Source organism: Streptomyces sp. NPDC057445, assembly GCF_042802855.1.
GTDB lineage: Bacteria > Actinomycetota > Actinomycetes > Streptomycetales > Streptomycetaceae > Streptomyces.
In genome coordinates, this window is the sequence record NZ_JBHVDH010000005.1 from 1 (window position 1) to 113,156 (window position 113,156).

95 protein-coding genes and 8 pseudogenes are annotated in these 113,156 nt (G+C 70.0%); 40 read left to right on the plus strand and 63 right to left on the minus strand.

The genetic code is table 11. The features are described 5' to 3' along the window. Both ACFU5O_RS13430 and ACFU5O_RS13435 read right to left on the minus strand, forming a co-directional pair. Positions 1-614 (minus strand): annotated as a pseudogene (locus ACFU5O_RS13430) (non-ribosomal peptide synthetase); the annotation flags it as partial. A gap of 74 nt (positions 615-688) precedes the next feature. Next, a complete protein-coding gene (locus tag ACFU5O_RS13435) occupies positions 689-3,205 on the minus strand; it encodes a Pls/PosA family non-ribosomal peptide synthetase (RefSeq protein WP_384240417.1) in 2,517 nt (838 codons plus the stop codon). A 707-nt stretch (positions 3,206-3,912) separates the two neighbouring features. Between ACFU5O_RS13435 and sbnA the strand changes: the two genes are divergently transcribed. After that, the gene (gene sbnA / locus ACFU5O_RS13440; RefSeq protein ID WP_384239707.1) at positions 3,913-4,899 is read left to right on the plus strand and encodes a 2,3-diaminopropionate biosynthesis protein SbnA; all 987 of its coding nucleotides are present in this window, start codon (positions 3,913-3,915) and stop codon (positions 4,897-4,899) included. A 129-nt stretch (positions 4,900-5,028) separates the two neighbouring features. Here the strand turns inward: sbnA and ACFU5O_RS13445 are convergent, their stop codons facing one another. Beyond that, positions 5,029-5,739 (minus strand): DUF4386 domain-containing protein, encoded by a 711-nt coding sequence (locus ACFU5O_RS13445; RefSeq protein WP_384239709.1) that lies wholly within the window; start codon positions 5,737-5,739, stop codon positions 5,029-5,031. Between the two features lie 127 nt (positions 5,740-5,866). Here ACFU5O_RS13445 and ACFU5O_RS13450 point away from each other — a divergent pair, with 127 nt between their 5' ends. Then, positions 5,867-6,604, plus strand: a complete 738-nt coding sequence (locus ACFU5O_RS13450; protein ID WP_384239711.1) for a TetR/AcrR family transcriptional regulator C-terminal domain-containing protein — start codon at positions 5,867-5,869, stop codon at positions 6,602-6,604. 102 nt (positions 6,605-6,706) lie between these two features. On the opposite strand, the gene ACFU5O_RS13455 is transcribed toward ACFU5O_RS13450, so the two are convergent. From ACFU5O_RS13455 to ACFU5O_RS13465, 3 genes are all read right to left on the minus strand, one after another. Further along, entirely contained in the window at positions 6,707-7,054 is a 348-nt protein-coding gene (locus ACFU5O_RS13455) for a DUF1153 domain-containing protein (protein WP_384239713.1), read from the minus strand. A gap of 295 nt (positions 7,055-7,349) precedes the next feature. Continuing rightward, positions 7,350-8,363, minus strand: coding sequence for a serine/threonine-protein kinase (locus ACFU5O_RS13460; protein ID WP_384239715.1), 1,014 nt, complete (start codon positions 8,361-8,363; stop codon positions 7,350-7,352). A gap of 474 nt (positions 8,364-8,837) precedes the next feature. Further along, positions 8,838-9,296, minus strand: coding sequence for a hypothetical protein (locus tag ACFU5O_RS13465; protein ID WP_384239717.1), 459 nt, complete (start codon positions 9,294-9,296; stop codon positions 8,838-8,840). 128 nt (positions 9,297-9,424) lie between these two features. Between ACFU5O_RS13465 and ACFU5O_RS13470 the strand changes: the two are divergent. Next, positions 9,425-9,949: pseudogene (locus ACFU5O_RS13470) on the plus strand (PP2C family protein-serine/threonine phosphatase); the annotation flags it as partial. A gap of 93 nt (positions 9,950-10,042) precedes the next feature. Here the strand turns inward: ACFU5O_RS13470 and ACFU5O_RS13475 are convergent. Then, a complete protein-coding gene (locus ACFU5O_RS13475; RefSeq protein ID WP_384239719.1) occupies positions 10,043-10,507 on the minus strand; it encodes a MarR family winged helix-turn-helix transcriptional regulator in 465 nt (154 codons plus the stop codon). A 122-nt stretch (positions 10,508-10,629) separates the two neighbouring features. Between ACFU5O_RS13475 and ACFU5O_RS13480 the strand changes: the two genes are divergently transcribed. Beyond that, complete coding sequence (locus ACFU5O_RS13480) at positions 10,630-11,655, plus strand: SMP-30/gluconolactonase/LRE family protein (RefSeq protein WP_384239721.1); 1,026 nt, start codon at positions 10,630-10,632, stop codon at positions 11,653-11,655. A 106-nt stretch (positions 11,656-11,761) separates the two neighbouring features. On the opposite strand, the gene ACFU5O_RS13485 is transcribed toward ACFU5O_RS13480, so the two are convergent. The 3 genes from ACFU5O_RS13485 to ACFU5O_RS13495 form a co-directional block, all read right to left on the minus strand. Beyond that, on the minus strand, positions 11,762-12,634 hold the full coding sequence (locus ACFU5O_RS13485) for a hypothetical protein (protein WP_384239723.1): 873 nt from the start codon (positions 12,632-12,634) through the stop codon (positions 11,762-11,764). 75 nt (positions 12,635-12,709) lie between these two features. Then, complete coding sequence (locus tag ACFU5O_RS13490) at positions 12,710-13,312, minus strand: TetR/AcrR family transcriptional regulator (protein ID WP_384239725.1); 603 nt, start codon at positions 13,310-13,312, stop codon at positions 12,710-12,712. A gap of 514 nt (positions 13,313-13,826) precedes the next feature. After that, on the minus strand, positions 13,827-14,684 hold the full coding sequence (locus ACFU5O_RS13495) for an SAM-dependent methyltransferase (RefSeq protein ID WP_384239726.1): 858 nt from the start codon (positions 14,682-14,684) through the stop codon (positions 13,827-13,829). Positions 14,685-14,992: 308 nt separating this feature from the next. On the opposite strand from ACFU5O_RS13495, the gene ACFU5O_RS13500 reads away from it, so the two are divergent. Next, positions 14,993-15,886: a helix-turn-helix transcriptional regulator gene (locus tag ACFU5O_RS13500; protein ID WP_384239728.1), complete on the plus strand. Its 894-nt coding sequence runs from the start codon at positions 14,993-14,995 to the stop codon at positions 15,884-15,886. 571 nt (positions 15,887-16,457) lie between these two features. Then, on the plus strand, positions 16,458-17,408 hold the full coding sequence (locus tag ACFU5O_RS13505) for a LuxR C-terminal-related transcriptional regulator (RefSeq protein ID WP_384239730.1): 951 nt from the start codon (positions 16,458-16,460) through the stop codon (positions 17,406-17,408). Between the two features lie 88 nt (positions 17,409-17,496). Here ACFU5O_RS13505 and ACFU5O_RS13510 read toward each other — a convergent pair whose 3' ends face one another. From ACFU5O_RS13510 to ACFU5O_RS13530, 5 genes are all read right to left on the minus strand, one after another. Further along, complete coding sequence (locus tag ACFU5O_RS13510; protein WP_384239732.1) at positions 17,497-18,672, minus strand: MAB_1171c family putative transporter; 1,176 nt, start codon at positions 18,670-18,672, stop codon at positions 17,497-17,499. After that, positions 18,659-19,258 carry a toxin-antitoxin system, toxin component gene (locus ACFU5O_RS13515; RefSeq protein WP_384239734.1) on the minus strand — a complete coding sequence of 200 codons (600 nt, stop codon included), beginning with the start codon at positions 19,256-19,258 and terminating at the stop codon, positions 18,659-18,661. Before ACFU5O_RS13515 ends, ACFU5O_RS13510 begins: the two co-directional genes overlap by 14 nt. A gap of 431 nt (positions 19,259-19,689) precedes the next feature. After that, positions 19,690-20,334 (minus strand): class I SAM-dependent methyltransferase, encoded by a 645-nt coding sequence (locus ACFU5O_RS13520; protein WP_384239736.1) that lies wholly within the window; start codon positions 20,332-20,334, stop codon positions 19,690-19,692. Beyond that, complete coding sequence (locus ACFU5O_RS13525; protein WP_384239737.1) at positions 20,331-20,687, minus strand: DUF427 domain-containing protein; 357 nt, start codon at positions 20,685-20,687, stop codon at positions 20,331-20,333. The genes ACFU5O_RS13520 and ACFU5O_RS13525 overlap by 4 nt, the downstream gene beginning before the upstream one ends. Before the next feature lie 203 nt (positions 20,688-20,890). Next, positions 20,891-21,754 carry a PP2C family protein-serine/threonine phosphatase gene (locus ACFU5O_RS13530; protein WP_384239739.1) on the minus strand — a complete coding sequence of 288 codons (864 nt, stop codon included), beginning with the start codon at positions 21,752-21,754 and terminating at the stop codon, positions 20,891-20,893. 132 nt (positions 21,755-21,886) lie between these two features. Here ACFU5O_RS13530 and ACFU5O_RS13535 point away from each other — a divergent pair, with 132 nt between their 5' ends. Continuing rightward, the gene (locus ACFU5O_RS13535; RefSeq protein WP_384239740.1) at positions 21,887-22,438 is read left to right on the plus strand and encodes a hypothetical protein; all 552 of its coding nucleotides are present in this window, start codon (positions 21,887-21,889) and stop codon (positions 22,436-22,438) included. 75 nt (positions 22,439-22,513) lie between these two features. Here the strand turns inward: ACFU5O_RS13535 and ACFU5O_RS13540 are convergent, their stop codons facing one another. From ACFU5O_RS13540 to ACFU5O_RS13550, 3 genes are all read right to left on the minus strand, one after another. Beyond that, entirely contained in the window at positions 22,514-24,532 is a 2,019-nt protein-coding gene (locus ACFU5O_RS13540) for a transglycosylase domain-containing protein (protein WP_384239742.1), read from the minus strand. A 577-nt stretch (positions 24,533-25,109) separates the two neighbouring features. Further along, a complete protein-coding gene (locus ACFU5O_RS13545; RefSeq protein ID WP_384239744.1) occupies positions 25,110-26,681 on the minus strand; it encodes a glycerol-3-phosphate dehydrogenase/oxidase in 1,572 nt (523 codons plus the stop codon). Next, positions 26,678-27,277: a TetR/AcrR family transcriptional regulator gene (locus tag ACFU5O_RS13550; RefSeq protein WP_384239746.1), complete on the minus strand. Its 600-nt coding sequence runs from the start codon at positions 27,275-27,277 to the stop codon at positions 26,678-26,680. Before ACFU5O_RS13550 ends, ACFU5O_RS13545 begins: the two co-directional genes overlap by 4 nt. A 72-nt stretch (positions 27,278-27,349) precedes the next feature. Here ACFU5O_RS13550 and ACFU5O_RS13555 point away from each other — a divergent pair, with 72 nt between their 5' ends. From ACFU5O_RS13555 to ACFU5O_RS13565, 3 genes are all read left to right on the plus strand, one after another. Then, a complete protein-coding gene (locus ACFU5O_RS13555) occupies positions 27,350-28,945 on the plus strand; it encodes an FAD-binding oxidoreductase (protein ID WP_384239748.1) in 1,596 nt (531 codons plus the stop codon). Positions 28,946-28,984: 39 nt separating this feature from the next. After that, positions 28,985-29,866, plus strand: a complete 882-nt coding sequence (locus ACFU5O_RS13560; protein ID WP_384239750.1) for a diacylglycerol/lipid kinase family protein — start codon at positions 28,985-28,987, stop codon at positions 29,864-29,866. A gap of 201 nt (positions 29,867-30,067) precedes the next feature. Continuing rightward, the gene (locus tag ACFU5O_RS13565; protein WP_384239752.1) at positions 30,068-30,592 is read left to right on the plus strand and encodes a GNAT family N-acetyltransferase; all 525 of its coding nucleotides are present in this window, start codon (positions 30,068-30,070) and stop codon (positions 30,590-30,592) included. A gap of 171 nt (positions 30,593-30,763) precedes the next feature. Here ACFU5O_RS13565 and ACFU5O_RS13570 read toward each other — a convergent pair whose 3' ends face one another. Beyond that, entirely contained in the window at positions 30,764-31,741 is a 978-nt protein-coding gene (locus ACFU5O_RS13570) for an alpha/beta hydrolase (protein WP_384239754.1), read from the minus strand. Between the two features lie 480 nt (positions 31,742-32,221). Next, positions 32,222-32,485 (minus strand): annotated as a pseudogene (locus tag ACFU5O_RS13575) (transposase); the annotation flags it as partial. 78 nt (positions 32,486-32,563) lie between these two features. Here ACFU5O_RS13575 and ACFU5O_RS13580 point away from each other — a divergent pair. The 3 genes and pseudogenes from ACFU5O_RS13580 to ACFU5O_RS13590 all read left to right on the plus strand — a co-directional run bounded on the left by ACFU5O_RS13580 (position 32,564) and on the right by ACFU5O_RS13590 (position 34,857). Further along, complete coding sequence (locus ACFU5O_RS13580; RefSeq protein ID WP_384240458.1) at positions 32,564-32,713, plus strand: hypothetical protein; 150 nt, start codon at positions 32,564-32,566, stop codon at positions 32,711-32,713. A gap of 412 nt (positions 32,714-33,125) precedes the next feature. After that, positions 33,126-33,841: pseudogene (locus tag ACFU5O_RS13585) on the plus strand (class I SAM-dependent methyltransferase). 89 nt (positions 33,842-33,930) lie between these two features. Further along, positions 33,931-34,857 (plus strand): magnesium and cobalt transport protein CorA, encoded by a 927-nt coding sequence (locus ACFU5O_RS13590; RefSeq protein WP_384239756.1) that lies wholly within the window; start codon positions 33,931-33,933, stop codon positions 34,855-34,857. A gap of 18 nt (positions 34,858-34,875) precedes the next feature. Here ACFU5O_RS13590 and ACFU5O_RS13595 read toward each other — a convergent pair whose 3' ends face one another. Further along, entirely contained in the window at positions 34,876-35,340 is a 465-nt protein-coding gene (locus tag ACFU5O_RS13595; protein ID WP_384239757.1) for a hypothetical protein, read from the minus strand. A 379-nt stretch (positions 35,341-35,719) separates the two neighbouring features. Between ACFU5O_RS13595 and ACFU5O_RS13600 the strand changes: the two genes are divergently transcribed. Beyond that, positions 35,720-36,274, plus strand: coding sequence for a hypothetical protein (locus tag ACFU5O_RS13600; RefSeq protein ID WP_384239759.1), 555 nt, complete (start codon positions 35,720-35,722; stop codon positions 36,272-36,274). A gap of 604 nt (positions 36,275-36,878) precedes the next feature. Here the strand turns inward: ACFU5O_RS13600 and ACFU5O_RS13605 are convergent. Then, entirely contained in the window at positions 36,879-37,439 is a 561-nt protein-coding gene (locus tag ACFU5O_RS13605) for a hemerythrin domain-containing protein (RefSeq protein ID WP_384239761.1), read from the minus strand. Positions 37,440-38,156: 717 nt separating this feature from the next. On the opposite strand from ACFU5O_RS13605, the gene ACFU5O_RS13610 reads away from it, so the two are divergent. After that, complete coding sequence (locus ACFU5O_RS13610; protein ID WP_384239762.1) at positions 38,157-38,615, plus strand: transglycosylase SLT domain-containing protein; 459 nt, start codon at positions 38,157-38,159, stop codon at positions 38,613-38,615. A gap of 293 nt (positions 38,616-38,908) precedes the next feature. Continuing rightward, positions 38,909-40,387 carry a glutamate--cysteine ligase gene (locus ACFU5O_RS13615; RefSeq protein ID WP_384239764.1) on the plus strand — a complete coding sequence of 493 codons (1,479 nt, stop codon included), beginning with the start codon at positions 38,909-38,911 and terminating at the stop codon, positions 40,385-40,387. 63 nt (positions 40,388-40,450) lie between these two features. On the opposite strand, the gene ACFU5O_RS13620 is transcribed toward ACFU5O_RS13615, so the two are convergent. Continuing rightward, complete coding sequence (locus tag ACFU5O_RS13620) at positions 40,451-40,762, minus strand: hypothetical protein (RefSeq protein WP_384239766.1); 312 nt, start codon at positions 40,760-40,762, stop codon at positions 40,451-40,453. A gap of 89 nt (positions 40,763-40,851) precedes the next feature. Continuing rightward, positions 40,852-41,019, minus strand: a complete 168-nt coding sequence (locus ACFU5O_RS13625) for a hypothetical protein (protein WP_384239768.1) — start codon at positions 41,017-41,019, stop codon at positions 40,852-40,854. Positions 41,020-41,168: 149 nt separating this feature from the next. Between ACFU5O_RS13625 and ACFU5O_RS13630 the strand changes: the two genes are divergently transcribed. The 3 genes from ACFU5O_RS13630 to ACFU5O_RS13640 are packed head-to-tail and all read left to right on the plus strand — an operon-like array spanning position 41,169 to position 43,658. Then, positions 41,169-42,011, plus strand: a complete 843-nt coding sequence (locus ACFU5O_RS13630; protein ID WP_384239769.1) for an ABC transporter substrate-binding protein — start codon at positions 41,169-41,171, stop codon at positions 42,009-42,011. Continuing rightward, positions 42,008-42,808: an amino acid ABC transporter permease gene (locus ACFU5O_RS13635; RefSeq protein WP_384239771.1), complete on the plus strand. Its 801-nt coding sequence runs from the start codon at positions 42,008-42,010 to the stop codon at positions 42,806-42,808. Before ACFU5O_RS13630 ends, ACFU5O_RS13635 begins: the two co-directional genes overlap by 4 nt. Positions 42,809-42,815: 7 nt before the next feature. Next, on the plus strand, positions 42,816-43,658 hold the full coding sequence (locus tag ACFU5O_RS13640) for an amino acid ABC transporter ATP-binding protein (RefSeq protein WP_384239773.1): 843 nt from the start codon (positions 42,816-42,818) through the stop codon (positions 43,656-43,658). Between the two features lie 7 nt (positions 43,659-43,665). On the opposite strand, the pseudogene ACFU5O_RS13645 reads toward ACFU5O_RS13640, so the two are convergent. Continuing rightward, positions 43,666-44,324: pseudogene (locus ACFU5O_RS13645) on the minus strand (DUF6629 family protein). Between the two features lie 124 nt (positions 44,325-44,448). Here ACFU5O_RS13645 and ACFU5O_RS13650 point away from each other — a divergent pair. Then, on the plus strand, positions 44,449-44,979 hold the full coding sequence (locus ACFU5O_RS13650) for a hypothetical protein (protein WP_384239775.1): 531 nt from the start codon (positions 44,449-44,451) through the stop codon (positions 44,977-44,979). Between the two features lie 125 nt (positions 44,980-45,104). Here the strand turns inward: ACFU5O_RS13650 and ACFU5O_RS13655 are convergent, their stop codons facing one another. Further along, entirely contained in the window at positions 45,105-45,866 is a 762-nt protein-coding gene (locus ACFU5O_RS13655; protein WP_384239777.1) for an SRPBCC domain-containing protein, read from the minus strand. 9 nt (positions 45,867-45,875) lie between these two features. After that, positions 45,876-46,577, minus strand: a complete 702-nt coding sequence (locus ACFU5O_RS13660; protein ID WP_384239779.1) for an ArsR/SmtB family transcription factor — start codon at positions 46,575-46,577, stop codon at positions 45,876-45,878. A gap of 216 nt (positions 46,578-46,793) precedes the next feature. Here ACFU5O_RS13660 and ACFU5O_RS13665 point away from each other — a divergent pair, with 216 nt between their 5' ends. From ACFU5O_RS13665 to ACFU5O_RS13685, 5 genes are all read left to right on the plus strand, one after another. Further along, complete coding sequence (locus ACFU5O_RS13665) at positions 46,794-47,219, plus strand: STAS domain-containing protein (protein WP_384239781.1); 426 nt, start codon at positions 46,794-46,796, stop codon at positions 47,217-47,219. Continuing rightward, positions 47,216-48,145 carry an anti-sigma factor RsbA family regulatory protein gene (locus tag ACFU5O_RS13670; RefSeq protein WP_384240419.1) on the plus strand — a complete coding sequence of 310 codons (930 nt, stop codon included), beginning with the start codon at positions 47,216-47,218 and terminating at the stop codon, positions 48,143-48,145. Before ACFU5O_RS13665 ends, ACFU5O_RS13670 begins: the two co-directional genes overlap by 4 nt. Before the next feature lie 335 nt (positions 48,146-48,480). Next, entirely contained in the window at positions 48,481-49,881 is a 1,401-nt protein-coding gene (locus ACFU5O_RS13675) for a cytochrome P450 (RefSeq protein WP_384239783.1), read from the plus strand. Then, entirely contained in the window at positions 49,878-50,348 is a 471-nt protein-coding gene (locus ACFU5O_RS13680; protein ID WP_384239785.1) for a nitroreductase family deazaflavin-dependent oxidoreductase, read from the plus strand. The genes ACFU5O_RS13675 and ACFU5O_RS13680 overlap by 4 nt, the downstream gene beginning before the upstream one ends. Positions 50,349-50,559: 211 nt before the next feature. Beyond that, positions 50,560-52,026, plus strand: coding sequence for a PP2C family protein-serine/threonine phosphatase (locus ACFU5O_RS13685; RefSeq protein ID WP_384239786.1), 1,467 nt, complete (start codon positions 50,560-50,562; stop codon positions 52,024-52,026). Between the two features lie 182 nt (positions 52,027-52,208). Here ACFU5O_RS13685 and ACFU5O_RS13690 read toward each other — a convergent pair whose 3' ends face one another. Further along, the gene (locus tag ACFU5O_RS13690) at positions 52,209-53,711 is read right to left on the minus strand and encodes a hypothetical protein (RefSeq protein WP_384239788.1); all 1,503 of its coding nucleotides are present in this window, start codon (positions 53,709-53,711) and stop codon (positions 52,209-52,211) included. 232 nt (positions 53,712-53,943) lie between these two features. On the opposite strand from ACFU5O_RS13690, the gene ACFU5O_RS13695 reads away from it, so the two are divergent. Then, positions 53,944-55,065, plus strand: coding sequence for a phosphotransferase (locus ACFU5O_RS13695; RefSeq protein WP_384239789.1), 1,122 nt, complete (start codon positions 53,944-53,946; stop codon positions 55,063-55,065). Positions 55,066-55,604: 539 nt separating this feature from the next. Here the strand turns inward: ACFU5O_RS13695 and ACFU5O_RS13700 are convergent. After that, positions 55,605-56,120, minus strand: a complete 516-nt coding sequence (locus ACFU5O_RS13700) for a GNAT family N-acetyltransferase (RefSeq protein WP_384239791.1) — start codon at positions 56,118-56,120, stop codon at positions 55,605-55,607. A gap of 425 nt (positions 56,121-56,545) precedes the next feature. On the opposite strand from ACFU5O_RS13700, the gene ACFU5O_RS13705 reads away from it, so the two are divergent. Both ACFU5O_RS13705 and ACFU5O_RS13710 read left to right on the plus strand, forming a co-directional pair. Further along, positions 56,546-58,459, plus strand: coding sequence for an N-acetylmuramoyl-L-alanine amidase (locus ACFU5O_RS13705; RefSeq protein WP_384239793.1), 1,914 nt, complete (start codon positions 56,546-56,548; stop codon positions 58,457-58,459). A 140-nt stretch (positions 58,460-58,599) separates the two neighbouring features. After that, the gene (locus ACFU5O_RS13710) at positions 58,600-60,834 is read left to right on the plus strand and encodes a germacradienol/geosmin synthase (protein ID WP_384239794.1); all 2,235 of its coding nucleotides are present in this window, start codon (positions 58,600-58,602) and stop codon (positions 60,832-60,834) included. A 75-nt stretch (positions 60,835-60,909) separates the two neighbouring features. Here the strand turns inward: ACFU5O_RS13710 and ACFU5O_RS13715 are convergent, their stop codons facing one another. From ACFU5O_RS13715 to ACFU5O_RS13745, 7 genes are all read right to left on the minus strand, one after another. Continuing rightward, positions 60,910-61,410 carry a hypothetical protein gene (locus ACFU5O_RS13715; protein WP_384239796.1) on the minus strand — a complete coding sequence of 167 codons (501 nt, stop codon included), beginning with the start codon at positions 61,408-61,410 and terminating at the stop codon, positions 60,910-60,912. Positions 61,411-61,490: 80 nt separating this feature from the next. Further along, on the minus strand, positions 61,491-61,895 hold the full coding sequence (locus ACFU5O_RS13720) for a RidA family protein (protein WP_384239798.1): 405 nt from the start codon (positions 61,893-61,895) through the stop codon (positions 61,491-61,493). Between the two features lie 319 nt (positions 61,896-62,214). Beyond that, entirely contained in the window at positions 62,215-62,457 is a 243-nt protein-coding gene (locus ACFU5O_RS13725) for a DUF397 domain-containing protein (protein ID WP_384239800.1), read from the minus strand. Between the two features lie 132 nt (positions 62,458-62,589). Continuing rightward, positions 62,590-63,759 carry a thiolase domain-containing protein gene (locus ACFU5O_RS13730; protein ID WP_384239802.1) on the minus strand — a complete coding sequence of 390 codons (1,170 nt, stop codon included), beginning with the start codon at positions 63,757-63,759 and terminating at the stop codon, positions 62,590-62,592. Then, positions 63,749-64,834, minus strand: coding sequence for a thiolase domain-containing protein (locus ACFU5O_RS13735; RefSeq protein ID WP_384239803.1), 1,086 nt, complete (start codon positions 64,832-64,834; stop codon positions 63,749-63,751). The genes ACFU5O_RS13730 and ACFU5O_RS13735 overlap by 11 nt, the downstream gene beginning before the upstream one ends. Positions 64,835-64,836: 2 nt before the next feature. Then, the gene (locus tag ACFU5O_RS13740) at positions 64,837-65,808 is read right to left on the minus strand and encodes a Zn-ribbon domain-containing OB-fold protein (RefSeq protein ID WP_384239805.1); all 972 of its coding nucleotides are present in this window, start codon (positions 65,806-65,808) and stop codon (positions 64,837-64,839) included. A 67-nt stretch (positions 65,809-65,875) separates the two neighbouring features. Further along, positions 65,876-66,676, minus strand: a complete 801-nt coding sequence (locus ACFU5O_RS13745) for a crotonase/enoyl-CoA hydratase family protein (RefSeq protein WP_384239806.1) — start codon at positions 66,674-66,676, stop codon at positions 65,876-65,878. A 175-nt stretch (positions 66,677-66,851) separates the two neighbouring features. Here ACFU5O_RS13745 and ACFU5O_RS13750 point away from each other — a divergent pair, with 175 nt between their 5' ends. Beyond that, positions 66,852-68,474, plus strand: coding sequence for an acyl-CoA synthetase (locus ACFU5O_RS13750; protein WP_384239808.1), 1,623 nt, complete (start codon positions 66,852-66,854; stop codon positions 68,472-68,474). Positions 68,475-68,545: 71 nt separating this feature from the next. On the opposite strand, the gene ACFU5O_RS13755 is transcribed toward ACFU5O_RS13750, so the two are convergent. Next, a complete protein-coding gene (locus tag ACFU5O_RS13755) occupies positions 68,546-69,910 on the minus strand; it encodes a DUF1996 domain-containing protein (protein ID WP_384239810.1) in 1,365 nt (454 codons plus the stop codon). Positions 69,911-70,121: 211 nt separating this feature from the next. On the opposite strand from ACFU5O_RS13755, the pseudogene ACFU5O_RS13760 reads away from it, so the two are divergent. Both ACFU5O_RS13760 and ACFU5O_RS13765 read left to right on the plus strand, forming a co-directional pair. Further along, a pseudogene (locus ACFU5O_RS13760) lies at positions 70,122-71,411 on the plus strand (pyridoxal phosphate-dependent aminotransferase); the annotation flags it as partial. 91 nt (positions 71,412-71,502) lie between these two features. Beyond that, complete coding sequence (locus ACFU5O_RS13765) at positions 71,503-72,291, plus strand: GNAT family N-acetyltransferase (RefSeq protein WP_384239812.1); 789 nt, start codon at positions 71,503-71,505, stop codon at positions 72,289-72,291. Between the two features lie 33 nt (positions 72,292-72,324). Here ACFU5O_RS13765 and ACFU5O_RS13770 read toward each other — a convergent pair whose 3' ends face one another. The 5 genes from ACFU5O_RS13770 to ACFU5O_RS13790 all read right to left on the minus strand — a co-directional run bounded on the left by ACFU5O_RS13770 (position 72,325) and on the right by ACFU5O_RS13790 (position 78,111). Then, positions 72,325-73,164, minus strand: a complete 840-nt coding sequence (locus tag ACFU5O_RS13770) for an oxidoreductase (protein WP_384239814.1) — start codon at positions 73,162-73,164, stop codon at positions 72,325-72,327. Positions 73,165-73,221: 57 nt separating this feature from the next. Further along, the gene (locus tag ACFU5O_RS13775; protein ID WP_384239816.1) at positions 73,222-74,136 is read right to left on the minus strand and encodes a LysR family transcriptional regulator; all 915 of its coding nucleotides are present in this window, start codon (positions 74,134-74,136) and stop codon (positions 73,222-73,224) included. After that, complete coding sequence (locus tag ACFU5O_RS13780) at positions 74,133-75,326, minus strand: glycine C-acetyltransferase (RefSeq protein ID WP_384239818.1); 1,194 nt, start codon at positions 75,324-75,326, stop codon at positions 74,133-74,135. Before ACFU5O_RS13780 ends, ACFU5O_RS13775 begins: the two co-directional genes overlap by 4 nt. Before the next feature lie 64 nt (positions 75,327-75,390). Further along, a complete protein-coding gene (gene tdh / locus ACFU5O_RS13785) occupies positions 75,391-76,419 on the minus strand; it encodes an L-threonine 3-dehydrogenase (RefSeq protein WP_384239820.1) in 1,029 nt (342 codons plus the stop codon). A 168-nt stretch (positions 76,420-76,587) separates the two neighbouring features. Next, on the minus strand, positions 76,588-78,111 hold the full coding sequence (locus tag ACFU5O_RS13790) for an alpha/beta fold hydrolase (protein ID WP_384239822.1): 1,524 nt from the start codon (positions 78,109-78,111) through the stop codon (positions 76,588-76,590). A 195-nt stretch (positions 78,112-78,306) separates the two neighbouring features. On the opposite strand from ACFU5O_RS13790, the gene paaK reads away from it, so the two are divergent. Beyond that, positions 78,307-79,629 carry a phenylacetate--CoA ligase PaaK gene (gene paaK, locus ACFU5O_RS13795; protein ID WP_384239824.1) on the plus strand — a complete coding sequence of 441 codons (1,323 nt, stop codon included), beginning with the start codon at positions 78,307-78,309 and terminating at the stop codon, positions 79,627-79,629. Positions 79,630-79,639: 10 nt separating this feature from the next. Here the strand turns inward: paaK and ACFU5O_RS13800 are convergent, their stop codons facing one another. Further along, positions 79,640-80,284 (minus strand): alpha/beta hydrolase, encoded by a 645-nt coding sequence (locus ACFU5O_RS13800; RefSeq protein WP_384239826.1) that lies wholly within the window; start codon positions 80,282-80,284, stop codon positions 79,640-79,642. A gap of 154 nt (positions 80,285-80,438) precedes the next feature. Next, on the minus strand, positions 80,439-81,935 hold the full coding sequence (locus ACFU5O_RS13805; protein WP_384240421.1) for a fatty acyl-CoA synthetase: 1,497 nt from the start codon (positions 81,933-81,935) through the stop codon (positions 80,439-80,441). A gap of 95 nt (positions 81,936-82,030) precedes the next feature. Between ACFU5O_RS13805 and ACFU5O_RS13810 the strand changes: the two genes are divergently transcribed. Beyond that, positions 82,031-82,225, plus strand: a complete 195-nt coding sequence (locus ACFU5O_RS13810) for a hypothetical protein (RefSeq protein WP_384239828.1) — start codon at positions 82,031-82,033, stop codon at positions 82,223-82,225. 134 nt (positions 82,226-82,359) lie between these two features. On the opposite strand, the gene ACFU5O_RS13815 is transcribed toward ACFU5O_RS13810, so the two are convergent. The 3 genes from ACFU5O_RS13815 to ACFU5O_RS13825 all read right to left on the minus strand — a co-directional run bounded on the left by ACFU5O_RS13815 (position 82,360) and on the right by ACFU5O_RS13825 (position 86,266). Further along, on the minus strand, positions 82,360-83,460 hold the full coding sequence (locus ACFU5O_RS13815) for a calcium:proton antiporter (RefSeq protein ID WP_384239830.1): 1,101 nt from the start codon (positions 83,458-83,460) through the stop codon (positions 82,360-82,362). Between the two features lie 107 nt (positions 83,461-83,567). Then, positions 83,568-85,145, minus strand: a complete 1,578-nt coding sequence (locus tag ACFU5O_RS13820) for an acyl-CoA synthetase (RefSeq protein ID WP_384239832.1) — start codon at positions 85,143-85,145, stop codon at positions 83,568-83,570. After that, positions 85,142-86,266 carry an NAD(P)H-dependent flavin oxidoreductase gene (locus tag ACFU5O_RS13825; RefSeq protein ID WP_384239834.1) on the minus strand — a complete coding sequence of 375 codons (1,125 nt, stop codon included), beginning with the start codon at positions 86,264-86,266 and terminating at the stop codon, positions 85,142-85,144. The genes ACFU5O_RS13820 and ACFU5O_RS13825 overlap by 4 nt, the downstream gene beginning before the upstream one ends. A gap of 150 nt (positions 86,267-86,416) precedes the next feature. Between ACFU5O_RS13825 and ACFU5O_RS13830 the strand changes: the two genes are divergently transcribed. Beyond that, positions 86,417-88,249 (plus strand): serine hydrolase, encoded by a 1,833-nt coding sequence (locus tag ACFU5O_RS13830; protein ID WP_384239836.1) that lies wholly within the window; start codon positions 86,417-86,419, stop codon positions 88,247-88,249. A 68-nt stretch (positions 88,250-88,317) separates the two neighbouring features. Here ACFU5O_RS13830 and ACFU5O_RS13835 read toward each other — a convergent pair whose 3' ends face one another. Next, on the minus strand, positions 88,318-89,280 hold the full coding sequence (locus ACFU5O_RS13835) for an NADP-dependent oxidoreductase (protein WP_384239838.1): 963 nt from the start codon (positions 89,278-89,280) through the stop codon (positions 88,318-88,320). A 97-nt stretch (positions 89,281-89,377) separates the two neighbouring features. On the opposite strand from ACFU5O_RS13835, the gene ACFU5O_RS13840 reads away from it, so the two are divergent. Further along, complete coding sequence (locus ACFU5O_RS13840; protein ID WP_384239840.1) at positions 89,378-90,460, plus strand: GlxA family transcriptional regulator; 1,083 nt, start codon at positions 89,378-89,380, stop codon at positions 90,458-90,460. A 20-nt stretch (positions 90,461-90,480) separates the two neighbouring features. Here the strand turns inward: ACFU5O_RS13840 and ACFU5O_RS13845 are convergent, their stop codons facing one another. The 7 genes from ACFU5O_RS13845 to ACFU5O_RS13875 all read right to left on the minus strand — a co-directional run bounded on the left by ACFU5O_RS13845 (position 90,481) and on the right by ACFU5O_RS13875 (position 101,667). Next, positions 90,481-92,052, minus strand: coding sequence for a phytoene desaturase family protein (locus ACFU5O_RS13845; protein ID WP_384239842.1), 1,572 nt, complete (start codon positions 92,050-92,052; stop codon positions 90,481-90,483). Positions 92,053-92,111: 59 nt separating this feature from the next. Continuing rightward, the gene (locus ACFU5O_RS13850; protein WP_384239844.1) at positions 92,112-93,449 is read right to left on the minus strand and encodes a DUF2252 domain-containing protein; all 1,338 of its coding nucleotides are present in this window, start codon (positions 93,447-93,449) and stop codon (positions 92,112-92,114) included. A 119-nt stretch (positions 93,450-93,568) separates the two neighbouring features. Continuing rightward, positions 93,569-95,809 (minus strand): tetratricopeptide repeat protein, encoded by a 2,241-nt coding sequence (locus ACFU5O_RS13855; RefSeq protein ID WP_384239846.1) that lies wholly within the window; start codon positions 95,807-95,809, stop codon positions 93,569-93,571. Continuing rightward, on the minus strand, positions 95,791-96,696 hold the full coding sequence (locus ACFU5O_RS13860) for an oxygenase MpaB family protein (RefSeq protein ID WP_384239848.1): 906 nt from the start codon (positions 96,694-96,696) through the stop codon (positions 95,791-95,793). Before ACFU5O_RS13860 ends, ACFU5O_RS13855 begins: the two co-directional genes overlap by 19 nt. Positions 96,697-96,849: 153 nt before the next feature. Next, the gene (locus tag ACFU5O_RS13865; protein WP_384239849.1) at positions 96,850-99,576 is read right to left on the minus strand and encodes a molybdopterin-dependent oxidoreductase; all 2,727 of its coding nucleotides are present in this window, start codon (positions 99,574-99,576) and stop codon (positions 96,850-96,852) included. Further along, positions 99,573-100,400 (minus strand): FAD binding domain-containing protein, encoded by an 828-nt coding sequence (locus ACFU5O_RS13870; protein ID WP_384239851.1) that lies wholly within the window; start codon positions 100,398-100,400, stop codon positions 99,573-99,575. The genes ACFU5O_RS13865 and ACFU5O_RS13870 overlap by 4 nt, the downstream gene beginning before the upstream one ends. Positions 100,401-100,872: 472 nt before the next feature. After that, a complete protein-coding gene (locus ACFU5O_RS13875; RefSeq protein WP_384239853.1) occupies positions 100,873-101,667 on the minus strand; it encodes an SDR family NAD(P)-dependent oxidoreductase in 795 nt (264 codons plus the stop codon). A 1,043-nt stretch (positions 101,668-102,710) separates the two neighbouring features. On the opposite strand from ACFU5O_RS13875, the gene ACFU5O_RS13880 reads away from it, so the two are divergent. Continuing rightward, positions 102,711-103,190: a VOC family protein gene (locus ACFU5O_RS13880; RefSeq protein WP_384239856.1), complete on the plus strand. Its 480-nt coding sequence runs from the start codon at positions 102,711-102,713 to the stop codon at positions 103,188-103,190. Positions 103,191-103,304: 114 nt separating this feature from the next. On the opposite strand, the gene ACFU5O_RS13885 is transcribed toward ACFU5O_RS13880, so the two are convergent. Then, entirely contained in the window at positions 103,305-103,511 is a 207-nt protein-coding gene (locus ACFU5O_RS13885; protein WP_384239857.1) for a hypothetical protein, read from the minus strand. A gap of 349 nt (positions 103,512-103,860) precedes the next feature. Beyond that, a complete protein-coding gene (locus tag ACFU5O_RS13890; protein ID WP_384239859.1) occupies positions 103,861-104,136 on the minus strand; it encodes a hypothetical protein in 276 nt (91 codons plus the stop codon). 196 nt (positions 104,137-104,332) lie between these two features. On the opposite strand from ACFU5O_RS13890, the pseudogene ACFU5O_RS13895 reads away from it, so the two are divergent. Both ACFU5O_RS13895 and ACFU5O_RS13900 read left to right on the plus strand, forming a co-directional pair. Then, positions 104,333-104,542, plus strand: a pseudogene (locus tag ACFU5O_RS13895) (transposase); the annotation flags it as partial. A gap of 517 nt (positions 104,543-105,059) precedes the next feature. Continuing rightward, a complete protein-coding gene (locus ACFU5O_RS13900; RefSeq protein WP_384239860.1) occupies positions 105,060-106,532 on the plus strand; it encodes a sialidase family protein in 1,473 nt (490 codons plus the stop codon). 136 nt (positions 106,533-106,668) lie between these two features. Here the strand turns inward: ACFU5O_RS13900 and ACFU5O_RS13905 are convergent. From ACFU5O_RS13905 to ACFU5O_RS13915, 3 genes and pseudogenes are all read right to left on the minus strand, one after another. Then, a pseudogene (locus ACFU5O_RS13905) lies at positions 106,669-107,088 on the minus strand (UTRA domain-containing protein); the annotation flags it as partial. Positions 107,089-107,285: 197 nt separating this feature from the next. Then, entirely contained in the window at positions 107,286-107,504 is a 219-nt protein-coding gene (locus tag ACFU5O_RS13910) for a hypothetical protein (protein WP_384239862.1), read from the minus strand. A gap of 437 nt (positions 107,505-107,941) precedes the next feature. Beyond that, a complete protein-coding gene (locus tag ACFU5O_RS13915) occupies positions 107,942-108,793 on the minus strand; it encodes a VWA domain-containing protein (RefSeq protein ID WP_384239863.1) in 852 nt (283 codons plus the stop codon). 296 nt (positions 108,794-109,089) lie between these two features. Here ACFU5O_RS13915 and ACFU5O_RS13920 point away from each other — a divergent pair, with 296 nt between their 5' ends. Next, positions 109,090-109,353, plus strand: a complete 264-nt coding sequence (locus tag ACFU5O_RS13920; RefSeq protein ID WP_384239865.1) for a hypothetical protein — start codon at positions 109,090-109,092, stop codon at positions 109,351-109,353. 82 nt (positions 109,354-109,435) lie between these two features. Here ACFU5O_RS13920 and ACFU5O_RS13925 read toward each other — a convergent pair whose 3' ends face one another. Then, entirely contained in the window at positions 109,436-110,614 is a 1,179-nt protein-coding gene (locus ACFU5O_RS13925; protein WP_384239867.1) for an acyl-CoA dehydrogenase family protein, read from the minus strand. Between the two features lie 743 nt (positions 110,615-111,357). Between ACFU5O_RS13925 and ACFU5O_RS13930 the strand changes: the two genes are divergently transcribed. Next, entirely contained in the window at positions 111,358-112,080 is a 723-nt protein-coding gene (locus tag ACFU5O_RS13930) for a 2OG-Fe(II) oxygenase (protein ID WP_384239869.1), read from the plus strand. An 80-nt stretch (positions 112,081-112,160) separates the two neighbouring features. On the opposite strand, the gene merB is transcribed toward ACFU5O_RS13930, so the two are convergent. Then, positions 112,161-112,877, minus strand: a complete 717-nt coding sequence (gene merB / locus ACFU5O_RS13935; protein ID WP_384239871.1) for an organomercurial lyase — start codon at positions 112,875-112,877, stop codon at positions 112,161-112,163. Beyond that, a complete protein-coding gene (locus ACFU5O_RS13940) occupies positions 112,831-113,112 on the minus strand; it encodes a BBE domain-containing protein (protein WP_384239873.1) in 282 nt (93 codons plus the stop codon). Before ACFU5O_RS13940 ends, merB begins: the two co-directional genes overlap by 47 nt. Positions 113,113-113,156 lie beyond the last annotated feature (44 nt).

Consider the following 113,156-nt stretch of genomic DNA (forward strand, 5'->3'; position numbering starts at 1 on the left):
TGTCCGGCGTCCGCGTCATCGGCGATCCGGGCCAGCGCCGACAGGTGATAGCCCGCGATCCTCCCGGCGCACTCCGCATCCAGCACATCGGTGCGGTACCGGAACCGCAACACCAACCGTCCAGCGTCCTGGCAGATTCCCACCCCCAGCACGACATCCTCAGGAAGATCCCCGCCGCCACCGCAGACGTCGAAGGCGGTCTCAAAGGCCGGCCCGGCGAGACCCAGCTCCCACCGCAGGTCACCCACCGGAAAGTCCCGGTGCGCCAGCAGATCCGAGACGACGTGAGCGGCGTGCTGCACCAGCTCCCGCCACGACACAGCATCGACCGCAAGCCGGCACGGCAACGCCCCACTACCAGCCGTCACATAACCCGTGGTGACCTCGCGCTCCCCGGACAACACCGCCAGAACCCTCGCATGCGCCGCCAGCACCACCGCACCGACCGGCACCCCCAACCCCTCCGCCACCTCCCGCAACGCGCCCGCCACGTCATCCGCAACCGCGACCTCGTACACACCCACACCACTGACCGGATCGGCCACCCACCGCGGCACCGCGGTGAATCCACCCGCCGTCACCACACCCCGCCAGAAATCCCGGCCGGACTCCATGCCACTCACTTGCCTCTCCATCAGGTCTCTCCTTCGTTGCTGTTGCTGTTGCTGTTGCTGTTGCCACGGAGTTGTCAGTTGCCGCCTGCCGGAACGGCCTGATGGTTGTTGCTGCCCTGCAAGGCCCCCAGGTCGGTAGGGGTGTCCCCCAGGTGCCGGGCGGGGTTTCCGCCCCATCGGGCCTGCCGGGGGACTTCCTCGCCCTTCATGAGGAAGGAGTCGGCGGCGAGCACCGCGCCGTCGCCCATCGTCACGCCGTAGTGGACGAAGGCGCCGACCCCGAGCGTGCAACCTGAACCGAGAATGCTGCGGTCGGACTTGAAGGTGCCGTCCTCCTGCGAGTGGCACTGGATCACGGTGCCCGCATTGAGCGTGCAGTCGTCACCGATGGTGATGAGCGACCTCTCCGGGAAGAAGCAGCCGTCGTCGAAGACCCGCTTGCCGAGCCGGACCCCCAGCAGCCGCCAGATCACGTTCTTGAAAGGGGTGCCGTCGAAGACTTGGACGTAGTCGACCGAAGCCATCTTCCAGAAGCGTTCATGCCGCCAGAAGGAGGGCTCGTAGATCGAGCAGTAGAGCGGTTTCAGGGCTCCGAATCCGGCGGCGGCCCGTTCGAGCAGTGCGAAGTAGGCGACGGTGAACACCAGAGTGAGGACGCTGGCCAGCGCGATCGCCGATGCACCGAACGAGCTGTAGAGCTCCGCTGCGCCCATGGTGACGAGGGTGATCACGAAGAGATGGATCCATCGCGCCAGCAGGTAGACCCCCGCGGTGACGGCGTTGTGCTTGTTCTTGGCGGCCAGACGGCCGCGCAGTTCGTCACCGTGGGCCAGGTGGTCGAACTTGGTGTCCCGCTCGACCGTGCGCGGGATCTCGAAGCTCGGCGAGCCCAGCAGGCCGACGCCTTCCCGTACGGGTCCGTCGATCGGGACCATGACCTTCGTCGCGAGCAGGCAGTTGTCGCCGGTCCTGGCCCCCGAGGGATAGGCGATGCGGTTCCCGAGGAAGTTGCGCGGGCCGATGGACACCCGCGACACGCGGAAGGACGTGCTCGAGAAGTCGGCATTGATGACCGACAGTCCGTCGGCGACCATCGTGCCGCTGCCGACAGTGGTCAGGTATGGGTTCTCGTGGTGCACTTCCGTGCCGAAGTTCGACCCGGTCTGCTCTACGCGGGACAGGTCGTAGCCGAGGTGGCGCAGGTAGTGGACGATGCCGGAGCTGTCACCGAACAGCGTGGTGAAGAACTTCCTGTTGGTCATGAACGCGATCGCCCGCTGGATGCCGTAATGGAAGCCGTACAGCGGATAGACCTTGCCGGGCCTGATGGCCAGGTTGAGCACGCGTGGCACTGTGGCCACGACGAGGAGGCCCAGGAGGATCGAGCCGAAGAAAAGCACGAAGGAGGCCGACAGGGCTTCGAGATAGAACGCCGGGTGTGTGAAGGCCACGGGCTCCGGATCCAGGAGTGCGCGGAGTTGCGGGGCTTCTGCGAGCAGTACGCTCACGCCGCCGACAGCCAGCGGCAGATAGAGCGCCAGTGTGGTCAGCACCTGCATGACGGTGTAGGCCAACCTTTTCAAGGTGTCGCAGTCCGCAGGGCCGACCGTCCGGTAGTCCACATCGGTCCGCTGCGCCGGGGAGCCGTGCCACCGTTCGCCGTCGGGCACGGTCTGTCCGGCGTGCAAGGAGGACGCGTGGCCCAGCTGTGCCCCGTCGCCCATGGAGGTGTCGATGTCGAGCACCGTGTGCTCGCTGACGAGCACGTCCTTACCCAGAGTGACCCGGCCGGTCTGGATGACACCGGCGTGTGCCCGGTAGCAGGAGTAGAGCGTGTCCTTGCGGATGACCGATCCGTCACCGATGGTGAGCAGATCGGTGCAGACCGGCATCGTGCGGGAGAGGATGGTGACGCCTTTGCCGATCCTCGCGCCCAGCGCCCTCAGGTAGAGCACGTGGAGCGGGGAGCCGGTGAACAGGCGCATGGGGCTGGTGCGGAGCAGGGTCTTGACACACCAGAGGCGCAGGTAGCCCAGACTCCACACGGGGATCCGGCGGGGCTTGAAGCGGCCGATGAGCACCCATTTCGCCAGGACCGGAAGCGTGCACGCGCCGACGAACACCGCGCCGCAGAACAGGACCGATCGCAGGTAGGAGTCGATGATTCCTGAGCCGGCGGAGATCCATTCATAGCCTCGGGTGGCGACAAGGGCGATGAGGTAGGAGTAGACGAGGAAGATCAGGAGCTGCAGCGTTCCGCAGAGGAAGGGCTGCCGCATGCCGGCCGGTGACGCCGGCACGGTCGCCGTCCCCTCCTCGGCGTGGACCGGTGCCTCGGCGTGGACCGCCGCCTCGACGGGGGCCGACGACTCGCGAGGGGCGGGCGCGGCATCCGTGAGCGCTGTCGCCAGGCTGCGGATCGTCGGGTGCCGGTAGATGTCCTTCATCGACACCGTCGGCAGGTCCGCCCGCTTTCTGACCCGGGCGCAGAACTGGGCCATCACCAGCGAGTCGGCGCCCAGGTCGTGGAAGAAGTGGCTGTCGGCCGACACCTGGTCGGCGCGCACGATTCCCGCGAGCACCTCGGCCATGAGCCTCTCGGTGCCGGTTTCCGGCTCGGCGTGGCCGACGTCCCGGGCGACCGGAACGTCGGCCGGAACGTCGGCCGGAACGTCGGCCGGAATTTCGGCCGGAATTTCGGCCGGACCGGCCGTCAGGGCCTCGGCAGTTTTCCCTGTCACGTGAGCTCCTTGAGGACGTTCGCTCAGCGCCGGCCCTGTCGCCGACCGGTCGTTTCGGCCGGTTCGGTGCCGAGCGCTCCGGGCGAAGAACGCCCCGATCTCGTCATTGCAGTTACGAGCGGGGATTCCTTCTTCCGTCCGGAGGCCTGGGCTTCAGGGACGGAATCCGGATACCCGCCTCTCCAGTACGCCCGTGCGGACAGAAACTGTCATGCCACCTCATTTCGGAACTTGACGCATATAACCGGCTCTGGTAGTCGGTGACCGCTGCCGGTCTCGCCGCCTGCTCGCCGGAGCTGTCCCCGGGTCGCTCCGACTCGGCCGCGCATCAGGAGCAGTCACCGCCTCCGTGACGCAATTGACACCGCCGCGGCCACCTGCGGTTACCCGTGATCGCGATGTACGTCAAGTCCCGAAATCCGGTGGCATGACATGGACGGCGCGAACGCGCGTACTGGAGGTGTTCCGGCGATTCGCCCCAAAGCCGGAGATTTCTTCCCTGAGCCGCCCCGGTCGGGCGAGCGGCCGGGCACATGGGGCGCAGACAGGAGGCGACCGTGCCGGTCATATCCGTTCCCCAGGACTTCAACGAGGACGAGCTGTACGTCGACCTCGAGGCGATCTTCGGGCATTCACTGTTCCTCAAATGCGAGGGCTTCAATTTCGCCGGCTCGATCAAGCTCAAGGCCGCCACCGAGATGGTCGAGGCCGCCGAACGCGACGGCCTGCTCACCCCCGGCTCGATCCTGGTCGAGTCATCCTCGGGCAACCTCGGCGTCGCCCTGAGCATGATCGCGGCCAGCAAGGGCTATCGGTTCCTGTGCGTGACCGACTCCCGCTGCAACCTGTCCACCCGGCTGCTCATGGAAGCCCTCGGTAGCCAGGTCCATGTCATCACCGAGCCCGACGCAGGCGGCGGCTTCCTCGGCGCGCGCATCGACCACGTTCGTGCGCTGTGCGACTCCGATGACCGGTACGTGTGGCTCAACCAGTACACCAACCCCGTCAACGGCATGGCCCACTACCGCAGGACCGCGCCGGCCATCGCCCGGCAGTTCCCGGATCTGGATGTGCTGTTCGTCGGGGCCGGCACCACGGGAACACTGATGGGCTGTTCACGTTGGTTCCGTGAGTGGCACCGGCCGGTGCGCATCGTGGCCGTCGACAGCGTGGGCTCGGTGACCTTCGGGGGCGCCCCTGGCCGGCGGATGATCCCCGGCCTGGGCACCAGTGTGCGCCCGCCGCTCCTGGACGAGTCCCTGGTCGACGAAGTGGTGTGCGTGGAGGAAGCCGACGCCATCCGGACCTGTCATCGTCTGGCCCGGCGAGGATTCCTGTTCGGCGGTTCCACCGGCACTGTTGTCAGCGGCGCGATGGACTGGCTGGCCCGGCAGGAGACGCAGGGGCTCACCGCGGTGGCCATCGCTCCGGACCTGGGTGAGCGGTACCTGGAGACCATCTACCAGAGCACCTGGGTGCGGAACCTGTACGGCGAGGACGCACTGGATTCCGAGACGCTGACCGCGGGTTCCCTGGCAGCCTGACGCGCGCACCGTTACTGCTCACCGGCCTCCGGCCCGGCGCACAGGGCACCCAGGCGCCCGACGCCGGGGTGGTGCCGTCAGAACGCCGGGCCCAACTCGGTCGGCGAGGTCGCCCCCGTCCCGCAGGATTCAGCCACCGGCCGCCTGACCGGTACCTCCGGAGGTGGCCGGAGAGGGCCTGAACCCCTTTGTGATGAGCCGGACGGCGAGCGACACCTCCCATGCGAACACCGGGAGGGCCGCCGCCGAACCCGGCACGGAGACCTGCTGGTAGAGCCCGAACATCACGGCGACCGCCGAAGCACAGATCACCGGGCCCCCGACCAGCCCCAGGACGGCGATGAACCGCGGCACAAGCCTCGACCGGTACATCAGGTACGCCAGCAGCACCGTGTTCAGGCCCAGGGCGATGTTGGGCCCGAGCAGGAACGTCCAGTCATGTATTGCCACCAGGGACTTGTCGGCAGCGGCGAGAGAGTCGCCGTCGGCGCCCGCAGCTCCCGCCAGGTCCTGCCGCAACGTCACGACCGACAGGACGCTGACGATGCCGACGACGATCACGGCAGCTTCGAGAAGACGACCACAGACATAGCCGAGCGCGACCCCCTCGTTCCACCTCTTGACGACGGGGAACAACGCCACCCCGGTGCCGACGACTGCGACCGCGAGGACCACCTCGCACAAAGCCCCGAGGGACACCCAGGTGTCGGCGCCGGGGGCGACGGCGTGATCCGTCGCGCCGAGCACCGGGCGATAGAGAACAAGCCCTGCGATCGCGGCGATCTCGGTGATCAGGAACAACACGCCCGCGACCACCGCGGTCCTTCTGTCTGAGCTCATCTTTGGTCTCTTTCGCTCCGCCCGAGCGGGTGTACGGCGTACACCTCGCGGCCGTCACCCTAGGTGTACGCCGTACACTCGTCAAGGGGGGATACCGTCGAGGCCCGATGAGGAGGAGAAGGTCGAGATGGCTCAGCAGGAGGAGGCCGCGCGCCGGCTGCCCCTGAACAGGGACCGAGTGCTACGTGCTGCCGTCACGCTCGCCGACGACACCGGGCTCGAGTCGCTCAGCATGCGCAAGCTCGCCCTGGAGCTGGGCGTTGTGCCGATGGCGCTCTACAAGCACGTGGCCAACAAGGAGCAACTCCTGGACGGCATGGTGGATGTCGTCGTCGGCGAGATCGATCCCCCGCTCCGCGGCTCCGACTGGAAGAGTGTGGTCCGGCACCGGATCCTTTCCGCCCGGCGGGTGCTGGTACGTCACCGCTGGGCGTCCCAGGTGATCGAGTCGCGGACCAGCCCGACTCCGGCAGTGCTGGAGTACCTGGACTCGATGATCGGGATGTTCCGGGCCGGCGGCTTCTCCGTCGATCTCACCCATCACGTGATGCATGCCATGGGCAGCCGTCTGCTGGGGTTCAGCCAGGAGTTGTTCGACGACTCACGAAGCGTCGACCCGAAAGCTCAGCCGGTGGCGGTCGGCGAGATGGCGGGGAAGTATCCCCGCCTCGCGGAGCTGGCCATGGCGGCGACCCACGACGGGGGGGCCGCCGTCGGCCGGAGTTGCGACGACCAGTTCGAGTTCGAGTTCGCGCTGGATCTCCTCCTGGACGGCTTTGAAAGGCTCCAGCAGCAGGGATGGACGTCCGTCGACCGTCCGACAGGGGCGACAGGGGCGACAGGGGCGACAGGGGCGACAGCATGAGGCAGCGCCTCGCAGCTGATCCGTGAGGCAAGGGCGCCCCGTCCCCGGGCTCGCAAGTGGGGCGCTCCGCGGTGAGCTCTCGGTCTCCGGCCCGGTCACGGGTCATGAGCGAAAAGTGAATCTCTGTCCCATCGACGCGGACCGGTCGCCGTCCAGGACCTCCCGCTTCCAGATGTCGATCTCACGCTCCGAGACCTCGTACTTGACGGCGGCCTCCGCGCGCGTCGTGCCCCCGGACTGCACGGCCGTGACGATCTGCGCCTTGTCCACCACCGAGAGCTCTTCGTTCGGCTTGTCCGGCAGGTCATCGGACCGGGAAGCTTCCGCGGAGTGACTTGTGGCGGCCGTGCCGGCGCTCTGCGGCGCCTGTGCGGCGTACGCGGCGCCGGTGGCTGCCGCCAGTGAGGCCGTAGCCAGGACGAGCAGACGCTGCCGGAGGTTTCCGGGCATCAGGGGTCTCCGTTTCCACGGCAGGGGGCTCTGCAGGCCTCGCCCCTGGACGCCGCCTTGGGCCGAACGGGCCGCTCGCGATGAGGGCCGCACTCCCATGAGGCCCGATCGGCCAAGCGTGGTCACGTTCCGAGGATTCGGGACTTGACGGAGCCGGGGACGCTCGAAACGGCCTGCGAAGGTGCCGGTGGGCAGCCTCCGGGCGTGCGGGAGCCCGGCGCGGTTGCGCGCGCTCGCCGAGATCGACCGCTGTTGCACGCCCGAAAGTGCACGGCGAAAGGCAGCCCGGTGACCTTCAGCCGACCGCGCGACGGAAGACCGGCCGGGCCCAAAGAGGTGGATCCGGAGGCGGTCCAGGGTCCCCCAGGGCTCCGGCCAATCCGGCGTCCACCCGAGTCGGCGGATGGGATTCCTTGCCGACGGGCCGGGCCGTGGCCTGCCGCATGGCCGCCACGAATTCGAGGCAGGAGCCGTAGCGGTCGTCGGGAGCCTTCGCCAGGGCCTTCGCCAGTACGTCATCGATGCCCGGCGGGACACCCGGCCGGTTCTCGCTCAGCGGAGGCGGCTGGTCGTACTGGTGCGCCCACAGCAGAGCGATGTCCTCGTCGCGCTGGAAGGGCGGCCCACCGGTGAGGGTTTCGTACACGACGCAGGCGAGGCTGTAGAGATCGCACCTGCCGTCCACGGGACGCCCGGAGATCTGTTCCGGTGCCACGTAGTCGAGCGTGCCGACGAACTCCCCCACGGTGGTGAAGCCGGTGAGCGACAGCGACTTCTTGGTCAGTCCGAAGTCCGTCAGATAGACGTGCTCGGGGTGGTCGATGTCGGTGCCCTTGGCGACCAGGATGTTGCCGGGTTTGACGTCCCGGTGCACCAGGTCGTGTTCATGGGCGGCATCGAGTGCTGACGCCACCTGGGCGGCGATGCGGATCGCGGTCGTGACGGGGAGCGGGCCGTCCCGGTCGAGCAAGGCCCGCAGGTCCAGCCCGGAGACGTAGCGCATCGCTATGTACAGCACACCGTCGGTCTCGCCGGCCTCGAAGATCGGCACGATATGGGGATGGTCGATCGCGGCGGCCACTCGTGACTCGTGGGTGAAACGGCGACGGAACGTGTCGTTGCGCGCCAGCTCCGGGGCGAGCAGTTTGAGCGCGACCGTACGGTCCAGGCGCAGGTCTTTCGCGGAGTAGACGACGGCCATGCCGCCGCGACCGATCTCGCGCTCCACCCGGTAGCCCGCGATCTGTGCCCCGATCAGGCCGGAGGAGCGGCCGGAGTAGAGACTCATGTCATTCGATGCCGGGTCCATCCGTCAGCCCCAACGCCCTTCTGCGCATGCCCGCAGCGGCCACGCTCCCGGGCCTCCGGGCCCCGGGGTCGCGTCCGCATCGTCGCCTCCGGCGCCCGCACCACTGCCGGGCCGGTCGCCGGCGCCGTCGTGCCGCCGTCCTCGACCGTCCCGTCCCGTGCCGTGGCACGACCCTGGCCGCAGGACCGGGTGATGCCGCACGACGCGAGCATCCTCGATGACGATCCCCACGGCGGCGGAGTCCGGCGCGGCACCGTTCCAGGCGCCGTCGGCGCGACGAGCCCCTTTCCTGTGCCCGAATTCTATCGAGTGGTCCATATTGGCGCCTGATCAGGATCGGCGCCTGATCAGGCGCAAATGCCTGGCGACAGCATCCACGAGCGTGGCACGACACACCCCACAGATGACGGAGACGGCCCGCGTACACCGCACGGAACGACGACTGCGCGACTCATGCCCTGCGGGGAGTTCGTGTCACCAGTCCCAGATCAGGCAGCCACCCTCATCCACGGCTGCCCACCGGGCGGCGGCCGCGTCGAGGGCGGGTCCCGTGCGGGCGAGGGCGGCACCGTCGAGGGGAGCGCGACCGATGCCGCGGCCTTCCGTGGGGAGCCCGCACCAGACCCGGTAGGCCCAATTGACGGCCAACTCGGCCGCCATCACGGCCTCTCCCTTACGGCGCAGCACCTTCAGACCCGAGCGGCGGTGCCTGCCAGAAGCGATCGGCTCGAAGCCCTGGAACGTGGCCCCCTGAGCGACAGCGCCCCAGAAGCCGTCCGTCATTCCGAGCGCCTCCTCGACGGAGGCATGGACCAGGTCGTGCGGCATGGTCGGGCCGGTCGGCTGTGCGGCCAGCCGGACATCGGGTCCCCGACGGTCACGCACAAGGATCTCGTGCCGGTTGTCCGCAAGCTTCCGAAAGTTGATTTCCATCAGGACCTGACGGTAGGCCGCCGCACCTGACCCGCCAACCGATTTACCGTCCAACCGACCCTGAGACCTGGCCTGCGTGGTCGTTTCCGGGGCCGCGACTTCGACCGGTGCTTATCGTGAAACAGCACAGTCGAAGCGGTACGACACCAGGCGGGCTCTACACCCGCGCCCGTGAGCTGCAGGAGGTCAACGAACGGCTGCGTCAGGCGCACGCGCGGGAACGGGAGGTCGCGCTCGTTGTGCAGGAGGCGATGCTGCCCGCGCCCAGGCCGGTCGGGAATCACCGGGTGGCGGTGCGCTACCGGCCCGCCGTCGGCGATGTCGTGGGCCACGGCCTGGCCGCCGCGGGAGTGATGGGACAGCTCCGCAGCGCCCTCAGCGCCGCGGTTTGCGTGGCCGACGGGCCGGCCGCAGCGCTCGACGCACTCGGCCAGTACGCCCGCTCCATCGAGGGTGCCGAGTCCACCACGGCGGTACAGGCCGTCGTCGACTGCGACGCCCGCGCTATCTCGTACAGCAGCGCCGGGCACCCACCGCCTGCGCTGCTCCATCGCGACGGCACCGTTTCAGTTCCTCGACCAGGCCACCGATCCCCCGCTCGGGGCCCGTCTGTGCTGCGCCCTCAGGCCGATACCGCCTTCGAAGAGGGAGCCCGGCGGCAACACCGACGACACCGCCCTGGTCGTCGTCCGGCTCTGAGGACGCCCCTTGGTCCCGGCCCGCGACCGAAGGCGTGTCCCACGACCTCACGGCTCTCCTCGGCCTGCCTGGCCGGGACGGGACGACTCGAGGAACTCGACGCAGCGGCCGAGCAGCGCGACCAGCGTCTCCCGCTCCTCCCGGCTGAACTCCGCGGCGAGACCCCGCTCGACGCGTACCGCACGGGCGTCCGCCTCGGCCATCACCTCCCGGCCCTTCTCGGTGAGCCGGGTCTCCAGGATGTTCTTGTGCCACTCGTGCGGGGTGCGCTCGATGAGGCCGCGCTCGTTCAGGTTCTTGAGCAGCGTGGTCATCGTGGGCGGCGTGACCCCGCATGCCCTGGCCAGCGCGGCCGCCGAGATTCCGGGATTGTCCGAGAGATGCAGCAGAGCCGCGTACTGCGGCACCGTCAGACCGGCCGGCTTCAGCACGGCGTGCTTGGTCGCGTTGAGCGCTTGTTCGGCTCGCTTGAGATGAAAACCGAGGCGCTCTGGAGCGGGCATCGACGTCATCTGCGCATCGTAACGAGCCCGAGGCTTCGAACCTTGACGGACATTCGAACACTAACTATGGTTCGTATTCATTCAACTCATACGGTTCTATCAACAGCCGAAACAGCCGAGGAGAAGGCACCATGTCCCGGGTTCTTCAGCACCGTTCCCTCGCCCTCGCCGCGACGGCACTCGCCGTCGTCATGCCCCTCGCATCCACCGCGCAGGCCACCGGTCCGGCCCCCGGCCCGTCCTTACCGATCCGCTCCGAGACGCATGCACGGATCTCCACGGCGTACGAACTGCCCGGCGACCGGGTTTATCCCGAGGGCATCGCCGCCGACCCGCGCACCGGACACCTCTACGCCGGGTCGTACACCGACGGCACGGTCTTCAGGATGACGCCGGGCCGGCGCGTGGCGGAGATCTTCCTTCCTGCCGGTGCGGACGGTCGCACCACCGCCAACGGACTGAAGGTGGACCAGGCCGGTCGGCTCTGGGTGATCGACTCCACGGCCGGTGTCTCCGTCTACGACGTACGCAGCCGCCGCCTGCTCGCCCGCTTCGAGGTCCCCGGTCACAGCGCGTCCTTCGTCAACGATCTCGCCCTCGCCCCGGACGGCAGCGCCTATCTCACCGACAGCCGGCGGGCCATGGTCTACCGCGTCACGCGGCAGCAGTTGGCCGAGGCAGAAGCGGACGGCACCCCCTACTTGCTCACGCCGCGATTCGACATGGGCAACCATGTCGATCCGCACGCCGCGTACACCCTCAACGGCATCGCCGCCGACCCGTCCGGGCGCTATCTGCTCACCGTCGACATGACGGGAGGCGCCCTCTACCGCCTCGATCTCGCCTCGGGCGCGATTCGCCGAGTCGCCCTGCACGGCGGCGACATGCTGCACGCCGACGGGCTGGAACTTCAGCACGGCAGGCTGTGGGCGGTGCACAACGTCACTCACACGATCAGTCGTTGGCGGATCGACGCCGACGGCTACGCGGCCCGCGCGGAACGCCGGGTGACCGACGAGGCGCTGCAGATTCCGACGACCCTGGTGCGCCGGCACGGGACGCTGTACGTGGTCCGCTCACAGTTCGACAAGGGCGGCCCCATGGGCCCGGGCACCCCGGAGAGCCCCTTCACCGTCGCGGCCGTGAACGGCATCTGAGCGTCCGAGGGCAGCTTCGCCGCAGCCGACACAGGGAGGCATTGCCACCGGCCCGGTGGGGGCCGGCCGTACCCGGCCCGCCCCCACCCGCAAACAGGCCGTGCCCTCACCGTGCCACCGGTACGTTCCGTCGGAGGCCGCCGTACCGGTCCGCAAGTGCCAGCAGCCCGAAGAAGTGGTAGGCCACACCGGTCCCGCGCCGCACGACGAGCACGGCGATGAGGAGGGCCGACGCGGGGACGCCGAGCCACCACCCCAGCCAGTGGATCAGGACACTCGAGGCCACAGCGCTGCCGAGCGCCACTCCGAAGACGGCACCCAGCACCGCGGCCAGGACGCGGATGCGCCCTGGTGTCTCATCAGTGCCGGCCTCACGCTCGCCCGCCCGGAGCCAGCGGACCATCACTGCCAGCATGACGGGTACGAGTACGGCTCCCATCCCGTACAACGTCAGCGCAACGGGTGACACCAGCCAGTCACCGACTCGGGACAAGGCCTCCCCCATGCCGGGACTGTGCGGCCACGTCGCGAAGGACTTCCGGTCGGCGGAGAAGAACCGCTGGTACCCCCGGCCGTCCCAGCCGTGGACCAGGATGAAGAACATTCCGAGGTAGCCCACTCCCGCCTGGAGGAAGGCGGCATACACCCGGCCGGCCGCGATCAGCCGCGCCGCGACCCAGTAACCCAGTGCGCCCTGGCTCACGTTGGTCGCGGCGAACAGCGCGACCAGCCAGGCGGGCAGCGATCCGTGCCCGCGAGCCACCTGCATCGTCTCCCAGTCCGGGAACCCCCACAGCAGCCAGGCACCGCTGGGCGCGAACAGCACAGCGCAGTACACGACGGTGACCATCAGACAGGGATCCGCGTCCCGAAGGGAGCGGCGAGGCGGGGCGCCTTCCCCGCCGCCCAGCCGGTATGCGGCGGCCGTCGCGAAGCCGGCGCCTATGCCGTACGACCAGAAGATGTCGACCTGGACCATCACACTCCCCTTTTCCGGAATGACGTGTCATTCCGTTTCGAAGGCAAAAATGAGCAGTCCTTGCGAGCCTGCGGCTCAGGAGGAGCCGAGGCCGTCGAACATGAGCGTTTCCACCGTGCGGATCCACGGCTCACGCAGGACACGGGGATCCTGCACATGCAGCAGCCGCACCGCGCCGGTCACGATCATCCCGTTCACCGCGAGCCCGACGATGTGCGCGTCCAGATCACGGCGCAGAAATCCGCGTTCCTGTCCGTTGCGGATGAACGCGGCGGTGTACGCGGCTGCCGCCTCCATCGCCCGTCCGGCGAGGTCGGGCTCGGCACGGTCGATCGCTATCGCGTCGTAGAACAGGATGCGGCACAACTCCGGTTCCGCCACAACGAGGTCGAACAGCTTGTGGCCGATCCGCCCGACCTGCTCCCGGTACTGCGTCACTGTCGCGGAGGAGCCGGGGTCCTCGTCGGAGAGCGCATCCGTCACCTGCCGCAGCGCCCTCGACACCACGCTGCGTGCGATGTCCTCCTTGTTCTTGAAGTAGCGGTAGAACGTCCCGTGTCCGGCGCCGAGTTCGCGCGCGATGTCGGAGATCCCGGTCGCGTGGTAGCCCCGCTCGGCGAAGACCCTCCCCGCCGCGCGCAGGATCGCCTCACGCTTGTCGACCACGCCTCTGGGCACGAAGGACCCCCCTGCGTCGGCACGCCACGGAATGACGTGTCATTCTCGAACTGCCCACCGTTCGCCGTCAACAGGCCCGCACTCGCGACGCCGGACACTCACGCCAGGTCGAAACCCGCGTGCCCGCGGGCGGACGGGACTGCACCGCTGACGAGTGGGCGGCGGACGTCGGCCGGGCCGCCCGCCTCGACATCGGCCAGGAGGGGTACCTGGCCGTCCGCGGCATGACAGCCCCGGCGCCGTATCAGGCCGGCCAACACTTCCTGTGCTTCTGGCCACACCCCGCGCACCCGGGTGCGGCCGTGATCAGCCGGCAGACCTCAGTCCCAGGAAGGTTCCATCGCCAGGACCCCTGGCTGCCGCCCTGAGGACAGGTGCGATGAGGGCTTCGTGCTCGGGATCGTGTGCGTGGCAGACATCAAATACCTCCAGTTCAAATGTGGTTGCGACCGGGGACGGCATCCCTGGGACAGGCGATGTTGTCGACGGGTTCTCCTCCCACGTGAAAGGCCGTTCAGACCTTGCGGCCCACTCCTGCGTACTTCGAGTCCTCCGCGTCCGTGATCTCCAACGAGTCCATCCGGCGGATCGAACCGTCGTCGAGCCTGGGTACGACGACGTCGGGCCGCCATCGGTGGCAGGCCACCAGCCCGGGGTCGACGAGTTCCAGACCGCTGAAGAAGCGCTCGATCTCCGAGCGGGTGCGGAGCCGGAGGGGACCGGTACCGGCTGTGGTGTTGTAGGCGGTGACGACGTCGGTCATGTCGCAGAAGTCACCGGTGAGATGGGAGATCGTCACATAGCTGCCGGGTGCGAGCGCGTCCACGAGTTCGGTGACCGCATCGTGCGGCTGCTGCGCGTCGTCGACGAAGCACAGCACATTGTTGAGGCAGAGGCCGACCGGTCTGGTCAGGTCCAGCGTGGCCTTGATCTGTGACGCGTCGAGGATCGAAGCGGGGTCGGCGAGGTCGGCGCGGACGAAGACCGTACGTCCCCCACGGGCCTTCAGCAGGGCCTCTGCATGGCGTTCGACGATCGGATCGTTGTCGACGCAGACGACGCGGGCGTCCGGCACGGCGTGGCGGACGATCTGCTGAAGGTACGGCTCGACGGGAGCGCCGCAGCCGACGTCCAGGTACTGGTCGATACCGCTCCGGGCGAGGAAGTAGGCACTGCGCTCCATGAAATGGCGGGCTGCCCAGGCCGAGCGGCGGGCGTTGGGGTGGCGGCGCATGATCCCCGTCGCCGCCTCTTCGTCCACGAGGTAGTGATCCTTGCCTCCGAGCAGGGCGTTGTACACCCGGCCCGGATGCGGTTTGCCGGCGTCCGCACGTCCCTGTGCGGATCCGCCGTCGAGCCCGCTCAACGCCACACTCCGTTCCTCTGGTCTCGTAAGTTCCGCTTCACGGGCGAAGGGCCCGGGGTCGCTGCGACGAAGGCGCGGGCAGAGGTCCGAACTCGCAGCCACGAACCGAAGTTGGGGACAGGGCCTGTTCGAAGGCTCGCTGTGATGCCACACTCATCCCTGCCTCCAGTCGGGTACATCAACCGGCACGGCGGAGCACAGGCAATGAAGCCTGCCCCTTCAAGGTCGCCAGATTGAAGTTATCTCCATCTGGACGCCTGATCAAGTGACTAGAGTGTATTCGCCAACCCGCCGGCCCTGCGTAGAAGGTCTCCATGCCTGATCGCTTCTTCAATCGCGTGCGCTTCCGCGAAGTACGCAGAGCACGAGATCTCACCCAGGACGATGTCGCGCACGCCGTGGGCGCAGCCGGTTCGTCGGTCTCCAACTGGGAGGCAGGGCGCTCCGTTCCGGCACCCGAGAAGCTTCCCGTGCTGGCGGCACTGCTCGACCAGAGCCTCGATGAGCTCTTTCCCCGGGGTGACACCCTCCCCGACCTGGCGGACCTGCGCGCCGACGCCGGGCTGTCCCAGCAGGAGACCGCCGCCATCACCCGGACCCGCTCCGCCAAGCCGGTGGCCAACGCCGAAGGCGGCAAGTCCCCGCTGGCCGACAAGTATCTGGAGCCGCTCGCGCTGGCGTACGGAGTCCGCGTGGACGACCTGCTGGCGGCGCAGCGGCGGTCCTTCGGCGAGGAAGGCATGTCCCCGACCCCTGCCGCGCCATCAGCAGCGGCGTCGCCGCAGGGCGCCGCTGCGGCCCCGCCGGGCCTACCGCGCACGATTGTCGAGAAGATCGAGTATCTGCTGGAGCAAACGGACTCGCAGGGACTCCCCCGGCCCGACGACGCGGAGATCGCCCATCGCGGAAACGCGGCGGTGGGACGGCCTGTGCTGAGCGAGTCCCTGGTCCGTGAACTGCGAACCGGAGCACGGTCGTCGGCGACGCAGGAGGTCCTCCGGGCGCTCGCGGGGGCCCTGGACATCCCTCCGCTCTTCTTCGAGAGCGACGATCACGAGGTGCACAGGATCGTCAGCGGAGCGCGGCTGGTGAGCAAGGGGCTCATCGGGATCGCCGCTCGCGGCGACGGGGGCGAAGTACCGGCCGAGCTGCTGGACTTCCTCGCAGGCGTCCTCGACGAGGTGCGCGGAACCAAGAACGCCGAATGACCCGGAGAAGCCCGAACGACCCGTCGGCCCGCCGGTCCGCTCGGCAGCCGGCGGGGGCCGGCCGGACTCGCCGCGCCGGCCGACAGGACGGCCGGGCGGGACGCGCCCGTGGGACACATCCCGCCCGTTTGCGGCCGGTCAGTCCCAGACGGGATCCGGCACCCGCTGCCCTTCCGCCTGAGTTACGAGACCGGCATGCGCAGCACCGGAGGCCGAGTCCGCCAGATCCCAGACCGGATCACTCTGGATACCGATGCCCGGTGCCGACCGGCCCAGAACCAGCGCCGCGGCTGCCGCCGTCAGTGCCAGCGCAACGGTCCTCCTACGCACTACCCTCATCCGTTACCTACCTTCGTCGGGGCCCGGTGGCACGATCCCTCGGCCTTGGTCGCACGAAGGCCATCGTCGTGCAGCACACGAACGGGCCGGGGTGAAGTCTGCGGGATCTTGTCTGTATGCTCCACGTCCACGCCCACTGAGATCAAGCTTTCACGGCTTCGTGCCAACGAGCTTCCGGTATACGCAGGTGTGTCAAATGCCCCCGAAGCAGAAAGAGTCAGATGGGCAGGGCATGTCGCTCGAGCTGACCGCCGAAGCTCTGGCCCTATACCACCACATGGCCCGGGGCAGCCTCGTCTGGCCCCTCGGCACACCAGGTCTGACGGAGCTCGTCGAAAAAGGCCTCGCGGTGCGCAATCCCTACGAGCCCGACCTCTATCTGCTGGCCGACCAGTATCACGTCTACCAGACCCATGTGGAGCGTGATGTCGCGGTCATCGCGGCAGCTGCCGCGCGGCTACTGCGGATGCCCGACGCGATGAGCCAGCTGCCTCAGGTGCTCGCCCAGGCGGACGGGAGCTGCGAGTACATGGCAGACAAGGCCGAGGCGAACGCAGAGATCATCAAGGCGCTGGCCGGTATGACCTCGCACGTATGGACTGCCCACCCCATCGACCGCGCGGAGGGGTCGATACTGCAGTCCCTCCCCCGCGACATCGACAACCTGAAGAGGAACCTCGGACTTCGCACGATCTACGCGAACAGCGCGCGCAATCGACCCCATATGTGCCACTGGGCCGAGCAGGTCACCGAGCACGGTGCCGAAGTGCGCACCCTGCCAGGCGGATTCATGCGCATGATCATTGTCGATGACGTGTTCGTCCTGCTGTCCGACTACCGTCCCGGCGCCGACATCAGAGGACCTGCCTGGAAGATCACGCACCCCGGACTCGTCGCAGCGTGGATCGAGGTCTACCGGCAACAGTGGCACCGCGCAGAGCCGTGGATGGGCGGACATGTACGTCCGGCGGAGAAGACACTGACGACCACCACCCAGCGACGCATTCTGCGCCTGATGAGCGCGGGCCACAAGCAACCGCAGATCGCCTCCGAACTCGGCGTCACGTCCCGCACCGTGAGCGCCTATCTGGCCCCTCTCTACGACAAGCTGGGCATCGCACCCGGCGATCAGTTCAGACTCGGCGAGTTCTGGCGTGAGACGCAGGAGCGCTTCCTGGACTGACGCTCGTTCACGTGGAGCGGCGCCCGCGGAACACCTCCGTCGGCGGGTGGGAACCGGCGCAGCGCCTCCGTTCGCGGGCAGTCGTCGATCAGGAGAGGACGCGCGCTGCTGCCGCCGCCGTGTCCCGGTACTTCCTGACGACGGAGGAATGGCGCATCGCCCGGGACATGTCCTCGAAGTTGCTGGTGACCACCCCCGGGACCGGTGGCATCCACTCGAGCACACAGCCCTTGCCGACAAGCACCCTGGTCCGTACGGCTGCGGCGACCATCGCCGCGTCGCCTACGACTTCGGCCAGCGAGCGATCGGCACCGGCGGCTGCGGCCTCGGTGGCCGCGGCGCGCCGTGTCTCCGGGTCCAGATAGCTCCTGAGGTTCAGCAGTCCGTCGTGAATGTCGGAGACGCGCTGGGTGAGCCGCATGTCCAGGGGAGCCCACCAGATGTGCGCCGGCGTCCCGCCGGGCGAGGAGACCTCGCGTACCTCCTGCCAGAGCGGGTGGAGGCGACGCAGGTGCGCCAGAACACCCAGATGCGCGGACAGGCGCTCCCCGATCAGTGGTGCCAGAAAGCCGATGCAGCACAGGAACGCCCCGAGCGATGCGCACTGCGGCGCGATGTCCGTGCTGAGGGTGTCCCAGTCGCGGCCGGTCCAACGAGCCCCGACGGCAAGGAGCTTGACGACCGAAAAGGTCCCGTTGACGAGGTAGCCGATGACGATGCCCGTCAAGCCCGCGCGCAACCAGCCGCCGACCTTTCTGGACCATCGCCAGCACATGGTCATCATGGTGCCGGTCGTCACGGTGTGGGTCAGCAGGTAGAGAAGGATCATCTCCCGGACGAACGGGGTCCCGGCGTAGTACGTGTCGAAGTCCCGGAGCCTTTCCAACGGCGCGTCGCCCAGCGCGAACAGGATGGGCAGGGCACCGGCGATGCACAGATAGGCGCTTACCCAGCGCCGGGTGAGTTTGCGTACATACACCTCCGGACCGCCTCGCCAGCTGATGATGAGAAGCATGCTGGCAAGGCCGTAGAGGGTGACGAGGCTGTAGACGAGCGGCCCGGAGAAGTTGGGGATCCCTGTGAAGTCGTTGACTGCCGCGATCGTCGGTGGAGCGGCACAGACGAAGGTCAGACTACCCAGCGCGAGCACCAGACCCACGGACCTGACGAGGGGGTCGTGCCAGGAGCGGCGCAGTGCGGGCAGGCGGATTCCGACGGCGACTGCCAACGCGGCTGCCGGCACGTAGAGGTCAGTGCCTTCCACCGTCCGCCTTCGCACTCGCGCTGCCCAGGGACGCCCTGATGCGGTCGGCTAAGGGGTCGCCGGGATCGCGGGGCCGGTCGCCGGGATCGACGAGGAGCTTGCCGAATCCGGTGGCGAGCACCAGACCGAAAAGTTCCGCCGCTTCTTCCGCCTTGGGGTTGTGACCGCCGCTCCGATCGCCGCCTGCCTGCCGGGCGGCGACGGTGAGCAGCGATTCGACAGCCGCCTCGAGGTCGTCCCCGGCCACGGACAGGGCCCGGGCCGCTACTTGGTGTCCCAGTACGTCGAGGTGGCCGTCGCCCTTGTACGCGTGCCACAGCTCATGGCCGATCACACGGATCTTGAGCAGTGGAGCCGCGCGTTCCTCGACCAGGAGGATGTCACGGTCCTCCATGCGGAAGCAGAGACCGCTGTAGGCCGCCGGGAGCACCCGCGTGCGGTAGTGGCACGGCCGGTTTCTGCGCCGGCCGAAGACCTCGCAGATCGCGGCGCACAACTCGTCGACTTCCACAGGGGCCGGAAGCCCGCCCACCTCGTCGAGCAGAGCGCTGCACAGTCGGCGCATGTGGAGTCGCTCGAGCACCATTTCCCCCGTGTACGGCCTCAGGTCGAATGCGAGCCGGGTATGTGGCGGCGTGCCCCGTGTCCCTGGCGGTCGGGCACTCCGCATGTTCATCCAACCCGTCACTCTGAGTACATTCCAAGGTTACAGCCGCGTACGCAAGCGGATTGGCCTTCGCATAGCGGAAGTTCGGAACCACGCAACCGTCATAGGCCGAAATACCTGCCGGTTCCGGACGGACCGCGAGCGCGCGGTGCGCAACACGCACGAGCACACGCGCAGCACGCACGGCCACGATCTCTTGCACGAGTCGGTCGTCTCCGTCGGTGGGACGGGCAGGCGCTCCACCGCCATGCAGGGCTCTCCAGGACGGTGGAGCAGAACCGCTCAGCCCTCCTCGCCAGCCCGGTCCGATGCATGAACCGCGTCGGTGGTTTCGGCGTTGCGCGCCGCAGTCAGGAGGGGCGGCGAGCGTGGACGTAGAGGTGCTGCTCGGGTTCCGCGCCCTGCCCGTGCGGGCGGTACAGGGCGGTGTGGTGGTGCACCACCTCAAGGCCGGCCTCCTCCAGCACCCTCAACTGGTCCTCGGTGGCCAGGCTGCTGACGGTGACCTCGTGGCCCATCCACACGATGTCCAGACTCCTGATGTCCCCGGGCACGGTGGCCATCGCGAACGATCCGCCGGGGGCGACCCAGGACGCCGTCCTCGTCAGCGAGGCCGCCACCTCGGGCTGGTCCATCACCAGCAAGGGGAAGAAGGCGCACACCGCGTCGTACCCGCCGTCCGGTGCCCGGTAGGTGCGGACGTCGGCCTGCTCGAAGCGGGCGGCGGGCACACGCTCCCTGGCGAGCCGGACCATTTCCGCCGACACGTCGATGCCGGTGACCGCCAAGCCGGCCCGGGTCAGCACCTCGGCGGTCGGGCGACCGGTGCCGCTGCCCACATCCAGGACGCGGGCACCGGGTGCGAGGCAGCCGGTGAGCCAGTCCAGGGCGGCGATCTGGCCGGGCACACCGGCGAACACCTCCTCGTAACGCGCGCCCACCTCGTCGAAGACCTCGGCGGCGGAGGCCCCCCGGGCCCGTCGGGCCTCGCTCACTCCACCACCTCGGTGTCGTAGAAGCAGTAGTGCCCGGCGATGGCGGCCACCTCGGGTTTGGGATCGGGGTAGGCCCAGACCAGATCGTCCGCGCCTGGCACCGACCAGTAGGAGGCGTCGCCCTTGAAGGGGCAGTGCGAGTTCGAGGCGGAGGGGATCAGCAGGTCGGTGCGTACGTCGGCGGGCGGCAAGTAGTACCGGACCGGGCAACCCGTCTCGCGCAGGACCAGGGGCCGCCTGCTCTCGGCGAGCAGCCGCCCGTCCCTTACGACCCGGACATGCTCGGCGCCCGGCTCGACCGTGATCCGGTGGCGTCCGGCATGGGGCGTGCTCCGTGGTGTCTGTGCAGTCATAACCGGATCAGCGTCCGGGCGGGAGCTGGTGTTCCCGGATCCGGCGTCGGAACGCCGTTCGGCCGTGGCCCACCTCCCCTGCGTGCCGGCGGGCACCGGCACGACTCAGCGGTGCGAGGGCAGCCCGAAGGAGCCGGTGTCGCGGACGAGGAGGGAGCAGGCGAGCCGCCCGCCGCCGGCCAGGGCGGGTGCCATCGGCACGTTCACCAGTGGCCGTGGCCGGAAGGGATCGTCGGCGTCGCGGTCGCGGCCGGCCCGCCGACTGTGACGGGGATGAGCACGGCGGTGATGTTGTCGTGCCCGCCGGCGTCGAGGGCGTACGTCACCAGCATCCGTACGTCGTCCAGAAGACCCCTGTCGGCCGTGGACCCGCGCCGGCGACGGTTGAGCGCCGCTCTCAGCGCTCCGGCATCGGGCAGATACCGCCACAGACCGTCCGTGCACAGCAGCAGACGCCCCGGGCCCGGCGGCCGGTAGCTCCGGATGCTGGCCGCCGGTTCGCCGGCGTCGGCTCCCAGCCATGCGGCGAGCGCTTCATGCTCACCCGTGTCGTCCTCGGTCAGCGCCATGCCAGGGCCCTCGTCCGGCAGCCAGTAGGCACGGCTGTCACCGATCCAGGCGCTCCACATACCCTCCGGGCCCGCGATGCCCGCGACGTATGTGCACGCCGGAGCGGCGTCCACCGAGGCGGCCAGGGCGGCGACGGCCCGACCCGCGCGGACGGCGGCTTCGCCGAGCGCGACTTCCGGCAGAACACCCGCTTGCAGCCGCGCTGCCAGGGCTGTCGCGCCGACTTCGGCCGCGACCTGGGCCGCTCGCTCGGACCGGGGCGACATGGACACCCCGTCGCAGACGACACCGATCGTCCACGGGCCGCTCTCGGTCAGCGCCATCGCGTCCGCGTTGATGCCCCGGTGCCTGCCCCGGTCGCTGATGCCCGCCGCACCGCCGTCCGCCGTGATCTCCACATGGGAGCGGAAACCCGGCTGCGCCTCGCCGCAGTTCCAGCAGTAGCCATCGGGGGCAACGGTTCCGCCGCACAGAACGCAGCCCGCACTCTCGTTCATACGGTGCGGATCCTGTCAGATCCGTCCCCAGGGTGAAACTCATGGCTCCCGGCGCCGCGCCGTCGTTTGCGGCCGATGAAGGAGTTCGTACCGGCGCCCGCGCCCGGGCCGGGCTTGGGCCATAATTTCCCGGTGGGAGATGAGCAGGTGGTGCACCTGGCCGGGAGGCACAGGCAGGGGTCGGCTACGCCGGATACGTCGGCGGGCCTGCCGCGTTGGCCGGAATGGCGGGCCGACTACCCCACCGTCTCACCCGACGGACATCCGTTTCTGATGGTCACGCTGCGTATGACGGCCCCGAGCGGCCGGCACTGGCAGCAGCATCGCCTGGTCGAGAACCACCGGCTGCGCGAACGGCTCGCGCCCATCCTCGGTGCACTGCCCATGAGCCACTCGCTCCTGCAGGAACCGCACGGCGGCCAGCACTGCCGTTACAGCGACCGCACTCTGCAGATGTGGCAGGAAACCGATCCCGCCCGCTGGCCGAACACCCTCTACCGGCAGCTCGCAGAGGAGGACGGACCGCGCCAGGGGCTGGGCGAGGTGACCGTGACGCTGCACCTGGAGACCAGGGACGGACACATCAGCGAGGCATCGCGGACCATAAGCGAATGCAACATCCGGGCCGACGGCCGGCTTCTGCTCGCTCAACTCCCCCAGCACAGCCTGGACACCGGCAGGTGACGGCCCCGTCCGGCCGCGGTACCCGCGCTTCGGAGCCCGATCAGCCGCGGGGACGGTGGGTACGGCGGTGCACGCTCATCCGGTGGCCTGCGGCGGGACGACCGCCGAGGGACCTGCGGGCGCGATGCTCGTCATGTAGTCGGCCCAGATCTGCGCCGGGAAGACGCTGCCGCGCACCGAGCCCTGTCCGCCGGTGCCGTTCATCGGCAGCAGGGCCTCACCGGGCCTGGACCGGAACATCGTCACGGCCGTCGACAGCTCCTCCGTGTAGCCGGCGAACCACGCCGCCCTTTGGGTGTCGTTCTCGCCGGTGGAGGCTCCCGCGAAGCGGCCGAGTGCCGCGGTTGCCGACGCTGCCGGGGTGTTCCCGGCCGTGTCCCGGAGAACGGACGTGACGTCGCGCGCCACTGCCGCATCCATGACCCGTCGCGCCGGCGACCGTTCGAGCCCGCCCACCGCTTTGCCGCCCCGCAGCACCCTGGTCACCGAGTACGGCTCGTGGCGCAATCCGTCGCCGGCGAACGTCGCGTAGGACCCGGCCACCCGGATCGCGCTGGGCGACGAGGTGCCGAGGGGGAACTCCCCGTCCCGTGGCGCCATGCTGCTCTTGAGCATTCCGGCGCCCACGGCCATGTGCTCGACACGCCTGAGGCCCGTGTCCGCACCCAGTTTCAGGAACGGAGTGGCGGCGGAGCTCATCATGGCCTCGCGCAGGGTCGGGAAGCGGGTGAAGGCCGCCAGTGGGGAGGCGGCCTCGTTCGGTCCCGGTACGGGCAGCAGGCTCGTGGACAGCCTTCCGGTCTCGTCGTAGAAGCTCTCCGTGGATACGGGCTGCACGGAGCCGTCCTCGGCCACTGTGCCGTGCTGGAGCGCGGTGGCCAGTACGAACGGCTTGAACACGGACCCCGCGGGGACACCCGAGGTGTCGGCGTTGTTGGTGAAGTGCTTCGTCGCGTCGGCGCCCCCGTAGACCGCGACGATCGCCCCGTCGTCCGGCCGCACGGACGCCGCGCCGACCTCGACGTGCTGGTCCTGCCGACGGGCTTCCGGGTCGATGTGACGCTCGAGGACGCCGGCGGCCGAACGTGCCAGCTGCTGCACCGCGTTCTTCTCGAACGTGGTGTGGATCTGGTAGCCGCCCCGGTCGAGGTCGGCGTCGGCGAGGCCGGTCTGCTTCTTGACGTAGCGTTTGGCGAGGTCGACGAGATAGCCGGTCTGGCCGCTCATATTGGTGGACAAGGACTGCTTGCGGGGCTCCGGGAACGTCACGTACTGCGCGCGTTCCCGCGCTGTCATCATGCCGAGGGCGACCTGGCGGTCCAGGATCCACGACCAGCGTTCGACCGCGCGCCGACGGTTCTCCTCACCCAGTGCCGGGTCGTACTCGCCCGCTCCCTTCAACAGTGCGGCCATGAACGCGCCCTGACTGGGATTCAGCTCTTTCACATCGAGGCCGTAGTAGGCGTTCGACGCAGCCTGGACCCCGTATGCGCCACGGCCGAACCAGCTGGTGTTGAAGTACCCCTGGAGGATCTCGTCCTTGGACTTGCGGCTGTCCATCTTGAGCGCGATGCAGAACTCCTGCACCTTGCGGGAGAGAGTCTGATCCTGCGACAGATAGGTGTTCTTCACGTATTGCTGGGTGATCGTGGAGCCGCCCTGGGTCTCCTGGCCGCGGGCCATGTTCGCGACAGCGCGGGCCACTCCGGTGAACGAGACACCGGAATCGGTGTAGAAACCGGCGTTCTCGGCCGCCAGGGCCGCGTTGCGGAGCGAGACGGGCACCGCGGACAGTTGCACGTTCTGCCGGTCCACGGCGCCCACACTCACCATCCGGCTGCCGTCGGCCCAGTAGTAGACGTTGGCCTGCTGTTGCGCGGCGGCGTTCTCACCCGGAATGTCGACGTAGGCGTAGATGGCGACGAACAGCGCCAGGAGACCGCCGATGAAGGCCAGGGAGGTGCCGAGCAGCAGCCGCCACGACGGAAGCCAGCGGCGGACACCGTTTCTCCCCCGCCGCGGGTAGTCGATCAGACGCGGACGGCCGGCGCCTCGCGTGCGGCGTGAGCGGGATGAACGCGTGTCTTCGCCCATGATGCGGCTGCTCCTCGGTCGGGCTCCGCGCACACCACCAGGACCGCGCGGATCTCTCCGAGCTATACGGACCGTGCCCCTGAAGCGTTGACCATGCCGCGTGTGAAGGACAGCACGCTGTTTCGCCGGAACCCGGTGACGGCTTTTCAACTCCTACCCTTACCCGCGAGTTCGGCAGTCGGACTGCGGCCGGCCGGCGTCGGGACAGCGGCCCGCGGCCGAGGTCGGCGACCGGGCCGGTGTCGCCGCTCCGCACGAGTCCGGCGAACGCGGCGGGCATCGGACGGTCCAGGAGCTTCCTCACGAGCTCGGTGGGCAGGAGCCGGGCGTGGTCGGCGGCGACGGTCTCGTAGGACGTCCGGACGTCCGGACGTCGTGCAGCTACGAGGTGTCCGCCATGGCCGGCAAGACCGGACCGGCGTCGGGGACGGGTCCGGCGTGTGCCCGGACGCCCCGGTGCTCACCGGTCGTGCGGGCGGCCCGACTGCCCTCGTACCACGGCCGGTCGGGCCCACGCTTGCCGGTCACGGCGCCGAACGCACCCCGTCACCACCTCTCCCCCGCCGGGCGGGCGCGCTCAGGGAGTGCCGGCGAGGGCTTCGCGGGCCGCGGTGCGAGCCGTCTCCCGGTCGTGCGGAACCAGCCCGATTCGGGTGCGCCGGTCGAGGAGGTCGGACTCGTCGAGCGCTCCTTCGTGGCGTACGGACCACTGGAGTTCGGCCCTGGTGACGGGATGGCCGGGGACAACCGGCTGAGCGAGGGCCGGGTCGGCAACACCGAGGGCGTGGACGGCCGGGGCTTCGGTCCCGTAGCGGCGGACGAGGCGCGGTGGCGCGTCGAGGGTGCTCAGGGTGCTGGGGTGGGCCGCGCCGACGAGCGGCAGTGAGGCCGTGGCGCACGGGCCGGCCGCCAGGCCGCGCACGGCGACGGCTGCGTCGACGGCGTCCTGCGCCATCCTGCGGTAGGTGGTGAGCTTGCCGCCGACCACGGTCACGACCCCTTCTGACGTGGTCAGCACCGCGTGCTTGCGGGAGATGTCGGCGGTGCGGCCGGCCTGGTCCGGTCCGGCGGTGTCCAGGAGGGGGCGCAGTCCGGCGAAGGCTCCCACCACGTCGTCGCGGGTGATGGTGACGTCGAGGGCGGAGCCGAGGACGTCGAGGAGGAAGCCGATGTCGGTCTCGGGTACGTCGGGGACATCGGGGATGCCCCCGTCGACCGGCTCGTCGGTGAGACCCACGTACACCCGCCCGTCGCCCTGCGGCAGTACGAGGACGAACCGGTTGGACTCCCCGGGGATCGGGATGTGCATTCCGGCCGAGAGGCTGCCGAGGTCCTCGGAGCGCAGCACGAGGTGCGTGCCCCGCGAGGGCCGCAGGCGGATGTCGTCGACCAGTCCGCCGGCCCACACGCCGGCGGCGTTGATGACCGTACGGGCCTGGATGTCGAACTCCTCGCCGGTGAGCTCGTCACGCACCCGGGCCCCGGAGCCACTGAGGGAAAGAGCACGGACCCGGGTCAGAATGCGTGCGCCGTGGGCGGCGGCGGTGCGGGCGATCGAGGTCACCAGGCGGGCGTCGTCGGTGAGTTGGCCGTCCCAGGACAGCAGTCCTCCGCGCAGCCCCGTCGGCCGCAGGGAGGGGGCCATGTGCCGGGTCTCCACGGCGCTGAGGGTCCGTGGCGCGGGGAGGGTGGTGCGGGAGGTGCGGGCCGAGGCGCGCAGCAGGTCGCCGGCACGGAACCCGGCCCAGGCGAGAGCGGCCTGGCTCCGGGACACCAGCGGGGTGAGCGGCAGGACGAAGGGCTGGGGACGCACCAGGTGGGGGGCGGTGCGTTCCATGAGGATGCCGCGTTCGACGGCGCTCTCGTGAGCGACGTCGAGCTGGCCGGTGGCCAGGTAGCGCAGACCGCCGTGGATGAGCTTGGAGCTCCACCGGGAGGTGCCGAAGGCGAGGTCGTGTGCGTCGATGGCGGCGACGGTCAGGCCGCGTGAGGCGGCGTCGAGCGCGGCGCCCGCGCCTGTCGCGCCGAGACCGACGACGAGGGTGTCGACCCGGATGCCGTCGGCGAGCTCGGTGAGCTCCCGGGCGCGGCGGGCCGCGTTCAGCGACGAGGCGGGAGCGGGGGTGCTCCGGCGGCTGCTGCTGCTCATGGCGTAAGGGTCCTCTCCAGAAGGGTCCGAAGCTCTTCGATGAAGGCGGCGTCGGTGAGGTGGGGGTCGGCCTCGTCGGTCATGGTGCGCAGCGAGAGCGTGAACGACTGCACGACGAGGAGCACTGCGCGGGCCTGGAGGTCGAGGTGGGCCTGGCGCACCGATCCGTCGGCGTGGCCCTCTGCGAGTGCGCCGGTGATGAGGCCGAGGAGGGCGTCCTGGCTGGCGCCGCGGCGGTCGAGTACGTAGGGCAGCAGCAGTTCGGGGTCGACGTCGAGGATCTTGTGGAACAGCGGATGGGCCCGGAAGGCGGCGACCCCCGCGGCGAGTCCGTCGACGAGGCGCTGACGGGTGGGGGTACCGGGCTCGGCCGCAGGCATGACGGAGACGGCCAGGCCGATCCATTCCCTGGTCATCAGGTCACCGACGAGGGTCCGCACGTCCGGCCAGCGGCGGTAGAGCGTCATACGGGACACACCGGCCCGACGGGCGACGTCGGTCAGGGTGGTGCGGCGTACGCCGACGGCCAGGACGCAGTCGCGGGCTGCGTCGAGGACGGCGTCTTGGTCCGACTGGTTGTGACGAATGGGCGTCATCTGTCACAGTGTAATGCCAGTGCGGGCCGCGTGGACGACGCCCGGCCAAACCGACGGTGAGGAACAGCCCAAGTGGACATGTTGTGGAGCGGCTGGGGAGACCCGGCCAAGGCGGCCCCGCTGCCGGAGACGGTGACCGGACTCCTGCGCGATCTGCTGGGGGTCAGGCCGCGCGAGACCGGGCCGGCCTCGCTCGAGGCCATCGCCGTCCCCGAGTCCGCGCTGAGTGCCGCCGCGCGCCAGGCCCTGGCGGACCGTGTCGGCGACGAGGCGTACGTACGCACCGACGCGGAGAGCCGGATCCGGCACACCCGCGGCAAGTCCACGCCCGACCTGCTGCGCATCCGCGCCGGAGAGGTCGACGACATTCCGGCGGCCGTCGTGCTCCCGGGCAGCCACGACGAGGTGCTGGCCGTCCTGGAGGCGTGCGCCGCGCACGGTCTGGCCGCGGTGCCGTTCGGCGGCGGAACCTCCGTCGTCGGCGGCCTGACGCCGGAGGGGAAGCGGGACTTCGTCGCTGTGGACCTGCGCCGCCTCGACTCGCTGCTCGCGCTCGACGAGATCTCCCGCACCGCCACTCTCCAGGTGGGGCTGCGTGCGCCGGCGGCAGAGGCGCTGCTCAACGAGCGTGGCTTCACGCTGGGGCACTTCCCGCAGTCCTACGAATGGGCCTCGATCGGCGGATTCGCCGCGGCCCGGTCCAGCGGCCAGGCATCCGCCGGCTACGGCCGCTTCGACGAGATGGTGCTCGGTCTGGCCCTCGCCACCCCCGAAGGCACGCTGGAGCTGGGCCGCGCCCCGCGCTCGGCGGCCGGTCCCGACCTTCGCCACCTGGTCCTCGGCTCCGAGGGCGCGCTCGGCGTCATCACCTCGGTGACCGTACGCATCCGCCCGCTGCCGGAGACCCGCGTCTACGAGGGCTGGCGCTTCGCGTCCTTCGAGGCGGGGGCCGCGGCGCTGCGCAGGCTCGCCCAGGACGGCCCCCGGCCGACCGTGCTGCGCCTGTCGGACGAGACGGAGACCTTCATCGGTCTGGCACAGCCCGACGAGATCGGCGGCACGGAAGCTCCTCAGCAAGCCGGGTGCATGGCGATCGCCGGATACGAGGGCACCGCAGAGGAGACGGCGGAGCGACGGGCGCGCGCCCGTGAGGTGCTTCTCGCCTGCGGCGGCGAGTTCGCCGGCGAACAGCCCGGCGAGCGCTGGGCCCACGGCCGCTACAACGCGCCGTATCTGCGCGACGCGCTCCTGGACGCCGGCGCGTTCGCCGAGACCCTGGAGACCGCCGCCTTCTGGTCCGCTCTTCCGGCGCTCTACGACGCCGTACGCGGGGCGCTCACGGACGCGCTGACCGAGGCCGGTACTCCGCCCCTGGTCATGTGCCACATTTCGCATGTGTACGAGAACGGCGCGTCGCTGTACTTCACGGTCGTCTCGGCCCAGGGCGACGATCCGGTGGCCCACTGGGCGCCGGCCAAGCGTGCCGCGTGCGACGCGATCCTGGCGGCCGGCGGCACCATCAGCCATCATCACGGCGTCGGAACCGACCACCGCGACTGGTACACGAAGGAGATCGGGCCGGTCGGCGTCCGTATCCTGCAGGCCGTAAAGGCCGAAGTCGATCCGGCCGGGATCCTCAGTCCCGGCGTCCTCATCCCCGTCCGCTGACCGGCCTGCCCGTCCTGCCCTGCCCCCGGAGGCGCATTCATGCGACAGTTCACCGCGGTCGTCAACCCCACCGCAGGAGGGTCCAGCGGCACAGCGGCCCTGCTCGTGCTGGCCCGTCTCCTGAGGGAGGCGGGCGCGCAGCTCGACACCCAGTACAGCCGCAGCCTGGAGCACGCCCGCGAGGTGGCACGGGCCGCCGGCGAGCAGGGACGCATCGTGCTCGCCGTGGGCGGCGACGGGATAGTCGGCTGTGTCGGCGGTGCCCTCAGCGGCACGGACGCCGTGTTCGGCATCGTGCCGGCCGGACGGGGCAACGACTTCGCCCGGGCCCTGGGGCTTCCCACCGATGCCCCCGCCCTTGCCGAACTGCTGCTGAACGGCTCGCCCCGGGCGATCGACACCATCGAGGTCGAATCCGCCGTTCACCCCGGGGTGGCAGTGCTGGGCAGTGTGTACGCCGGGGTCGACGCGGTGGCCAACCGTTACGCCAACACGTCCCGGCTGCTGCGCGGCGCGGCCTCCTACTACGCCGGCGGCCTGCGGGCCGTGGCGACCTGGCGGCCGGCCGCCTACCACATCACGGTGGACGGGGTGCCGTACGAGCGGCGCGGATACACCGTCGTGGCGGCCAACTCGGGCTTCTACGGCTTCGGCCGCAACGTGGCTCCAGGAGCGCGGCTCGACGACGGCCTGCTGGATGTGGTCGTGATCAAGCATGCTCCGAAGCGGCTGTTCTTCGCGATGATGAACGAGCTCAAGACGGGCGCCCACCTGGCCCGCCCCGAGATCGAGATCCTCCGGGGCAAGGAGATCCGCATCGCGGCCGACCGGGCCATCCCCTATGGCGCGGACGGCGAGGTCGAGGCCACGCTGCCCGTGACGGTGAGAGTGCGGCCGGGCGCACTCAACGTGCTCTGCTGAGACGTTCCGAGAGATCCGGGAGCAGCTCCCGGGACCGGCCAGAAGACCGGTCCCGGGGCGGTCGCCCCGGATGACCCCATGCCCCCGGCAGCGTGCCCCCCACCGCGCTGCCGGGCCTCGGCGCACCGGCTCGGGGTGCATGCCGCAGGCCGCCCGCACAAGGCGGCACCGCACCGCGATGGGCGCGCATAACGTTGCCCCATGCCCGAACTCCAGCGCCTTCGCCTCGATCACGCTCCCGCCCTGCTCGCCTTCGAGCAGGAGAACAGGGCCTACTTCGCCGCTTCCGTCCCGGACCGGGGCGACGACTATTTCGCCCACTTCGACGCACGGCACAACGACCTGCTCACCGAACAGGCCGCCGGGCTGCACTTCTTCCATGTCCTCGTGGGCGGCGAGGGTGAGATCGTGGGACGCGTCAACCTCATCGACGTGGCCGACGGCAGCGCCGAACTCGGTTACCGCATCGCACAGAAGGCCACGCACCAGGGCCTGGCCACCAGAGCCGTCCGTGAGGTGTGCGCACTGGCCACCGCGGACTACGCCCTGACCCGGCTGCGGGCCGTCACGACCCTCGACAACATCGGTTCGCAGACCGTGCTCACCCGCACCGGATTCGTCCCCACCGGAGAGACCCTTGTCGGTGGGGCCCGAGAAATCCACTACACCCTAGGTCTTGTCCGGAGGGATCGGGAGACCGGGACCGCCGTGGCCGACCACCTCTGAGCACCAACCCGGCCTTGAGCACAGGCCGGCTGCTCACCAGCGGACTTCCCATCGTCTCCGGCCACCTGTCGCTGGAGGCCACAGCGGCCCGAAAGAGCTGCGGGTGAGCGGCTTGCTGATCGAGTCCCGGCTGGGCGTTTTCGCTCGGCCACGGGAGCCGACTTCGCGCACCTACGCTTCCTTGTTGTTCGTTCCCAAGGCGTCGCTGAGCACTGAGATGGCCTGGGCGACGGCCGCACGCGTGGCATGGGTGTCGCTCAGCGGGTTGAGCATCATGAAGTCGTGGGTGACCCCGTCGTAGCGGACCGTGGTGACGTCGATGCCCGCGGCGCGGAGCTTGGCAGCGTATGCCTCGCCCTCGTCGCGCAGGACGTCAGCCTCGTCGACGATGACGAAGGCAGGCGGCAGACCGGCGAGCTGGTCGAGGTTCGCCTTCAGCGGAGAGACGGTGATCTCGCTGCGCTGCGAACGCTCCGGCACGTAGGCGTCCCAGAACCACTCCATGGCCTTGGCCGTGAGGAAGTAACCCGTGGCGAAGTCGGAGTAGGACTCCGTGTCCATGTCGGCGTTGGTGACCGGGTAGTACATGGACTGGTGGACGAAGCGGACGTCGCCGCGCTCCTTGGCCATCAGAGCCAGTGCGGCGGTCATATTGCCGCCGACCGAATCGCCCGCCACCGCCATGCGATCCGGGTCGAGGCCGCGAGCCGCCCCTTCGCGCACGATCCACTGGGCGGTGGCGTAACCCTGCTCGACCGCCACGGGGTAGTGAGCCTCGGGCGAGCGGGCGTACTCGACGAACACAACGGCGGCTCGCACCCCGTCGGCCAGTTCGCGCACCAGCCGGTCGTGGGTGTCGGCGTTGCCGAGGATCCAGCCCCCGCCGTGCATGTAGAGGATGACCGGGAGGGGTGATGCGGCGTTCTTCGGGCGGACGATGCGGACGCGGACGTCACCGACCTCGGCGGGAACCGTGATCCACTCCGAGTCGACGGAAAGCTTGTCGATCGGCGCCGCCTGGATGTCGTCCAGCACCTTGCGGGCTTTCTCCGGCCCCATTTGGTAGAGGAAGGGCGGCTTCGAGGTGGCATCGGCGATCTGCTGGGAGGCAGGCTCCAGAACGAGGCTACCGGCGGACTGGGGGGACATGACGATCTCCTTGGGATCTCGGGATGGCTGCTGGCCAGGGCGCATGTTGAGGGGCTGTCCCGTGGCGCGCCAGTGCCGCGCAGGCTTCGGTCGAGCAGGCACGGCAGTGGTCCGCGCGTTATGACAACAGGGTCACCCGCCCCGGTGGTGATCGCATCCGCCAGGCCCGAGTGGCGAGCCACCAACCCCTCAGATCCAGGGTCCGCCGGGCCTCACCGCGGTCCATGGCCTGCCGAGCCCGTGCCGAGGGACCGGTCGCCGCTCCGGAAGCGGCGCGGGAGCGGTACAACGGCGCGGGAGCGGTACAACTCTGACGCGCGAGCGACGCGCAGGGCGTTGCGGGAGGTGGCCCGTGCCGATTTGCCCGCCGCGCATTTCGGTCCGGGAATTCTGGTCGTCGCCAGTGTGGTCGTGTGGTGTTTCGCAGCTGCCGCCGCCGGTGCGCTCGTGGTTGGAGCCTTCGCCGCACTGTTTCTTGTGGAGCTGCCCGCAGGAACTTCTCCCGTGTGCCGTCCGCCCGCCGGCGTCGACGCCTGTCGTGCACCGTCTTCCACTTCCCGAACCGTGTCGGCAGGTCCCGCCACGGTATGCCGGTCCGCTGCCGGAAGAGAATTCCAGTGATCACCCTGCGGTGGAACTTCCAACGCCCGCCTCGTCCCACGCACTTCGGTAGACGGGCTCCGTCCGAGCCCAAAGGTCATCCGACAGATCGCACGCCGCCTCCGCCGGCGAGGCATCCGGCAACGCATCGCCCGCAAGGGCATCGAGTCGGAGGCCCACGCTGCCGCGGTCGGGTAGCGAGGGGGCTTCGTCGGCGGGAGGATGAGCACACGGCGCGCACTGGTAGTCGCTCGCGAGCACGGTCCGTCCGACGACACGGACTGGGACGTCATCGAACTCGGCCGCGACGACGCCGACGACACCGACGACCAGGCTCGCCACGCCGCTGCCCGGCCGCCGCCGCAAACCTGAAGATCACGTCCGCGTGATCGCTGCCGAGCCGGGTAGTCGGGCGCATATGTTCAGGCATCGAAGTGCACGGGTTGCGATTGTGTTGTTGAGCGGCTGGGTGGTGCTGGCAGGCGTGGAGCGCCGGGTGGAGCATGCACCGTGGCTGACCGCGGTGTTGGCCGGGCTGTTGTGGTCGTGCGTGGTGACGGGTGCCTGGTGGTTCGCGGAGTGGACTGCGGGCGCAGCGAACGCAGCAGACGCAGACAGCACCGACGACACCACGGGCGTCGGCAGTCCACGCCGGGGACGTTCTTGAAGCTCGAGGTCGGCCGAAGCTTGGGGTTCGGCTCTGGCACAAGGGCCGCGGGCCGCTGAAGCGGTCGGTTCGGATGCCGAGCGCTACGACAGGGCCAGGCCCCGCTATCCCGACGCCATGGTGGAGCGGATCGTCACCGCCGGCCCCGGCCCCGACTTCCTCGACGTCGGCTGTGGCACCGGCATTGCCGCCCAGCAGTTCCGGGCGGCGGACTTCAGTGTGCTCGGCGTCGAGCCCCATGCGCGGATGGCCGACGTGGCGCGGCAGTTCGGGATCGAGGTCGACGTAGCGACGTTCGAGGACTGGACCCGGCCGGCCGTCGATTCGATGCGGTCGTCGCCGGCCAGGCCTGGCACTGGACAGATCCCGCTGCGGGTACTGCCAAGGCCGCGCAGGTGCTGCGCCCTGACGGCCGACTGGCAGCATTCCCGAACGCGTTCCAGCTTCCGCCCGACGTGGCGGAAGCCTTCGCCGCGGTGTACCGGCGGGTGATGCCCGACGCGCCCTTCAACGTCCAGGCGATGACGAAACAAGCCCTGGGCGGGTACAAGGCGTTGTTCACCAAGGCCGCCGACGGGATCCGGGAGGTGGGCGGATTCGGCGAACCGGAGCAGTGGCGATTCGACTGGGAGTGGTCTTACACCCGGGACGCATGGCCGGACCAGATGCCGACCCAAGGCCCCTCACCCAGCTTCCGCCGGGCAAGCTCGCGGAGGTGCTGGAGGGCGTCGGGGGCGCCATCGACGCGAGGGGCGGCAGCTTCACGATGCGTTACACCACGGTGGCGGTCACGGCAGCGCGAACCCACGCCGTCCGACGGACAGGTGGCATGAATCCGAGTCCTGCGCGCAGGCGTAGAGACATGAAGTGTGTGATCTATCGAAGTGACGGCGACGCCTCCCGGGCATCATGTTCCGAACCGGTGGAGAGCAGCGAGGCCGCCCTGAAGCTGCTGCGGGACGCGGACGAGGACGGTTTCGGGTGGATCCGCATGGTGGAGCCCTCGGCTCAGGAGGTCCAGACCCTGGCCCGGGAGCTGGGACTGCACCCGCTGGCGGTGGAGGACGCGCTGGAGGCCCGCCAGCGGCCCAAGCGCGAGCGCTACGGCGATGTCCTTGCAGTGGCCCTGAGGACACTCCGGTACGTGGAGCGGACCTCCCAGGTCGAATCGGGCCAGCTCATGATCTTCGTCGGCCCGAAGTTCGTCCTCACCGTCTGCCACGGACAGACCGATCCCGCTCCTGAAGCCGAACGGCGACTGCTCGGTGATCCGCCCATGCCGGGATTCGGCCCGGTGGCAGTGCTGCATGCCCTCCTGGACGTCACCGTGGACACCTATGGCTCCATCGCGGAGGAAGTGCGCAGCGATCTGGGCGACTTGGAGCGTCGCGTGTTCTCCCCGGGGCGCGAGGACGTGATCGAAGAGGTGTACTCCCTCAAACGGGAGGTCCTGGAATTCCGTGACGCCGTACAGCCCTTGGTGCCGGTGCTTCAGGACTTCGCCGGTCCGCGCACCGGTTGGCACGAGGACGCGATGCCGTACTTCCGGGATGTCGCCGATCATGTGCACCGCACCGACACCGAGGTCCGGTCCCTGGACGACCTGCTCAACTCCGTCCTTGCCGCCCACCTGGCCCGCGTGGGGACGTGGCAGAACGACGACATGCGGAGCATCTCCGCCTGGGCCGCCATCTGCGCCGTGCCCACCCTCATCGCCGGTGTCTACGGCATGAACTTCGCCCGCATACCCGAACTGGAATGGGACTACGGCTATCCGGTCGCCGTCGCGGTCATGGTCGGCGCGTGCACGGTGCTGCACCGCCTCTTCCGCCGCAACGGCTGGCTGTGAGCCGCTCGGCCGACCCGCTCACCTTCCGGCACGCGGCGCGGCCGCCGGCTCCGCGTGGGAACACACGGGGCCTGACGTGGCCACGGGAACACGCATGCGGCGCAGGAGGTCACGGGTCCGGCGCCGCTCGAGTGTGCTGCGCCATGCCACTCCCGGATACCGGGCCCGCAGATGCGAGAGCGCCCTCGTCCCGAGTCCGCTGTCGTGGAACGGTTCCTCGATGACCACTTCCGTGATCACCCCCTCGGCACACCTGTCGCAGACCTGATAGCCCACCTGCCCGACCACCTTGCGAATGTGCACCAGCAGCAGACACTGACTCCTCTCCCTCCCGGGCGCGGGCGACTGCACGAACTCGATGCTCCGGTGGGCGAGGATTCTGCGGTGCCGACGGCCCCGCAGCCGTCCGGACCGCCGGTCCCTGGCATACCGGCGGTCCTTCGCTACGGCCAGGCCCCAGGGGAGCCGTCGCAGTGAGGTCATGGGCAACGCGTGATGTCCCTGCATTCAGCGCGCCTGCCCCGGTACGCCCCGGCAATGCGTCCCGAGTCGCACCGTCGGCGGACCTTGCCCGTGGCCGCTTGCGAGCAGGCGTCCCGTTCCATGCCTCCGCCCTATGGGCGGGGGCTCTGCGCTGCCGGCAGATCTGGGCTCTTCGGCCCGGGACCGGCCCACCGTGTGCATCTGGGGGCTGCCCCGGTCCGGCATGCGCCGGGTTGCATGCCGGACCGGCCGCCGATCTTGCGGCAGTGGTATGACGAAGCCCACTCCCCTGCGGTGAACTGCGTCATTTCGTCACCGGAACCCAGCGCGTAGTTTCGCCTGACTTGACCTCGTCATCAGGGTGGAGACAGCAGTGTCCATGGAAAACTCCCTGGCCCCGCTCATAGCGGCGACCGCCCAGTGGCTCACGCAGGCCTATCCGTCCGGCAACGGGGCGCTGAGCCGTGCTCTCGCCGAGGTGCAGGCACACCAGGCCGTCACAGCCGCCGCACGACTGCGGTATCCGACCGAGATGGACGTGGCGCTCGTCATGATGACCGGCCCGGGAGGTTCCGCCCGTCTCGACTGGATCGCGGGCAGTGACGGCACGCCGTTCGCCGAGGACGAGGACCACGCCTGGCGCAGCTGGGTCGACGAGGTCGTGGCGAGCTGGGCGGCGTCCCTGTTGAGCCGGCCGGAACTGGCCGTCGCCGCCAAGAACGTGCTCGCCGGTTCCACGCCTCACGAGGGGACCGATGCGGAATTCAGGCGGCTGGTCACCCCGGGCGAGCGGGATTGCGAGGCCGCTCCGCTCCTGCGTCATCCCGATCTGCTCGCGCCCGTCGCCGATCTGCATCATGCCGGACTTCTCGAGCGGCTCGAAGGCGAATACCCCCTGGTGGACTCCCGGCCTGTCTCAGGCTCCGGTATCTGAGGGACCGCGCACGGTTGCGTCCAGCCGCCGGGGTACGCGCTCGAGTGATCGCGAACCGGATGAGCGACACCTTGACCGGGCCCGGCAAGGAGTCCTGACCGGGCAAAGGCGAGCGCCGCACTGCGGCGGCGGTGGTCACTGCCTGCCGCGCCTGCTCAGCCCCGGCACGGCGGCACGGGACGAGGCACACCGTCAAGCAAGGCGTCCTACCCCATCGCGGGGCTGAGCTCTTCTGCACCGACGCGGGTGGAGGCCCTCTCGCCGTCTACGCCCATGGCGGGTTCACCAGTCAGGCCACCGAGGAGCGGATGGGCCTGTTCGACCGGGCGCCGGTCCTGGACGCGGGCCGGCGCCCGGTCCGGTACGACGCCCGGGCCATGGCCGATCCACCGGCGGCCCCGTGGACGGCGACCACACGTACGCCTCCCTCGCGGACGATCTGCTCGCGCTCCCGATCACCTCGGCACCCGGCGCGTCAACGCCATCGGCGCGTCGATGGAATGCGCCACGGTGCCGACCGCAGCCGTCGTCAGCCGGGGCGGTACCGGCATGTCAGACGTCGCCCCGCGCACCGAGGGCGGAGTGAGCCCGACGCGACGCCGGGTCAGCTCTTCCCCCGGCCGGAGAGCATGTCGCGTACCCGGTCCACCAGGCCGACTCCGGGGGCAAGGAGCTTGTTGGCCGGCGGAGTGTCCGGGGCCGCAGGGTGAGGCCGGGTAGGGGCAACCTTTTTGGCGCGGCGCACTTTCTCGCCCAGTTTCTGCAGTGATTCGGCGGAGCACGACTCGGCCAGCGCGGGAAACAGGTGGTTCTCCTCGTCCGCCACGTGCGAGGCAACCGCCGTCTTCAGCTCCACGACAAGGGTGTCGAACCGGCCGTCGCCGGGCTCGCAGCCCTCCAGCTCCTTGAGCATGCGCTCGACCGCTGCGTGGTCGGCGATCTCTTTGTCGGCGAGGTCGTCGCCGTCGTCCACGACGCGCCGCACGGCCGGATACAGGTGCTCCTCCTCCGCGACCGAGTGCCGGACCAGCTCCATCGTCAGTTGGTCCGCCAGTTGTCGGCGCCGGGAATCGCCAGGAGGCAGCGCCTCGATCTGCGCGAAAAGCGACTCGACTTCGCGGTGATCCGCAGTCAGCTCGTCAATGACGTTTCCACCATGGCCCATGACTTGCTCCTCCCTTGCCCTGGTCTCACCCGTCATGATCCTGGTATGCCGCCCCGTTGTGTGGGAGGTACGGCCGCAGTCACTCCGCTGGCCCCGGGTGGCCACCAGGTGGACCAGCGCATCCTCGGGCCGGTCTCGGGGACCGGCTCGGGCCCGGCCATGTTCAGGAGGCGTGGGAGCCAGCAGGATCGGGGACATCGCGAGGATCTCCGACGACGAGCGGCTGGCGGCCATTCGCTCCGTACGTGACCGGGTCCGGCCACCTGGCTCTGGGCCGCGCCGGCGCGCATTCCGCCGGACAAGAGCCGGTTTGTCCATGTACGGGGCTTTTTACGTCGACACTGCGCCCTCACGACCGATGGGCCGAGCCCGCTCCACGCACGAGGAGGTCCGGTCGGCATACCCAAGAACGTGCGGCGCGCCACGAGCCATCACCAATAAGCCCTGATTTACGTGCAGTTGAGCCCGCGGGGACGCAGCGACGACGAGGCGGGCCGGGAGCCCCCGGAGCGCTCCTCAATACGGACCTCATTGCTGAAAAACGGCAAAACGGTCACATCGCATTTGTGTACTTGTGGTGGCAATCACAAAAAAGACACTTGTGGCAGAAGGCCCTCACTCGGATGCTGGTGGAAACCACGGCGGAAAAATCCTTATTCCCGGAAGAACCGCCTTGTTAGGGATCATCGTCAGAAGAATCCAGTGAAAGAGCGACTCATGGGGCTTTCCATTCTCCCGAAGCGGACGAAGTCGAAGATCGCCGGCTATCTGGCCGGCGGCACCGCCACCGCGGTCTGCCTGCTGGCGGCGACGACGGCGACCCTCCCCACCCCGGCCGCGGCGGCGCCGTCGAGCCCGCAGCGGGTCGACGTCTGGATCGACCACGCCCTGCTGGTCATGAAGGCCAAGGGAATCCCCGGGAGCCATGAGGGGATCCGCCGGAACCTGATGCGCGAGTCGAGCGGTGACGTGTTCGCCATCAACCTGTGGGACTCGAACGCGAAGGCGGGCATTCCGTCCAAGGGTCTTATGCAGGTCATCGACCCCACATTTCGGGCATACCACGTGGACGGCACCTCGTGGGACATATATGACCCGATCGCCAACATCACCGCTGCCTGCAATTACGCAGCCAAGCGCTACGGGTCCATCGACAACGTAAACGGACCCTACTAATCAAAAGCAGTAAATCTGCCTGAATCGGGCATATGGCTTCAACGCCTGGAGCCTGCGGGCCGCGTCCTTCGCGCCTCCGCCTGACCCGCCACCGCTGCCCGGCCGCCCCACACACGACACCCGCCGACAGCACCGCCCCCGGAATCGCCGCACAGGCCTGTGACCTGCGCGGAGGCCCGGACACCCCTGCACACAGCCCCTCATGACCGGGGACGTGATCCAAAGGTGGTCCGTAAGGACGGGTAGTGGGACGCTGGAGGTGGGGAAGCGGCCGAGGAGACTCCGGAGGGCCCATGGGGCGAGATGTCCCGGCGCGGGTATTCACCCGTGATGACCGCAGCCGATACCGGAACAAGATGCAGCAGTGCCTGGACGCGTTCGCACAGATGCTGCGGGAGGACCGCTTCGAGTCCGAGCGGCCTCAGGTGGGGCTCGAGATCGAGCTGAACCTGGTGGACGGCGCCGGCGAGCCGACGATGCGCAACACCGACGTGCTGGAGGCGATCGCGGACCCGGCGTGGGCGAGCGAGCTGGGGCGGTTCAACCTGGAGATCAACATTCCTCCGCGGGAGCTGACGGCCGGCGGGCCCGATGCCTGGGAGAAGGAGATCAGGGACGCCCTGAACCATGCCGAGGAGCGGGCCGCCGCAGTGGGGGCCCATCTGGTCATGGTCGGAATCCTGCCGACACTGCGGCAGCAGGACGTGGGCGAGGCCGCTCTGTCGGAGAATCCGCGCTACCGGCTGCTGAACGAGCAGGTGTTCGCCGCCAGGGGCGAGGATCTGAAGATCACGGTGGACGGGGTCGACCAGCTGCGGACGTACGCGGACACCATCACGCCGGAGGCGGCGTGCACCAGCACCCAGTTCCATCTCCAGGTGGCCCCGGACGAGTTCGCGGGCTACTGGAACGCGGCGCAGGCGATCGCGGGTGTGCAGGTGGCTCTGGCGGCCAACTCGCCGTTCCTGTTCGGCAAGGAACTGTGGTCCGAGACCCGTATCCCCTTGTTCGAGCAGGCCACCGACACCCGTCCCGAGGAGATCAAGGTGCAGGGGGTGCGGCCGAGGGTGTGGTTCGGGGAGCGGTGGATCAACAGCGTCTTCGATCTGTTCGAGGAGAACGTGCGCTACTTCCCCGCTCTGCTGCCGCTGTGCGACGAGGAGGATCCGCTCAGGACACTCGAGGACGGCGGCGTTCCCGAGCTGGGCGAGCTGACGCTGCACAACGGAACGATCTACCGCTGGAACCGCCCGGTCTACGCCGTCGCCGACGGCCGTCCGCATCTGCGCGTGGAGAACAGGGTGCTCCCCGCCGGGCCGACGGTGGCGGATGTGCTGGCGAACGGCGCCTTCTACTACGGGCTGACGCGCGCACTGGTCGAGGAAGAGCGACCGGTGTGGTCGCGGATGTCGTTCTCGGTGGCGGAGGACAACCTGCACGCGGCGGCGCGGCACGGGATGGATGCGCGCCTGTACTGGCCCGGGGTGGGCGAGGTGCCGGTGGCCGAGCTCGTACTGCGGCGCCTGCTGCCGCTGGCGCACCGAGGTCTGGAGCTTTCCGGTATGGACGCGACGTGGCGGGAGCCACTGCTCGGCATCATCGAGCAGCGGTGCGTGACCGTCCGCAACGGCGCCGTCTGGCAGTCGGAGATGTTCCACCACATCGCCGACACCAGCCATGTCGACGACCATGAGGCCTTGCGGCGGATGACACAGCAGTACGCCGACTACATGCATCTGAACGCCCCGGCCCACACATGGCCCGTCGACTGAGCCGGCGGCCCGGCTGGGAGCGATGACCGGAATCCGCCCTCGACAAACGGGTGGGCAGGTCCTCTATTCGCCGAACTCCCTGTCATGCACCGGTGCATCCGGGATCTGGCGGTCGAGGGACTCGCGGTAGCGGACGCACCCCCGCAGGAACTTCGGCCACGGGGGGACCGCCACGTCCGGCTCCACGCGCTCCGGGAGCAGCGCCCACAGCTGCGGGTGGTGCCAGCACAGCTCGTGCCCGGTGCTGTCCCGGTGTGCACGGATACCCGCGCGCAGCCGTCTTGCTTCGGCGATCAGCTCGTCACGGCCCAACCCGTCGAGATCGGCGTCCAGGTCCATGGGCTCGTCCTGGTCCATGGGCTCATGCAGGTCCATGGGCTCACGATAGGCAGCCGCAGCCCTTCCGCAGGACCGGCTCCATGGGCCCCGGGGCCGGTCACCCGAACGACACGTGGGCCCTGGGCTCAGCCGGGGAAGAGCGTCGCGCCTGCCCAGACCACCGCGAGCCAGCCGCCGCCGATGACCAGGGCCACGACGAGCACGGCGAGGAGGGCACCGGGCGGCAGCGGCTCAGGCACCGCAGGGGCCGCGGGCTTCACCGGGCAGCACTTCGAGCAATGCGGGTCACTCATGCGCGAGAGGATGCCCAGCCCCGCCGGATGCCGGGAACGCCTGATCCGGACAACCTGAGAAGAGCCGCGACGTCACCCGTCCGGTGTCCTACGATCATGACTCGGCGGTCTGCCCCAGCACCGCCGCCCGGCGCCCTTGGAGGTTGATCATGTCCAGGTCTGCAGGCGGTCATCGCGCCCGGCGCGCTCGTACCTTCGCGGCGGCCGGAGCGGTCGTGGCGGGGTTGCTGCTCGCCACGGGCTGTTCCTCCGGTGACGAAGGGCCCGGAAAGGCGGCGGGAGGCGTCCCCGTGGTGGAGAAGGGGAAACTGACCACCTGCACGCATCTGCCGTATCCGCCTTTCCAGTTCGAGCAGAACGGGAAGGTCGTCGGGTTCGACGTGGCGCTCGTCGATCTCGTGGCGAAAAACCTCAAGGTCGAGCAGAAGGTCCTGGACACGCCGTTCGAGAACTTCAAGACCGGTGCGTTCCTGAACTCCGGCGAGTGCGATCTCGCCGCGGCGGGCATGACGATCACCGAGGAGCGCAAGAAGAACGTGGACTTCTCCGTCCCGTACTTCGACGCCACTCAGGCGCTGCTCGCGACCAAGAAGAGCGGGGTGACGTCCCTCGCCGACGTCAAGGCCAAGAACGCGAAGCTCGGCGCGCAGGCGGAGACGACAGGCGAGAGCTATGCCAAGTCGCAGGGCTTCGACCCGGTGGCGTTCGAGAGTTCGGACGCCGTGCTGAACGGGCTGCGGACCGGTCAGGTCGACGCCGTCGTGATCGACTACCCCGTCGTCCAGGGCTGGCTGAAGGACAAGGCCAACGCGGACGCGTTCGCCCTCGGCCAGAACATCGAGACCGGTGAGCAGTACGGCTTCTCCGTGAAGAAGGGCAACGAGAAGCTGCTGGCCGCGATCGACAAGGCGATCCAGGACGCCAAGGCGGACGGCACGTACGACAAGCTGTACAAGCAGTGGATCGGGCCGCTGCCCGAGGGACAGTCGTGATCTCTCGGCTGACCAGGCGGCAGCGACGCCGCGTCTCGCAGAGCATCCAGTACGCCGTCTTCGTCGCCGCGGTGGTCACGGTCGCCGTGCTGGCCGACTGGGGGCGGCTGCAGAACCAGTTCGCGCAGAAGGATCTCGCGAGCGAACTGTTCCCCGACATCATCACCATCGCCCTGCGCAACACCGTGGTCTACACACTCTCCGGGTTCCTCTTCGGTCTGGTGCTCGGGCTGGTCGTCGCGCTGATGAGGCTGTCGTCGGTGGCACCGTACCGATGGGTCGCGAGCGTCTACATCGAGCTGTTCCGCGGGTTGCCCGCCCTGCTGATCTTCATCTTCGTGGGTGTGGCGGTGCCGCTCGCGTTCCCCGGGACGGAGATCCCCGGTGGTGTGTACGGAAAGGTCGCACTCGGTCTCGGGCTGGTCGCCGCGGCGTACATGGCGGAGACCATCAGAGCCGGGATCCAGGCCGTGCCGAAGGGGCAGATGGAGGCGGCGCGCTCGCTGGGGTTCTCGTATGCGCGCGCCATGGTGTCGGTGATCATTCCGCAGGCGTTCCGCATCGTCATCCCCCCGCTGACGAACGAGCTGGTGCTGCTCTTCAAGGACTCGTCGCTGGTGCTGTTCCTCGGAGTGACGCTGAACGAGCGCGAACTGACCAAGTTCGGCCGCGACCTGGCGAGTCAGACCGCGAACTCCACACCGATCCTTGTCGCGGGCCTGTGCTACCTGCTGGTGACGATTCCGCTGAGTTTCGTCGTACGCCGGCTCGAAGCCCGCACGGAGAAGGCGAGATGACGACGGCATGAAGCAGAGGACGGAAACGCCGGGAAGGACGGCCGGCGCGGGCGGCCCCGAGGTCGAGATCCGGGAGCTGCACAAGTCGTTCGGCGACAACGAGGTCCTGCGGGGCATCGACCTCGACATCGCCCGGGGCGAGGTCGTGTGCGTCATCGGGCCCTCGGGCTCGGGCAAGTCGACCCTGCTGCGCTGTGTGAACCTGCTGGAGGAGCCCTCCCAGGGGCAGGTCTTCGTGGGCGGCACGGAAGTGACCGATCCCGATGTCGACATCGATGCCGTGCGGCGGCGTATCGGCATGGTCTTCCAGCAGTTCAACCTCTTCCCCCATGTGACGGTGACCGAGAACCTCACGCTGCCGCAGCGCCGCGTCCTGAAGCGGGGCAAGGCGCAGGCCGCGGAAGTGGCCCGCCGGAATCTGGAGCGGGTGGGGCTGGCCGACAAGGCCGACGCGTACCCGGCGCAGCTGTCGGGCGGGCAGCAGCAGCGTGTCGCCATCGCGCGGGCCCTGGTGATGGATCCCGAAGTGATGCTTTTCGACGAGCCCACGTCGGCGCTCGACCCGGAGCTCGTGGGGGACGTGCTCGCCGTGATGCGGGTGCTGGCCGCGGAGGGCATGACGATGATGGTCGTCACGCATGAGATGAGCTTCGCCCGGGAGGTCGCCGACCGGGTGGTGTTCATGGACGCCGGCATGATCGTCGAACAGGGGCCCGCCGAGCAGGTGGTGGGCAACCCCGGGCACGAGCGGACGCGGAACTTCCTGACCCGGATCCTTGACCCGGCAGCCGCGGAAGGGCCCGCCGACGCGGCAACCGGCGGCGAAGGTGAGGACACCCGGAAGTCCTGATCCCGGCTCAGGCCCCACCTCGCGCCGGTGACGACCTCCGTCGGTGCGGTCGCCCCCGCCGGCCTCCTCTGATCAAGGCGAGGAGCATGACCGAGGCCACCGCCGCGAACGCGCACCACGTGGAGACGAACTCCAGCCGCGACAGCAGCGCGCAGAGAGCACCGCGCCGGCTGCGACGACGACACCCAGAGCCCGCAGCACCGGGTCGGGCGCGAGCAGGAGCGATCCGACCGTGGCCAGCAGGTAGCCCATGAGGAGGAGGGGTGCGTACGGCAGGTCGAGGACGTATCCCAGTGTGTGGCCGCGTACTTCGGCGCTGACAGGGCGCGTGGCGAGACAGTATGCGAAGGCGCTCGAAACGACGAGGCCGGCGGCGATCGGGGCCGTCCGGAGGAGCGCGGCCGGGGGCGGTACGGCAAGCAGCACGCCGGCGGGAACCCAGATCGGCAGCAGCACGAGGGCGATGACAGCCCAGGCGAGGGTGGCCGAGCCGGTACCACCCCCGGACCGCCAGACGGCGGATTCGACGACCTGGTGGGTGCCCAGGAGCAGGGGGAGCGCGGCAAGAAGCAGCTCGCGGGGGCGGCGCACCTGGGTGACGCAGGCGACGCCGGTCGCGGCGATGGCCGTCCCCGCGACGAGGTCCGCGGTCGCGCTCCAGCACATGGCGCCACCATCCCGGTTCGGAAGAAGCTGAGGTTTTTGCCCAGTTCCGGAAACCGTATGGTTTCCGCCGGTGTCTTCATCGGTGACACCACTGTCCCCGTATCGGAAGAAATGGGGGGACGCCATGTACTACCGTCCGCGCCTTGCGGCTGTCGCCGCGGGTGTTCTTCTCATCGCCGGGATCGGCGCCACGATTCCGGCCTCGGCGGCTGCGACGCGGTCCGCCGTCCCGCAGTCCGCTCCCCCGCCCATCGCACTCGTCACCAACGCCCGGTGGGGTGGGCACGGGTGCTACGACCGGATCGTCATCGACGTCCGCGGCAAGCTGCCTCCGGTCACTGTGAAGCCGGTGAAAGTGCTGCGGTACGACGGCTCCGGGAAGAAGGTCCCGCTCGCCGGGAAGTACTTCCTGGAGATCAAGCTCTCCCCCGCCGCCGCCCACAACGACGCCGGAAAGTCCGTCTACAAGGGGCCCCGGCTGATCAAGATCTGGCTGCCCGCACTCAAGGGGCTCGCCCTGACGGGGGACTTCGAAGGAGTGGTCACGTTCGGGGCGGCGTTCAACACCAAGCCGGCGTACAAGTCCTTCAAGCTGCACTCGCCTGAGCGGTTCGTGCTCGATGTGCGGCGCGCCGCGGCGGCGTGCCGCACCTGAGGCCCGCCGTGGGAAGCCGCAGGGCGAGGTTCAGGTGATGACGCCCATCCACTGAGCCCCAGCCTGCGGCGGCCCGTCGTGCGGGGTCGGGACTGCTCCTGTGCGGCCCCGGACCCGCACGGCTGTCACTGGGCGAACAGTGCCTCGAGCCGGGTGCGCCAGGCGCTCTCGGTCTTGGCGGGGTCGGCGCCGGGCGCGAAGTCATGGACGCTGACGCCGACCGGGGCACCGAAGTGGTTGCGGCCGAAGAGGCGGTACATGGCGTCGCCGGTGCGCAGCCCGACGAAGTACCGGTTGCGGTAGTCGACGACCGCGTCGGCCGTGCCCGTGCCGGGGAGGTCGATGCGTACGGTCGCCCCTTCGGTGGCATCATCCGGCAGACCGAGACCGCGGCTCACGACGTCGAGCGCATCGGCGGCGGTCGATGCGCCGGGGGCGTCGACGGAGGCGTACGCGGCGAGGCGTCCGGTGAAGTGGGTCAGGTACTGGCGCAGGGTGTGCAGATAGAAGTCGGTGTGCTTGGAGGCACCGTCGTACTGGTTGTCCCAGTCCTCGACGAAGATCCCGCTGTGCACATAGCGCACGCGGCAACCGCCGTCCACGAGGGGCTCGATGACGTGGTCGAGCTGGTTGAAGGTCTGTTGCGCGATGCCCTCGACGTTCTCCGTGCGGCCGGTCAGGCGGTGCGGCGGGTCCCATACGGTGACGGTGCCGCCGAAGGGGGCGGCGCCACCCTGCTTCGGCTCGTACTCCAGGGGCCACAGCCAGCCGGCGGTACCGGTGGTGATCGCCTCCCAGACCTGCTCGGGGCTCGCGTCGACCTCGAACTCGCGGACGATCTCGAATTCCCTGGACTCGGATCCCTTGGACCCGGATTCCTTGGACATGACGACTCCTTATGTGCGCTCGGGCGCGCGGGTGACGGGGCGGGGGCTCTCCGGGGCTTCCGGACCTTCCTGGTCCTCCGGTGCCTCCGGGGCTCTTGGGCTCCCGGAGGTTCCAGCGGTCTCGGGAGCCGGTTTGACGGTGGGGTGGAGGGCGACGACGACGCGGTGCTCTCGACCGCCCTCTGCGTCCTCGTCGTGGTACTTGGCGACGAGGGCGCTGACTCCACGGGTCAGCTCTTCCACGAATGCGGCGCGGTCGGCCGCCGATGCGAAGCGCACCTCGCCGTCGAGGGCGAACGTCGCCAGGCGCTTGCGGGCCTTCGCCGCGCCGGTGATCAGAGTCCCGACGTCACGGACCAGGCGGGCGGCGACGGCGAGCAGCCATCGTGCGGAGAGCTGGTCGCGGAAGCGGGCCGGGTCCGGCTGCACGGCGGCCAGGGCGAGCGGGGAGATCACATAGGACGCCGCGGTGGCCCGCATGAGCCGCTCGGTGACATTGCCCTTGCGGCGCTCCCCTGCCAGCTCGACGAGCCCGTGCCGTTCCAGGGCCTTGAGGTGGTAGTTCACCTTCTGACGGGGCAGCCCGACGCGGCCCGCGAGCATCGCCGCCGATGCGGGGCCTCCGGCCAGCTCGGCGAGCAGCCTGGCCCGCATCGGGTCCAGCGACACGGCTGCCGCCGACGGGTCCTCGATCACGGTCACATCCAGCATGGCTCCACCCTCTCACCGACAACATTTCTTGTCCAGACTCATTCTTCTGTCGGTGGAACCAGCAGCAGGAGCTCCGTCCGCCCCGCTGAGGCGTCGCCGGTCCCGTGAGCCACGTCCCGTCGGCGCCTCGCAACTCGGATTGCGCGCTCATGAGCGCCGGTAGGGTTGTATGCGCACCTCGGGCGCCGCCTTCCAGTGGCGTCCGGGAACAGGGAAGTGCCGAGGATCCTGGAGGAGCAGGTGGGTGTGGGACGGGCCGCGGCCCGGCCGGTGGCGTCCTCGCCGCAGGGCAGTGCCGCTTTGGAGGTCAGCCCGCTGACGGACAAGGTGGGGCTGCGGGCCGCCGGGGAAGTGAGCCTGTCCACGCGGACGGTCTGGGAACGTGAGCTGGAGCGTCTGGTGGGACGGGCGGACGACGCGGTGAGGCAGGGAGACGGCGTGGTGGGGCGAGGAGGCGACGTGTACCTGGAACTGTCAGGCGTCACGTTCGTCGATGTTGCCGGGGCCTCGGTTCTGGCTCTCGCGGCACAGCGCCTGCACGGGGACCGGCGTATGGTGCTCGATCAGCCGCCGCCCGCTCTGCGGCGCGCCCTGGACCTGTTCTGGCCCGACGCGGCCGCTATCGAGGTGACGAAGTGCTGAGCGCCGGGACCGTGGTCGATCCCTTCGTGCACCCCGCGCTGTTCTACCGGGACGAAGAGGAGTACCTGGCAGGGACAGTGCCGTTCGTCCGCGACGGGCTGGACGCCGGTGAGCCGGTGGCAGTGGCGGTTCCCGGCGACAACCTCAAGCTGGTCAGGGCCGAGCTGGGCCCGAGCGCCACGGACGTGCAGTTCCTCGACATGATGCAGGCCGGGCGGAACCCGGGCCGGATCATCCCCGGTGTGCTGCGGGCCTTCGCCGATCGGCACCCGTCCGGGCGCGTACGGATCATCGGTGAGCCGATCTGGGCGGGGCGCTCCCAGGCCGAATACCCCGCGTGCGTACAGCACGAGGCGCTGATCAACTTTGCCTTCCGCGGTCGGGCGGTCACCATTCTGTGCCCGTACGACGCTGTCCGGCTGAACTCCGACGTGCTCGCCGACGCGCATGCGACGCATCCGGTGGTGGTGGTCGACGGTCAGGAGCAGCCCAGTGGCACCTACGGTCCCGAGGGCGTCGTCGCGGCCTACAACCGGGCCTTGCCGGCCCCGGCCTCGGCCGTGGCTCTCGCTTTCGATGCCGATCGTCTGCCCCGGGCACGGTACTTCGCCGTCGGTCAGGCCGAAGGGTTCGGCCTGACCGGACGGGACGTGGACGATCTCGCCCTGGCCGTTGCCGAGTTGACGACCAACAGCGTGGTCCACGGCGGTGGCTCCGGTACGGTACGGCTCTGGAGCGAAGACGGCCGGGTGGTGTGCCAGGTCGAGGACCGAGGCCGGCTCGGTGACCCGCTCGCCGGGCGTCGCCCGGCCCGGCGCGACCAGATCGGCGGCCGGGGCCTGCTGCTGGTGCACCAGGTCTCGGATCTGGTCCGCGTCCACACCGGCGAGCAGGGGACCACCGTACGGATCCACTTCGAGCGGTAGGAACCGTCACCGCGATCGCAGTCCGCGGCGGCCGGCTGTGCCCGGTCAGGCGGCCGGTCGGCGCTGGAGGTTCCCGCAGCAGTCGCGGATCGCTCTTTCGGAGAGACGTGAGCGTTCCTCACCGTACCGGGTGCCCCTGCTCCGTCGGCCCACACACGCCCGGTCGGCGCCGGGCCGTCCGGCTTGGTGCCGCGCCGGCCGTCCGGGCCAGGCCGTCCGAGTCCCCGATGCGGCGTACGGCGCGTCATACCGTCATGCAAAGTGGTCGTGCACATGACGTACGCGCGCGACGCCGCCGGGTCGCCCGGCGGCCGACACTTCGGGGAGGCATGGGGATGACCGCAGGAGCCACTGTTCCCGGACGGGGCGCCACCGGCCCTGGACGCACCGATGTCGTGCCCGGTCCGCGGCGGCTGCCGGGGCTCGGCAATCTTCCGGCGTTCGCGCGCGATCCGCTCGGCTTCTTCGTACGGCTGCGGGGTCACGGGGACCTGGTCGAATGGCGGCTCGGACCGCAGCGCGCGCTCTTCGTGTCGCGCCCCGAGCACATCGGCGAGCTGCTGACGGGCATCGAGACCGTCTTCCGCCACCCCGAGCTGGGATGGGCGTTCAAGCTCGTGCTCGGGGACGGTGTCGTGACGTCGGAGGGTCCGGCATGGCGGCGCAAGCGGGCGCTCGTCCAGCCCGCCGTGCGGCCCCGGCAGGTGAGGTCGTACACGCGGACGATGACGGAGTGCGCCACCCGGCTCGCGGACGCCTGGCGGCCGGGACGGAGCATCGACGTACGGCGCGAGATGCTGGCGCTCACTCAGCGGATCGCCGTACGGACCCTGTTCGGCGCCGACACCGCCGGGCGGGAGGACGTGATCGGCTCGGCCATGGACGTGGCGCAGCGGGCGATCGGCGACGAGTTCCGGGGCATCACGCTGTTCCTGCCCCCGTGGGTGCCCACACCCGGCCGCCGGGGACTGCGCAGGGCCGTCGAGGTGATCGACGCCGAGGTGGGGCGGGTGACAGAGGCACGGCGGCGCAGTGGCGAGGATCGGGACGATCTGCTGAGCCGGCTCCTGGCGGCCAGGGACGAAGAGGGGCTGCCGCTGTCCGACAAGGAGATCAGGGACGAGGCGGTGACCCTCTACATCGGCGGGCATGAGACGACCGGCACGACGCTCACCTGGGCCTGGTACCTGCTCTCGCGGAACCCCCGCGCCCGTCTGCGCCTCGGGGAGGAGCTGGACGCGGTTCTCGGCGGCCGCGCGCCGGAGTTCGACGATCTGCGACGGCTTGCGTACACCGAGCAGGTGGTGAAGGAGACCTTGCGCCTGTTCCCTCCCGTGTGGCTGATGACAGGGACAGCGAAGCAGGGTTCGGAGCTCGGCGGACTTCCGGTGCCGGAGGGGACGGTGGTGTGGTCCAGCCAGTGGAGTGCGCACCGGGATCCCCGCTGGTTCCCCGACCCGGAGTCGTTCCGGCCGGAGCGGTGGGAGGCGGGCGAGGGGCAGGTGGCACCGGACCACGCCTGGTTCCCCTTCGGCGGCGGAGCGCGGGCCTGTCTGGGTGCGCGGTTCGCGATGGTGGAGGCCGTCCTGGTGCTGGCGACGCTCGCACAGCGATTCCATGTCGACGCGGGACGCGGTGTGGTGCCGCCGAAGCCGGGACTCACGCTGCAGCCGGGCGCTCCTGTGCGTGCCGTGCTTCGGCCCGCCGGGCCGCATGGAGTTACGGTGGCCTCATGACCGAACACGAGGCGGGACATCCTGTCGGCCCCGTTCCGGATGTGGTGGACGTCAGTCCCACCGGGTGGGTCGCCAAGCAGGCTCAGCTGTACGAGGAGTCGGGCGGCACAAAGGGGACGACCATACAGGGCGCCCCTTGTCTGCTGCTCGACTACAAGGGGCGGCGGTCGGGTGTCTGGCGCCGGACCGTCCTGATCTACGGCCGCGACGGCGACGATCTTCTCGTCGTGGGCTCCAACGGCGGGTCCTCCCGGCATCCGCTGTGGTACCTGAATCTGCTCGACGAGCCTGATGTGTGGCTGCGTGTCGGCAAGGAGCGGTTCGCGGCGGTCGCTCAGACGCTGTCGCCGGAGGACAAGGCGCGGGTGTGGCCGCACCTGGTCGAGGTGTTCGCTCCGTACGCCGGATACCAGCAGCGCACGGAGCGTGACATTCCGGTGGTTCGGCTCAGGCGGACGGAGACGTGACCGGGCGCCCGCCCCGGCCCTCGGGCCTTGTGCATGTGCCATCAACTGCCCGCCTGGGCCTGCTTGTTCACCACCCGGCCTTTGGCACATGCCAGAAGCACCACCGTATCGAGTGTTGCCAAATCCCTTACGCGTGCTTGCTCCCTGTGCAACAGTCGTAACCGGTCCTCATCTCGGACCTGGCCGTGACGCGCCTGCATCGGAGTACGACATGCCGTCCCATCTGTTCGCGGACCGTCCCGCCCCGCAGCCGCCCAGGCGCGGCACGGTGGACGAGTTGATTTCGCAGACCCGCAGGTTGCGCGGTGATGTGGACGCGGTCCGGCGCGACGCGGTGGTGGACGAGGACGACCCACAGGGGCGCTGGCAGCGGGCACTGTGTGACCTTGCCGTCCATCATCTCGATGACCTGGGCGCTCACTTGGGCCAGCTCAAGGAGGGTCCACCCGCTCTGGCCGATCCCGCCGACGCATCCGGCCTCTCCGGAGGCGGGAGCCTCGACGACGAGGTCGCCGGTCCGTACGCGGAGGTGTCACCGGGCGCCGGGTCGCTGCTCAGCAGGGTCGGCAGCGCGGAGTGGAATCTGCTGACGGACGAGGTCAGCTGGTCGGACGAGCTCTATCAGATCTTCGGCAGGCCGGCCGGCAGCGACCCCATGTCGCTGGACGAGCTGCCCTCCGTGGTGTTCGCCGAGGACCAGAGCCTGCTCACCGCGATGGTGACGGACTGTCTCATCGACGGGAAGCCGATCGACGGCGAGTTCCGCATCGTGCGGGCCGACGGCAGCATCCGCACCCTCCATATGATGGGCGAGCCGGTCCTCGACCCCGACGGTTGTACCGCCTCGATGTGGTCGGTGTTACGGGACGTCAGCGAACTGCGCAGGACCCAGCGCGCCGCCCGCGAATCGGGTGACACGCTGGCCCGCCGGGAGCACATCGCCCGGACGGAGCGCCGCATCGCGGTCGAGCTCCAGGAGTCCGTCCTGCCACCGTGGCGCGGTTCGCTCTCCCTCCCGCAGGACGGGCCCGCGGCCCTGGATCTGGCCGGCCACCACCTTCCCTCCGCGACCGGCACCCTGATCGGCGGGGACTGGTTCGACGCCCTTGAGCTTCCTGATGCTGGGGCCCTGTTGAGCGTCGGGGACCTCACCGGCCACGGGGTGGCGGCCACTTCCACGATGGCGATGCTGCTCGGCGCGCTGCGTGGAATGGCCGTGGCGGGTATCCGGCCGGCCGCGCTGCTGGGGCACCTCAACCAGCTGCTGGACACCGCGTCGCAGCCGTCCCTCGGCGGCGCGGCGTGCTGCCACTACGACGCGGCGACGCGGACGCTCTCCTGGGCGCAGGCGGGACACCCCGCCCCTCTGCTGTTCCGCGAAGGGACGGGGTGCGTGCTGACGCCACCGGAAGGGGTGCTCCTCGGGGCCACGCCGGGTGCGGTGTACGAGCAGGCCGAGGTGAAACTGCTCCCGGGCGATCTGCTGGTGCTTCACACGGAGGGGCTGGTCCGGGGCGCCGATGCGCACGACGATTCCGGTGTGAACCGCCTCCTCGCTCTCGCCTCCCGCTTCGCCGTCTCCGATTGCGCCCAGGAGTGCGTACGGACCATCGTCGAGGAGTTCGGCGAGAACGAGCGTGAGGATGACGCCTGCGTGATGGTTGCCAGGATCAACTAGCCCACCACGGGAGGCTGTTCGGCCCGTCGTCCCGGCGGCCTGTTCGCCTGGCCGGGTGAGGGCGTACGGACGTACTTCCCGGACGGTGCTGCGGAGTGGTGTCCGGCATGAACGGGATGCACGAGCAGTTGACGAGCAAGGGTGGTCACGTCGTCCTCAAGGGCCGGGCGTCCACCGCGCGCTCAGATCTCCGCGCTTCTGGTGCGCCTGGAGGGGCTGGAGGCGCTGTCGGGCAGGGCCAGTTGGATCTCCTCGCGGAGGTCCTGGATCTTCGCGTAGCCGGCATAGTGTCCGGTCAGGCGGTACATCTCACGCAGTCGGTCCCAGGTACGCAGCGATGAGGTCTCCCCCATCGACACCAGAGCCAACCGCGCGTACCGGTCGGCCTGTTCCGGGTCGTCGGCGATGAAGCAGGCCGAGGCCAGCGAGATGTAGTCGAAGATCTTGGATCGCTGACGGCCGCCCTCCCGCAGTTCCAGCGCCTGCCTGGCGTGGCGTTGCGCGGTGTTCGCAGCGGCGGGTTCGTGCTCGGCGAGGGTGCGGTAGGCAAGGGCCTGCATGCCGTGCAGGTCCGCCTCGTCGAACAGCTGCATCCAGCTCGGCGGCGGTACGTCCCCCTTGTCGGACACGAACAGCTCCTCGGCCTCCCCGAGGGTGCGGCGCATGGCCTGGCCCCGGCCCATGGAAGCCTGTGCCCAGGCCTCGATGGTACGCAGCATCGCGTGCGTACGGGGCAGGGTCTCCTCGCCGGAGCCGGACTTGGCGAGCTTCATCAGGTCGAGGGCGTCGTCGGGGCGGCCCAGATGCACCATCTGGCGAGCGGCCCGGGAGAGGGCTTCGCCTGCGCGGGGGCGGTCGCCGCCCTCACGGGCCGCGTGGGCGGCGATGACGAAGTACTTCTGGGCGGTGGGTTCGAGGCCGACGTCGTGGGACATCCAGCCGGCGAGTACGGCGAGGTTGGCGGCGACGCCCCAGAGGCGCCGCTGGAGATGGTCGGGGTGGTGGTAGGCGAGCATGCCGCCCACTTCGTTGAGCTGGCCCACGACGGCCTTGCGCTGGAGCCCGCCTCCGCGCGCCGCGTCCCAGGCACGGAACACTTCGACGGAGCGTTCCAGTGCCTCGATCTCCTGCGACCCGATGGGGGCGGCCTCGTAGCGGTCGAACCCAGCGGGGTCGGCGTGCAGGGGGTCGTTGAAGCGAGGGGCGTCGTCGGCGAGTGCGGGGTCGGTGTGCAGCCAGTCGTGCATGGCGCTGCTGAGTGCGGAGCCTGCGGCGAGCGCGGCGCCCGCGCCCACCAAGCCGCGTCGGTTGAGCATGAGGTCCATTCCCGTGAATTCGGTGAGGACCGCCGCCGTACGTTCGGGCGCCCATGGCAGGCCGTCAGGGTTGTGCGTGCTGCTGACGTCTCGCCGTTTCCCTGTGCGCCTTTGCCGTACGAAACCGAGGTCCTCGATGGTCACGACACGGCCGAGTCGCTCGGTGAACAGAGCTGCCAGCACTTCGGGCACCGGATCGCGCGGGATCTCTCCCGTGTCGATCCAACGCCGCACCCGCGAGGTGTCGGTCGCCAGCTGCGGATGGCCCATGGCCGCCGCCTGCCGGTTCACCAGCCTCGCGAGTTCGCCCTTGGACCATCCGGCGAGGCCGAACAGGTCGGAAAGGCGGGTGTTGGGTTCTCCGGTCACGTCAAGCCCCCAGGTTCTCGGCTGAGTTGACAGTAACCCCGTGTCAGATGCGTGGCGACTATTCGCCAGGGTTCGCCAGGGTCCGCCAGATGGTGTGCCACCCGCGACCGGGTGTCAGGTAGGAAAGCGCCACCCCGCCCCGGCAACCTGACCGCATTCCCCAGGTGCCGAAGGCTTCCGGGGCAGGGCCGCGCACGCGACTTGTCGGCACACGAAGGGATCTGTTTCGCCCATGTACACAGCATCGTCCTCCGTGTCCGCCCCGCCCCGGCCGCAGCGCTCCGTGCCGGTCGGCGGCAGGCCGTTTCTCGACCCCACCCCCGCAGCAGGGCGCACACGGAGGTGGCCGGCGACCTCCGGCCAACCGCTCAGCGGGAGAATCGACTTGTCAGGTCCCCAGGGCGCGCAGCTGCGCATGGCGATCGCGTCGGTGCACCGGATCTGCCCGGAGTTCAATCCGGTGCAGGTGCTGCGCAGGAGCGGACGCTCGGTCCTCCTCGTCGGCAGCACGGGCCGCGCCACGGCGGTCGCCAAGTGTTTACTGGACCAGTCTCCGGTGTGGGAAGAACGGTTCCGCCACGAAATAACTGCATACCGTGCGTTCGTCCGACACCGCCCGCCGGTGCGGGTGCCGCGGCTCATCGCCGCGGATCCGGACAACTGCACACTGGTGATCGAGCGCATGTCGGGACGGCCGGCCGCCCTCACCCGCCATCCGTCCGAGGCGCCGCCGCGTGCGGACGTGCGGGCGGTGCTCGGGGCGATCACCCGGCTCAACTCGTGGCGGCCGCCTGCCGGGATGTTCGATGCTCCGCTGGACTACGCGTCGCGGATCGCCCGCTATCACGAGCTGGGGCTGTTCACCGACCGTGATCTGGGCGATCTGCAGAAGCTGATGCGCGGCCTCGCGCATGCGAACGGGCGGCATGGCGTGGGACAGTTCTGTCACGGCGACGCCCTGCTGTCGAACATACTGCTGGCGCCGACCGGTCCGGTGCTCGTCGACTGGGAGCACGCGGGCTGGTACCTGCCGGGCTACGACCTGGCAACGCTGTGGGCCGTCATGGGCGACGCCCCCCTGGCCCGGCGGCAGATCAGCCAGCTCGCCCAGCAGTCGGGACCCGCGGCGCGTGACGCGTTCCTGGTCAACCTGATGCTGGTGCTGACCCGGGAGATCCGGACGTACGAGACCGCGGTGCAGCGGACCATGCGGGAGGCGGCTCCGGCCGGGACCGTGCCTCTGCCACCCGGTGGAATCTCGTCCGGGGAGGAACAGCGACTGCTGTTGCGGCGGCTGCACGACGACTGCGCGCTGGCACGGCGTGCCGTGCGCGCTGCTGTCGGCACTCGCTGACCGCCGACGGGGGGAGAGCGCTGCGCGCCCAGTGCCGACACACCGGGCGCGCAGCGCTCTGTCGGTCCCTGCGGAGTCGCGATCATTAGCGGTATCGCCGACCGCGACGACGGGTCGGCCGGTGGCTGCTCAACGCGGTGGCGGAAGCTGGCGAGTTGGACTCCCGCCGACCCGGCTGGACGGTGGAGTTCCTGCAGGTCCGCTGGAAGGAACACGTCCGGGCAGCGGCCGGGCGGTTCGCCCCACCGCCGGTCAACCGGGCGGCTGCCTTGGCGAATTGAGGAGTCAGGCCTGGAGCACCGGCGCCGCCGACGTCCTTCCGAACGGCTCGGTTGGATGCAGGCGGCCGTACCGGACGCGCTTGCGGACTCCGTAATGCGGACGATCAGCACACTGCTGTCCTCCCGCAGATCGTGAACGGACCGGGTGGCGAGAGCGCCACGGGCCAGGACGGGTCGCTCAGCCGTCGACCTGGTCGACAACGGTTGAGCCGGTCGACCGGCCGTGGACCGACCAGCGACCTCGTCACACAGGTCGGTCTAGAGCGGTATGCGGATGTCCAGGACGGACCCGTTGGCCTGCGTCGAGGGCGCGTCCAGACTTTCCAGCACATGGAGCATCGGCGCATTGTCCGCGGCCACCGATGCGGTCAGCACCTGGTGTCCGTCCCGGCGGGCCACGTCGGCGGCATGCGCGGCGAGCGCCGTACCCAGCCCCTTGAACTGCCATTCGTCCTCGACCAGTACGGCGAGTTCCCCCACGCCATGCTGCTCGGTGCGCATGACGTTGGTCATGGCGATGATGCGATCCGTGCGCTGGGCAGTGGTGGTGACCAGAGTGGTGCCGCGCTCCGGGTCCGAAAGCAGCCGCCATCCCGCCGGAGACAGCTGGGGTTTGCCCATGTGGTAGCGCAGCGCCCGGCTCCCGGGCGAGCAACGGCGGTGCAGCGCCTGGATCGGTGCGAGATCGGCGGAAGTCGCCTCCCGGGTCCGGGTGGTGGTGCCGTCGGTCAGCGTGATCGGGTGTTCCGTACCTCGAGGGCCGGAGGCGGGCATAGCTGCGGTCTCCTCTCTTCCTCGTGAACGCGGATGTCGTGCCACGGGGCCCGGTACGATCCGTTCCGCCCTGGGCACAGGAGAAGTCTTTTGGCTGGCGCGGGTGGGCTCAAGGCCGGTTTGCGCCATATCGATTACGCTTCGCACATTCGGCGTCACTCATTGAAATCGTGACCATCAGACTGCCGCTGATCCGATGACCACTCATCGGACCCGATCCGGAAAGACATTGGTCCATTCCGGTGAAGCACCACAGGCCACGGCGCCACCAGGATTGATCCATTGACGAGCCGTTCGATACTCGCTACCCCTGTAGGCGAGTTGACCCCGCACGTCCCACTGCGTAACCCCCCTCTCTGGAGGCTGCATTGCGAGGACGAGGATCCGCCCCCGGTCGACCGAAAGGTCCCCGCGCGAGTGCCGTCGTGGCTGCGGCGCTGCTGCTGTCACTGGCCGCGGCCGGACCACCGGCCGGAGCGAAGCCGGCCGCCGGCTCTCTCCAGCAGGACTTCACCGCCGCCGCGTCCGAGTACGGCGTCCCGGAGTCGGTGCTGCTCGCGGTCTCCTACCTCCAGTCCCGGTGGGACGGGCACGGCGGTGCGCCGAGTGTCACCGGCGGGTACGGGCCCATGCATCTGACGGATGCCGCCACGGCGCTGGCCGAGGCCCCGCATCATTCGCACGGCGCCGAGGACGCCCGCGGCGACAACTCCCGGCCGCACCAGGCACACCGGGCGGAGCGGGAGGCCGTGAAGGCTCCCGATGCTTCCGCTCTGCCTCCCCGGCTGCGGACGCTCGCGCGGGCGGCGGCGCTCACCGGCACTCCGTCGGAGCGGTTGCGCACCAGCCCCGCGGCCAACATCCGCGGCGGCGCCGCCCTCCTCGCCGACGCGCAGCGCCGGCTCGGCCAGGACCCGAGCACGGATCCGGCGGACTGGTACGGGGCGGTGGCACGCTTCTCCGGCGCCGACGACACGGCGACCGCGACAGCGTATGCCGATGACGTGTACGAGGTGATCCGCTCCGGTCAGCGCCGCACCACCGACACCGGCGATCGGGTCGTGCTGCTCGCCGACGCCGCTCTGCGGCCGGACAGGGCGACGGCCGCGCGCCTCGGACTGCGCACCGTCGACGCGGGCCTGACGGAGTGCCCGCCGACGGTGGCCTGCGAGTGGATCCCGGCACCGTACGAGGAGTTCGGCGAGGGCGACTACGGTAACCACGACAAGGCGGACCGGCCGGCCTCCCAGTCGATCGACTACATCGTCATCCATGACACCGAGGCGAGCTGGGACACCACCCTCCGGCTGGTCCAGGACCCGACCTATGTGTCCTGGCAGTACTCGCTGCGCTCGTCCGACGGTCACATCGCGCAGCATCTGCGGCTCAGGGACGTCGGATGGCACGCGGGCAACTGGTTCGTCAACGCCAAGTCGGTCGGTCTCGAGCACGAGGGATTCCTCGTCAGCCCGGACGCCTGGTACACGGAGGCGATGTACCGATCCTCGGCGCGTCTGGTGCGGTATCTCGCCCAGCGGTACGGCATCCCGCTCGACCGGCAGCACATCATCGGCCACGACAATGTGCCGGGCACGGTGCCCTCGACCGTTCCCGGGATGCATACGGACCCGGGCCCCTACTGGGACTGGGCGCACTACTTCGCCCTGCTCGGGCGGCCGTTCATCCCCTCCGCGGGTCCGGGTTCCGCCGTGGTGACGATCCGTCCGGACTACGTGGCGCACCAGCCGCCCTACACGAGCTGTGCGAAGCCCGGTGACTCCTGTGTCCCGCACGGTTCCGGTGCGGTGCGGCTGCACACCGGGCCGGACGCCTCCGCCCCTCTGGTGAAGGACATCGGTCTGCGGCCGGGCGGCGAGGCCTCCACGACCGGTGTGAACGACACGGGAGCCCGGGCATCGACGGGGCAGCGGTACGCGGTCGCGGAGCGGCGCGGGGACTGGACGGCGATCTGGTACCTCGGGCAGAAGGCCTGGTTCCACAACCCGTCGCGGCAGCCGACCGCGGTGGGCGCGTGGGCATCCATGGTCACGCCGCGGGAGGGCCTCGCGGAAGTCCCGGTGTACGGAAGGGCCTACCCGGAGGCCTCCGCGTACCCGGCGGGTGTTCCGGTGCAGGCCGTGACGCCGCTGCCGTACAGGCTGCTCGCGGGCCAGCGGTACGTAGCCGGCGAGCGGACCGCGGGCGAGTACTACTACGCGCCGGTGTACGACACGAGCGGGCACACGGTGGTGCGCGGCAAGGAGGTCTACCACGAGATCCAGTTCGGGCACCGGGTCGCTTTTGTGAAGGCGGCGGATGTGCGTGTGCTGACCCGGTAGGAGGGGGGCCGGAGCTGCGGGTTCATCCGGACGGGTGATCACCGCGCTCGCGTGGGCCGGATGGGCGACGGGTAGGGCTGGCCCGTACGCGACCGGTCCGCGCGGCTCGCGCGCGGACGCTCACCGAAAGGCCGGGCAGCATGGCACAGCCCTTCGAACTGCCGGATTTCTACGTCCCGTATCCGGCGCGTCTCAACCCCCATGTCGATGTGGCGCGTCAGCACACCACTGAGTGGGCGCGCCGCATGGGCATGCTGGAGGGGTCGGGGATCTGGGAGCAGGAGGATCTCGACGCGCACGACTACGCCCTGCTGTGCGCGTACACGCACCCGGACTGTTCGGCCGAGGCGCTTTCGCTGGTCACGGACTGGTACGTGTGGGTGTTCTTCTTCGACGACCACTTCCTCGAGGTCTACAAACGCAGCGGCGACCGCGAAGGGAGCAAGGCGTATCTGGACCGGCTGCCGGCGTTCATGCCGATGGACCCGGGCCAGGGCACGCCCGAGCCGGTGAATCAGGTCGAGGCGGGTCTCGCCGACCTGTGGTCGCGTACCGTGCCGAGCATGTCGCACGACTGGCGGGTCCGGTTCGCGCTGGCGACCGAGCATCTGCTCAACGAGTCGATGTGGGAGCTCGACAACATCAACGAAGGGCGGATCGCCAACCCGGTCGAGTACATCGAGATGCGCCGCAAGGTCGGCGGCGCCCCCTGGTCGGCGGGGCTGGTCGAGTACGCGGCGGGCGCCGAGGTGCCGGCCCAGGTGGCGGGCTCCCGGCCGCTGCGCGTTCTCACCGAGGCCTTCGCGGACGCCGTGCATCTGCGCAACGATCTGTTCTCGTACCAGCGCGAGGTGGAGAGCGAGGGCGAGCTGAGCAACGGTGTGCTCGTCCTGGAGACTTTCCTGGGCTGTACGACACAGGAGGCGGCCGAAGCCGTCAACGATCTGCTGACCTCACGACTGCAGCAGTTCGAGAACACCGCGCTGACCGAAGTCCCTGGACTCTGTGTGGAGAAGGCCCTGAATCCGGCGGAGTGCGCGGCGATCGCGGCGTACACGAAGGGACTCCAGGACTGGCAGTCCGGCGGTCATGAATGGCACATGCGCTCGAGCCGCTACATGAACAAGGGTGTGGAGACCGGGCCGTCGCTGTCCGGCGGGGTGCTCGGCACCTCGGCCCTGGACATCAGGACCCTCTTCGGCCGCCCGGCCACGGCCCGCCTGCGCAGTCTCACCCATGTGCCGCACCAGCGGACCGGGCCCTCGCTGCTGCCTGATTTCGAGGTCCCTTTCCCGCTGACCCTCAGTCCCCATCTGGACGACGCGCGGAAGAAGTCCGTCGCCTGGGCGGGCCGGATGGGTCTGCTCGGCGACATCTGGGACGAGCCGATGCTCGCCGGTTTCGACTTCGCGCTGTGCTCGGCGGGTCTTGACCCGGATGCCACGCCGGAGGAGCTGGAGCTCAGTGCGGAGTGGCTGACCTGGGGGACGTACGCGGACGACTACTACCCGCTGGTGTTCGGGCGCCCGCGGCGGCTGTTCGAGGCGAAGGCCTGCACGGACCGGCTGACGGCGTGTATGCCCGTGGACGATCCGGCCGCGGGCGCGGCGGTCGCGGTGAGTCCGATGGAGCGGGCACTGGCCGATCTGTGGGCGCGGACCGCGGGACCGATGGGCCCGGACGCGCGGGCCGCGCTGCGACGGTCGGTCGATGTGATGCTGGAGAGCTGGTTGTGGGAGCTCCACAACCAGGCCCAGCACCGGGTTCCGGACCCCGTGGACTACATCGAGATGCGGCGGGTGACCTTCGGCTCCGATCTCACGATGCTGCTGGGCCGGCTGCGGCACGAGGGGGACCTGCCGCCAGAGGTCCACCGGAGCGGGACGGTACGCAGCCTGGAGAGCTCCGCGTCGGACTACGCCACGCTGCTCAACGACCTGTTCTCGTACCAGAAGGAGATCGAGGTCGAGGGCGAGGTGCACAACTGCCTCCTGGTGGTGCAGTCCTTCTTCGGCTGCGACTACCCGGCGGCCGTCGCCATCACGGATGATCTGATGCGCTCGCGGCTGCGCCAGTTCCTGCATCTGAAGGAGCACGAACTGCCGTTGCTGTACGAGGAGTTCGGACTGGACGAACGGGGCAGGGCCGCGCTGGACACCTATGTGCGGGAGCTGGAGGACTGGCTCGCCGGAATCCTGAACTGGCACCGGGCCGCGCGCCGGTACAGCGAGGAGGATCTGGAGCGCGGTGCCGGATCGCCGTTGCGCACGGCCGGACCCACCGCGCTCGGCATGTCGGCGGCCAGGGTCGTCACGCTGCTGCGCCGGCCGTCGTCCTGTCTGCCCGACACGTCCGGTGGGGTGGTCCGGGTGTAGCCGCCCTCGGTGCGCCGCACGGCAGCGGCCCGCCGCGACACCAGGTCGCGGCGGGCCACGGCATGTCCCGTGAGGTCAGCCCTGCTGGAAGAGCTCCGCGGGCAGCGGCTTGAGCAGCGCGTACAGATCGTCGGTGATCGGCCTGTCCCAGCTGGCGATCGTGACGAGGACGTTGTCGCTGCGGTCGAACTGGACGCAGGAGATACGGCTCTCGGACAGCTTGATCCGGCGCACGATCAGCAGATTGTCCCCCTGCATGACGGGGACGTCCTCGGTGCCGGTCACCGTGACCTCCTCGTCGTTCTCCAGCGCCGCGAGGAGCTGGGCGACCTCGAAGGGGATCTGCCCCTCCGCGAGCTCCCGGGCGGGCGACCCCTCGGGCAGATTGCCGATGATCATCGCAGGTCCGCGACCGCCGAAGAGGTCGTAGCGGAGGAAGACGCCCTGGCAGCTGCCGTCCGGCGCGGGCAGCAGCCCTGCGCCGAGATTGCCGGGCCAGTCCCCCGGGTCCATGGCCAGGACGTCGAAGTCCGGGCCGGCGGGAGTGGCGGCGCTGCGGCGGCGGAGGAAGGACATGCCGCCATGGTACGTGTACGAGGGCTCGCCACGCCGACCTGGGTACGGCGGCCGGTGCCGCGCGCGCCGGGGTCGGACGGTCAGTCCACGACGGCGTCGATCTCCACCTCGACCAGCCAGGCGGGGTCGATGAAGCGGGACACCTCGACGAACGTGCACGCGGGGCGCACGGACGCGAATCGCTCGCCGTGCGCTCGTGCGGCTTCCTTCCACCGGTCGATGTCGGTGAGCATGACGCGGGTTCTCACCACGTCCTCGATGGACGCTCCTGCGTCGTTCAGCGCGCGCTCGGCGATGTCCAGGCAGCGGACGGTCTGGGCGTACATGTCACCGTGCCCGACGGTCGTGCCGTCGTCGCCGATGGGAGCGGTTCCGGCGACGGCGATGTACGCGCCCTTGCGTACGGCTCGCGAGAAGCCGATCTCCGGCTCCAGTGGCGAACCAGAGCTCACATGGTGCCGGGTGTCGTGGCGTTCATGTCCCATGACGTCATGGTCGCAGGGACCTGTGAGGCGACGCGGGCGAGGTGCTGTTGCCGCAAGGACCGGCGCGCGGCTCCCGGGCGCCGGTGAGGGCGCCGGTGTCCGCGGTGGAACCACGGACACCGGACACCACGGCCGGCGCGCCCCAGATTCCGCGCCCCCACGCGATCAACCCGGCCCGGGGCGGCGCGCCCGCTCGACGGGCTACGGCCGCTGCGGGGCCGCCATCGGCAGCGAGAGCGGCCGGGCCGGTCGTCGGGTAGTGGCCGGGTCACCCTCGGCCGGTGGCGGGAACGGGTCTGCCTGTCGGACGAGAAGGACGTCAGGTGAGGTCGAACTCCCCCTCACGGGCGTTCAGGACGAAAGCACGCCATTCGGCCGGGGTGAAGATCAGTGACGGGCTCCCGGGCCTGCCGCTGTTGCGCATCGCGATGAAGCCCTCGACGAAGGCGATCTGAACGTCCCCCGCGCCCTGGGTGCCCGACTGCCAGTCGGCCTGGCTGAGGTCGAGGTCCGGCTTGTCCCAGCCCTTGAGGGGCTGCTCCGTGATGATGCTCTCGGCCACGTCCGTACTCCTCCCGGTTCGTCGTCCGCGCTCAGACTAGCGATCGTCGCCGGTCACGGACAGGCCGCGGGAGGCGGCGGAACGTAATGCCATCGACCGTTCCCTCGGCCGTCGCCTGCGGTGCGCGGCCCGTCAGTTCGCCGGGGGCTCCGCGCCGACCAGCCATATGGAGAAGAACTGCGATCCGCCTCCGTAGGCGTGACCGAGGGCCTTCCGGGCGCCGTCGACCTGATGTTCGCCCGCCTGACCGCGTACCTGGAGCGCGGCCTCGGCGAAACGGATCATCCCCGAGGCGCCGATCGGATTGGTGGAGAGCACCCCGCCGGAAGGATTCACCGGAAGGTCGCCGTCCAGCTCGGTCGCCCCTGACTCGGTCAGCTTCCAGCCCTCGCCCTCCGCGGCGAAGCCGAGGTTCTCCAGCCACATCGGCTCGTACCAGGAGAACGGTACGTACATCTCGACGGCGTCTATCTCCCGGCGCGGATCGGCGATCCCGGCCTGGCGGTAGACGTCGGCCGCGCAGTCCTTGCCCGCCTGCGGGGACACGAAGTCCTTTCCGGCGAAGAGCGTGGGCTCGCTGCGCATCGCGCCGCCGTGCATCCATGCGGCCGGCCGCGGTGAACGGGCCGCTCCGGCGCGGTCGGTGAGAATCATCGCGCAGGCACCGTCGGAGGACGGACAGGTCTCCGAGTAGCGGATCGGGTCCCACAGCATCGGTGAGGACTGCACCTTCTCGAGGGTGATGCCGTGCTCGTGCAGATGCGCGTACGGGTTCCTCAGCGCGTTGCGCCGGTCCTTGTAGGCGACGAGGGAGCCGACCGTGTCGGGCGCGCCGCTGCGGCGCATGTACGCCCGTACGTGCGGGGCGAAGAAGCCGCCGGCGCCGGCGAGGAGCGGCTGCTGGAACGGTATGGGCAGCGACAGGCCCCACATGGCGTTCGACTCGGACTGTTTCTCGAAGGCGAGGGTGAGGACGGTGCGGTGGACGCGTGCGGCGACGAGGTTCGACGCGACGAGGGCGGTGGAGCCGCCGACCGAGCCGGCCGTGTGGACACGGAGCATCGGCTTTCCGACGGCGCCGAGCGCGTCGGCGAGATACAGCTCCGGCATCATCAGGCCCTCGAAGAAGTCGGGAGCCTTGCCGATGACGACGGCGTCGATGTCCGCCCAGGTCAGCTCGGCGTCGTCCAGCGCCCGGCGGGCGGCCTCGCGGACGAGTCCGGCGATCGAGACGTCCTGGCGGGCCGCGACGTGCTTGGTCTGGCCGATACCGACGACGGCCACGGGCTCCTTACCGGACATGCGGCTCTCCTTCGAGGACGGCGACCAGGTTCTGTTGCAGACAGGGGCCGGAGGTGGCGTGGGCGAGGGCCCGGTCGGAGATTCCGCGGTGGATGCCGGCGGCGGCCTCGCCGATCCGGATGAGGCCTGCGGCCATGACGGGGTTGGCGGCGAGGGCGCCGCCGGACGGGTTGACCCTCACCCTGTCGTCGAGGTCGAGGGCCTTGCGGAGCACGACCTCCTGGGAGGTGAAGGGTGCATGCAGTTCGGCGGTGTCCACGGTGGGCGCGCCTCCCATGCCCTTGGGGCCATGGGGGCTTTCGAACGCTCCGGCTCTCTCGGCGGCGAGCCGGGTGGAGGGTGAGTCGGTGAGGTCCCGTACGCCGAGGCTGTGCGCCTCGATGCGGTGGTCCATGCCGCGGATCCAGGCAGGCCGTTCGCACAGCTCCCGTGCCCTGTCGCCGGCGGCGAGGATCACCGCTGCCGCTCCGTCCCCGATGGGCGGGCAGTCTCCTGTGCGCAGCGGGTGGACGATGTACTCACCCTGATCGCGGTGGCCGCGCAGTTGCGCGTGCGGGTTGGAGGCAGCGGCGGTGCGGCTGCGGGCGGCGATGCCGGCGAGCTCCGGTTCGCTGGTGTCGCCGGCGTCGATGAGCGCCTGGGCCTGGAGGGCGGCGAGGGCCACCGAGTCGGGCCACAGAGGCGCGGTGTAGTAGGGGTCGAGCTGGCGGGTGAGCACATCGCGGACCGAGCCCGGTGAGGACTTTCCGTAGGCGTAGACCAGCGCGGTGTCGGCCTCGCCGGTGAGGAGTTTCACCCAGGCCTCGTAGAGGGCCCAGGCGCCGTCCATCTCGACATGCGACTCGGAGATGGGCGGCCAGGCGCCGACGCCGTCGAGTGCCATGGTGAAGGAGAACGCCCGTCCGGCGAGGTAGTCGGAGGAGCCGGAACAGGTGAAGCCGATGTCGCCGGTGCGCAGCCCGGTCCGGTCGAGGACGTCGTGCAGCACCGGCATCAGCATCTCGACCTCGGAGAGCTCTTCGCTGCTGCGCCGGTGGTCGGTCTGGGAGAAGGCGACGATCGCGACGTCTCGCATGGCTACAGCAGCTCCTTGTAGGTGTCGTAGTCCGCGTCGGGTTCGCCGGTGGGCCGGTAGTGGTCGGGATGACGTCCGCTTTCGGTCCACACCGGTTCGACGCGCAGTCCCATGCGCACCTGGTCGTAGGGGATTCCGCCGATGCGGCCGTGCAGGGCGAGGCCGGCGCCGTCGAGGGCGATGTGTGCGTAGACGTAGGGCACTTCGATGGCGTCGTTCATCGCGTTCTTCGCCTTGATGTTGACGATGCAGTAGGTGGTGACCGTGCCGCGCGGGCCGACCTCGACCTGTTCGGCCGTGGCGACGCCGCAGGTGGGGCAGGCGCCGCGGGGCGGGACGTACACCTTGCGGCAGGAAGGGCAGCGCTCGCCGGTGATCCGGCGGTCCGCGAGGGCGTTGATGTGGCGGGACTGGGCACGGCCGGGGCTGTAGGTGTAGTCGAGCCGGGCCGGGGCGGTGATTCCGGTGACGGGGTTCTCGAACTCCCCGCTGTGGCCCTGTGCCACGGTGGGCTCCCCGCCTCCCGCGCAGGGTTCGAAGCAGGCGATGTCGGTGATGGCCCCGGAGCGCTCGGCCGCCCATCGGACGCGGACACGCATCCCGGTGCTCACGGCGTCGGGGCCGGGGGCGTCGAGGGCGTGGAGGAGGGCGGTGTCGGCGCCGTCCAGTTTCACCAGCACCCAGGCGAAGGGTGCCCCGAGGGGCTGGCCGCGGCGGGGGGCCGGGTTCCAGGCCCAGGTGGTGACGGTGCCGGTGCCGGCGACCTCGACCAGGTCGCGGAGCTCTTCGGCGGTCTCCGGGTCGTACTCGACGGGCGGGACCAGCACCCGGCCGCCGGCGGTCTTCACACCGAGAACGGTGCGCTCACGCAGGCCGGTGAGGAATGCGCTCTGTACGGGTCCGAGGGAGCGCGTGAACGGGAACTCGACGGTCAGGGGTGCGCGCAGCACTTCCGGTGCGGGGGCGGCTGACATGGGCGGGGCTCCGTTTCTTGCGGCCGTTTCTTGCGGCCGTTTCTGCGGCCGGCGGGAGGGTCGGTCGTCAGGCGCGCCGGAAGACCGGCGGACGCTTCTCGGCGAAGGCGCGGGCGCCCTCCTTGGCGTCCGCGGTGTCGAAGACCGGCCAGCCGCGCCCCAGTTCGGCCGCGAGCCCCTCGGTCTCCGTCATCTCGGCGGTTTCGTAGACGGACGCCTTCACGGCCTCGACGGCGAGCGGGCCACAGGCGTTGATCTGCTCCGCGACGGCCAGGGCCTTCTCCAGGGCGGCGCCGTCCGGGACGACATGGCCGACGAGCCCGATGCGTTCGGCTTCTGCGGCGGTGTACGGGCGCCCCGTCAGCAGCATCTCAAGAGCGTGTGTGCGCGGGATCTGGCGCTGGAGGCGGACCGTCGAGCCGCCGATCGGGAAGAGGCCGCGCCGGACCTCGAAGAGTCCGAAAGTGGCGCTCTCGCCCGCGACCCGGATGTCGGTGCCTTGGAGGATCTCGGTGCCGCCTGCCACGCAGGCACCCTCGACGGCGGCGATGACCGGTTTGCGGGGCCGGTGGTGGCGGAGCATCGCCTTCCAGTGGAGATCGGGGTCGGCCTTCAGCCGGTCCCGGTACTGCTCACCTTCCATTCCCTTGCCGGCGAGGGCCTTGAGGTCCATCCCCGCGCAGAAGGAACCGCCCGCGCCCGTGAGGACGACGGAGCGGACGCCGTCGTCCTCGTCGGCCTGCAGCCAGCCGTCATGGAGCCCGACGAGCATCGGCAGCGAGAGCGCGTTCTTCGCCTCGGGCCTGTTGAGCGTGAGCACCAGCGTGGCGCCCTCACGCCGCACGGTGAGGTGTTCCGTACCAGCCATGACCGTCCTCCCGTCTCACGACCTAGAACAGGTTGCAGGAGCCCGGAGTCCAGTTCAATAGTTTTCTGACAGGTAGTCAGATTTCTTGTGCGGGAGCCCTTCCCAGTTGCCTGGGACGGCGCTCTAATGACCGCTCCGAGGCAGTTGTGCGCGCGAACCGGGGTCAGGAGGACTGGTGGAGTACAACCTTGCCGACCTGTTCGAGTCGGTCGTGGACGTGGTTCCGGACCGCGAGGCGCTCGTGTACGTCGACCATCCCGGTACGGGCGCGGAGCGCCGCTTCGGCTACGCGGAGCTCGACGCGGCCGCGAACCGGATCGCCCACCACCTCGCCGGCGCCGGACTGAAGCCGGGCGAACACCTCGGGCTCCATCTCTACAACGGCGTCGAGTATCTGCAGACGCTCCTCGGCTGCCTCAAGGCCCGCATCGTCCCGGTGAATGTCAACTACCGCTATGTGGAGGAGGAGCTGGTCTACCTCTACCGCGACGCCGATCTCGCCGCTCTCGTCTTCGACGCGGAGTTCACGGAGCGGGTGGCTGCCGCCGTGCCGCAGACGCGGAAGCTGCGCCATCTGGTGCGCGTGGGGCCCTCCCCGGACGGCGCTCCCGCGCTCGACTGCCCGTCCTACGAGGAAGCGGCCGCCTCCGGTTCGCCGGAGCGCGGTTTCGGACCGCGCTCGGCCGACGACCAGTTCATCATCTACACCGGCGGCACCACCGGTATGCCGAAGGGCGTGATGTGGCGGCAGGAGGACCTCTTCTTCGCCGGGCTCGGCGGCGGCGCACCGACCGGGGAACCGGTCAAAAGGCCCGAGGAGCTCGCAGAAAGGGTCGCGGCGGCCGGTGACGGCATCACGTTCTTCCCCACTCCCCCGCTGATGCACGGTACGTCGACGCTCACCGCGTTCATCGCCTTCAACTTCGGGCAAAGGGTCGTGCTGCACCGCAAGTACGTGCCCGAGGAGGTCCTGCGCACGATGGAGAAGGAGCGGGTCACCTCCGTGTCGCTGGTCGGCGACGCGATGCTGCGCCCGCTGATCGACGCACTGAACGGACCGCTCAAGGGGACGGACCTGTCGTCGGTGTTCAGCGTCTCCTCGTCCGGCGCGATCATGTCCGAGACGGTACGGGAGCAGTTCAGGGCGCTCGCGCCGAATGTGCTGGTGCTCAACAACTTCGGGTCGTCCGAGTCCGGCTTCAACGGTACGGCGACGGACGACTCCGGCGAGGACAGGGGCTTCCGGCTGCGTGTCAACGCCCGCACCCAGGTGGTCGACCCGGTGACGTACGAACCGGTCGCCGTCGGCGAGCCGGGCCGGATCGCGCAGCGCGGCCATGTGCCGCTCGGCTACTACAACGACCCGGGAAAGACCGCAGAGACCTTCTTCCGCAAGGGCGAAGAACGATGGGTGCTGCTCGGCGACATGGCGACCGTCGACGAGGACGGCATCGTCACCGTCCTCGGGCGCGGCTCGCAGTGCATCAACACGGGCGGCGAGAAGGTCTATCCGGAGGAGGTCGAGCAGGCTCTCAAGGCCCATCCGGATGTGTACGACGCGCTGGTGGCCGGCGTGCCGGACGAGAAGTGGGGCAACCACGTGGCCGCTGTGGTGCAGCTCCAGGAAGGTGCGGGCACGCTCGACCTGGAGTCCGTCCAGGCACACTGCCGCACCCGGCTGGCCGGGTACAAGATCCCCCGGCAGCTGGTGATCACGCCGGCGATCCAGCGCTCGCCGAGCGGCAAGGCGGACTACCGATGGGCGCGGGCCGTGGCGGAGGCGGGCGGCGAGGGCTAGGGGTCTGTCGGCGGGCCCGGCCCGGGCCCGGCGGCGCGGTGAGCGTCGCCGGGCCGGGGCGCACAGCCGTGTCAGCCGCAGCGGCGGCCGGTGTTGATGCAGGTCACCGCTTGTTTCATCAGCGCGTCCGGCAGGGCGTTGATGAAGTCGCCGTGGTCGGTGACGGGCTTGTGGAGCGACTCGGGGAAACTGTCGATGGCGAAGCCGGTGGTACCGGCGAGCCCGTTGTACGTGACGCGCTGGACGAGTTGCGGGATGGCCCGGAACCCGGCGGGGCACGAGCCCCGGGCGTCGGCGAAGGCGACATGGGAACGGTGATCGGCACTGTCGGTGTTCCTGCCGTCCCAGCAGCTCTGGAACTTCGCCACCCGCACGAGATTGCTGCCCTGCGGGCAGATCGGGTACTTGTCCTTCAGCTCCACCCGGTTCTCGAATCCGGTGCAGGTGAAGCGGGCGTTGGCGTTGGCGCCGCCGTTGGCGTTGGCCTTGGCGTCCCCGGTGATGATGCGCAGGAACCGTGGCATGGCCGTCACCTTGGACCGCGGACTGCCGACGAACTGCAGCGAGACGGACGCGGGCGTCAGGATCTCGCCGATGTTGCCCTCCGCGCCGCCGCCCTGCTTGTCCGCGTCCGACTCCTGGACCCCGTCCCGGTCGCGCAGCACGGGCCAGTAGTAGGTCGACCGGTCACCGTTGGTGCAGGTCGTTCGGCTCGCTGCCAGGGACCGGTTGCTGGTGAAGCCGTTCACTCCGATGGCACCCACGTAGTCATGGGTGTGGTGGGCGCCGTTGGTGACTCCGGGGGCCACGATGACGTTGTCGGAGTTGAACCGCCCCTCTGCGTTGACACCGCACCGTGACCGGAAGGTCCCCGTGGACGCCCCGGGACCTCCCCGCGCCTTCCGCACATTCGGCCGTACGGTCGTGATGTCGACGAAGTCCTCGGGTGACGGGCCGCCCTGCGGGGCCTGTTGCCCCGTCCCCGCGGCGTCCTCTCCCCCGGCGAGGACCTCGGCCGCTCCCGGGGCACCGGTGGCGCAGGTCGCCAGACTCTGCAGGTTCCGCGGCCGCTCGGCCCCGGCCCGCTCGACCGCGATCTCGATCCGCTCCAGAGCGGCCGACCGTTTGGACCACAACGGGTCGAGAACGGTACGGGAGGACACACCGTGCTCCGCGGACAGCCGTGTGCCGGCCGACCTGACGTCCTGCTCCATCAGTCCGAGCTCCCGGCGCACCTCGGCACGGGCCCTCGGGGGAATCTCAGGAAGCCGCTTCTCGACCGAAGGGCAGACCACACCGCCGGCGCGCTGTTCACCGGAACCGCCGGCGTTGGCCACGGCATTGACAGCCACCAGCCCACCGCCGCCCAGTACCAGACCGGCCACGGCGAGCATCGCCTTTCGCCGGGTGCGGTTCGCCCTGTGCCGCTGATTCATGAAGTGGACCCGCTTTCTCCTGGGTTGCACCAGCCGTCCGGGCGGATTCCCGGACAGCCGACCCCCGTCGGCGGCTCACTCTGGCAACCGGAATCCCTTCCCGCCCTCACGAGTCCCGGAGGCGTCATGGACTCGTAAGCTCTGTTCCGGTTGAGCAAGGTCGCGCAGATGTACGTACTCCCCGGCAGGCAGCCACCTCCGGAGGACCCCCATGCCCGAAGCCGGCAGCAATGTCACCGAGCTTTTCCGCGCGTCCACGGCGCACAGTCCCTCGTACTTCACACTGAGCAGGGCGGGGGCCGCAGGGCCGGGCGGCGCACAGGGCACCGGTGCGCCGATCACGGATTTCTGCATCCCGTGCAATCCGTACTTCCCGACCCCCGAGATGTTCGGCGAGCTGGGCGGACGCCTGCGGGAGATCCTCACGTACTACCCGAGCAGTGCGGACACCATCACGGCCGAGCTGTGCTCCGTGCTCGGGCTCAACCCGCAGACCGTCGCCATGGGCAACGGCTCCACCGAACTGATCACCTGGATCGACCATCTGCTGGTGCGCGACTCGCTCGCGGTGCCGGTCCCGACCTTCGGCCGGTGGACCGACCAGCCCATGGAGACGGGCAAGCGCGTCGACATGTTCCCGCTGCCCGAGGCCAACGGATTCGCCCTCGATCCGGCCTCGTTCGTGGAGTTCGTACGTTCGCGCGGGTCGCGTACGGCTGTCATCTGCAACCCGAACAACCCGGACGGCGGCCTGCTGCCCCGGCACGGCGTCCTCGCGCTGCTGGACCAGCTCCAGGATCTGGACCTGGTCGTCGTGGACGAGTCGTTCCTCGAGTTCGCGGACGCCGAGCCGGACTCGAGCGTCGTCGCGGATGCCGTGCTGCGTCCCAACACGATCGTGCTGCGCAGCCTCGGCAAGAACTTCGGGCTCCACGGGGTCCGCTTCGGCTACCTCGTCGCCAATCCCGGTCTGGCGGGGCGGGTGCGCGCCGCGCTGCCCAAGTGGAACCTCAACTCCTTCGCGGAGACAGTGGTGTTCATGCTCAGGGAACACCGCATGGAGTACGCGCACAGTCTGCGCCTGGTGCAGCGCGACCGCCAGGAGATGATCTGGCATCTGAGCCGGCTGCCGGGCCTGACGGTGTACCCGTCACAGGGGAATTTCGTGTACGTACGGCTGCCGGAGGGCGTCGACGGGGCGGCGCTGCGCGACCGGCTGCTGGAGGAGCACGGTGTCCTGGTCCGCGAGTGCGGCAACAAGATCGGCAGTTCCAGCCGCTATCTGCGGCTCGTGGTCAGGCCGCAGGCGGATGTGCAGCGGCTGGTGGCAGGGCTGGAGCGGGCGATGTACGCGACGCACCACCCGCAGGCGCAGGCTCCGGTGCCCGCATACGCTCAGGCGCCGGTTGCGGTACCCGTGACGGGTCAGGGACCCGGTCCGATGCCCGCGCTCGCGCTGCCCTACGACGGGTCCGGCACCCCGGCGGTGGACAGGCTGATCAGAGGGGCCTGATCGACCAGGCCGTGTGGCCCCGCGCGCCGCGCCCGGAATTCGGTTGCCGGGCGCGACGGACCCTTGGTGAAGTGGCCAGATGAACCACGAGGCGGTGCTGGCGCTGTACGACCGGCAGATGCGCAAGGGCGCCCCGGCCGACGGGCCGGGTGCGCGGGTCGAGCGCACGGGACGCGTCGTTCGGCAGACCGGCGGGGACCACGGCTGGGACGGCATCCTGTGGTCGGATCTCGACGCGGACTCGGCGGACGCCGCCATCGCGGAACAGGTACGGCATTTCACCTCGCTCGGGCGCGAGTTCGAGTGGAAGCTCTACGCGCACGACCGTCCGGCCGATCTCGGCCGACGGCTGCTGGCCGCCGGTTTCGAACCGGAGCCCGAGGAGACCCTGCTGGCCGCGGAGACGAATCGCCTGCTGTCCGGTGCACGGCTGCCGGAGGGAATCGAGCTGCGTGAGGTGACGGACGCGCCGGGGGTCGAGCTTGTGGCGCAGGTCCACGAGCAGGCGTTCGGCACGGACGCCCGCCGGCTGCAGGACCGGTTGCTCGACCAGCTCTCCGCCGGCACGGGCACGGTGGTCGCGGTCGTGGCCATGGCGGGTGATGTGCCGGTGGGCTCTTCCCGGCTGGAGCTGCCCCCGGGCCGGGACTTCGCCGGTCTGTGGGGCGGTGGAACCGTGCCGGGGTGGCGCGGCCGTGGGATCTACCGTGCCTCGGTCGCTTTCCGCGCCCGCCTGGCGGCCGCCCGCGGCTACCGCTTCCTCCAGGTGGACGCGATGCCCACGAGCCGGCCGGTTCTGCGGCGTCTCGGCTTCACCGCGCTGAGCACGACGACGCCGTACCTGTACCGGCCGGGGCCGTCGGCCTGACCGCGGGCCGACGCACCACGGGCCGGGCCCGGCTCAGTCGGCCGTGCCGCTGTACCGGGTGCGCAGCAAGGCGTCGAAGACGCGGGCGCCGAGCAGCCGCCGGGTCTGTACCAGGGCCTTGGCGGCAGGGGTGATGACATAGCGGGTGCGCGGCCTGGGCTCGGTGATCGCGTGCTCGATGGCCTTGGCGACGGTCTCGGCCGGCGCGGAGAGCAGCGTGCTGCGGTAGTGGTCGGCCATCTGCCGGTCGGCGACGGCGTTGAGCCGGGCGTAGGGGCCGGACGCGCCTGCCGTTCCGGCGAGAGTGTCGGAGCCGGTCTCGCCGAACGCGGTGCGGATCAGTCCGGGCTCGACGAGACTGACCTTGATGTTGAACGGGGCCACCTCGAAGCGCAGGGCGTCGGTGAGGGCTTCGACGGCGTACTTGCTGGCGTGGTAGTAGCCGCCGACAGGGAAGACGAGGCGTCCGCCCATCGAGCCGACGTTGACGATGCGTCCCCCTCCGGCGGCGCGCATGCCGGGGAGCACCAGTTGGGTCATGCGTGCGAGGCCGAAGACATTGGTCTCGAACTGGCGTCGCACGTCGTCGAGGCCGGTTTCCTCGATGGTGCCGAACTGTCCGTAGCCCGCGTTGTTGACCAGGACGTCCACCTGGCCGTGCTCGGCGGCGACCGCGTCGACGGCGGCCTTCATCGACGACTCGTCGGTCACGTCGAGGGCGAGGGTGCGGGCACCGGCCGCGGCGAGGTCCTCGACGGCCTCGGTGCGGCGGGCGGTCGCGTACACCGTCAGCTGCGGGTGACGGGACAGTCTCCGCGCGGTCGCCCGGCCGATGCCCGACGAGGTCCCGGTGATCAGTACCGCGTGGGTCATGTCCCTCACGCAACACCACGCGGAGATATTGCACAAACGGGATGACCGTCGTGGGTGTCAGCCGGTGGACAGCCCCGCCGCAGAGCGCACCAGGGCCTCCAGGACCGGGCTGAGCAGCGGGTGGCTCTCGGCGCCGCGGCGCACCGCCGCGAAGACCCGGCGGGTGGCGGCCGGGTCCCCGACGGGGAAGACGACCGTGTCCTTCAGCTCCATGCCGCGCAGGGCGGAGCGCGGTACGAGGGCCACTCCGGCGCCCGCGCCCGCGAGGGCCACGACGGCGCGGAAGTCGTCGGACGAGTGCACGAGCCTGGGCTCGAATCCGGCGAGTTCGCAGGCCAGGAGCATGACGTCGTGACAGGGGTTGCCGGGGTAGGGGCCGATCCAGTCGCTGTCGGCCAGTTGGGCGAGCTCCACCCGGTGGCCCCCCGCCAGCGGATGGCCGCAGTGGAGGACGGCGTCGAAGGGTTCCGCGTAGAGCGGGACGCGGGCGAGCCGGCGGTCGTCCTCGCGAGGTGCTCCCCGGTATTCGACGGCGAGGGCCAGATCGGCCTCCCCGTCGAGCACCATGGGCAGGCTCTCGTCGCCCTCTGCGTCCCTGACCCGGACGCGGATGCCGGGGTGCTCGTCGGCGAGCCTTCCGATCGCGGGGGCGAGGACCTCGGCGATACCCGTCGCGAAGGCCGCCACGGTGACCTCACCGGCCGCGCCGCCCGCGTACGCGGCGAGCTCGGCCTCTGCACGCTCCAGCTGGGAGAGCACCACATGGGCGTGGGCGAGCAGGATCTCGCCCGCCGCGGTGAGACGTACGCCGCGGCCGCTGCGGATCAGCAGCGTGTGGCCGGTCTCCTGCTCCAGCGCGGCGAGCTGCTGGGAGACGGCCGAGGGAGTCAGATACAGCGCTGCGGCCGCGGCGGTCACCGTTCGGTGGTCCGCCACGGCGCGCAGTATGCGGAGCCTGCGGGGGTCGATCACCCAGCCATTGTCGCCCGGGCGTCGACGAACGCCGCCACGGCCCGCTCCACGTCCTCTGTGGAGTGCGCGGCGGAGAGCTGCACGCGGATGCGGGCCTGGCCCATCGGGACGACGGGGTACGAGAAGCCGATCACGTACACACCGCGCTCGAGAAGCAGCTCGGCCATCCGGCCCGCCTCCGCGGCGTCGCCGATCATCACGGGGGCGATGGCGTGGTCGCCCGGCAGGATCTCGAAGCCCGCCTCGGTCATCTTCGTGCGGAAGAGCGCGGTGTTCGCGGCGAGCTTCTCGCGCAGGTCACCGGCGGACTCGAGCAGGTCGAGGACCTTGAGGGAGGCCGCCGCGATGACCGGGGCGAGGGAGTTCGAGAACAGGTACGGGCGGGAACGCTGGCGCAGCAGCTCCACGATCTCCGCCCGAGCCGCGACATAGCCGCCGGAGGCGCCGCCGAGGGCCTTGCCGAGGGTGCCGGTGATGATGTCGACGCGGTCCATGACGCCGTGCAGTTCGGGGGTGCCACGGCCGCCGGGGCCGACGAAGCCGACGGCGTGCGAGTCGTCGACCATGACCATGGCGTCATAGCGGTCGGCGAGGTCGCAGATCTCGCGCAGGGGCGCCACGTATCCGTCCATGGAGAAGACGCCGTCGGTGACGACGAGGCGCCGGCGGGCGTCCTGCGTCTCCTTGAGTTGCTGCTCCAGGTCGGCGAGATCGCGGTTGGCGTAGCGGTGGCGGCGGGCCTTGGAGAGGCGGATGCCGTCGATGATGCTCGCGTGGTTGAGGGCGTCGGAGATGACGGCGTCCTCGGGGCCGAGGAGGGTCTCGAAGACGCCGCCGTTGGCGTCGAAGCAGGAGGAGTAGAGGATCGTGTCCTCCTGACCGAGGAACGCGGAAAGCCGCTGTTCCAGCTCCTTGTGGACCTCCTGGGTGCCGCAGATGAAGCGGACGGACGCCATGCCGTAGCCCCAGCGGTCCAGGGCCTCCTTGCCCGCGGCGACGACCTCGGGGTGGTCGGCGAGACCGAGGTAGTTGTTGGCGCAGAAGTTCAGCACGTCACCGGGGGCTCCACCCGCCGTGACCGCGACCGAGGCGGACTGGGGGGTGCCGATGACACGCTCGGGCTTGTGGAGACCGGCGGCGCGGATCTCGTCGAGTGTCGCGCGGAGGTCGTCGCGAACGGACGCGTACATGTGGGTGCTCCTTGGGGTGACAACAGAGGCGTGCAGGGCGAGCCGAGCCGGAATCAGGCAGTGATCAGGCGGTCCAGTCGAGGATGATCTTGCCGCTGCGGGCGGTGGCGGCCTCGTCGAAAGCCGCGTCGAAGTCCTGGTAGCCGTAGCTGCCGGTGACGACGGGGCTGAGGTCGAGCCCGCCCTCCAGGAGAACCGTCATCGCGTACCAGGTCTCGAACATCTCGCGGCCGTAGATGCCCTTGATGGTGATCATCGAGGTGACGATCTTGGACCAGTCGACGGCGAACTCCTGCGCGGGCAGACCGAGCATCGCGATCCGGCCGCCGTGGGTCATGTTGTCGATCATGTCGCGCACGGCCTCGGGGCGGCCGGACATCTCCAGGCCGATGTCGAAGCCTTCCTTGAGGCCGAGTTTGCGCTGCGCCTCGGCGATGTCGGTCTCGGCGACGTTGACGGCGAGGGTGGCACCCACCTTGCGGGCGAGTTCGAGGCGCGGCTCGCTCACATCGGTGATCACGACGTTGCGCGCGCCGGCGTGCTTGGCGACGGCCGCCGCCATCACACCGATGGGGCCCGCGCCCGTGATCAGTACGTCCTCGCCGACCAGCGGGAAGGAGAGCGCGGTGTGCACGGCGTTGCCGAACGGGTCGAAGATCGCGGCGATGTCCAGGTCGACCTGCGCGCGGTGCACCCACACGTTGGAGGCGGGGAGACAGACGTACTCCGCGAAGGCGCCGTCGCGCCCGACCCCGAGCCCGACGGTGCTGCGGCACAGATGGCGGCGGCCCGCGAGACAGTTGCGGCACTTGCCGCAGACGAGGTGCCCCTCGCCGCTGACCAGGTCGCCGACGGCGATGTCCTGGACGTCGGCGCCGGTCGCCGCCACCTCTCCGACGAACTCATGGCCGATGACGAGCGGGGTGTCGATCGTCTGCTGCGCCCAGCCGTCCCAGGAACGGATGTGGAGATCGGTGCCGCAGATGCCGGTACGGAGCACCTTGATCAGCACGTCGCCGGGGCCGTACTCGGGCTCGGGCACGTCCAGGAGCCACAGCCCGGGCTCGGCGTGCTGCTTGACAAGTGCCTTCATGGTGCGGCTCCAGGCATGGCGGGGCTGACCAGGCGCGACGCTTGATCAGTGGACGCGCACCAATCTGCCGAGATCGGACCGTTCAGTCCATCGAGGATTTCTTAAGCGGGCCGACAGCAGAACTTCACGCGCCGCCCCGTCGTGCCGCGGGACCGTTGCCGGCCTCCGTCAGATGCCGAACTCCCTGACCGCCGAGAGGAACTCCTCCGGCCGTGTCTCATGGATGAGATGTCCGGCGTCGAGGGTGACCAGCCGACCGTCGGGAATGCGTTCGGCGAGCCAGGTCAGATGCTCCTGGTTGACGTGGCTGCTCGCCCCGCCCCCGATGACGAGGACCGGTGCGGTGATGGCTCCGAGACGCTCGCGCCAGGCCGGATCGGGGGCATTGCGCTCGGCGTCGGTCGACGTCACGACGGGCCAGTCGAATGCGAGGGCACCCTCGGGCCGTGCGGCCTCGGGTCGCGGCGGGTCGAGCGGGAAGAGCGCCGGGCTGTCCTCGAGGACGAGCCGGCCGATGAGAGAGGGGTCGTCCTCGGCCAGCAGATAGGCGGCCACACCGCCCATCGAGTGGCCGATCACGGATGTGCCCTTGAGACCCAGGGCCGTGATGAAGGCGCGCAGGTCGTCGCGGAACAGCCCGAAGGAGTAGCTGCCGGGCCAGTCGCTGAGTCCGTGGCCCCGCAGATCGAGGGCGTACACCCGGTGGGTGGCGGCGAGCTGTTCCGCGATGCCCACCCATTCCCCGATGCCGCCGCCGCGGCCGTGGACGAGGACGACGGGCGGCGCGTCCGGTTCGCCCCAGATGCGGTAGGCGAGCCGCACCCCGCGGGGGGTCGTGGCGCTGTGGACATCGGGGTCGAGGAACGAGGCGACGGTACGGCGGAAGGCGCCGGGGTCGTCCAGCCAGGGATAGTGCGCGGCGCCGGCCTGCACCGCGACCTCGGCGTGCGGCAGCAGCGAGGCCGACTCCGCCGCGCGCGCGGGCGTGGGGCCGCCGTCGTACTCGCCCGCGAGCACCAGGACCGGCGCGTCCAGCGCCGACAGTGCCTTCACCGTGGCTGCCGGGTCGAAGGCGCCCTCCCCGTAGTAGAGACCCCTGGCCTGGTGGTTGGACTGGTGCGCGTCGTCGGCCGCGTGCGCCCTGGCCGTGGCGTCCCAGCGGCCGTACATGAACGGCACCATGTCGGACCAGAGGTCGTCGAGCTCTCCGCCCGCCAGGAATGCGTCCCAGGCCGCCCGGCCCGTCTCGTACCAGGGCTCGCCCTCACGCAGGGCGAGCGCGCCGCGCCAGTCCTCTTCCGTGGCTGCGACACCGAGGGCCCGGGTGCCGGGGGTGACGAGGGTCAGCGAGCGCACGCGCTCGGGGTGCGCGGCGGCGTACAGGAGGGCGAGGTTCCCGGAGGCCGAGTGCGCGAGGATGTCGGCGCGGTCGAGTCCGAGGTGTTCGCGGAGCGCCTCGACATCGCCGACGAGCCGGTCGCAGCGGTACGTCGCCGGGTCCTCCGCCATCGCGGAGTCACCGGTGCCGCGCAGATCGAGCCGTACGAGCCTGCGGTGCGCGGTGAGCCCTCCCAGGTCGCCGAAATAGGCGGAGGCACGCATCGGACCGCCCGGCAGACAGATCAGCGGCTCTCCCTCCCCCTCGACGTGATAGGCGAGTGAGGTCCCGTCGGGTCCACTGAAGGTCGGCATACCGCGATCTTCTCCGGGCCCTCGCGATCACGCCAACGGGTTCGGGCACCGGTCGGCCGGTTACGCCGAAAGCGCAGACCGGCGTGGGGGCACCGAGGTCTTGACGCCTGGCGCGGCGGCTGGATTACTGATCCCGGACAGCTCGACCGAATGATCGGTCGTCCGACTTGCGAGCGGAACACGGGAGCCTTCCGTATGAGTGACCGGACGGACCTGACGGACCTGACGAACCCCGCGGATCTGCTGGACGCCGGCGAGCGGTTGAGCCACGAGGAGCTCCGGGCACTTCAGCTGGAGCGGCTGCGCGCGACCCTGCTTCATGCGTACGAGAACGTCGGCTTCTACCGGGAGTCGTTCGACAAGGCGGGGCTGCGTCCCGAGGACTGCCGCTCGCTCGACGACCTCGCGCGCTTCCCGTTCACGGCGAAGGCCGATCTGCGTGACCACTACCCGTTCGGGATGTTCGCCGTGGAGCAGTCCCGGATCCGGCGCATCCATGCCTCCAGCGGAACGACGGGGCGGCCCACGGTCGTCGGCTACACCGACCGCGATCTCGACACCTGGGCGGACGTCGTGGCCCGCTCGATCCGCGCGGCCGGCGGCCGGCCGGGACACAAGGTCCATGTGGCATACGGATACGGCCTGTTCACGGGCGGCCTCGGCGCGCACTACGGGGCGGAGCGGCTCGGCTGCACGGTCGTCCCGGCGTCGGGCGGCATGACGGCACGTCAGATCCAGCTGATCCAGGACTTCCGGCCCGAGATCATCATGGTGACCCCTTCGTACATGCTCACGCTGCTGGACGAGTTCGAGCGGCAGGGCGTCGATCCCCGCTCGACCTCGCTCAAGGTCGGGATCTTCGGCGCGGAGCCCTGGACCGAGGAGATGCGGCGGGAGATCGAGGAACGTTTCGCGATCGACGCGGTCGACATCTACGGGCTGTCCGAGGTGATGGGCCCGGGCGTGGCGCAGGAGTGCGTGGAGACCAAGGACGGTCTGCACATCTGGGAGGACCACTTCTACCCCGAGGTCGTGGACCCGTTCACGGGCGAGGTGCTGCCGGACGGGGAGGAGGGCGAGCTGGTGTTCACCTCGCTCACCAAGGAGGCCATGCCGGTCGTCCGGTACCGGACCCGGGATCTGACGCGGCTGCTGCCGGGGACGGCCCGGGTGTTCCGTCGGATGGAGAAGGTCACCGGGCGCAGCGACGACATGATCATCCTGCGCGGGGTGAATCTCTTCCCCACACAGATCGAGGAGATCGTGCTGCGTACGCCGGGTGTCGCCCCGCACTTCCAGCTCCGGCTGACCCGTGAGGGCCGGATGGACGCGCTGACGGTCCGCGCGGAGGCCCGCGCCGGGACGTCGTCCGGGCAGCGCGCGGCGGCCGCAGGGCTGATCGCGGCGGCGGTGAAGGACGGCATCGGGGTGTCGGTGGCGGTGGAGGTGGTCGATCCGGAGACACTGGAGCGTTCCGTCGGCAAGATCAAGCGGATCGTGGATCTCCGGAACCCTTAGGCGTCCGGCCTCAGGCTTCCGCCTGTTCGCGGACCCACGACGCGGCCAGCGCCGTCCAGGTCTCCGCGTCCCCCGCGCCTACGGCCAGGCCGAGACTGTGCGGCCCGTGCGCGAACACATGAACGGCATGGGAGACGTTGTGGGCCGCGAGGGCCGAAGCGAAGCGGTAGGTGTGCTCGGGAGGGACGTAGATGTCCTCCGCGGTGTGCCACATGAAGAACGGTGGTGACTCGGGCGTCACCAATGCGTCCAGAGACGTCGCGCGCCGCAGCGCCGGGGTGGCGTCCTCCCCCAGCAGGATCAGCCGGGCAGGCCGGTAGGTCCCGGTCTCCATCGACGTGATCGCATACCCGAGGACCGCGAACTCCACGACCTCCTGCGCCTCTGCGCCGGGTGCGAGGGCCGCAAGGCCGGCCAGGTGCCCGCCGGCGGAGAATCCCATCAGGCCGATACGGTCCGCCCCACTCGCGCGGTGGCGCCGGATCTCGCCACGGAGTGCCTGGAGGGGTACCGGGTGCCTGGCGTTGAGCGGATAGCGGAAGACGCTCGCCCGCACCCCGAGACCGCTGAGCCAGTCGACGATCGGTTCCGCCTCGTGCGGCGCATGCTCGGCGTACCCACCGCCCGGTAGGACGATCACGTGCGTTCCTGCCACTGGCGGTTCCTCGCTTCAGCGGACCTTCGAACGGCTGCTTGTCACCTACCTAACAAGGCATCTGCGCCGACCTCGGAATGACAGGCCGTCAGCCCGTGCGGTACCTCCGTCCGGCGTAGTGACGCAGGACGTTGCGCATGGTGCGGACGAAGGCCTAGCTGTCCGCGAACCGGTCGCGAAGCTCACGCTTGAGGATCTTGCCGCTGGCGTTGCGCGGCAGTTCGTCCACGAAGAGGATCCGCTTCGGGGCCTTGAAGCCGGCCAGGTTCTCGCGTGCGTGGGCGAGAAGTTCCTCCTCGGTCACCCCGTCGCGAGGCACCACGACAGCGGTGACCGCCTCGATCCAGCGCTCGTCGGGGAGGCCGATGACCGCGGCCTCTGCGACGGACGGATGCGTGTAGAGGACGTCCTCGACCTGGCGGGAGGCGACCAGCACTCCGCCGGAGTTGATGACGTCCTTCACCCTGTCGACGACGGTGAAGTACCCCTCGCCGTCCCGGACCACGAGGTCGCCGGAGTGGAACCAGCCGTCGCGGAAGGCCTCCTTGGTCTCGTCCGGCTTGTCCCAGTAGCCCTCGCACAGCTGCGGTGAGCGGTAGACGACCTCGCCGGCCGTGCCGTCCGGGACCTCGTCGCCGTTCTCGTCCACCACCCTGGCCTCGACGTGGCGTACGGTCCTGCCGCAGGAGTCCATCCGGCCTTCGTGCTCGTGGGGTCCGAGTACGGTCGCGAGCGGGCCGATCTCGCTCTGTCCGAAACAGTTGTAGAAGGCGAGCCCGGGGAGCCGGGACCGCAGCCGCTCCAGCACGGGCACCGGCATGATGGAGGCGCCGTAGTACGCCTTGCGCAGCGCGGTCAGATCGCGGGTGGCGAACTGCGGGTGATCAGCGAGACCGATCCACACCGTCGGCGGAGCGAAGAGACTGTCCGCCCGCCCTGCCTCGACCAGGTCGAAGACGGTCTCGGGGTGGGGCGCGTCGAGAATCGTGTTCTCGGCGCCGACTGCGAGATACGGCAGCAGGAACACATGCATCTGGGCGGAGTGGTAGAGCGGCAGTGAGTGCACCGGCCGGTCGTCCGGCCGGAGATCGAGTGCCTCGATGGCGCTGGCGTACTCGTGCACCAGCGCGCGGTGCGTCATCATCGCGCCCTTGGGCAGCGCGGTGGTCCCGGACGTGTACAGGAGCTGCACGAGGTCGCGCGCGTCCCGGTCGGTGTCGAATGCCCGCGGCTCGGCGAGTGCGGCCAGCAGGGAGTCGTCGGTGTCGCGCAGGGCCCGCACGGCGATGCCGTCGGGGATGTGGCCGGCGAGGTCCGGGTCGGTCAGCACGAGCGAACTCCCGGACTGGCTCAGGATGTACGCCAGGTCCTCGCCCGTCAAGTTGTGGTTCACGGGCACATGGACGAGTCCGGCGCGAGAGCAGGCGAGGAAGGCGATCAGATAGGCGTCGGAGTTGTGCGCGTAGGCGGCCACGCGGTCGTACGGGTTCAGACCGTGGTCGCTCAGGACGGCGGCGGCAGTGGTGACGGCGGCGTCCAGTTCCGCGTACGTCCAGGAACGGCCGGCATGGCGGACCGCGGTGCGTTCGGGGTCGCGCAGGGCGCTGCGCCGCACAACGCCGTCGACGGTGCTGCTGAGGAGTCGCTCCATTGCTGCCATGGCTGGATCCTGCGCGCCGCCGCCGCGAGGGTCAAGGAAGCGGATACCGAACGCGATGTCGACAGCGGTCCACGCCTGCTGCGTGCATGTACCAACTGGCGTTCACCACCGTCACCTCGGGAGGCACGTTGCTCTTCCGCACCCGTACAGGACGCCTTGTCGTGGCCGCTCTCGCCCTGGTCACCGCGACCGCGTCGCTGCCCTCCTCGGCAGCCGCCGACTCCCGCGGACACGACCGGCACCGTCCGTCGTCCGGCGGGCTGTCGGCAGTCGTCCGCTAGGACGTTCTGCGCTCGCCGCAGCTGAGAGTGGTGCGGGTCAGCGGCTGAGCAACATCCGGGGACGAGCCGCTTCACGGGCTCATCCCCCGGCCGGGGGGCCGCCCTCCGCTCGGGCGGTCTCCGGCAATGGCTCCTCAAGGGCTGAAGGAGAGAAACACGAAGGCGGCGAACAGCACCAGATGGACCCCGCCCTGGAGCAGAGTGGCCCGTCCCGGTACAAGGGTGAGGATGCTGACCACCGCGGTCAGCACGAGCAGCACCATGTGGGTGGCGTCCTCGCCGAGGATCAGAGCCCCGGGGAGCCAGACGGAGGCGAGCGCGATCGCCGGGATCGTGAGACCGATGCTGGCGATGGCGGAACCGTAGGCGAGGTTGAGGCTGGTCTGCATGCGGTCGCGGCGCGCGGCGCGTACGGCGGCGAGCGTCTCGGGCATCAGGACCAAGAGGGCGATGACGACGCCGACCACGGATTCCGGCAGTCCTGCCGACTCGACGCCGCCTTCGATGGTGGGCGAGACGAGCTTGGCGTCGCCGACGACGGCGACGAGCGCCACGAACAGCAGCGCGACGCTCCACCAGGTCTGACGGACCCCGGGCGGCGGGGCGTGCTCGTCGGGGTCGCACTCCTCGCCCTCTCTGGGGACCGGCAGGAAGTAGTCGCGGTGGCGGACCGTCTGGACGGCGACGAAGAGGCCGTACAGGCAGAGCGAGGCGACCGCGGCGAAGGCCAGTTGGGGTGTGCTGAACTCCGGACCCGGTCTGCCGGTCGTGAACGACGGCAGCACCAGGGTCATGGTGGCGAGGGTGCAGACCACGGCCAGCGCCCCGCCCGAGCCTTCCGCGTGGAACACGGCGACACGTTGTCGCAGCGCGGAGACCAGCAGGCACAGCCCCACGATGCCGTTGCAGGTGATCATGACGGCGGCGAAGACGGTGTCCCTGGCGTACGTGGACGGCTTGGCACCACTGCCCGCCATCAGGGTGACGATCAGGCCGACCTCGATGACGGTCACGGCGACGGCGAGGAGCAGGGAGCCGAAGGGCTCGCCGAGGCGGTGGGCGACGACTTCGGCGTGGTGCACGGCCGCCAGGACCGCGCCCACCAGGCAGACTCCGACGAGGGCGACGGCGAATCCGGGCAGGGAGCGGCCCCAGCCGAGGACGAGCGCGACCGTCGCGACGACCGGCACCCAGGTGGTCCATTGCGCGGTCAGCGCTGTCGTGCCGGTCTTCATGGCGGCCACGCTGCCAGGCGGTGGCCCGGGATGCGCGTGGTGCTGAGCCGATGGGGTCGTCGGCCCACCCGTGGGCGTGGCCGACGGCCCGTTCCCGTGCTCCGGGGTCACAGGGCGCGGGCGTGGCCCTCCCAGTAGGGGTCGCGCAGGCGGCGTTTGTAGAGCTTGCCGTTGGGGTCGCGGGGCATGGCGTCGATGAAGTCGACGCTCTTGGGGCGTTTGTAACCGGCGAGGCGGCCGGCGCAGTGGTCGAGGATCTCGGCGGCGAGGGCCGGGCCGGGGAGCCTGCCTTCGGCAGGCTCGACGACGGCCTTGACCTCCTCGCCCCAGTCGGCGTGCGGTACACCGAAGACCGCCGCGTCGGCCACCGCGGGGTGGGTGAGGAGTGCGGCCTCGATCTCTGCGGGGTAGATGTTGACGCCCCCGGAGATGATCATGTCGATCTTGCGGTCGCGGAGGAAGAGATAGCCGTCCTCGTCGAGGAGGCCGAGGTCACCGACGGTGAAGTAGTCACCGATGCGGTTCTTACGGGTCTTGGCCTCGTCCTTGTGGTAGCTGAAGGCTCCGGTCGACATCTTCATGTAGACGGTGCCCAGTTCACCGGGCGGCAGCCGGTTGCCGTCGTCGTCGAAGACCACGAGTTCGCTGATGGGCCAGGCCTTGCCGACCGTCCCGGGCTTCTTCAGCCATTCCTCGGCGGTGGCGAAGGCGCCGCCGCCCTCGCTCGCCGCGTAGTACTCCTCGACGCAGTTGCCCCACCAGTCGATCATCGCCCGTTTCACATGGTCGGGGCAGGGCGCGGCGCCGTGGATGGCGTGCCGCATCGATGTGACGTCGTACCGGTTGCGTACGTCCTCCGGGAGGGCGAGCAGCCGGTGGAACTGGGTGGGGACCATGTGGGTGTGCGTGCAGGAGTGTGCCTCGATGAGGCGAAGCATCTCCTCGGGTGCCCACTTGTCCATCAGCACCACCCGGTGGCCGATGTGCAGCGACGCTCCGGCGAACTGGAGTACGGCGGTGTGGTAGAGGGGCGAGCAGACCAGATGGACGTTGTCGTCGAAGGGCCTGATGCCGAAGATGCCGAGGAAGCCGCCGAGGTAGGTCTCCTCGGGGAGCTTCCCGGGCAGCGGGCGCCGGATACCGCGTGGCCGGCCGGTGGTGCCTGATGTGTAGTTCATGACCCAGCCGAGAGTGCGGCCGTCGGGTGGCGACTGCGGCTGTCCGTCGAGCAGGTCGGTGTAGCGGCGGAAGCCCTCGACGGTTCCGACGGCGTAGCGGCGGCTCGCGGGCATCCGCGCCTCGTCGGCCGCGGCGGTCGCCGTGGCGGCGAAGCGTTCGTGTGCGATCAGCACCTTGGCTCCGGAGTCCGCGACGATCCAGGCTATCTCGGGGCCGACGAGATGGTGGTTGACGGGGACGAGGTAGAAGCCGGCCTGGGATGCGGCGAGATAGGCGGTGAAGAACTCGACACCGTTGGGGAGCACGACGGCGAAGGCGTCGCCGCGCTCCATGCCTGCCGCGCGCAGACCGTGGACGAGGCGGTTGACGTCGGCGTGGAGCCGGCCCGCCGTCCACTGCTCGCCGTCGGGTGCGATCAGTACGGTGCGGCCGGGGTCGGCCGCCGCCTGGGCCCAGAAGCCGCCCCCGGAGTCCGGCCGGGGGGACCCCGGTCGCTGCTCACTCATGCTCCGCTCCTTCCGGCGATACGGCCGATACGGTCCACGGCGCGTTCGAAGCCGCGGGTGAGATCGTCGAAGACCTGCTGGACGCTGCGTTCGGAGTTCATCCGGCCGACGATCTGGCCGACGGGTGTACCGAGCAGTGGTTCGATCTCGTGCCTCTGGATACGGGAGACGGCTTCGGCGACGAGCAGGCCCTGGAGCGGCATCGGGAGGGTCCCGGGCCCGTTCGGGTCGTCCCAGGCGTCGGTCCACCCGGTACGCAGCTGGCGGGCGGGCTTGCCGGTCAGGGCGCGGGAGCGGACGGTGTCGCCGGAACCGGCCGCGAGGAGTTTGTGGGTGAGGGCGCGGGAATGGAGGTCGGCCTCGGTCGTGGTGAGCCAGACCGAGCCGAGCCAGACTCCCTGGGCGCCCAGGGCGAGCCCGGCGGCGACCTGTTCGCCGCTGCCGATGCCACCGGCGGCGAGTACCGGGAGGGGCGAGACGGCGTCGACCACTTCGGGGGTGAGCACCATGGAGGCGATCTCGCCGGTGTGGCCGCCGGCCTCGTAGCCCTGGGCGACCACGATGTCGATGCCCCCTTCGGCGTGGCGGCGGGCATGCCGGGCGCTGCCGGCGAGGGCTGCCACAAGGACGCCGTGGTCGTGCGCCCGGGCGACGACGTCGGCGGGTGGGGAGCCGAGGGCGTTGGCGAGCAGCTTGATCGGGTAGTCGAAGGCGACGTCGAGCTGACTGCGGGCGACCTGCTCCATCCAGCCGGTGATGCGCCAGCCGGAAGCCTCGCCGTCGGACAGCGGGGGCACGCCGTGTTCGGCGAGGGTCTCCTCGACGAAGCGGCGGTGGCCTTCGGGGATCATCGCCTCCACGTCGGCCTCGGTCAGTGCCCGGCCTCCTGCGGCTTCCACCTTCTTGGCGGGCATGACGACATCGAGGCCGTACGGCTTTCCCCCGGTGCGCTCCTGCATCCAGTCGAGGTCGCGGGCGAGGTCGCCGGGGGCGGTGTAGCGGACGGCGCCGAGGACGCCGAAACCGCCGGCGCGGGTGATGGCCGCGGCGACCGCGGGGAAGGGCGTGAAGCCGAAGATGGCGTGCTCGACTCCCAGTTTCCTGCTCAGCTCCGTCTCCATGGGCGGCAGGATGCCGCAGGACAACTGCCGATGGAAGAGGTTTTCTGATGCTGCGTCAGATTCTTGGAGGGCTTGACGCCCCCTCGGTCCGGTAAGAAAGTTTCACGTGTTGCGCGACTGCCCGAAGGATTCTTTCAGGGAGGGTGAGGCATGACGGAGGCCTCGGCGGACAGAGGGATCGGCCGCCGCCGGCTGGGCGGGGGCCTGCTGGCACTGGGAGGTGCGCTGGTGATCGGACCCTTCCCGGGCGGCGCCGCCGCCGCGGAACCGGGTGACGGGGGCCCGTCCCGTGCGTCGGGCTCCGATGCCGCACCCGGTCCCCGTCACGGCCGTACGACGCTGCGGCGCGGCTCTCCCGAGCAGGCCGGGCTGATCGCCGCGCACCTCGACCGGCTGGTCGCGGACGCCGAGAAGTACCTCGCCCCCTCCCCGGAACACCCGTGGTACGCGGGAGCGGTGCTGCTCGCGGGCCGTGGCGGAACGGTGGCCCTGCACCGGCCGATCGGCAAGGCGGTGCGGTACGCGGCGTACGACGAGAAGACCGACACCGGGGTGGAGTTCCCGGCCGGCCGGCAGATCCCGATGGCGGAGGACACCGTCTTCGATCTCGCCTCGGTGTCCAAGCTGTTCACCTCGATCCTGGCGGTGCAGCAGATCGAGCGGGGTGCACTGGAGCTTCAGGAGCGGGTCGCCGCGTATCTCCCGGAGTTCGGGGCCGCGGGCAAGCAGGACGTGACCGTACGGCAACTGCTCACGCACACGTCCGGATTCCGGGCGTGGATCCCGCTGTTCAGGGAACCCACCAGGGAGGGGAAGCTGCGGCTGCTGTGGAACGAGCCGCCGGCCGATCCGCCGGGCACGAAGTACCGTTACTCCGACCTCAATCTGATCACGCTTCAGCTGATCCTGGAGCAGATCACCGGTCGCGGTCTGGATGCGCTGCTCCATGACGAGATCACCGCTCCGCTCGCAATGCACCGCACTCGTTTCAACCCACCGCCCTCCTGGAAGCCGAAGATCGCCGCGACGGAGGACGCCCGGCTGCCCTGGTCGGGGCTGGACCGCGGTCTGGTGTGGGGTGAGGTGCACGACGAGAACGCCTATGGGTTCGGTGGGGTCGCAGGACACGCCGGAGTGTTCTCCTGCGCCTGGGACCTTGCCGTGCTCGCCAGGACATTGCTCAACGGCGGGGCGTACGGAACGGCCAGGATCCTGACCGACGAGTCGGTGGAGCTGATGTTCACCGACTTCAACACGGCGTTCCCCGGCGACGAGCACGGGCTGGGCTTCGAGCTCTACCAGCACTGGTACATGGGCGCGATGGCCACGCCGCGCACCGCCGGGCACACCGGCTTCACCGGCACCAGCCTGGTCCTCGACCCTTCGACGGACTCGTTCCTCGTGATGCTCGGCAACTCCGTTCATCCGGTGCGCAGTTGGCGCTCCGGCAGCGCCCCGCGCGTCGCCGCCGCCAACCATCTGGCCCGCGCCGTGGCCGTACGTCCGCACCGAGGCCGCACTGCCTGGTTCTCGGGCATGTCCGGCGCGACGACCGCGACCCTGACCCTGCCCGAGCTCACCCCGTCGTCCGGCCGCGCCCGGCTGCGCTGTTCCCTGTGGTGGGACACCGAGCCCGGCTCCGACACGGTCTTCCTGGAGGCTTCCGCGGATGGGGGCGCCGTCTGGCGGCCGGCGCCCTTCACGACCGTACGCCGGGGGCAGCCGCCACTCCCCCACCCCGACGGCCGGGCCACGGGCTGGTCCGGCCGGGTGTGGCACGGCGTCGAATGCGATCTGTCCGCCTGGCGCGGCGCCCCGCTGCGGCTGCGCTGGCGGTACACGACGGATCAGATGTACGTGGGGCGCGGGGTGTACGTGGACGGACTACGGATCGACGACGGCGGCAGGACGCTGTTCGACGAGGCCCGGGCGAAGGACGCGCAGCGCATCGAGGCCTCGGGCTGGACCGCCGCGGCCGACTGAGGTCCCCGCCACGCCGACCGAGGTCCCCGGCCGGGTGCGGGCGGCACCCGGCCCGGCCGGAACCGGTCTCAGCTGTCCAGGACCGTGAGCACGATCTTGCCCCGCGTGCGGCCCGTCTCCCCCAGCCGGTGGGCGTCGGCGGCGCGCTCCAGGGGCAGGACGGTCTCCACCACGGGCCGGAGCTTGCCCGCCGCGGCAAGCCCGGCGATGGCCCGCATACCGGTGGAGTCGGGCTCAACCAGGGTGAAGCCCGTGCGGATGCCCCGGTGGCCGCTCTCGTCGGCGGGCGGAACCTCGTCGGGCGAGGGCAGGGTGACGAGGGTGCCACCGTCACGCAGCACCCGCAGGGAGCGCGTTCCGTAGTCCCCTCCGATCGAGTCGAGGACGACGTCCACCTCCCGGCCTTCGAGCGCCTCCACGAAGTCCTGCCGGGTGTAGTCGATCACCTCGTCGGCACCGAGTTCCTTCAGCAGGGCGTGCTTGTCCTCGCGGGCCGTGCCGATGACGTACGCCCCGCGGGCTGCGGCGATCTGGACGGCGAGATGGCCGACGCCACCCGCCGCCGCATGGACGAGGACCCGGTGGCCGGCGCTCACGCCCGCCGTCTCGACGAGGGACTGCCAGGCGGTCAGGCCGGCCAGCGGAAGCGCCGCCGCCTCCACATGGCCGAGGCCCTCGGGCTTGGGCACGAAGTGACGGGCCGGCCCGGTGACGTACTCGGCGTAGCCTCCGGCCTGGCGCGGGAACTCGGGCATGCCGAACACCTCGTCGCCCGGCCGGTACAGAGTGACGCCCAGGCCGACGGCCGCGACGACACCCGACACGTCGTAGCCCAGCACCGGGGGCTCACCGTGCATCCCGAAGCCGCCCGTGGCCCGGGTCTTCCAGTCGACGGGATTGACCCCGGCCGCGTGCACCCTGACCAGGATCTCCGTCGGTCCCGGGACCGGGCGCTCAAGGGTCACGGCCGTGAGCACCTCGGGTCCGCCCCAGGAGGCCGGGCTGATCGCGCGCATCGTGGTGTCGTTCATGGATCGTCCTTTCCGTTCCTTCGGTACGTCACCACGATCGGCGCTCATCCGCTCACCCAGAACTGGCCGGATGGCCATGATGTGACAGAATCTGGCCATGAGCGCTCTACAGTACCGGGACGCCAGTGGTGAGTGGGATGTGCACGAGGGCTGTGTCGTACAGCCTGGGCCGGACCCGCACCGGGTGGCGGTCCTCGCCCTCGACGGCGTCATGACCTTCGAACTCGGCATCCCCGCACGGATCTTCGGCAGCGCCTGGTCGGCGGACGGGGACGCGCTGTACGAGGTGACGGTGTGCACGCCGGACGGAGGGCCGGTGCGTACCGAGGCGGGTTTCTCGATCGACGTGGAACACGGCCCGGAGGCACTGGAGCACGCGGACACGGTGATCATCGCTCCGACGCACCGGCTGGGTGCCGTCGGCGAGCAAGGGGTGCTCACCGAGCCGCTGGCGGGCGCCCTCGCCCGGATCCGGCCCGGCACCCGGATCGTGTCGATCTGCACCGGCGCGTTCGTCCTCGCCGCGGCAGGGCTGCTCGACGGGCGACCGGCCACCACGCACTGGGCAGAGGCGGGGCACTTCCGGCGGCTCTTCCCGCGCGTCCGCTTCGACGAAGACGTTCTCTTCGTCGACGACGGAGATCTGCTGACCTCGGCAGGGGCGGCCGCCGGCGTCGATGTGTGCCTGCATCTGGTGCGGCGCGACCACGGCAGCGCCCTCGCCAATCAGGTCGCCCGCCGCTGCATCGTGCCGCCGTGGCGGGACGGCGGCCAGGCACAGTACATCGAGCGCCCGGTACCCGCCCCGACGACGGCCACGACGGCGCCCACCCGCGCCTGGGCGCTGGAGCGGCTGCACCGGCCGCTGACCCTGGGTGAGCTGGCCGGGCACGCGCGGATGAGCGTACGGACCTTCACCCGCCGGTTCCGCGACGAGGCCGGCGTCACCCCCGGCCAGTGGCTCACCGCCCAGCGCGTGGAAGTCGCCAAGCAGTTGCTGGAGACGAGCGACCTGTCCATCGATCTCGTCGCCGACCGTGCGGGGTTCGGCAGTGCCAACTCGCTCCGGCAGCACATGCGCGAGCTCGTGGGTGTCTCACCCGCCACGTACCGGCGGACGTTCCACACCTCGTCCGGCGTCACCGCCCACCTGGCACGTGACGCGGCGTCAGCCCGGTAGCGGCGGCTGAGGAGCGGACGTCATCCCCCGAGCGCCGCCATCGCCGCGTTGTGGCCCGGGATGCCGCTCACTCCGCCTCCGCGTACGGCACCGGCGCCGCAGAGCAGCACGTTCGGGTAGGCCGTCTCGACGCCCCAGCGGCCCGTCGATCCGTCGCCGTACGGGAAGGCCAGATCGCGGTGGAAGATGTGCCCGCCCGGCAGCCGCAGGTCGTGCTCCAGGTCAAGCGGTGTCTTCGCCTCGATACAGGGCCGGCCGGCCTCGTCGAGGGCCAGGCAGTCGGCGATGGGCTCCTCGAGGTGGGCGTCGAGTTCGGCGAGGGTGGCCTTCAGCAGCGCGTCACGGGTCGCGTCGGGGGCCTCGGTGAAGAGGCGGGCCGGGGTGTGGAGACCGAAGAGGGTCAGGGTCTGGTAGCCCTGGGCGACGAGTTCCGGGCCGAGGATGGACGGGTCGGTCAGGGAGTGGCAGTAGATCTCGGACGGCGGCACCTCGGGCAGCCGGCCCGCGGCGGCCTCGGCGTACGCGGCCGCCAGCTGGCCGTAGCCCTCGGCGATGTGGAAGGTGCCCGCGAACGCCTGGCGCGGGTCGACGGCCTGGTCGCGGAGCCGGGGCAGCCGGCGCAGCAGCATGTTGACCTTGAGCTGTGCGCCCTCCGCCGGGGCCGGGGGCTCCTCGCCGAGCAGGGCGGACAGGGCCTGCGGCGAGGCGTTGACCAGGACCTTGCGGGCGGCGACCGTGCCTTCCCCTTCCTCCGTGCGGAAGACGACGTCGGCGGGCTCGCCGTCGGTGTCGGTGCCGGTGTGGATACGAATCGCCTCGTGGCCGGTGACGATCTCGGCACCCGCGGCGCGGGCCGCGTCGGCGAGCGCGTCGGTGAGGGCGCCCATGCCGCCGACCGGAACGTCCCAGTCGCCGGTGCCGCCGCCGATGACGTGGTAGAGGAAGCAGCGGTTCTGCACCAGAGAAGGGTCGTGGGCGTCGGCGAAGGTGCCGATGAGCGCGTCGGTGAGGACGACGCCGCGGACCAGGTCGTCCGTGAAGTGCTCCTCGACGGCGGCCCCGATCGGCTCCTCGAAGAGCATCCGCCATGCGGTCTCGTCCCCGATGCGCTCACGCAGCCCTTCCCGCGTGGGCAGCGGCTCGGTCAGTGTGGGGAAGACGCGCTCAGCGACCTGCCTCGTCCTGGCGTAGAAGGCCTCCCACGACTCGTACTCGCGGTCCGAGCCGGTGAGGGCAGCGAACGACTCACGCGTACGGTCGCCGCCGACCAGCAGCCCGGTCGCCCGCCCCTCGCGTACCACCGGTGTGTACGAGGACACGGTCCGCTTCCGGACGGCGAAGCGCAGCCCAAGATCGCTGACGATCTTGTCGGGCAGCAGGGACACCAGATACGAGTACCGGGAGAGCCTGGCGTCGACCCCGGCGAACGGGCGGGTGGAGACGGCCGCTCCCCCGGTGTTCCCGAGACGCTCCAGGACGAGGACGGAACGCCCCGCCCGGGCGAGATAGGCGGCGGCGACGAGTCCGTTGTGGCCACCGCCCACGATGACGGCGTCGTACACGGCTCGGGAGAAGGCTTCGGCTGCTGGCATGCCTCTTCGTAGCACGCGATGATCGCCGCGGACCAGGGGGCGACGGGGAGGACCGCTCGTCACACGTCCCTCTCGGCGGTGACGGTGCCCGCGGAGATCGCCGCCCGGAGCGCCGAGTGGTCGGCGACGGTACGGTCCGCGTACGCCATCGCGAAGTCGGCCATGGCCCGGTCGAAGGTGTCGGACGTGCCGAGATAGGCGGAGATGGCGATCCTCTCCCCGGACCGCGCGTGGGCACGGGCCATCGTTCTTCCGCACAGGGCGGCGTATTCGCCGAGCAGCGCCGGGGACATGCTGGGAACGTCCGCCGAGCCTTTCATGTCGCGCAGCTGCCGCCAGTAGAAGTGACGGCCACCGGGGCCGCTCACCCAGCCGAGGAAGATGTCACTCGCCGCCTGGAGCAGCCGCTGGCCCGCGACGACCCGCTGGCCCTGGTGCTTGTACGCGGAGGCCGCCAGATACGGTTCGAGCACGGACCGCTGCGCCTCCTTGATCTGCAGGAAGAGCGGGTCCCCGGTGTCACGGCCGGTCATCAGCGCGACGAAGCAGCGGGTGCCGACGCTGCCGACGCCCACGACCTTACGGGCGGCCTCCACGAACCGGAACCGGTCCAGCAGGGCCCTGCGGTCCTCCGGCAGGGTGCTGCGGTAGTCGCTGAGGATCTTCCGTACGGCCGCGGCGTCGGCCAGGTCGAGCGGCTCGAGCAGCGGCGGGTCGGCGACGATGTGCCGCTCCCCGCCGACGACCTCGGTGAGCTTCTCCAGCGCCTGCAGGCTGGTGCGGCCGCGGGCCCTGGCGATCTGCGTCTCGACGCGCCGGCGCACCGGCTTCCCGAACAGCGGGAGGAGATCGGCGGTGTCGATCCGCTCGTACCAGACGTCGAGTTCGCCGAGTTCCGCGAGGCGCCGCATGGCGGTCCGGTACGCCTCTGCCGCGGACACGGCGGACCGCCGGGCCTTCGCCGCGGGGTGGCCGTTGTCGAGTGCGGCCACGGCGACGCTGGCGGCGAGCCGTTTCACATCCCATTCGAAGGGGCCGGGCAGGGTCTCGTCGAAGTCGTTGAGGTCGAACAGGAGAGCGCGTTCCGGGGACGCGAAGCCGCCGAAGTTGAGGAGATGGGCGTCGCCACAGAGCTGGACGGTGAGTCCGGTGTTCGCCTGTGCGGCGAGATCGGCGGCCATGACGGCGGGGGCGCCCCGCAGATACGTGAACGGGGACACGGCCATCCGCCCGTAGCGGATGGGCACCAGATCCGGCTCACGGCTCCTGGCCTGCTCCTCGAGGATGCCGAGAGGGTCCGGCCGGTCCGCGGCGGGGATCCAGCGTCCGTGCGACGAGCGGGGTACCTGCTTACGTAGGTCGCGGCCGCGCCGCGCCTCTTCGGCGGGGTCCGTCATGGTCCCAGTGTGCGCGTGTGTCAGGGCCCACCACAGGCGGAGCCCGGCCGAACGGGTGAGGGGCGGCCCGTCCCGGCTGCTCGGCCGCGTTCTGCCTGCCCGAGTTCTGCCTGCCCGCCTCAGTGGGCCCGGGTGCCGCGCTGCTGGCGCAGTGCGGCCACGCGGCGGTACAGCTCGACCGCCTCACCGCCCCTGCCGAGCTGCTCCAGACAGTGCGCCTCGTCGTTGCGGCTGGCCAGTGCGTCGGGGTGGTCGGCGCCGAGGACGCGTTCGCGGGCCTCGGCCACCTGGCGGTAGACGGCGAGTGCGTCGGCCCAGCGGCCCAGCCAGCCGAGGCCGACGGCGACCTCGCGGCGGCTGACGAGGGTGTCGGGATGGTCGGGCCCCAGCACCCGCTCCCGGAGCGCGCAGACGTCACGGGCCTCGGCCAGCGCCTCCTCCCAGCGGGCGAGCCGCCCCAGGTTGACGCCGAGACCGTGGCGGGCGCGCAGGGTCTCGGCGTCGGCGGGGCCGTGCACCCGGGTGCGGTCGTCGACGAGGGCACGGTACAGCTCCAGGGCCTCCGCGCTGCGGCCGAGCCGGCCCAGGCTGATGCCGACCTCGTAGCGGGCGGAGAGCGTGTCGGGATGGTCGGGTCCGAGTGCGTGCGAGCGGGCCGCCGCGACCTCCCGGTACGTCTGCAGGGCCTCGTCCCAGCGGCCGAGCTGACCCAGTGCGTAGGCGACCTCGTAGCGCGTGACCAGCGTGTCCGGGTGGCCTGCGCCGAGTACCCTGGCCCGCGCGGCGGCCACTTCGTACGCCATGCGGTACGAGTCCTCCAGCCGGCCGAGCCGGCTGAGGTTGAAGGCCAGGTTGTGGCGGCAGCGGAGGGTGTCGGGATGGTCGGGTCCCACGGTGCGTTCGCGGGACGCCAGGACTGCCGAATAGACCTGGTGTGCCTCGAAGTGACGTCCGAGCTGACCGAGTACGTACGCGGTCTCCTGGCGGGCGGCCAGGGTCTCCGGGTGGTCGGCGCCCATGGAACGCTCGCGGCCGTCGGCGACGCGGCCGAACTCACGCAGCGCGTCGACGGTGCGCCCGGTCCTGCTGAGGGTGAAGCCGACCTCGTAGCGGCTGGCCAGAGAGTCGGGGTGGTCGGGGCCCAGCACATGCTCGCGCTCCGCCAGGACCGCGCGGTGCACCTCGCCCGCCTCCTCCCATCGACCGAGCCTGCCGAGGCTCAGCCCCGCGTTGTGGCGGCTGGTGAGCACGGCCAGCAGTTCGGGCGGCGGGGTGGGGCGCTCCGGGCGCGGCAACTGCACGGGCACCGGGGCGTGCAAGGCCACTCCGGTGGTCCACTCACCGGTGAGGCCCGCGGTGAAATCGGGCGGGGTGGTGCGGAGCGTGGACGCACCGGCCGCCTTGTGGCCGGTGGTCATGCCGCGCGTCCAGGAAGGCAGTCGCCGCTCGCGGGCCGTCGGCGACCGGTGCGGGTCGGGCTTCACCACCGCGGGAGACACGGGGGCGGGTGCGGACCGGGCGGCGATGATCCGTCGGCGCAGGTCCTTGGCGTCGGCCGGGCGGCCCTCGGGCGTCTTGGCGAGCAGGTCGAGGACGATCCGGTCCATGAAGCCCGGCAGTTCGGCCCGGCGCCCCCGCGGCGGCTGGGGCGGGGTGTCCCGGTGTCCGACGAGAATGGCCCAGGCGTCGCCGTGGTCGAACGGCGGGGCGCCGGTGGCGATCTCGTACAGCACGCATCCCAGCGAGTAGAGGTCGCTGCGGTGGTCGACATGGCCGCCGCTGATCTGCTCCGGCGACATGTAGTGCGGGGTGCCCATGGCGATGCCCGTGCCGGTGAGCCGCGAGGTGAAGCCGATGTCGTGGCCGAGCCTGGCGATGCCGAAGTCGCAGATCTTCACGGTGCCGTCGGTGAGGCGCATGATGTTGGCGGGCTTCAGATCCCGGTGGACGATGCCCTGTTCATGTGTGTACGCGAGGGCGTCGGCCACCTGTTCCGCGATGTCGACGATGTCGGGCACGGCCAGCGGGTGCTGCTTGTTGTCCTCCAGCAGCTGGCTGAGGTTGCGCCCCTCCAGGAGTTCCATCACCAGGTAGAGCACGCCGTCGTCCTCACCGAAGTCATGGACGACGGTGACGCCGCGGTGCTGCAGCGCGGCGGCGACACGGGCCTCCCGGCGGAAGCGTTCACGCAGGACACCGGTGAAGGACTGGTCGTGCTGCTGCCCCAGGGGTTTGAGGCATTTGACCGCGACGCGCCGGCCGAGGGACTCGTCGTGGGCCCGCCACACCTCGCCCATGCCTCCGCGCCCGATCACATCGAGCAGCCGGTACCGGCCTTGGATCAGCCTGGTGTCCGCCATCGCGTGCAGTCGCCCCCGTCGCTTCGCTGCGCCCTCCCCGGCCCGTCCAGTATGGCCGTCCGTCTGCGGAGTTTGTACGGTGCGGGCCTGCTGTCGGGGCCGAGTCGTGCCATTGCCTTCAAGATGTGACCTGGCGGAAGTTGCCAGCGCAGCCGGGAGGGGACGGAGCGTAGCGTGTTCCCGGTGGCGATGAGCTGACGGGTGACCCGCTCCGGCGGCGGTGCGGGACGTCCGTAGAGCTCGTGGGCGTACGGGGGCAGGGTGTTGTACGCGAGCGCCGCCACACGCCGCCAGAGGAGTTCGCGCGCCGGGACGAGGAGGGTGTGAACGGGCGGGCGGCGCAGGAAGCGGTCGACCGTGCGGGCGTCCGCCCCGGCCGCGAGTTCCGGACGTACGGCCGTGAAGTAGCCGGCCAGTTCGGCGGTGGTGGCGGGCACCGCGGCCGGTTCGAGGCCGACGAGCCGGGCGCTCTCGCGGTGTTCGTCTATGTAGCGGTCGGCCTGGGCGTCGCTGAGCGGGAAGCCGGACCGGCGCAGGACATGGACATAGGAGTCCACCTCGGCGCAGTGGACCCACAGCAGCAGATCCGGCTCGTCCACGCCCAGCAGCCGGTGGATCTTGCGCACCCGGGCGCCGGCCCGCTCGGCGGCCCCGGAGGTTCCGTAGGTGATGGTGCCGACGTAGTTCGCGGTGCGAAGGAGGCGGCCCCAGGCGTCGCGCCTGAAGTCGCTGTTGATCATGACCCCGCGCACCGCGCGGGGGTGCAGGGCCTGGAGGTAGAGCGCACGGACCCCGGCGACCCACATCATCGGATCGCCGTGCATCTGCCAGGTGACCGATCGGGGGCCGAAGAGTCCGGGGTCGCGCTCCTTGGAGTCGGTGCTCATGGGTCGACGTTGCACCTCCCAGCTCCAGTTGTCACCTGCCTGGTCTGTGACCGGTGTTCTCGCGGCGTATGTCCCCGCCTTGCGTGCCGGTCCGGGTCTCTTGTCGGCACCGATGACCCTGCACCCGCCTCTGCCGTCCTCGGCCGGCTCCTGTCATGAACGACGGGCTGTCCCCACGGACTGCTTCTCGTTGAGCCGGCTGTAGATCCGTTCCGGAGTCAGCGGCAGCGCGCGGTAGCGGACGCCCGTGGCGTCGTGAAGCGCATTCGCCAACGCGGGGGCCACCGGGTTGATGCAGCATTCCGCCATTCCCTTGGACCGCATGGGTCCGACGGAATCGGCCGAGTCCACCAGGAGCACTTCGGTGCGGGGGACATCGGCGTAGGTGGGGATGCGGTAGTTGCGGAAGTTCGGGTTGACCATGACACCGTTCGCGTCGACGTGGTGATTCTCCGTCAGCGCGAAACCGATTCCCTGGGCGACACCCCCTTCCACCTGTCCCCGGACCTGCGCGGGGTTGATGACCGCGCCGGCGTCGGTCGCCTGGACGCTGTGAAGGATGCGGATCTCGCCGGTCACCCGATGGACGGCGATGCGGAACCCCTGCGTATTGGAGGTGACGCTTCGGGGCGAGCCGTACGCCTTGCGGGCCGTGGTGAACCGGATCCCGCGCGCCCGGGCCGATGCGACGAGTTCGGCCAGCGACACGCGCCGATCGCCGCAGACGACACCCTCGTCGTCCATCGAGCACATCACGACATGGACCCCTGTGTACGCGGCAGCAAATTCCGTGATGCGGTCGCGCACGGCATTGGCCGCCTGGAGTACCGCGTTGCCCGACACGAAAAGGCCTGCACTCGCGAAGGCACCGGTGTCGAATCCCGTACGGTCGGTGTCCGACTGCACCAGGCGGATCCGCGAGGGCGTCGTGCCCAGCTGGTTGGCCGCGATCTGGACATGGGCGGTCGAGGTGCCCTCACCGAATTCGACCGTTCCTACGGCCACCTCGTACACGAGGTCGTCGCCGAGCGTGACCCACGCCTCCGAGGTGTGTTCGGTCGGGGGCGCGGTCTCGTGCAAGGAACTCGCGACGCCGACCCCGACGAGCCACTCACGGCCGGGGGACGGCTCGTCCGCCGTACGGGCCAGGACGCCATCCACCAGATCGATGCACTTCGCGAGCCCGTCCTCGGCGAACACCACGTCGTCGGGACCGTCGTCCAAGGCGACGAGGGGATCACCCGGTCGCACGATGTTGCGTCGTCGCAGTTCGAGCGGATCGATGTGCAGGGCGAGTGCCAGTTCGCCCATCGCCGACTCCACGGCGAACGCCGGTTGCGTCATCCCGTAACCGCGCAGCGCCCCGCTCGGAACGGTGTTCGTGTAGACGGAGAAGGCGTCGTACTTCTTGTTGGGGCAGCGGTAGATCATCATGGCGGCGCCGCCTGCATACAGCGTTTCGCCGCCGTGGTTGCCGTAGGCGCCCGTGTTCGACACATTGCGGACCTGGAACGCGGTGAGTGTGCCGTCCGCCTTCGCTCCCAGCCTGACCGTCAGCGTCATCGGATGCCGTGGCGAAGCCGTGGTGAACTCCTCCTCGCGGGTGTACTCGAAACAGACAGGTCGCCCGGTGTCCAGGGTGGCAAGCGCGACCAGATCCTCCGAGATCACTTCCTGCTTGCCGCCGAAGCCGCCGCCGACGCGCTTGCAGAACACGCGGAGCTGGTCAGGGCGCAGCGCGAAAAGATGCGCGAGTTTGACTTTTGCGATCGACGGCGACTGCGAACTGGTGCGGACGTTCAGACGACCGTTCTCCATCCAGGCGATCGAGCCATGGGTCTCGAGATGAGCGTGCTGCACTCGCGGTGAGGAGTACGTGCCTTCGTGGATCACGTCGGCCTCGGCGAACCCTGCGTCGACATCGCCGATGTGCGAATGGATCTCGAGCAGGATGTTGCGGGCGGGATCCCGTACGAAGGGATCGTCCGCGCCGTGCAGCTGTGGCGCCCCCTCGGCCATCGCCTCCTCGGGGTCGAACACCGCCGGCATGACCTCGTATTCGACAACGGCCCTTCGGCAGCCCTCTTCTGCCGCCCCGACCGTGTCGGCCAGGACCGCGACGACGCGTTGGCCGACGAAACGGACCGTGTTGTCGAGGATGAGGGTGTCGTCCGGGTCGACGAGATGGTCGGTGTGGATCGCCGTCGTAAAATGCCTGCGCGGCACATCTTCCCAGGTGTAGACCCGGTGCACGCCGGGAACTGCGAGTGCGGCGGTCTTGTCGATCGAGACGATCCGGGCGTGCGCGTGTGGTGAGTGCAGCACCTTGAGGTGCAGCATGCCTTCGATGTGCGTGTCCATCGTGAACTCGGCGCGACCGGTTACCACGTCGTCGGCCGCCGGCGCACCGACGCTCGTTCCCACGGCCTTGCCCGGCGCGGCTGTCTCCACCCCGACGACGCCCTTCACGGCATCCTCGATCCCCCGGTAGCCGGTACAGCGGCAGAGGTTGCCCTTCAACGCCCGTGGCAAGTCCTCCTTCTGGGCCTCGGTGAACGTTGCCGACGTCATGATCATCCCTGCTGTGCAGAAACCGCACTGGAACCCCGGGGCGTCGCGGAACTGCCGCTGCAACGGATGCAGGTTGCCGGGCGATCCGATCCCCTCGATCGTCGTCACCTCACGACCGTCCGCGCGGAAAGCAGGGGTGATGCAGCTGTGTACAGGATTGCCGTCCAGCCACACCGTGCATGCACCGCAATCGCCTGCGTCGCAGCCCTTCTTGACGCCGTGGTGGCCGAGTGAGCGGAGGAAGGTGCGCAGGCACTGGCCGGGGTCCGGCTCTTCGTCGAAGCTCCTGCCGTTGACGACGCAGGTCATGACAGACCCCCAGTTGTGAGTTCGCGACGTATTTCTTCGGCGAAGTACTTCGTCAGGTGGCGACGGTGGTCGGGGGTCCCGTTGGGGTCGGCGAACCAGAGGTGGGCGGGGACGACGTCGATGCTCTGCTGCAGAGCTCGGGCATCGGGCATGGTGTCGAATGCAATGCGTACAGGCCGGGTGGTGCCGGCTGTGACGGTGAGCAGCAGGTCATTCGTTCCAGGCGTTTGCGTACCGATGAGGAATACCGTCGAACGGCCGAGGTGGGTCAGCGTGAAGCGACGGTGCGCGGTGCGTTTCCTCAGTGCGCGCACCGGAATGTCGATGCGCCGCAGGACTTCCCCCGGCACGAGAATGTTCCGGTTGTTTCCGGTCACGAAGTCGAGGGCGTCGACGATGCGCGTGGACCCGTCAGGCGCCCACAGTTCGTACTCTGCCTCGAGTGCGACCGTCAGGGTGATCATCGGGCCGGCGGGCAGAGACATGCAGATGTTGCCGCCGACGGTCGCCGCGTTCCAGACCTTGAACGAGGACAGGAACGCCTCGCAGCTCTTCGCGAAAAGGGTGCCCGCAGTCCAATCACCCGGCAGCCCCAAGGCATTCAGATCGCGGATGGTGCACGTTGCGCCGATCTCGAGGCCCGCGTCGCTCGGGAGGAGAGAGTCCCAGTGCAACGCTGTCAGGTCGATCAGGCGGCGCAGGCCTGGCTGTTCCGTGGAGAACAGCCACGTTCCGCCCGCGAGCCAGGCGTCGCCTTCGCGCCAGTGGACGCCTGGCCGTTCGGTCGGCCGCCGGATGACTTCGGTGATGGTGTTGAGGTCCATGAGAACCGATCTCCCTCACGACGACAATCGTGCGACGGACCCCTACCGAACTCGATCAACCAGTGTGTGGGGCAGCGGCGTTCGTCGCAACGCCGACATTCCCCCGGCTTCTGCTGCAGGAAATGCCGCGGACATGCGTTGTCGTCCACGGGTATTCGGCTCGGCACACTCCGCCGAATGTCGACGGCCACGATGCCGCCTGGAAGTGGCACAGCCCAGAGCGACAGAATCGAATTCCGGCCGCTGCGATCGAACTGCTTCGAGGAAGGACCGGCGGGCGCAAATTTTCCCGTCAATCATATCGCAGGCCGGGCCGGCCCCGCGAAGTCAGGGCTCGGTGTGACGTCAAGGTTGCGCCAGGTCACCATGGTGCGGGGCGCGTTGCCGGTACGAAGCTGAGGGCCGTCCTCGGCGAAGGTCACATCGCGGACGTGGTGGAGGGGATTACGCGGCCCCCATGGCGTCCGGCAGGTCAGGGGAGGATCGAGTCGACGTAGCCGCCGTCGACCCGCAGGGCTCCGCCGGTGGTGGCCGAGGCGAGGGGCGAGCTGAGGTAGACGACCATATGGGCGATCTCCTCGGGCTCGATGAGCCGTTGGATCAGGGACTGCGGCCGGTGCTCTCGCATGAAGACGCGCTGCGCCTCGTCCCAGGGCAGGTCCTTGTCGACCAGTTCGTAGACGAAGTCCTCGACCCCGCCGGTGTGGGAGGGTCCGGCGATCACCGAGTTGACCGTCACACCGGTGCCGGCCGCCTCTTTCGCGAAGCCGCGGGTCACGGCGAGCAGGGCTGTCTTGGTCACGCCGTAGTGGATCATCTCGGCCGGAATGACCACCGCCGAGTCGCTTGCGATGTTGAGCACCCGGCCCCAGCTCCGACCGGTCATACCGGGCAGGTAGGCCCGGATGAGCTTCACCGCGGTGAGGACGTTCACCTCGAAGTATCGCCGCCACTCGCCGTCGTCGATCTCCAGGGCGGGGCGGGCACCGAAGATGCCGAGGTTGTTGACGAGGATGTCGGTCTCGCGAAGCCGGCCGACCACCTCGGCCATACCTTGGTCGGTTGCGAGATCGCCGGGCACCGCCAGTACGTCCGCGTCGGGCACCTGCCTGTGCAACCTCTCCACGGCCTCCTGGGCCCGGTCGGCGTCCCGGCCGTTCACGGCGACACGTGCGCCTGCCGCCGCCAACCCGAAGGCGATGGCAGCGCCGATGCCCTGAGTGGAACCGGTGACCAGGGCAGTCCTGCCTTCCAGGGTGATCCGCATAGGGGAACCGTGCTCCTCATATGATCCTTCGGGACGTCAGGGCAACGGCCTGCTGACCCTGACGGCCCCGACGTACGGGTGTGAGCCGTGAGCAACGGAGGTCGGAGGCACGACGGAGTGCCCGTCCGCTGTGACCCATCCACCGGGCACCCGGCTCGACGTTCCCTGCACGGGCCGCTTGAACGCCGCACCTGCCGGCTCCTCTCGCTCCTGCGGGAGGTTATGCCCCCGCCTGTCCTGAGCCATGGCGCGACACGGCAGGCGTGCCTGACGCGCGCGGACACCCGCAGGATCTTGACCGTGATGCCGACACCAGCTCCGCCGAAGATCGGTCGCCATGACAGCCGGGGCACGTGTTCTCCCCGACGACGGTGCCGGTCACCGGTCACAGGTGGGCTTCGGCGGTGGCATGCACTGGGCGAGATCCGGGCCCCTGCCTGGGATGTACGACCCGAGCCGGTGGGTGCCCACCCGACGCGACAGCCGGGCCCGCGGTCCGCCCACCACCAGTCAGGCCGGCCGGATCAGGCCGCCGAAAGAACTCACGATCCGTCACGAAAGTTCGAGGTTGGCCTCGCCGCTTCGGTCGAGATGGGGCCGGAAGCCGTGAGGAAATACGAAAGTGCCTTCTGAGCTGGGGCGATGAACCTTGTCGAGGGGTTCTGTCACTCTCGATATCCGGGTGGGCCCGTGCCACCGCTTCCTACGAAGTCCAGACCCCTGGCAGTGCAGCCACGGGACGCGCACCCCGGGGTTCTTCCCGGGTGCATCGTGTACCCCATCGGTCTAACGTGGAGATGTAGGTGGCACGGGGTTGACACTGCAACAAGCTGCCCAGGGACGGCACTTCGGCGCCTGGGAGCAGCCGGAACTCCTCGTGGAAGAGTTGCGCACTGCCTTCCGCTCACTCCGGCAGACCGTGCCCGACCGGCGGCACATGCCCTCGCGCGGCGGGGCGTCAATACCGAGCCGCTCGGCCGCCCCGGAGCTGCGCGGCCACGTCGTCCTCATGGATTTGTGGGCATCGGGCGCAGGAGAACGATATGAGCACTCAAGAACAGGGCGGCGCACAGGGCGGCGTCAAAGAGCCGACCGTGGACATGAAGATCGAGGTCCACGTCATCCCCGTCGCTGACGTCGACCGTGCCCTGCGCTTCTACCAGAGCCTGGGATGGCGGCTCGATGCGGACTTCGAGGCCGGCCCAGAATTCCGGATCGTTCAGCTGACGCCGCCTGGGTCGGAATGCTCGATCATCTTCGGCCGCGAGGTCATCTCCGCAGCGCCTGGATCCGCAGAGGGCTACCTCGTGGTCTTCGACCTCGACAAGGCCCGCGCCGACCTCACCGGCCGCGGTGTTGAGGTAAGCAAGATCTTCCACAAGGTCTACGACACCGGCGCTGAAGTACGGGTCGACGGCCGCGATCCAGACGGCCGCAGCTACGCCTCCTACGCCTCGTTCAGCGACCCGGACGGAAACGGGTGGGTACTGCAAGAGGTGCAGGAGCGACTATCTGGACGGTGACGACTCAGGAGGCTTTTGCCGTGGACGTAGCCGCGTTGACAGAACTTCTGCACGAGACGCCCCACCGCGCCGGGTGCACCGGCCGGACTGGTTGCCCAGCCGTGCGCCGACCGGTCAAGTGATCGTCTGCGTGGTCCCGTCAGGCAGCGCGCAGACGTAGCCGGCGTAGGGGCGTGAAACGATCTGTCCGCCGGCGGCCGTGCAGTCGTCTCTGGAGATGTTCGGAGACGAGGCGGCCCCGGCGCTGACAGCGCCGACGGCGCTCACGCCGGCAAGGGTTGCCGCGGCCAGGGCCAGGCCCAGGATTCTTCGCATGCGCATGATTTCCTCCTCCTCTCAGGCGCCTTCGTTCGGCCTTCGGGAAGGACAAGTCTCAAGACGACGGCGCCCTCTTACTCAGCATGGACGCTCCGCATTTGGCCCGCGAGGCGAAGCTGGGCGCCGCGCCCGGGCGGTGACTGCCCGGCCCCGGGAGGCATGACGTCACCGACCTCGACCGGCCGCATCGGTACGCCGCGTGCGCGTCGGTAGGAGCGGGGCGACGTCGATGTCCTTGGCGTCGAGACTGCCCACCGGGCCGCGTTGTGTCCGGGCAGGCCGGGCGTTGAGGAGGAGACGGGCCGTACCCGCCTCCGACCGGTGCCGGCGGGCGGCTGCCGCGCGCGGTCCTCTAACGCGGTTCGTGAGCCGCCGCCCGGCAGGCACCGGTCGCGGCGCCGCCCGCCACTCCGGCCCCGGTCAGCCCGGTCACACAACTCTGCAGGTCTCCGACCACGCCACGGCTGCAGGCCGCTGTGACGGAGTCGGAAGCGGTGGCACCGGCCAGTTCGGCCATCCGTGTGCAGGCGGCGATGTCCGCCCGGGCCGCGGGGGCGGCGAGGACCGCACCACCGAGGGTGAGGGTCAGGCCGGTGAGGGCACCGGCGATACGGGTCGACGTGCGCATGGGACGCACCTGCTTTCCGGGTTGGTCGCGCGGTCCTGGTCCCGGCGGACCGGATCCACGCGGTAAGGCCGCCTGGCGAGCCGCACCGGGACATGGTCGCCAGGCCGAAGGAGAGGGCCCCGGACCGGATGAAACGCACTCGGACCTCCACTCGCGGGCCCTTCACTCCAGCGTCGCATCCTCTCCCCCGCCCGTCCTGGGCACCCGGGGGCAGTGGCGTGACCTGCCCGAACGGTTCGGCCCATGGAAGACCGTCCATGAACGGCACCGGCTGTGGTCCGCCGACGGCACCTGGGAACGACTACTGCAGCGGGTCCAGGCCGAGGCCGACGCGGCAGGTGAGATCGACTGGGACATCTCGGTGGACTCCACCATGCGCGCGCACCAGCACGCGGCCGGTGCCCGCACCGATCCGCCGCCGGCCCCTGTTTCAAAGGGAACCGAAGCGGCAGAACATCAGGACGGGACGCCGTGGCAGAGCCTTCACGGCCGGCTGGTGGAGGTGGTGCGGGAGGTGAAGGCCTGGGCCGCGAGCGGCCCTTTGCCGATGCCCTGACTCATCCCCACCGTGGAAGAGGTCCAGCAGGTCATCCCGCTCCAACTCGTCTGAGTCAAGGCCGACCCCGCCGGCATCGCCAACCGGCACGCGGCCCACGGCCCTCTCCGGGGACCTACGAGACGGCGCCGTAACAGCACGACCAAGGAGCCGACCGGCACGGTGCACCCGCCGGTCGGCTCCGCCGTGCTCCTCGACGACCCCGGGGACGACTCCGTCGTTCGGCCCATCAAGGGCACCGGCTGCAACGCCGAAAAGGACCAAGCAGAGTCGCCCCACCCTCGCGTTCCGGTACGCCTCCGCGCCCCAGGCCGCCCCGATGACGGCGGTCCCGTACCCCGGCCGACAGACCCGGAGGAGATCCCGCATGCGCGTCTTACTGCCCCTGACCGCCGTCACCACCGCCGCGCTCCTGCTCGTCACGGTCACCGGCGCGACTCCCGCCGCAGCAGACCGGAACCCCGACGGCACACCACTGGTCAAGGTGTCCCACGGCGACCCGTACGCGAAGTGCACCATCGGAGCGAGGTCCCCCGACAGCATCGTCTACCCGGCCACCGAGGTCGAGCCGTACCTGTCCGTCGATCCGCGCGACCCCAAGCGCGTGGTCACCGTGTTCCAGCAGGACCGCTGGAGCGACGGCGGCGCCCGTGGCCTGGTCGCCGCCTGGACCACGGACGGCCGCACCTTCCACCGCAGCACGCTGCCGTTCAGCCTCTGCGCCCCGGGCGGCGCGGACTACGAACGGGCCACCGACCCCTGGGTGAGCACCGGACCGGACGGCACCGTCTACGCGAGCGGGGAGGGCGTCGACTTCACGAAGAGCACGCGCAGCGCCCTCCTGGCCGCCACCTCCCGCGACGGCGGCCGCACTTGGCGGAACCTCACCACCACGCACGTCGACGAGCAGCCGTTTTTCAACGACAAGCCCTCACTCACCGCCGACCCGATCCGCAAGGGCACCGCCTACCAGGTCTGGAACCGCCTCGACAACGACCCACCCGGCCCCAGCTCCCTCGACGGTCCCGGCTACATCTCCCTCACCCGCGACGGCGGCCGCACCTGGAGCAAGGCCCGGCCGTTCGTCGACACCAGCACCGTGCCCAACACCCAGACCATCGGCCATCTGATCGTCGCCGACCGGCGCACCGGCACCCTGTACGACTTCTTCGACCGGATCACCTACTCCGACGACCTGGGCACCGTCGTCGAAGCCCGCTACGAGGTGGTCACCTCGACCGACGCCGGAGAGACCTGGAGCGCCCCGGTCACCGTGGCCCGGGACACCTCCGTACCGGAGGTCGACCCGAACGACCCCACCAAACTGCTGCGCGCCGCGGCCACCCTGCCGAGCCCGGCCGTCGACCCCAAGACAGGCACGCTGTACATGGCCTACGAGGGCTCGGACTTCTCCGGTGGAAGGTTCGACTCCGTTCAGCTTGTGCGGTCCACCGACGGCGGACGCACCTGGGGGACCCCGGAGCTGATCAGCCCCAAGGGCGTTCCGGCCTTCTCACCGTCGATCGCGGTCGCCGAGCGGGGCACGGTCGCGCTCACTTACTACGACCTGCGCTTCCTCAAGCCCGGCAACACCACCACCCTGCCCACCGCCTACCAACTGGCCACGCTGCAGCACGGAAACCCGAAGCGCCGGACCGAACGACGGATCTCGCGGGTCTTCGACTGGCTGCAGGCGCCGTTCGCCGGGGGCTACTTCCTCGGCGACTACCAAGGCCTGGTGGCAGACGGCAAGGGAGTACGGGCGGTGCTCACCAAGACCCACTCCGGCGCACCACAGAACCGTACGGACGTGTACACCAGCAGTCTCCGCACCCGCTGACCGACGCGGACGCCGTCGGCCGGCCCGACCGCCGACGGCTGCAGACAGGCCCCGGACCCACTCCGTGACCACGCGTGGGGCACGCCCGAGACCTGGCATTCGAAGATCCAACGCGCCGCCGGACGCCCGCCCGCCAACGGTTGATCGGGATCTCATAGACGATCTCGCAATGAGCGACGGGCACCACGAGGTCCGCCGTCTCCACGGGCCGGGGCCACCCCTGGTCGCTGTAGTACGTCCGCCGGATGTGCGTGACGAGCGCAGCCTTCTGGATGCCGAGCAGCGATGCCTCCTCGGCAGTCGCCTGCCTTGGCTCCGGCTGCTCCACGGCGTGGCTGACGGTGACTCCGATTACGGCCCTGCGGTTCACAACGCCCGCCCCCGCGTGGGGCCCTCCCTCAGGGAGGACGACGAGAATGCCGGCGGTGAGGTCGTACGGCTCCCAACTCGTCGACAGCTGCACCGGCCTGCCGTCCGCCAGGAACTCGTACGTCGTCCGGACACACAGCTCGCCCTCGGCGATTCCGAGCCGCGCTGCGATCTCCGCCGGAGAAGGTGCGGCCTACGGCCGCGCATACCTTGGCAGCTGGCTGCGCTCGCACGCGACGGCGTTCGGGAACTCCCGCCCGCCGCGTGCTTCCGGGCCGACTCGGACCTAGCGTGCCCGACGGGTCGTCGCAGTCCCTGCGACTCTCCCGGCTACGCTCGCGCGGGAGCGCCCCGCGGCGCGTGACTGCGGGGCGCCTTGTGGGTTCAGTCGATCTTCTCCCCGTCGTACGTACCGCCCTTGCAGAGGTTGTCCGTCAGATCGGCCGTTCCGCCGCCCTGCTTGCACTCAGAAGGGGTGACGTAGGACGGGGCACCCTGTGTGGTGGCGGCGGTGGCGGCGGTGGCCGTGGCGGCGCCTGTGAGGCCGAGTCCGGCGAGGGCTGCCGTGGCGATGACGGCGGCGAAGATTCGTCGAATGCGCATTTGGTTCCCCTTTCACGGATTGCCTCAGTTGGGGCACTAGTCAGCTTGATCTTCTCCCATGCGGGCATGTTGCGCCATTCGGGTGACACTGCTGTCGGGTGCGGGGCCGGTGACGCGACCCGTCGGACAGGCCGCCGGCGTCATCTTCGCCGCCGTCCTGCACAACCCCGGTCCTGCTGTTCATCACCCTGTTCGTCCACGGCGCCGACGCCGCCCCCAACGTCCTGGTCCGCTATGCCGGAGCCGACCTCGCCGACCCCATCGGTACGCCCGGACCCGGACTTCATCGGCGACTGGCACGGGAGTTCCGCCGGCGGGCGTTCGACGGCGCGTGCGTGCTTCATCGAGCAGGCCGGTGCCGAAGTAGCATCGGACATCGGATACGGCCTGATCAGAGGTGATGAGGCTGCTCAGTCGGTGGGTGAGCGGCGGTTGACTCAATGCCGCAACCAGGTGGCGAAGGCGTCGACAAGGCCGGCGTAGAACCGCTCGTCGGGCACCGATCCCGGGTTCTTGCTCGCGTCGTAGAAGGCAACGTTGGTGAAGGTGGCGGAGGCGGATGCGTTGAGGTTCTTGTAGAAGGCGAGCTGGCCGCGACCGAATCCGACGAACAGCCAGAAGACACCAAGTGATGCGGTGTTCTGCAGCAAGGAGCGGACCTCGGCCTTGTCCCAGGGTTCGTCACCGACCTGGGTCACGATGAAGGCGGGATCAGCGGCGCCGGATTCCTGGTAGTGCCCTACTGCGCGACGCATGGCGTCGGCGACATTGCCCCACCCCCAGTCGACCTGGGTATGCAACTGCCCAATGCTGCCGCGGTAGTTGTCCAGCCGGATCTCCTCCAGGAAGGGGTCCCGTCCGCTGGAGAAGACCACGAGCACAGTGCCGTCGTCATCGAGGGTGGCCGACAGCGCCAAGACGCGCTCGGCGAAAGCTTGCACAGCGAACGACTCGTACAGCTCTTCCATGTGCCAGTCGTGATCCAGGATCAGGTACACCGCCGCCCGCTGGTTCGCGATGTCCCGGTCCACAAGAGCCTTGCTGGCCTGGCGTGCCGGAGACAGCAGTCCGGGGGCCAGCCGTTCGACCTTCGACAGGTCCACCGCGGGTCTCGCAGAACTCGAATTCCGGTATCCTTGGACGGGGAGTGGCGCAGGGGTTGCGGCAGGCTCGGATTCGACATCGACGCCGTAGTCGGTCGCGAGACCAGCCAGACCGGAGGCGTAGCCCTGTCCCACTGCACGGATCTTCCATCCGTCGTCCCGTCGGTAGAGCTCCGCCAGAACCACGACCGTCTCCCCGACGTGAAGTCCGGCGCCGTGAACGACCTGGCCGGCGAGCCTGTCTGGGTGATCGACAGAAGCGGTGCACGGGTGAAGACCGCGCACGGCTGCAGCGGCTCGGCACTCACCACGACAACCAGTCGGTCCACGTCAGCCGGCACGCGTACAAGATCGGCCGTGACCACCGGGCCGGCGATTGACACGCCGTCTTGGGCCGGGTGGTTGGAGAAGGCCAAGTCGTCGTCGCTCCGAACCCTGCCGTCCGTTCCGAGCAACAGCGCCGAGACGTCCGCAGCCAAGCCGTGAACCGACACCGCCAGTACCACCGGCGCCGTCGACAGCAGTCGGATGAAGCCGGCCGGGTCGGCCGCGACCAGGTCGATGCAGCCGTCGCCGCACTGCTGTCGGCGACCGTGGTGGCGGGGATCACGCGTCCCGACGTCGCACCGGACGACGTGGTGGTGGCCCTCAGCGGCATCGCCATGGTCGCGGACGTCCTTGAGGACCGCGACCAGGTGAGCCGGGTACTGGACCTCCTGTTCGAGGGGATCCGCACCCGACCGTAGGCCGGGGGGAGTTGCCCTATGTGGCGATCTTGATGCCAGCTATCCCTCTCTTGTGCCAACTAAAAATCGTCGTCACACGACGTCATCGCCGCACCCGGGGCATCCCGAGCCCGATCCAGGAGATGATCTCCCGCTGGATCTCGTTGTTGCCGCCGCCGAAGGTGAAGATCACGGCGGAGCGGTAGCCGCGCTCGAGTTCGCCGTGGAGGACGGCGCCCGCCGATCCCTCCTTGAGCGGACCCGCGGCCGCGACGACCTCCATCAGCCAGGCGTAGGCGTCGCGACGGGCCTCGGAGCCGTAGACCTTGACCGCGGACGCGTCCTGCGGGGTGAGGGTGCCCTGCTGAACGGCGCCCACCATCTGCCAGTTGAGCAGCTTCATCGCGTCGAGCCTGGTGTGGGTGCGCGCGAGGCGCGCGCGGACCCAGGCGAGATCGATGACACGGCGCCCGTCGGCGAGCTTGGTCCCGCCGGCCCAGCGCTGGACGTTGTACAGGGCGCGGATGGCCATGGTGCCGTGGGCGGCGAGGGTGACCCGCTCGTGGTTGAGCTGATTGGTGATCAACCGCCAGCCCTTGTTCTCCTCGCCGACGCGGCGGGAGACGGGCACGCGGATGTCCTCGTAGTAGCTGGCGGTGGTGTCGTGCGAGGCGAGGGTGTTGATGAGGGTGCAGGAGTAGCCCGGGTCGGAGGTCGGGACCAGCAGCATGGTGATGCCCTTGTGCGGCGGCGCCTCGGGGTCGGTGCGCACCGCGAGCCAGACCCAGTCGGCCGTGTCCCCGTTGGTGGTCCAGATCTTCTGGCCGTTCACGACGTAGGTGTCACCTTCACGGACGGCCTTGGTCCTGAGCGCGGCGAGGTCGGTGCCCGCGCCGGGCTCGCTGTAGCCGATCGCGAAGTCGATCTCGCCGGAGAGAATCCTCGGCAGGAAGTACGCCTTCTGCTCATCGGTGCCGTACTGCATGATCGTCGGGCCGACGGTGTTCAGCGCCATCAGCGGCAGCGGCACGCCGGCCTGGGCGGCCTCGTCGAAAAAGACGAACTGCTCCATCGGCGTCAGCCCGCGGCCTCCGTACTCCTTCGGCCAGCCGACCCCGAGCCATCCGTCGGCGCCGAGCCGGCGGATGGTCTCCCGGTAGAAGCGCTTCTGGGCGGCGGCGTCGCCGTAACGGGCGTAGGCGTTGTCCGGCACGAGCCCGTCGAAGTACGCACGCAGTTCGGCGCGCAACTGCTGCTGCTCGGGCGTGTATTCGAGGTGCACGGCCCCTCCAGGCGTCTTGCGCAGTCTGCGATCACGGTCCCGCGCTTGCTCGCGTCGACCTGCGGCGCGGACACAGTAGAACGTGTTGCAGTAATCCGGAAGGGCCTTGCACCGCCGGGTCGCGATGCGCCCGGCGCATGCGGTACCGCCGGACACCGGACGGGAGGTGGGCGGGGCGGGGCGGGGCGGCAATTCACGCCGGGGCGGTCCTCGTTCTCCCTCTCGACCTCCCTCCTTTGACATCGCACCGGGAGGGGAGGAGGGTGTAAATGTTCCGTAAGTACGAATGACGCCATACGTGCGGAGGTGCATGAAAATGCGCCGTAGGATCGCTGCCGCAGTCTGCGCAGGGGCCGCAGGGCTCGCACTCAGCTTGACGCCGGCCACCGGGGCGTTCGCCTCGAGCGACACCAGGAACGACGACCACCGCTGTTCCGACTGGAGGGACTGGCACGAGGGCCGCGACCATTGCGACCATCACGATGATTTCGGCAACAGCATCCATGACGTGTTGATCATTGTTGTCGCCCTGTCGTAGCACTGACCGCTGAGCCGACGCCCGCCGGCCGTCGGCGCCGGTCACCACCGCGGCAGCAACGGGCCCGGACACCGTCCGGGCCCGTTCCGTCGTTCCGGCCGAGCTGTCGGTCTCCATGTCCGGATTCCGCCGGTCACGGCGGCCGGACCGCAGCACGCTGGGAGAGGAACGCACGGAGGACAAAGCGGAGAGGACGGGACGACCGATGACCGTCACCACCACCAGGATCCACGAACGTGTGGCGGGAGCCGACTGGGCGGCGATCGCGGCGGAACTCGACGAATACGGCTGCGCACCGACGCCGGGGCTCCTCACCCCTGCGGAGTGCCGCCGTCTCGCCGGGCTGTACGACGAGCCGGACCGGTTCCGCACCACCGTCGACATGGCCCGGCACCGCTTCGGCTCCGGTGAGTACCGCTACTTCACGCATGAACTTCCCGATCTCGTACGGGAGCTGAGGGAAGCCCTCTATCCGCGGCTGCTGCCCGTCGCCCGCGACTGGGCGCAGCGGCTCGGCCGTCCGGCGCCGTGGCCGGACGGCCTGGATGCCTGGCTGTCGCGGTGTCACGACGCCGGGCAGGACCGCTCTGCGCAGATTCTGCTGCGGTACGGGAAGGGCGACTGGAACGCACTGCACCGCGATGTGTTCGGCGACATGCTCTTCCCCCTCCAGGTGGTCATCGGCCTCGACGACTACGGCACCGACTACACCGGCGGCGAGTTCCTGCTGGTCGAGCAGCGGCCCCGGGCCCAGTCGCGGGCCACGTCCACGCCCCTCCAGCAGGGCCGCGGCCTCGTCTTCACCACCCGGGACCGCCCGGTGCGATCCGCCCGTGGCTGGTCGGCGGGGGCGATGCGGCACGGCGTGAGTGTGGTGCGCTCGGGGCGGCGGCGTGCGCTCGGGCTGGTGTTCCACGACGCGGCCTGAGCCCGGTCGGGCGGAGATCTGCCCGACGGCACTGCGCTTGGGCAGGGGGGCGCCCGCCGTCCTCGTCGGCCCGCTCGCGCTCACAGCCCCCAGAAGGGTCCGCTCAGGCCCACCTCCGCGAAGTACGCCGCGGCAGAGGACGGGTCACGGCGGCGGTAGCCGCGGTCGAGGCGGCCCTCGTACCAGCCCCGGGCCAGCCGCCACAGTGTCGCGAGGTCCATCACGTATCCGCGTGGCCGGGCGGTGCGTTCGAGCCAGCCGTCGACACAGTCCGTGGAGCAGAACAGCCGCTGGTGGCGGCAGGTGTGGACGACGTCGTCCCAGACGTGGCGGACAGGAACGAGGAAGTGCGCCACCTGCCCACCGGGCGGCGGGGCATCCCGACCGACGGTCCAGGCGTGGGGAGTGGCGCAGGCCGGGCAGCGGGTGGCGACGAGGACGTCCGGTTCGGCGGTCAGCAGATGCGGCAGCGCGAAGGAGTCCCAGGCGCAGCCGCCCCACCAGAGGGTGCGGGTGCCCATGGCCGAGAAGCCCAGCGGTACCGAGGCGAAGGGGTGGGCCATGACGACGCGCTCGCCGTCGGGCACCGCCGGATCCTCCAGGACGAGGTCGCGGTGGTCGTGCAGGGCCCGCAGGGCCCGTCGTACCGCCGTGGGGCTCCGGCCCGTGGCCGCGGCGAGGGCGGCGGTGTCCGCGGCGCGCCCGGTGCGCGCGAAGGCGTCGTAGACGGCCAGGCGGACGTCCTCGGTCTCATCGGCGACCGTGGGGCGGTCGGCGGCCGTGGGGCGGTCGGTCATCGGGGATTCCTGTCCGGCGCGGGGGCTGGTCTCCTGCGTGACCAGCTTGCGCCGCGTCGGCGTCGACGTCTTGAACGCCTGGGTGGCAGAGGCGAGGCGTTCGCCCTCGGGGCACGATGTTGTGGTTCAGGCGGAACAGGTTTCCGTAGTCGTAACGCCGCTTGATCCGGGTGAGGCGGACGTGGTTCTGGCCGTAGTCGGCCCGGACGCGGCCCTGGTCCTGGTCGTGGTCCATGAAGTTGACGTAGCCGCCCTCCAGGGCGTGGGGGCGGAGCGGCG

Coding starts and splice junctions, on each gene's coding strand:
- ACFU5O_RS13680 (WP_384239785.1), top strand. CDS start 49,878: ATGACCGAACACGAGGCGGGACATCCTGTCGGCCCCGTTCCGGATGTG.
- ACFU5O_RS13880 (WP_384239856.1), top strand. CDS start 102,711: ATGAGCACTCAAGAACAGGGCGGCGCACAGGGCGGCGTCAAAGAGCCG.
- ACFU5O_RS13530 (WP_384239739.1), bottom strand. CDS start 21,754: ATGAACGAGAGTGCGGGCTGCGTTCTGTGCGGCGGAACCGTTGCCCCC.
- ACFU5O_RS13910 (WP_384239862.1), bottom strand. CDS start 107,504: ATGCGCATTCGACGAATCTTCGCCGCCGTCATCGCCACGGCAGCCCTC.
- ACFU5O_RS13860 (WP_384239848.1), bottom strand. CDS start 96,696: ATGAGCACCGACTCCAAGGAGCGCGACCCCGGACTCTTCGGCCCCCGA.
- ACFU5O_RS13600 (WP_384239759.1), top strand. CDS start 35,720: ATGGAAAACTCCCTGGCCCCGCTCATAGCGGCGACCGCCCAGTGGCTC.
- ACFU5O_RS13485 (WP_384239723.1), bottom strand. CDS start 12,634: ATGGTCCAGGTCGACATCTTCTGGTCGTACGGCATAGGCGCCGGCTTC.
- ACFU5O_RS13500 (WP_384239728.1), top strand. CDS start 14,993: ATGCCTGATCGCTTCTTCAATCGCGTGCGCTTCCGCGAAGTACGCAGA.
- ACFU5O_RS13790 (WP_384239822.1), bottom strand. CDS start 78,111: ATGCCGACCTTCAGTGGACCCGACGGGACCTCACTCGCCTATCACGTC.
- ACFU5O_RS13820 (WP_384239832.1), bottom strand. CDS start 85,145: ATGAGTGAGCAGCGACCGGGGTCCCCCCGGCCGGACTCCGGGGGCGGC.
- ACFU5O_RS13615 (WP_384239764.1), top strand. CDS start 38,909: ATGGGGCGAGATGTCCCGGCGCGGGTATTCACCCGTGATGACCGCAGC.
- ACFU5O_RS13720 (WP_384239798.1), bottom strand. CDS start 61,895: ATGGGACATGAACGCCACGACACCCGGCACCATGTGAGCTCTGGTTCG.
- ACFU5O_RS13900 (WP_384239860.1), top strand. CDS start 105,060: ATGCGCGTCTTACTGCCCCTGACCGCCGTCACCACCGCCGCGCTCCTG.
- ACFU5O_RS13700 (WP_384239791.1), bottom strand. CDS start 56,120: ATGCCCGCCTCCGGCCCTCGAGGTACGGAACACCCGATCACGCTGACC.
- ACFU5O_RS13780 (WP_384239818.1), bottom strand. CDS start 75,326: ATGTACGCGTCCGTTCGCGACGACCTCCGCGCGACACTCGACGAGATC.
- ACFU5O_RS13735 (WP_384239803.1), bottom strand. CDS start 64,834: ATGCGAGACGTCGCGATCGTCGCCTTCTCCCAGACCGACCACCGGCGC.
- ACFU5O_RS13655 (WP_384239777.1), bottom strand. CDS start 45,866: ATGTCCAAGGAATCCGGGTCCAAGGGATCCGAGTCCAGGGAATTCGAG.
- ACFU5O_RS13455 (WP_384239713.1), bottom strand. CDS start 7,054: ATGCCCGGAAACCTCCGGCAGCGTCTGCTCGTCCTGGCTACGGCCTCA.
- ACFU5O_RS13505 (WP_384239730.1), top strand. CDS start 16,458: ATGTCGCTCGAGCTGACCGCCGAAGCTCTGGCCCTATACCACCACATG.
- ACFU5O_RS13745 (WP_384239806.1), bottom strand. CDS start 66,676: ATGGCTGGTACGGAACACCTCACCGTGCGGCGTGAGGGCGCCACGCTG.
- ACFU5O_RS13435 (WP_384240417.1), bottom strand. CDS start 3,205: ATGGCCGAGGTGCTCGCGGGAATCGTGCGCGCCGACCAGGTGTCGGCC.
- ACFU5O_RS13660 (WP_384239779.1), bottom strand. CDS start 46,577: ATGCTGGATGTGACCGTGATCGAGGACCCGTCGGCGGCAGCCGTGTCG.
- merB (WP_384239871.1), bottom strand. CDS start 112,877: ATGACCGACCGCCCCACGGCCGCCGACCGCCCCACGGTCGCCGATGAG.
- ACFU5O_RS13890 (WP_384239859.1), bottom strand. CDS start 104,136: ATGCGCACGTCGACCCGTATCGCCGGTGCCCTCACCGGCCTGACCCTC.
- ACFU5O_RS13930 (WP_384239869.1), top strand. CDS start 111,358: ATGACCGTCACCACCACCAGGATCCACGAACGTGTGGCGGGAGCCGAC.
- ACFU5O_RS13445 (WP_384239709.1), bottom strand. CDS start 5,739: ATGAGCTCAGACAGAAGGACCGCGGTGGTCGCGGGCGTGTTGTTCCTG.
- ACFU5O_RS13580 (WP_384240458.1), top strand. CDS start 32,564: ATGAGCACACGGCGCGCACTGGTAGTCGCTCGCGAGCACGGTCCGTCC.
- ACFU5O_RS13865 (WP_384239849.1), bottom strand. CDS start 99,576: ATGACCTGCGTCGTCAACGGCAGGAGCTTCGACGAAGAGCCGGACCCC.
- ACFU5O_RS13545 (WP_384239744.1), bottom strand. CDS start 26,681: ATGAGCAGCAGCAGCCGCCGGAGCACCCCCGCTCCCGCCTCGTCGCTG.
- ACFU5O_RS13515 (WP_384239734.1), bottom strand. CDS start 19,258: ATGGTGCTCGAGCGACTCCACATGCGCCGACTGTGCAGCGCTCTGCTC.
- ACFU5O_RS13730 (WP_384239802.1), bottom strand. CDS start 63,759: ATGTCCGGTAAGGAGCCCGTGGCCGTCGTCGGTATCGGCCAGACCAAG.
- ACFU5O_RS13640 (WP_384239773.1), top strand. CDS start 42,816: ATGAAGCAGAGGACGGAAACGCCGGGAAGGACGGCCGGCGCGGGCGGC.
- ACFU5O_RS13620 (WP_384239766.1), bottom strand. CDS start 40,762: ATGGACCTGCATGAGCCCATGGACCAGGACGAGCCCATGGACCTGGAC.
- ACFU5O_RS13870 (WP_384239851.1), bottom strand. CDS start 100,400: ATGGACCTCAACACCATCACCGAAGTCATCCGGCGGCCGACCGAACGG.
- ACFU5O_RS13595 (WP_384239757.1), bottom strand. CDS start 35,340: ATGACCTCACTGCGACGGCTCCCCTGGGGCCTGGCCGTAGCGAAGGAC.
- ACFU5O_RS13845 (WP_384239842.1), bottom strand. CDS start 92,052: ATGCCAGCAGCCGAAGCCTTCTCCCGAGCCGTGTACGACGCCGTCATC.
- ACFU5O_RS13885 (WP_384239857.1), bottom strand. CDS start 103,511: ATGCGCATGCGAAGAATCCTGGGCCTGGCCCTGGCCGCGGCAACCCTT.
- ACFU5O_RS13475 (WP_384239719.1), bottom strand. CDS start 10,507: ATGACGTCGATGCCCGCTCCAGAGCGCCTCGGTTTTCATCTCAAGCGA.
- ACFU5O_RS13830 (WP_384239836.1), top strand. CDS start 86,417: ATGACGGAGGCCTCGGCGGACAGAGGGATCGGCCGCCGCCGGCTGGGC.
- ACFU5O_RS13815 (WP_384239830.1), bottom strand. CDS start 83,460: ATGAAGACCGGCACGACAGCGCTGACCGCGCAATGGACCACCTGGGTG.
- paaK (WP_384239824.1), top strand. CDS start 78,307: ATGAGTGACCGGACGGACCTGACGGACCTGACGAACCCCGCGGATCTG.
- ACFU5O_RS13710 (WP_384239794.1), top strand. CDS start 58,600: ATGGCACAGCCCTTCGAACTGCCGGATTTCTACGTCCCGTATCCGGCG.
- ACFU5O_RS13940 (WP_384239873.1), bottom strand. CDS start 113,112: ATGGACCACGACCAGGACCAGGGCCGCGTCCGGGCCGACTACGGCCAG.
- ACFU5O_RS13765 (WP_384239812.1), top strand. CDS start 71,503: ATGAACCACGAGGCGGTGCTGGCGCTGTACGACCGGCAGATGCGCAAG.
- ACFU5O_RS13850 (WP_384239844.1), bottom strand. CDS start 93,449: ATGACGGACCCCGCCGAAGAGGCGCGGCGCGGCCGCGACCTACGTAAG.
- ACFU5O_RS13525 (WP_384239737.1), bottom strand. CDS start 20,687: ATGACTGCACAGACACCACGGAGCACGCCCCATGCCGGACGCCACCGG.
- ACFU5O_RS13855 (WP_384239846.1), bottom strand. CDS start 95,809: ATGGCGGACACCAGGCTGATCCAAGGCCGGTACCGGCTGCTCGATGTG.
- ACFU5O_RS13465 (WP_384239717.1), bottom strand. CDS start 9,296: ATGGAAATCAACTTTCGGAAGCTTGCGGACAACCGGCACGAGATCCTT.
- ACFU5O_RS13685 (WP_384239786.1), top strand. CDS start 50,560: ATGCCGTCCCATCTGTTCGCGGACCGTCCCGCCCCGCAGCCGCCCAGG.
- ACFU5O_RS13835 (WP_384239838.1), bottom strand. CDS start 89,280: ATGAACGACACCACGATGCGCGCGATCAGCCCGGCCTCCTGGGGCGGA.
- ACFU5O_RS13675 (WP_384239783.1), top strand. CDS start 48,481: ATGACCGCAGGAGCCACTGTTCCCGGACGGGGCGCCACCGGCCCTGGA.
- ACFU5O_RS13610 (WP_384239762.1), top strand. CDS start 38,157: ATGGGGCTTTCCATTCTCCCGAAGCGGACGAAGTCGAAGATCGCCGGC.
- ACFU5O_RS13825 (WP_384239834.1), bottom strand. CDS start 86,266: ATGGAGACGGAGCTGAGCAGGAAACTGGGAGTCGAGCACGCCATCTTC.
- ACFU5O_RS13605 (WP_384239761.1), bottom strand. CDS start 37,439: ATGGGCCATGGTGGAAACGTCATTGACGAGCTGACTGCGGATCACCGC.
- ACFU5O_RS13715 (WP_384239796.1), bottom strand. CDS start 61,410: ATGTCCTTCCTCCGCCGCCGCAGCGCCGCCACTCCCGCCGGCCCGGAC.
- ACFU5O_RS13770 (WP_384239814.1), bottom strand. CDS start 73,164: ATGACCCACGCGGTACTGATCACCGGGACCTCGTCGGGCATCGGCCGG.
- ACFU5O_RS13650 (WP_384239775.1), top strand. CDS start 44,449: ATGTACTACCGTCCGCGCCTTGCGGCTGTCGCCGCGGGTGTTCTTCTC.
- ACFU5O_RS13840 (WP_384239840.1), top strand. CDS start 89,378: ATGAGCGCTCTACAGTACCGGGACGCCAGTGGTGAGTGGGATGTGCAC.
- ACFU5O_RS13755 (WP_384239810.1), bottom strand. CDS start 69,910: ATGAATCAGCGGCACAGGGCGAACCGCACCCGGCGAAAGGCGATGCTC.
- ACFU5O_RS13480 (WP_384239721.1), top strand. CDS start 10,630: ATGTCCCGGGTTCTTCAGCACCGTTCCCTCGCCCTCGCCGCGACGGCA.
- ACFU5O_RS13875 (WP_384239853.1), bottom strand. CDS start 101,667: ATGCGGATCACCCTGGAAGGCAGGACTGCCCTGGTCACCGGTTCCACT.
- ACFU5O_RS13625 (WP_384239768.1), bottom strand. CDS start 41,019: ATGAGTGACCCGCATTGCTCGAAGTGCTGCCCGGTGAAGCCCGCGGCC.
- ACFU5O_RS13570 (WP_384239754.1), bottom strand. CDS start 31,741: ATGTCCCCCCAGTCCGCCGGTAGCCTCGTTCTGGAGCCTGCCTCCCAG.
- ACFU5O_RS13460 (WP_384239715.1), bottom strand. CDS start 8,363: ATGGACCCGGCATCGAATGACATGAGTCTCTACTCCGGCCGCTCCTCC.
- ACFU5O_RS13630 (WP_384239769.1), top strand. CDS start 41,169: ATGTCCAGGTCTGCAGGCGGTCATCGCGCCCGGCGCGCTCGTACCTTC.
- ACFU5O_RS13695 (WP_384239789.1), top strand. CDS start 53,944: ATGTACACAGCATCGTCCTCCGTGTCCGCCCCGCCCCGGCCGCAGCGC.
- ACFU5O_RS13540 (WP_384239742.1), bottom strand. CDS start 24,532: ATGGGCGAAGACACGCGTTCATCCCGCTCACGCCGCACGCGAGGCGCC.
- ACFU5O_RS13565 (WP_384239752.1), top strand. CDS start 30,068: ATGCCCGAACTCCAGCGCCTTCGCCTCGATCACGCTCCCGCCCTGCTC.
- tdh (WP_384239820.1), bottom strand. CDS start 76,419: ATGAAGGCACTTGTCAAGCAGCACGCCGAGCCCGGGCTGTGGCTCCTG.
- ACFU5O_RS13450 (WP_384239711.1), top strand. CDS start 5,867: ATGGCTCAGCAGGAGGAGGCCGCGCGCCGGCTGCCCCTGAACAGGGAC.
- ACFU5O_RS13810 (WP_384239828.1), top strand. CDS start 82,031: ATGTACCAACTGGCGTTCACCACCGTCACCTCGGGAGGCACGTTGCTC.
- ACFU5O_RS13740 (WP_384239805.1), bottom strand. CDS start 65,808: ATGTCAGCCGCCCCCGCACCGGAAGTGCTGCGCGCACCCCTGACCGTC.
- ACFU5O_RS13550 (WP_384239746.1), bottom strand. CDS start 27,277: ATGACGCCCATTCGTCACAACCAGTCGGACCAAGACGCCGTCCTCGAC.
- ACFU5O_RS13805 (WP_384240421.1), bottom strand. CDS start 81,935: ATGGAGCGACTCCTCAGCAGCACCGTCGACGGCGTTGTGCGGCGCAGC.
- ACFU5O_RS13560 (WP_384239750.1), top strand. CDS start 28,985: ATGCGACAGTTCACCGCGGTCGTCAACCCCACCGCAGGAGGGTCCAGC.